The organism is Mycobacterium sp. NGS29, from assembly GCF_059812965.1.
Map to the genome: position 1 here is coordinate 1 of NZ_JCALDR010000007.1, position 112550 is coordinate 112550.

General features: G+C 66.1%; 111 protein-coding genes, 1 other RNA gene and 4 pseudogenes (1 of these 116 running past the window's edge). 47 read left to right on the forward strand and 69 right to left on the reverse strand.

The genetic code is table 11. The features are described 5' to 3' along the window. The 13 genes and pseudogenes from AC5Y5Z_RS11760 to AC5Y5Z_RS11820 all read right to left on the reverse strand — a co-directional run. A pseudogene (locus AC5Y5Z_RS11760) lies at nt 1–353 on the reverse strand (NADH-quinone oxidoreductase subunit M); the annotation flags it as partial. Next, nucleotides 347–2236, reverse strand: a complete 1890-nt coding sequence (nuoL, locus tag AC5Y5Z_RS11765; RefSeq protein WP_463827548.1) for an NADH-quinone oxidoreductase subunit L — start codon at nt 2234–2236, stop codon at nt 347–349. The gene nuoL and the pseudogene AC5Y5Z_RS11760, both read right to left, overlap by 7 nt. Before the next feature lie 10 nt (nt 2237–2246). Further along, the gene (nuoK, locus tag AC5Y5Z_RS11770) at nt 2247–2546 is read right to left on the reverse strand and encodes an NADH-quinone oxidoreductase subunit NuoK (RefSeq protein WP_067408785.1); all 300 of its coding nucleotides are present in this window, start codon (nt 2544–2546) and stop codon (nt 2247–2249) included. Then, nucleotides 2543–3331: an NADH-quinone oxidoreductase subunit J gene (locus AC5Y5Z_RS11775; protein WP_473139193.1), complete on the reverse strand. Its 789-nt coding sequence runs from the start codon at nt 3329–3331 to the stop codon at nt 2543–2545. Before AC5Y5Z_RS11775 ends, nuoK begins: the two co-directional genes overlap by 4 nt. Further along, nucleotides 3328–3882 (reverse strand): annotated as a pseudogene (gene nuoI, locus AC5Y5Z_RS11780) (NADH-quinone oxidoreductase subunit NuoI); the annotation flags it as partial. The pseudogene nuoI and the gene AC5Y5Z_RS11775, both read right to left, overlap by 4 nt. Continuing rightward, nucleotides 3866–5128, reverse strand: a complete 1263-nt coding sequence (gene nuoH, locus AC5Y5Z_RS11785; protein ID WP_463827778.1) for an NADH-quinone oxidoreductase subunit NuoH — start codon at nt 5126–5128, stop codon at nt 3866–3868. The gene nuoH and the pseudogene nuoI, both read right to left, overlap by 17 nt. A gap of 5 nt (nt 5129–5133) precedes the next feature. Continuing rightward, nucleotides 5134–7578 (reverse strand): NADH-quinone oxidoreductase subunit G, encoded by a 2445-nt coding sequence (locus tag AC5Y5Z_RS11790; RefSeq protein ID WP_499925265.1) that lies wholly within the window; start codon nt 7576–7578, stop codon nt 5134–5136. Continuing rightward, nucleotides 7575–8894, reverse strand: a complete 1320-nt coding sequence (gene nuoF / locus AC5Y5Z_RS11795; RefSeq protein ID WP_499925267.1) for an NADH-quinone oxidoreductase subunit NuoF — start codon at nt 8892–8894, stop codon at nt 7575–7577. The genes AC5Y5Z_RS11790 and nuoF overlap by 4 nt, the downstream gene beginning before the upstream one ends. After that, nucleotides 8891–9664 (reverse strand): NADH-quinone oxidoreductase subunit NuoE, encoded by a 774-nt coding sequence (gene nuoE / locus AC5Y5Z_RS11800; RefSeq protein WP_473139191.1) that lies wholly within the window; start codon nt 9662–9664, stop codon nt 8891–8893. The genes nuoF and nuoE overlap by 4 nt, the downstream gene beginning before the upstream one ends. Then, nucleotides 9661–10959: an NADH dehydrogenase (quinone) subunit D gene (gene nuoD / locus AC5Y5Z_RS11805; protein ID WP_463827554.1), complete on the reverse strand. Its 1299-nt coding sequence runs from the start codon at nt 10957–10959 to the stop codon at nt 9661–9663. Before nuoD ends, nuoE begins: the two co-directional genes overlap by 4 nt. Then, a complete protein-coding gene (locus AC5Y5Z_RS11810) occupies nt 10959–11684 on the reverse strand; it encodes an NADH-quinone oxidoreductase subunit C (protein ID WP_499925269.1) in 726 nt (241 codons plus the stop codon). The genes nuoD and AC5Y5Z_RS11810 overlap by 1 nt, the downstream gene beginning before the upstream one ends. Then, complete coding sequence (locus AC5Y5Z_RS11815) at nt 11681–12235, reverse strand: NuoB/complex I 20 kDa subunit family protein (RefSeq protein ID WP_499925271.1); 555 nt, start codon at nt 12233–12235, stop codon at nt 11681–11683. Before AC5Y5Z_RS11815 ends, AC5Y5Z_RS11810 begins: the two co-directional genes overlap by 4 nt. Before the next feature lie 8 nt (nt 12236–12243). Beyond that, on the reverse strand, nt 12244–12621 hold the full coding sequence (locus AC5Y5Z_RS11820) for an NADH-quinone oxidoreductase subunit A (protein ID WP_463827557.1): 378 nt from the start codon (nt 12619–12621) through the stop codon (nt 12244–12246). Between the two features lie 443 nt (nt 12622–13064). On the opposite strand from AC5Y5Z_RS11820, the pseudogene AC5Y5Z_RS11825 reads away from it, so the two are divergent. After that, nucleotides 13065–13521 (forward strand): annotated as a pseudogene (locus AC5Y5Z_RS11825) (PPE family protein); the annotation flags it as partial. A 769-nt stretch (nt 13522–14290) separates the two neighbouring features. On the opposite strand, the gene AC5Y5Z_RS11830 reads toward AC5Y5Z_RS11825, so the two are convergent. From AC5Y5Z_RS11830 to AC5Y5Z_RS11890, 13 genes are all read right to left on the reverse strand, one after another. Then, nucleotides 14291–14692 (reverse strand): Rv3143 family two-component system response regulator, encoded by a 402-nt coding sequence (locus AC5Y5Z_RS11830; protein ID WP_499925272.1) that lies wholly within the window; start codon nt 14690–14692, stop codon nt 14291–14293. A gap of 15 nt (nt 14693–14707) precedes the next feature. Then, the gene (locus tag AC5Y5Z_RS11835) at nt 14708–15250 is read right to left on the reverse strand and encodes a YceI family protein (protein WP_499925273.1); all 543 of its coding nucleotides are present in this window, start codon (nt 15248–15250) and stop codon (nt 14708–14710) included. 2 nt (nt 15251–15252) lie between these two features. Next, on the reverse strand, nt 15253–15666 hold the full coding sequence (locus tag AC5Y5Z_RS11840; protein WP_499925275.1) for a nuclear transport factor 2 family protein: 414 nt from the start codon (nt 15664–15666) through the stop codon (nt 15253–15255). After that, nucleotides 15663–16019 (reverse strand): DUF6285 domain-containing protein, encoded by a 357-nt coding sequence (locus AC5Y5Z_RS11845; RefSeq protein ID WP_499925276.1) that lies wholly within the window; start codon nt 16017–16019, stop codon nt 15663–15665. The genes AC5Y5Z_RS11840 and AC5Y5Z_RS11845 overlap by 4 nt, the downstream gene beginning before the upstream one ends. Continuing rightward, complete coding sequence (locus tag AC5Y5Z_RS11850; protein WP_499925454.1) at nt 16016–16966, reverse strand: phosphotransferase family protein; 951 nt, start codon at nt 16964–16966, stop codon at nt 16016–16018. The genes AC5Y5Z_RS11845 and AC5Y5Z_RS11850 overlap by 4 nt, the downstream gene beginning before the upstream one ends. 14 nt (nt 16967–16980) lie before the next feature. Further along, a complete protein-coding gene (locus tag AC5Y5Z_RS11855; protein ID WP_463827562.1) occupies nt 16981–18219 on the reverse strand; it encodes an acyl-CoA dehydrogenase family protein in 1239 nt (412 codons plus the stop codon). A 22-nt stretch (nt 18220–18241) separates the two neighbouring features. Continuing rightward, a complete protein-coding gene (locus AC5Y5Z_RS11860; RefSeq protein ID WP_463827563.1) occupies nt 18242–18850 on the reverse strand; it encodes a TetR/AcrR family transcriptional regulator in 609 nt (202 codons plus the stop codon). Then, a complete protein-coding gene (locus AC5Y5Z_RS11865) occupies nt 18850–19743 on the reverse strand; it encodes a hydroxymethylglutaryl-CoA lyase (protein WP_473139188.1) in 894 nt (297 codons plus the stop codon). The genes AC5Y5Z_RS11860 and AC5Y5Z_RS11865 overlap by 1 nt, the downstream gene beginning before the upstream one ends. After that, entirely contained in the window at nt 19740–20942 is a 1203-nt protein-coding gene (locus tag AC5Y5Z_RS11870; protein WP_499925278.1) for a CaiB/BaiF CoA transferase family protein, read from the reverse strand. The genes AC5Y5Z_RS11865 and AC5Y5Z_RS11870 overlap by 4 nt, the downstream gene beginning before the upstream one ends. Then, a complete protein-coding gene (locus AC5Y5Z_RS11875) occupies nt 20939–22117 on the reverse strand; it encodes an alpha/beta hydrolase (protein ID WP_499925456.1) in 1179 nt (392 codons plus the stop codon). Before AC5Y5Z_RS11875 ends, AC5Y5Z_RS11870 begins: the two co-directional genes overlap by 4 nt. A gap of 28 nt (nt 22118–22145) precedes the next feature. Further along, complete coding sequence (locus AC5Y5Z_RS11880; protein WP_499925279.1) at nt 22146–23237, reverse strand: homogentisate 1,2-dioxygenase; 1092 nt, start codon at nt 23235–23237, stop codon at nt 22146–22148. Between the two features lie 113 nt (nt 23238–23350). Beyond that, nucleotides 23351–24322: an NADPH:quinone oxidoreductase family protein gene (locus AC5Y5Z_RS11885; RefSeq protein ID WP_499925280.1), complete on the reverse strand. Its 972-nt coding sequence runs from the start codon at nt 24320–24322 to the stop codon at nt 23351–23353. 391 nt (nt 24323–24713) lie between these two features. After that, nucleotides 24714–24881, reverse strand: coding sequence for a hypothetical protein (locus tag AC5Y5Z_RS11890; RefSeq protein ID WP_463827628.1), 168 nt, complete (start codon nt 24879–24881; stop codon nt 24714–24716). A gap of 72 nt (nt 24882–24953) precedes the next feature. Between AC5Y5Z_RS11890 and AC5Y5Z_RS11895 the strand changes: the two genes are divergently transcribed. Both AC5Y5Z_RS11895 and AC5Y5Z_RS11900 read left to right on the forward strand, forming a co-directional pair. After that, the gene (locus AC5Y5Z_RS11895) at nt 24954–25814 is read left to right on the forward strand and encodes an oxidoreductase (RefSeq protein WP_499925282.1); all 861 of its coding nucleotides are present in this window, start codon (nt 24954–24956) and stop codon (nt 25812–25814) included. 8 nt (nt 25815–25822) lie between these two features. Beyond that, complete coding sequence (locus AC5Y5Z_RS11900; protein WP_463827786.1) at nt 25823–26347, forward strand: GNAT family N-acetyltransferase; 525 nt, start codon at nt 25823–25825, stop codon at nt 26345–26347. Nucleotides 26348–26357: 10 nt separating this feature from the next. Here the strand turns inward: AC5Y5Z_RS11900 and AC5Y5Z_RS11905 are convergent, their stop codons facing one another. The 3 genes from AC5Y5Z_RS11905 to hisN all read right to left on the reverse strand — a co-directional run bounded on the left by AC5Y5Z_RS11905 (nt 26358) and on the right by hisN (nt 29828). Next, entirely contained in the window at nt 26358–27560 is a 1203-nt protein-coding gene (locus AC5Y5Z_RS11905) for an acyl-CoA dehydrogenase family protein (RefSeq protein ID WP_499925284.1), read from the reverse strand. A gap of 21 nt (nt 27561–27581) precedes the next feature. Next, complete coding sequence (locus AC5Y5Z_RS11910; protein WP_463827631.1) at nt 27582–28967, reverse strand: acyl-CoA dehydrogenase family protein; 1386 nt, start codon at nt 28965–28967, stop codon at nt 27582–27584. An 81-nt stretch (nt 28968–29048) separates the two neighbouring features. Further along, nucleotides 29049–29828: a histidinol-phosphatase gene (hisN, locus tag AC5Y5Z_RS11915; protein ID WP_499925285.1), complete on the reverse strand. Its 780-nt coding sequence runs from the start codon at nt 29826–29828 to the stop codon at nt 29049–29051. 23 nt (nt 29829–29851) lie between these two features. On the opposite strand from hisN, the gene AC5Y5Z_RS11920 reads away from it, so the two are divergent. Both AC5Y5Z_RS11920 and AC5Y5Z_RS11925 read left to right on the forward strand, forming a co-directional pair. Beyond that, the gene (locus tag AC5Y5Z_RS11920) at nt 29852–30184 is read left to right on the forward strand and encodes a hypothetical protein (RefSeq protein WP_463827633.1); all 333 of its coding nucleotides are present in this window, start codon (nt 29852–29854) and stop codon (nt 30182–30184) included. Between the two features lie 48 nt (nt 30185–30232). After that, a complete protein-coding gene (locus tag AC5Y5Z_RS11925; protein WP_499925287.1) occupies nt 30233–30622 on the forward strand; it encodes a hypothetical protein in 390 nt (129 codons plus the stop codon). Nucleotides 30623–30646: 24 nt separating this feature from the next. Here AC5Y5Z_RS11925 and AC5Y5Z_RS11930 read toward each other — a convergent pair whose 3' ends face one another. From AC5Y5Z_RS11930 to AC5Y5Z_RS11940, 3 genes are read right to left on the reverse strand one after another with little or no spacing between them, the layout of a single operon-like run. Further along, the gene (locus tag AC5Y5Z_RS11930; protein ID WP_463827634.1) at nt 30647–31444 is read right to left on the reverse strand and encodes a slipin family protein; all 798 of its coding nucleotides are present in this window, start codon (nt 31442–31444) and stop codon (nt 30647–30649) included. Next, nucleotides 31441–32064: a hypothetical protein gene (locus tag AC5Y5Z_RS11935; protein ID WP_499925288.1), complete on the reverse strand. Its 624-nt coding sequence runs from the start codon at nt 32062–32064 to the stop codon at nt 31441–31443. The genes AC5Y5Z_RS11930 and AC5Y5Z_RS11935 overlap by 4 nt, the downstream gene beginning before the upstream one ends. 3 nt (nt 32065–32067) lie before the next feature. Beyond that, a complete protein-coding gene (locus tag AC5Y5Z_RS11940) occupies nt 32068–34398 on the reverse strand; it encodes a nitric-oxide reductase large subunit (RefSeq protein WP_463827636.1) in 2331 nt (776 codons plus the stop codon). A gap of 178 nt (nt 34399–34576) precedes the next feature. Here AC5Y5Z_RS11940 and AC5Y5Z_RS11945 point away from each other — a divergent pair, with 178 nt between their 5' ends. From AC5Y5Z_RS11945 to AC5Y5Z_RS11955, 3 genes are read left to right on the forward strand one after another with little or no spacing between them, the layout of a single operon-like run. Further along, nucleotides 34577–35359 (forward strand): universal stress protein, encoded by a 783-nt coding sequence (locus AC5Y5Z_RS11945; protein WP_473139132.1) that lies wholly within the window; start codon nt 34577–34579, stop codon nt 35357–35359. 22 nt (nt 35360–35381) lie between these two features. Next, on the forward strand, nt 35382–36035 hold the full coding sequence (gene dosR, locus AC5Y5Z_RS11950) for a hypoxia response regulator transcription factor DosR/DevR (protein ID WP_463827638.1): 654 nt from the start codon (nt 35382–35384) through the stop codon (nt 36033–36035). Then, on the forward strand, nt 36032–37744 hold the full coding sequence (locus tag AC5Y5Z_RS11955; protein ID WP_463827639.1) for a GAF domain-containing sensor histidine kinase: 1713 nt from the start codon (nt 36032–36034) through the stop codon (nt 37742–37744). The genes dosR and AC5Y5Z_RS11955 overlap by 4 nt, the downstream gene beginning before the upstream one ends. Here AC5Y5Z_RS11955 and AC5Y5Z_RS11960 read toward each other — a convergent pair whose 3' ends face one another. Continuing rightward, nucleotides 37745–38722, reverse strand: coding sequence for an Acg family FMN-binding oxidoreductase (locus AC5Y5Z_RS11960; RefSeq protein WP_463827787.1), 978 nt, complete (start codon nt 38720–38722; stop codon nt 37745–37747). Nucleotides 38723–38866: 144 nt separating this feature from the next. Here AC5Y5Z_RS11960 and AC5Y5Z_RS11965 point away from each other — a divergent pair, with 144 nt between their 5' ends. Beyond that, a complete protein-coding gene (locus AC5Y5Z_RS11965; RefSeq protein WP_499925290.1) occupies nt 38867–40246 on the forward strand; it encodes a WS/DGAT/MGAT family O-acyltransferase in 1380 nt (459 codons plus the stop codon). A 19-nt stretch (nt 40247–40265) separates the two neighbouring features. On the opposite strand, the gene AC5Y5Z_RS11970 is transcribed toward AC5Y5Z_RS11965, so the two are convergent. Then, nucleotides 40266–40694: a pyridoxamine 5'-phosphate oxidase family protein gene (locus tag AC5Y5Z_RS11970; protein ID WP_473139129.1), complete on the reverse strand. Its 429-nt coding sequence runs from the start codon at nt 40692–40694 to the stop codon at nt 40266–40268. Then, on the reverse strand, nt 40691–41686 hold the full coding sequence (locus tag AC5Y5Z_RS11975) for an Acg family FMN-binding oxidoreductase (RefSeq protein WP_463827642.1): 996 nt from the start codon (nt 41684–41686) through the stop codon (nt 40691–40693). The genes AC5Y5Z_RS11970 and AC5Y5Z_RS11975 overlap by 4 nt, the downstream gene beginning before the upstream one ends. 172 nt (nt 41687–41858) lie before the next feature. Between AC5Y5Z_RS11975 and AC5Y5Z_RS11980 the strand changes: the two genes are divergently transcribed. Both AC5Y5Z_RS11980 and AC5Y5Z_RS11985 read left to right on the forward strand, forming a co-directional pair. Then, entirely contained in the window at nt 41859–42062 is a 204-nt protein-coding gene (locus tag AC5Y5Z_RS11980; RefSeq protein ID WP_463827643.1) for a hypothetical protein, read from the forward strand. 10 nt (nt 42063–42072) lie between these two features. Further along, nucleotides 42073–43659, forward strand: a complete 1587-nt coding sequence (locus AC5Y5Z_RS11985) for an FAD-binding oxidoreductase (RefSeq protein WP_463827644.1) — start codon at nt 42073–42075, stop codon at nt 43657–43659. A gap of 3 nt (nt 43660–43662) precedes the next feature. On the opposite strand, the gene AC5Y5Z_RS11990 is transcribed toward AC5Y5Z_RS11985, so the two are convergent. Then, nucleotides 43663–45021, reverse strand: coding sequence for an FAD-dependent oxidoreductase (locus AC5Y5Z_RS11990; protein ID WP_499925292.1), 1359 nt, complete (start codon nt 45019–45021; stop codon nt 43663–43665). Between the two features lie 109 nt (nt 45022–45130). On the opposite strand from AC5Y5Z_RS11990, the gene prfB reads away from it, so the two are divergent. The 10 genes from prfB (at nt 45131) to AC5Y5Z_RS12040 (ending at nt 53568) form a co-directional block, all read left to right on the forward strand. After that, a complete protein-coding gene (gene prfB / locus AC5Y5Z_RS11995) occupies nt 45131–46246 on the forward strand; it encodes a peptide chain release factor 2 (RefSeq protein WP_463827646.1) in 1116 nt (371 codons plus the stop codon). Further along, entirely contained in the window at nt 46236–47234 is a 999-nt protein-coding gene (locus AC5Y5Z_RS12000; RefSeq protein WP_463827647.1) for a mechanosensitive ion channel family protein, read from the forward strand. The genes prfB and AC5Y5Z_RS12000 overlap by 11 nt, the downstream gene beginning before the upstream one ends. Further along, complete coding sequence (locus AC5Y5Z_RS12005) at nt 47231–47692, forward strand: Rv3103c family proline-rich protein (protein ID WP_463827648.1); 462 nt, start codon at nt 47231–47233, stop codon at nt 47690–47692. The genes AC5Y5Z_RS12000 and AC5Y5Z_RS12005 overlap by 4 nt, the downstream gene beginning before the upstream one ends. 44 nt (nt 47693–47736) lie before the next feature. Beyond that, nucleotides 47737–48426 (forward strand): cell division ATP-binding protein FtsE, encoded by a 690-nt coding sequence (gene ftsE / locus AC5Y5Z_RS12010; RefSeq protein ID WP_463827788.1) that lies wholly within the window; start codon nt 47737–47739, stop codon nt 48424–48426. After that, entirely contained in the window at nt 48427–49320 is an 894-nt protein-coding gene (gene ftsX / locus AC5Y5Z_RS12015) for a permease-like cell division protein FtsX (RefSeq protein ID WP_463827649.1), read from the forward strand. A 2-nt stretch (nt 49321–49322) separates the two neighbouring features. Continuing rightward, nucleotides 49323–49820, forward strand: a complete 498-nt coding sequence (gene smpB / locus AC5Y5Z_RS12020) for an SsrA-binding protein SmpB (protein WP_499925293.1) — start codon at nt 49323–49325, stop codon at nt 49818–49820. A 29-nt stretch (nt 49821–49849) separates the two neighbouring features. After that, nucleotides 49850–50695, forward strand: a complete 846-nt coding sequence (locus tag AC5Y5Z_RS12025) for a maleylpyruvate isomerase family mycothiol-dependent enzyme (RefSeq protein WP_499925294.1) — start codon at nt 49850–49852, stop codon at nt 50693–50695. Between the two features lie 148 nt (nt 50696–50843). Next, nucleotides 50844–51806, forward strand: coding sequence for a ferritin-like domain-containing protein (locus AC5Y5Z_RS12030; RefSeq protein ID WP_463827652.1), 963 nt, complete (start codon nt 50844–50846; stop codon nt 51804–51806). Between the two features lie 190 nt (nt 51807–51996). Continuing rightward, nucleotides 51997–52364, forward strand: a transfer-messenger RNA (tmRNA) gene (ssrA, locus tag AC5Y5Z_RS12035). A gap of 43 nt (nt 52365–52407) precedes the next feature. After that, the gene (locus tag AC5Y5Z_RS12040; RefSeq protein ID WP_499925296.1) at nt 52408–53568 is read left to right on the forward strand and encodes a tyrosine-type recombinase/integrase; all 1161 of its coding nucleotides are present in this window, start codon (nt 52408–52410) and stop codon (nt 53566–53568) included. On the opposite strand, the gene AC5Y5Z_RS12045 is transcribed toward AC5Y5Z_RS12040, so the two are convergent. The 9 genes from AC5Y5Z_RS12045 to AC5Y5Z_RS12085 all read right to left on the reverse strand — a co-directional run bounded on the left by AC5Y5Z_RS12045 (nt 53565) and on the right by AC5Y5Z_RS12085 (nt 61118). Next, nucleotides 53565–54140, reverse strand: coding sequence for an MmpS family transport accessory protein (locus AC5Y5Z_RS12045; RefSeq protein ID WP_499925297.1), 576 nt, complete (start codon nt 54138–54140; stop codon nt 53565–53567). The two genes, AC5Y5Z_RS12040 and AC5Y5Z_RS12045, sit on opposite strands and share 4 nt — an antisense overlap. A gap of 51 nt (nt 54141–54191) precedes the next feature. After that, nucleotides 54192–57014 carry a PE family protein gene (locus AC5Y5Z_RS12050; protein ID WP_499925299.1) on the reverse strand — a complete coding sequence of 941 codons (2823 nt, stop codon included), beginning with the start codon at nt 57012–57014 and terminating at the stop codon, nt 54192–54194. 29 nt (nt 57015–57043) lie between these two features. Beyond that, a complete protein-coding gene (locus tag AC5Y5Z_RS12055) occupies nt 57044–57361 on the reverse strand; it encodes a DUF3263 domain-containing protein (protein WP_499925301.1) in 318 nt (105 codons plus the stop codon). After that, a complete protein-coding gene (locus tag AC5Y5Z_RS12060) occupies nt 57349–57513 on the reverse strand; it encodes a hypothetical protein (RefSeq protein ID WP_499925303.1) in 165 nt (54 codons plus the stop codon). The genes AC5Y5Z_RS12055 and AC5Y5Z_RS12060 overlap by 13 nt, the downstream gene beginning before the upstream one ends. 42 nt (nt 57514–57555) lie before the next feature. Further along, nucleotides 57556–57795: a hypothetical protein gene (locus tag AC5Y5Z_RS12065; protein WP_499925305.1), complete on the reverse strand. Its 240-nt coding sequence runs from the start codon at nt 57793–57795 to the stop codon at nt 57556–57558. Between the two features lie 307 nt (nt 57796–58102). Beyond that, nucleotides 58103–58438, reverse strand: a complete 336-nt coding sequence (locus AC5Y5Z_RS12070; RefSeq protein WP_499925306.1) for a DUF732 domain-containing protein — start codon at nt 58436–58438, stop codon at nt 58103–58105. A gap of 104 nt (nt 58439–58542) precedes the next feature. Beyond that, the gene (locus AC5Y5Z_RS12075; RefSeq protein WP_499925308.1) at nt 58543–58935 is read right to left on the reverse strand and encodes a PASTA domain-containing protein; all 393 of its coding nucleotides are present in this window, start codon (nt 58933–58935) and stop codon (nt 58543–58545) included. Nucleotides 58936–59361: 426 nt separating this feature from the next. Next, nucleotides 59362–60231: a bestrophin family protein gene (locus AC5Y5Z_RS12080; RefSeq protein ID WP_499925309.1), complete on the reverse strand. Its 870-nt coding sequence runs from the start codon at nt 60229–60231 to the stop codon at nt 59362–59364. Nucleotides 60232–60743: 512 nt separating this feature from the next. After that, entirely contained in the window at nt 60744–61118 is a 375-nt protein-coding gene (locus AC5Y5Z_RS12085; protein ID WP_499925311.1) for an FKBP-type peptidyl-prolyl cis-trans isomerase, read from the reverse strand. A gap of 374 nt (nt 61119–61492) precedes the next feature. On the opposite strand from AC5Y5Z_RS12085, the gene AC5Y5Z_RS12090 reads away from it, so the two are divergent. Next, complete coding sequence (locus tag AC5Y5Z_RS12090; RefSeq protein WP_499925312.1) at nt 61493–61636, forward strand: hypothetical protein; 144 nt, start codon at nt 61493–61495, stop codon at nt 61634–61636. 25 nt (nt 61637–61661) lie between these two features. On the opposite strand, the gene AC5Y5Z_RS12095 is transcribed toward AC5Y5Z_RS12090, so the two are convergent. Further along, entirely contained in the window at nt 61662–62357 is a 696-nt protein-coding gene (locus AC5Y5Z_RS12095; RefSeq protein ID WP_499925313.1) for a proteasome protein, read from the reverse strand. Nucleotides 62358–62578: 221 nt separating this feature from the next. Between AC5Y5Z_RS12095 and AC5Y5Z_RS12100 the strand changes: the two genes are divergently transcribed. From AC5Y5Z_RS12100 to AC5Y5Z_RS12125, 6 genes and pseudogenes are all read left to right on the forward strand, one after another. Next, nucleotides 62579–64609, forward strand: coding sequence for a M13 family metallopeptidase (locus AC5Y5Z_RS12100; RefSeq protein ID WP_463827658.1), 2031 nt, complete (start codon nt 62579–62581; stop codon nt 64607–64609). Nucleotides 64610–64703: 94 nt separating this feature from the next. Next, nucleotides 64704–65201, forward strand: a complete 498-nt coding sequence (locus AC5Y5Z_RS12105; protein WP_499925315.1) for a CHAP domain-containing protein — start codon at nt 64704–64706, stop codon at nt 65199–65201. A gap of 392 nt (nt 65202–65593) precedes the next feature. Next, nucleotides 65594–66937, forward strand: a complete 1344-nt coding sequence (gene lipY, locus AC5Y5Z_RS12110; RefSeq protein WP_499925458.1) for a triacylglycerol lipase LipY — start codon at nt 65594–65596, stop codon at nt 66935–66937. A gap of 13 nt (nt 66938–66950) precedes the next feature. Continuing rightward, nucleotides 66951–67685 (forward strand): annotated as a pseudogene (locus AC5Y5Z_RS12115) (BadF/BadG/BcrA/BcrD ATPase family protein); the annotation flags it as partial. A gap of 66 nt (nt 67686–67751) precedes the next feature. Further along, nucleotides 67752–68657 carry an N-acetylmuramic acid 6-phosphate etherase gene (murQ, locus tag AC5Y5Z_RS12120; protein ID WP_499925460.1) on the forward strand — a complete coding sequence of 302 codons (906 nt, stop codon included), beginning with the start codon at nt 67752–67754 and terminating at the stop codon, nt 68655–68657. Further along, complete coding sequence (locus tag AC5Y5Z_RS12125; RefSeq protein ID WP_499925462.1) at nt 68657–70165, forward strand: serine hydrolase domain-containing protein; 1509 nt, start codon at nt 68657–68659, stop codon at nt 70163–70165. The genes murQ and AC5Y5Z_RS12125 overlap by 1 nt, the downstream gene beginning before the upstream one ends. A 3-nt stretch (nt 70166–70168) precedes the next feature. Here the strand turns inward: AC5Y5Z_RS12125 and AC5Y5Z_RS12130 are convergent, their stop codons facing one another. From AC5Y5Z_RS12130 to AC5Y5Z_RS12145, 4 genes are all read right to left on the reverse strand, one after another. Then, nucleotides 70169–70873 carry a M15 family metallopeptidase gene (locus tag AC5Y5Z_RS12130; RefSeq protein ID WP_463827662.1) on the reverse strand — a complete coding sequence of 235 codons (705 nt, stop codon included), beginning with the start codon at nt 70871–70873 and terminating at the stop codon, nt 70169–70171. A 13-nt stretch (nt 70874–70886) separates the two neighbouring features. After that, on the reverse strand, nt 70887–72116 hold the full coding sequence (locus tag AC5Y5Z_RS12135; protein ID WP_499925316.1) for an amidohydrolase family protein: 1230 nt from the start codon (nt 72114–72116) through the stop codon (nt 70887–70889). A gap of 210 nt (nt 72117–72326) precedes the next feature. Beyond that, entirely contained in the window at nt 72327–74099 is a 1773-nt protein-coding gene (locus AC5Y5Z_RS12140; RefSeq protein ID WP_499925317.1) for a serine/threonine-protein kinase, read from the reverse strand. Nucleotides 74100–74109: 10 nt separating this feature from the next. Further along, nucleotides 74110–74994: a phytanoyl-CoA dioxygenase family protein gene (locus AC5Y5Z_RS12145; protein ID WP_499925319.1), complete on the reverse strand. Its 885-nt coding sequence runs from the start codon at nt 74992–74994 to the stop codon at nt 74110–74112. A gap of 161 nt (nt 74995–75155) precedes the next feature. On the opposite strand from AC5Y5Z_RS12145, the gene AC5Y5Z_RS12150 reads away from it, so the two are divergent. Beyond that, nucleotides 75156–75362, forward strand: a complete 207-nt coding sequence (locus AC5Y5Z_RS12150) for a hypothetical protein (protein ID WP_473139099.1) — start codon at nt 75156–75158, stop codon at nt 75360–75362. 49 nt (nt 75363–75411) lie between these two features. Here the strand turns inward: AC5Y5Z_RS12150 and AC5Y5Z_RS12155 are convergent, their stop codons facing one another. The 5 genes from AC5Y5Z_RS12155 to AC5Y5Z_RS12175 are packed head-to-tail and all read right to left on the reverse strand — an operon-like array spanning nt 75412 to nt 80502. Next, nucleotides 75412–76341 (reverse strand): DUF7064 domain-containing protein, encoded by a 930-nt coding sequence (locus AC5Y5Z_RS12155; protein ID WP_499925320.1) that lies wholly within the window; start codon nt 76339–76341, stop codon nt 75412–75414. 32 nt (nt 76342–76373) lie between these two features. Then, a complete protein-coding gene (locus AC5Y5Z_RS12160; protein WP_499925322.1) occupies nt 76374–77231 on the reverse strand; it encodes a VOC family protein in 858 nt (285 codons plus the stop codon). A gap of 1 nt (nt 77232) precedes the next feature. Beyond that, nucleotides 77233–78801 carry a class I adenylate-forming enzyme family protein gene (locus tag AC5Y5Z_RS12165; RefSeq protein WP_499925324.1) on the reverse strand — a complete coding sequence of 523 codons (1569 nt, stop codon included), beginning with the start codon at nt 78799–78801 and terminating at the stop codon, nt 77233–77235. Nucleotides 78802–78826: 25 nt separating this feature from the next. Continuing rightward, entirely contained in the window at nt 78827–79672 is an 846-nt protein-coding gene (locus AC5Y5Z_RS12170; protein WP_463827670.1) for a mycofactocin-coupled SDR family oxidoreductase, read from the reverse strand. A 53-nt stretch (nt 79673–79725) separates the two neighbouring features. Further along, nucleotides 79726–80502 (reverse strand): N-acetylmuramoyl-L-alanine amidase, encoded by a 777-nt coding sequence (locus AC5Y5Z_RS12175; protein ID WP_499925326.1) that lies wholly within the window; start codon nt 80500–80502, stop codon nt 79726–79728. 109 nt (nt 80503–80611) lie between these two features. Between AC5Y5Z_RS12175 and AC5Y5Z_RS12180 the strand changes: the two genes are divergently transcribed. Then, nucleotides 80612–82069: a phospholipase D-like domain-containing protein gene (locus tag AC5Y5Z_RS12180; protein WP_463827672.1), complete on the forward strand. Its 1458-nt coding sequence runs from the start codon at nt 80612–80614 to the stop codon at nt 82067–82069. Here AC5Y5Z_RS12180 and AC5Y5Z_RS12185 read toward each other — a convergent pair. Genes AC5Y5Z_RS12185 through AC5Y5Z_RS12205 form a run of 5 tightly spaced genes read right to left on the reverse strand, consistent with a single transcriptional unit; the run spans nt 82059 to nt 87939 of the window. Further along, entirely contained in the window at nt 82059–83042 is a 984-nt protein-coding gene (locus tag AC5Y5Z_RS12185) for an NAD-dependent epimerase/dehydratase family protein (protein ID WP_473139274.1), read from the reverse strand. The genes AC5Y5Z_RS12180 and AC5Y5Z_RS12185 overlap by 11 nt on opposite strands. A gap of 2 nt (nt 83043–83044) precedes the next feature. Beyond that, complete coding sequence (locus tag AC5Y5Z_RS12190; RefSeq protein WP_499925327.1) at nt 83045–84727, reverse strand: nitric oxide reductase activation protein NorD; 1683 nt, start codon at nt 84725–84727, stop codon at nt 83045–83047. Nucleotides 84728–84738: 11 nt separating this feature from the next. After that, a complete protein-coding gene (locus AC5Y5Z_RS12195) occupies nt 84739–85557 on the reverse strand; it encodes a CbbQ/NirQ/NorQ/GpvN family protein (RefSeq protein WP_499925328.1) in 819 nt (272 codons plus the stop codon). Nucleotides 85558–85561: 4 nt separating this feature from the next. Further along, nucleotides 85562–86728, reverse strand: coding sequence for a spirocyclase AveC family protein (locus tag AC5Y5Z_RS12200; protein WP_463827675.1), 1167 nt, complete (start codon nt 86726–86728; stop codon nt 85562–85564). Between the two features lie 44 nt (nt 86729–86772). After that, a complete protein-coding gene (locus AC5Y5Z_RS12205) occupies nt 86773–87939 on the reverse strand; it encodes a spirocyclase AveC family protein (protein WP_499925330.1) in 1167 nt (388 codons plus the stop codon). A 93-nt stretch (nt 87940–88032) separates the two neighbouring features. On the opposite strand from AC5Y5Z_RS12205, the gene AC5Y5Z_RS12210 reads away from it, so the two are divergent. Next, complete coding sequence (locus AC5Y5Z_RS12210) at nt 88033–88635, forward strand: TetR/AcrR family transcriptional regulator (protein ID WP_463827677.1); 603 nt, start codon at nt 88033–88035, stop codon at nt 88633–88635. 109 nt (nt 88636–88744) lie between these two features. Further along, nucleotides 88745–90889: a hypothetical protein gene (locus AC5Y5Z_RS12215; protein ID WP_499925332.1), complete on the forward strand. Its 2145-nt coding sequence runs from the start codon at nt 88745–88747 to the stop codon at nt 90887–90889. Here AC5Y5Z_RS12215 and AC5Y5Z_RS12220 read toward each other — a convergent pair whose 3' ends face one another. Continuing rightward, nucleotides 90890–91555 (reverse strand): TetR/AcrR family transcriptional regulator, encoded by a 666-nt coding sequence (locus AC5Y5Z_RS12220; protein ID WP_473139089.1) that lies wholly within the window; start codon nt 91553–91555, stop codon nt 90890–90892. It abuts the gene before it with no gap. Between the two features lie 190 nt (nt 91556–91745). On the opposite strand from AC5Y5Z_RS12220, the gene AC5Y5Z_RS12225 reads away from it, so the two are divergent. The 5 genes from AC5Y5Z_RS12225 (at nt 91746) to AC5Y5Z_RS12245 (ending at nt 95869) form a co-directional block, all read left to right on the forward strand. Further along, complete coding sequence (locus AC5Y5Z_RS12225) at nt 91746–92543, forward strand: spirocyclase AveC family protein (protein WP_473139088.1); 798 nt, start codon at nt 91746–91748, stop codon at nt 92541–92543. An 8-nt stretch (nt 92544–92551) separates the two neighbouring features. After that, the gene (locus AC5Y5Z_RS12230; RefSeq protein ID WP_499925334.1) at nt 92552–93742 is read left to right on the forward strand and encodes a cytochrome P450; all 1191 of its coding nucleotides are present in this window, start codon (nt 92552–92554) and stop codon (nt 93740–93742) included. Between the two features lie 76 nt (nt 93743–93818). Then, the gene (locus AC5Y5Z_RS12235) at nt 93819–94268 is read left to right on the forward strand and encodes a universal stress protein (protein WP_473139086.1); all 450 of its coding nucleotides are present in this window, start codon (nt 93819–93821) and stop codon (nt 94266–94268) included. Nucleotides 94269–94391: 123 nt separating this feature from the next. Continuing rightward, a complete protein-coding gene (locus AC5Y5Z_RS12240) occupies nt 94392–94886 on the forward strand; it encodes an LppP/LprE family lipoprotein (RefSeq protein ID WP_463827683.1) in 495 nt (164 codons plus the stop codon). Between the two features lie 155 nt (nt 94887–95041). After that, nucleotides 95042–95869 (forward strand): lytic transglycosylase domain-containing protein, encoded by an 828-nt coding sequence (locus tag AC5Y5Z_RS12245; RefSeq protein WP_473139273.1) that lies wholly within the window; start codon nt 95042–95044, stop codon nt 95867–95869. A 17-nt stretch (nt 95870–95886) separates the two neighbouring features. Here AC5Y5Z_RS12245 and AC5Y5Z_RS12250 read toward each other — a convergent pair whose 3' ends face one another. After that, a complete protein-coding gene (locus tag AC5Y5Z_RS12250; protein WP_463827684.1) occupies nt 95887–96111 on the reverse strand; it encodes a hypothetical protein in 225 nt (74 codons plus the stop codon). Between the two features lie 148 nt (nt 96112–96259). Here AC5Y5Z_RS12250 and AC5Y5Z_RS12255 point away from each other — a divergent pair, with 148 nt between their 5' ends. The 5 genes from AC5Y5Z_RS12255 to AC5Y5Z_RS12275 all read left to right on the forward strand — a co-directional run bounded on the left by AC5Y5Z_RS12255 (nt 96260) and on the right by AC5Y5Z_RS12275 (nt 100736). After that, nucleotides 96260–97162 (forward strand): oxygenase MpaB family protein, encoded by a 903-nt coding sequence (locus tag AC5Y5Z_RS12255; RefSeq protein WP_499925337.1) that lies wholly within the window; start codon nt 96260–96262, stop codon nt 97160–97162. 7 nt (nt 97163–97169) lie between these two features. Further along, nucleotides 97170–97463 carry a hypothetical protein gene (locus tag AC5Y5Z_RS12260; protein ID WP_499925338.1) on the forward strand — a complete coding sequence of 98 codons (294 nt, stop codon included), beginning with the start codon at nt 97170–97172 and terminating at the stop codon, nt 97461–97463. 86 nt (nt 97464–97549) lie between these two features. After that, on the forward strand, nt 97550–98563 hold the full coding sequence (locus AC5Y5Z_RS12265; protein ID WP_499925340.1) for a TIGR03617 family F420-dependent LLM class oxidoreductase: 1014 nt from the start codon (nt 97550–97552) through the stop codon (nt 98561–98563). An 80-nt stretch (nt 98564–98643) separates the two neighbouring features. Then, a complete protein-coding gene (locus tag AC5Y5Z_RS12270; protein ID WP_499925341.1) occupies nt 98644–99780 on the forward strand; it encodes an acyl-CoA dehydrogenase family protein in 1137 nt (378 codons plus the stop codon). Continuing rightward, nucleotides 99777–100736, forward strand: a complete 960-nt coding sequence (locus tag AC5Y5Z_RS12275) for an LLM class F420-dependent oxidoreductase (RefSeq protein ID WP_499925342.1) — start codon at nt 99777–99779, stop codon at nt 100734–100736. The genes AC5Y5Z_RS12270 and AC5Y5Z_RS12275 overlap by 4 nt, the downstream gene beginning before the upstream one ends. Here the strand turns inward: AC5Y5Z_RS12275 and AC5Y5Z_RS12280 are convergent. From AC5Y5Z_RS12280 to AC5Y5Z_RS12290, 3 genes are read right to left on the reverse strand one after another with little or no spacing between them, the layout of a single operon-like run. After that, complete coding sequence (locus tag AC5Y5Z_RS12280; RefSeq protein ID WP_499925464.1) at nt 100733–101755, reverse strand: dihydrodipicolinate reductase; 1023 nt, start codon at nt 101753–101755, stop codon at nt 100733–100735. The genes AC5Y5Z_RS12275 and AC5Y5Z_RS12280 overlap by 4 nt on opposite strands. A gap of 57 nt (nt 101756–101812) precedes the next feature. Then, nucleotides 101813–102886 (reverse strand): NAD(P)H-dependent amine dehydrogenase family protein, encoded by a 1074-nt coding sequence (locus AC5Y5Z_RS12285; RefSeq protein ID WP_463827690.1) that lies wholly within the window; start codon nt 102884–102886, stop codon nt 101813–101815. Continuing rightward, entirely contained in the window at nt 102883–103944 is a 1062-nt protein-coding gene (locus AC5Y5Z_RS12290) for a Rieske 2Fe-2S domain-containing protein (protein ID WP_463827691.1), read from the reverse strand. The genes AC5Y5Z_RS12285 and AC5Y5Z_RS12290 overlap by 4 nt, the downstream gene beginning before the upstream one ends. A gap of 93 nt (nt 103945–104037) precedes the next feature. Here AC5Y5Z_RS12290 and AC5Y5Z_RS12295 point away from each other — a divergent pair, with 93 nt between their 5' ends. The 4 genes from AC5Y5Z_RS12295 to AC5Y5Z_RS12310 are packed head-to-tail and all read left to right on the forward strand — an operon-like array spanning nt 104038 to nt 107121. After that, on the forward strand, nt 104038–104667 hold the full coding sequence (locus AC5Y5Z_RS12295) for a TetR/AcrR family transcriptional regulator (RefSeq protein ID WP_499925344.1): 630 nt from the start codon (nt 104038–104040) through the stop codon (nt 104665–104667). A gap of 55 nt (nt 104668–104722) precedes the next feature. Beyond that, nucleotides 104723–105712, forward strand: a complete 990-nt coding sequence (locus AC5Y5Z_RS12300; protein ID WP_499925345.1) for a tocopherol cyclase family protein — start codon at nt 104723–104725, stop codon at nt 105710–105712. Nucleotides 105713–105764: 52 nt separating this feature from the next. Then, a complete protein-coding gene (locus AC5Y5Z_RS12305) occupies nt 105765–106694 on the forward strand; it encodes a DUF808 domain-containing protein (protein WP_499925346.1) in 930 nt (309 codons plus the stop codon). Between the two features lie 10 nt (nt 106695–106704). Continuing rightward, entirely contained in the window at nt 106705–107121 is a 417-nt protein-coding gene (locus tag AC5Y5Z_RS12310; protein ID WP_463827694.1) for a VOC family protein, read from the forward strand. A 4-nt stretch (nt 107122–107125) separates the two neighbouring features. On the opposite strand, the gene AC5Y5Z_RS12315 is transcribed toward AC5Y5Z_RS12310, so the two are convergent. Both AC5Y5Z_RS12315 and AC5Y5Z_RS12320 read right to left on the reverse strand, forming a co-directional pair. Next, the gene (locus AC5Y5Z_RS12315; protein WP_499925348.1) at nt 107126–107569 is read right to left on the reverse strand and encodes a GAF domain-containing protein; all 444 of its coding nucleotides are present in this window, start codon (nt 107567–107569) and stop codon (nt 107126–107128) included. A 50-nt stretch (nt 107570–107619) separates the two neighbouring features. After that, entirely contained in the window at nt 107620–108576 is a 957-nt protein-coding gene (locus AC5Y5Z_RS12320) for an LLM class F420-dependent oxidoreductase (protein WP_473139077.1), read from the reverse strand. Between the two features lie 145 nt (nt 108577–108721). Between AC5Y5Z_RS12320 and AC5Y5Z_RS12325 the strand changes: the two genes are divergently transcribed. Continuing rightward, nucleotides 108722–110536: a glycoside hydrolase family 15 protein gene (locus tag AC5Y5Z_RS12325; protein WP_463827697.1), complete on the forward strand. Its 1815-nt coding sequence runs from the start codon at nt 108722–108724 to the stop codon at nt 110534–110536. Nucleotides 110537–110548: 12 nt separating this feature from the next. Here the strand turns inward: AC5Y5Z_RS12325 and AC5Y5Z_RS12330 are convergent, their stop codons facing one another. Then, a complete protein-coding gene (locus AC5Y5Z_RS12330; protein ID WP_499925349.1) occupies nt 110549–112003 on the reverse strand; it encodes a protein adenylyltransferase SelO in 1455 nt (484 codons plus the stop codon). 70 nt (nt 112004–112073) lie between these two features. Beyond that, nucleotides 112074–112550, reverse strand: the 3' portion of a protein-coding gene (locus AC5Y5Z_RS12335) for a hemerythrin domain-containing protein (protein ID WP_499925350.1). The gene runs 90 nt beyond the window's last position; the window shows 477 of its 567 coding nt (coding positions 91–567); its start codon lies beyond the right edge, outside the window; the stop codon is at nt 112074–112076.

The window sequence follows — 112550 nt, forward strand, 5'->3', positions numbered from 1 at the left end:
TAGGCGTGCACGCCCCGGGGGCTGCTTTCTTTCCCATCGTTCCAGCCCGCCACCAGCAGCAGCGGGACCAGCACCGTGGTCAGCAACACCAGGATCAGCGCGATACCGTCCACGCCCAGCGTGTAACCGGCCCCGAAAGCCGGTATCCAGGTGCGCTTTTCGACGAACTGGTAGGTATCTCCGCCGGCCTTGAATCCGACCGTGACCACCAGGGAAACCGCCAGCGTCAGGATGCTGACCACCAAGCCGGTCCACTTGGCCACCCTGCGCAACCCCGGCGGCAGCAGGATGATGAGCACCGAGCCGGCCAGCGGCAGCAGCCACAGCACGCTCAGCCAGGGGAAGTTCACCACAGGTTCACCGCCAGCAGCGCACCGGCCAGCACGGCGGCACCGAGCAGCATCGACAACGCGTAGTTACGGGCGAAGCCGGTCTGCAGGCTGCGCAACCGATTCGACGTCCGGCCCACCAGCGCGGCGAGCCCGTTGACCGAGCCGTCCACGCCGGCGTCGTCGACCTCGACCAGCGCGTGTGTCAGTTGCGCACCGGGGCGCATGAAGACCTCCTCGTTGAAGGCGTCGCCGTAACCGTCGGCGCGTGCAGCGGTGGTCAGCACCGAGACCCGAGCCGGGGCCACCCGTGGGATCTCGGCCTTGCCGCCGTACATCCGGTAGGCGACCGCGATGCCGACGACGACGACACTCAAGGCCGCGGCACTGACCGCCCACGCCGGGATGCCGTGCGCGGACTCCTCGTGCACTCCGACAACCGGTTCGAGCCAGCGCCGCAGGGAGTCGCCATAGGTGAACAGGAAGCCGGAGAACACCGAGCCGAACGCCAGCAGGATCATCGGCGCCGTCATCAACGCGGGTGACTCGTGCGGATGCGAGCCGGGCGCCCAGCGTTTCTTGCCGAAGAACGTCATCAGCATCACGCGGGTCATGTAGAATGCGGTGATTCCCGCACCCAACAGTGCGGCCCCGCCCAGCACGTAGCCACGGATGCCGCCGGAACCCAGCGCCGCCTCGATGATCGCGTCCTTGGAGAAGAACCCGGCAAAGGGCCAGACCCCGATGATGGCCAGGTAGCCGAGCCCGAACGTGGCGAACGTGATCGGCAGGGCTTTGCGCAGCGCACCGTAGCGGCGCATGTCCTGTTCTTCGTGCATGGCGTGGATGATCGACCCGGAGCCGAGGAACAGGCCGGCTTTGAAGAAGCCGTGGGTGAGCAGGTGCATGATCGCGAACGGGTAGCCGGCCGGGCCGAGGCCGGCGGCCAGCACCATGTAGCCGATCTGGCTCATTGTCGATGCGGCCAGGGCGCGCTTGATGTCGTCTTTGGCGCAGCCGATGAAGGCCCCCAGCATCAGGGTCACGGCGCCGACGATGACGACGGCCAGGCGCGCGTCGGGCGCCAGGTTGAACACCGGGTTGGACCGCACGATCAGGTACACACCGGCGGTCACCATGGTCGCGGCGTGGATCAGCGCCGACACCGGGGTCGGGCCCTCCATGGCGTCGCCCAGCCAGGCTTGCAGCGGAACCTGGGCCGACTTGGCGCATGCCCCCATCAGCAGCAACAGGCCTATCGCGTTCAGCACGCCGGTGCTGGCGGCGGGCGCACCGGCGAAGACGCCGCTGTAGGAGACGGTGCCGAAGGTGGCGAACATCAAGAACATGGCCAGCGCCAGCCCGGCGTCCCCGACCCGGTTCATCACGAACGCCTTCTTGGCCGCCGTCGCTGCCGTGGGTTTGTGGTACCAGAAGCCGATCAGCAGGTAGGACGCCAGGCCCACGCCTTCCCAGCCGACGTAGAGCAGCACGTAGTTGTCAGCGACCACCAGCAGCAGCATGGAGGCCAAAAACAGGTTGAGATACCCGAAAAACCTGCGGCGGTCCTCGTCTTCGGCCATGTAGGCGATCGAGTAGATGTGAATCAACGATCCCACGCCGGAGATCAGCAGCACGAAACACATGGACAGCTGGTCGATCTGCAACCCGAAGTCGACCTGCAGCCCGCCGACCGGGATCCAGCTGAACAGGGTCTGGCGAATGGTGCGGTCGCCCTCGGCGCTGCCGAGCATCTCGGCGAGCAGCGTCGCACCCACGCCGAATGCCGAGAGCGCGGCCAGAGTGCCCAGCCAGTGCCCCCACGCGTCGGTGCGCCTGCCGCCGAACAACAGGATTGCGGCACCCGCCAGAGGCAGTGCCACCAGCAGCCAGGTGTAGTGAATCATGTTGGCGTCGTTAACCCTTGAGTAGATTTGCGTCGTCGACCGACGCCGATTTGCGGGCCCGGAAAATGGTCATGATGATGGCCAGGCCGATCACGACCTCACACGCGGCCACCACCATGGTGAAGAACGCGATCATCTGTCCGTCGAGCCTGCCGTGCATGCGCGCGAAGGTGACGAACGCCAGGTTGACCGCGTTCAGCATCAGCTCGACGCACATGAACATGACGATGGCGTTGCGCCGCAGCAGCACTCCGGCGGCCCCGATGGTGAACAGCAGCGCCGACAGGTACAGGTAATTGGCCGGATTCATGACCGGTCCCCTTTGCGGCCACCCGAAACCGCTTCCGCGGACGGGGTTTCGAGACCGTCGGCCCCGCGCGTGCGCAGGATCCTGGAGACCGACAGCTCCGAATAGGAGCCGTCGGGGAGCAACGCGGCCACGTCGACGGCGTTGTGCCGCGCGTAGACACCGGGGTTGGGCAGGGGGGTGGGGTGCCCACCCGGACGGAAGCGTTCCTCGGCGAGCTCGCGTTGGGTCTTGCGGCGCTCGAAGCGCTCGCGGTGCGCCAGGATCATCGCCCCGACCGCTGCGGTGATCAGCAGCGCACTGGTGAGTTCGAAGGCCCACAGGTAGCGGGAGAAGATGAGCGCCGCAAGGCCTTCGACGTTCCCGTTGCCGTTGGCCGCACTCAGGCCGGAGAAGCCGCCGGTCGCTACGTTGCCGATGGCGGCGATCAGCAGGATGCCGAACCCGATGCCGGTGGCGACAGCGGCGACGCGCTGACCGCGCAGCGTCTCCTTCAGCGATTCCGCCGAGTCGACGCCGATCAGCATCAGCACGAACAGGAACAGCATCATCACCGCGCCGGTGTAGACCACCACCTGGACGACACCCAGGAAGAGCGCGTCCTGGGCCATGTAGAAGACCGCGAGAATGAGCATGGTCATTGCCAGGTACATCGCCGAGTAGACGGCGTTGACGGCCAGCACCACTCCGAGGGCGCCGATCAGCGCCGCGGTGCCGAGCACCCAGAACATCACGGCCTCGCCGGTGGAGGTGCGCACCAGCACGTCCGCCGCCAGATTGGCAATCATCGCCGATCCCCGGCTTCCTGGGACTTGCGCAGGCCGGTGGGGGTGATGTTGCCCAGGTAGTAGTCCTTGTCGGTGGCGCCCTCGGCGCGGGGGTGCGGCGGTGCCAGCATGTCCTGCAGCAGCGGGGCCAGCAACCGGTCCTTTTCGTAGATCAGGTCGGCGCGATTGTCGTCGGCCAACTCGTAGTCGTTGGTCATGGTCAACGCCCGTGTCGGGCAGGCCTCGATGCACAGACCGCAGCCGATGCAGCGCAGATAGTTGATCTGGTACACGCGGCCGTACCGTTCACCCGGCGAATACCGTGCCTCCTCGGTGTTGTCCGCGCCTTCGACGTAGATCGCGTCGGCCGGGCAGGACCAGGCGCACAACTCGCAGCCGATGCACTTCTCCAGCCCGTCGGGATAGCGGTTGAGCTGGTGACGGCCGTGATAGCGGGGCGCCACCGGCCCCGGCTTCTCCGGGTACTCCTCGGTGATGTTCTTTTTGAACATCGACCCGAATGTCACCCCGAAGCCGGCCAGGGCGTCCAAGAATTTAGCCACGCGCCTTCTCCTTTACCGCGCCGACGGGTTGGTCGAGCTTCTTCATAGGCAGCGGCGGGACGGGGAATGCCGGTTCGACACTGCCCGCTTCCTGCTGTTGTTTGCTGCGCTGGCGGGCCCGTGCCCGTGCGCTGGGCGCACTGAACGGTTTTCGCAGGGTGGCGATCAGTACCCCGGCCACGACCAGGCTGCTGATCACGAGCACCGTGGTCCAGTGCTGATAGCCCTGGTTCTTCAGGGTGCGGATGACGGCCGCGATCATGATCCACACCAGCGAGGCCGGGATCAGCAGCTTCCAGCCCAACGACATGAACTGGTCGTAGCGGAACCGGGGCAGCGTGGCGCGCAGCCAGAAGTAGATGAACAGGAACGTCCACACCTTGGCGGTGAACCACAGCAGCGGCCACCAGCCGTGATTGGCGCCTTCCCACAGGTTCAACGGCCACGGCGCGTGCCAGCCGCCCAGGAACATCGTCGCCGCCAGCGCCGAAACGGTGGTCATGTTGACGTATTCGGCAAGCATGAAGATCGCGAACTTCAGTGACGAGTACTCGGTGTGGAAACCGGCGACCAGCTCGCCTTCGGCCTCGGGCAGGTCGAACGGCGCCCGGTTGGTCTCGCCGACCATCGAGATCAGGTAGGTCACGAAGGACGGCAGCAGCAGGAAGATGTACCAGACGCGGTCTTGCGCGGCCACGATCTGCGATGTCGACATCGAGCCGGCGAACAGGAACACCGCCGCGAAGGACAACCCCATCGCGACCTCGTAGGAGATCACCTGGGCGGTCGAGCGCACCCCACCCAGCAGTGGGTAGGTGGACCCCGACGCCCAGCCGCCGAGCACGATGCCGTAGACGCCGATGGCCGACAAACCCAGGATGAACAGCACCGCGACCGGGAGGTCGGTCAGCTGCAGCGGCGTCCAATGACCGAAGATCGACACCTCCGGGCCCATCGGGATGAAGGCGAAGGCGGTGAATGCGGGAATCGCCGAGATGGCCGGTGCCGCGAAGTACACGAACCAGTCGACGCCCTTGGGGGTGATGCTTTCCTTCAATGCCAGCTTGACGCCGTCGGCCAGACTCTGCAGCGTGCCCCACGGCCCGGTGCGGTTCGGGCCCGGCCGCAGCTGCATGTAACCCAGGATCTTGCGTTCGGCCAGGATTCCCACCAGGACCGTCAGCACCAGGTAGCCAAAGATCCCGACGGCCTTGATGAGCACCAGCCACAGCGGGTCGTGTCCGAAGGCGGTCAGACCGTTCATACGCCCAGCTCCTGCACATCGCTGCCCGCCGCAACCTGCACTGATAACTGCACGACGGCGCCTATCGTCACGCCCAGTTGCTGGTGCACCGCCGAACCCGGCGAATTGAGTGGCAGCCAGGCCACCCGGTCGGGCATGTCGGTGATGTTGAGCGGCAACGTGATTGAGCCGCGGTCCGTGCTCACGGTGACGTCGGCACCGTCGACCGCCCCGATTTCGGCAGCGGTGCCGGCCGACAGCCGAACCGCCGGTTTGCGTGCGGTCCCGGCCAGATGCGGTTCGCCGTCCTGCCCGCGACCGGCGTCCAGCAGCAACCGCCAACCGGTCAGCACCGCTTCACCCGAGCCGGGCTGACCGGGCGGCGCGGCCTCGACCTGCGGGCCGGCCGCGCGCTTGCCGTCCCAGGTACCCAGCGCGGACAGTTCCTCGCGAGCCGATTCCACCGTCGAGCAGTTCAGGTGGATGCCCAACTCGTCGGCCAGCGTGTCGAGCACCCGGTGGTCGGACTGGCGGGCCTGCAGCGAGGTGCCGCGGAACGCCGGTTCGAAACCGCGGTAGCGGCCTTCCCAGTTGACGAAGGCGCCCGACTTCTGCGTGGTGGGCGCGACCGGGAACACCACATCGGCTCGTTCGGTGACGGCGCTGTGCCGTAGTTCCAGGCTGACTACGAACGGCGCCGCGTCCAGCGCGGCCAGCACCGCGTCGGGATCGGCGAAGTCGCCGGGTTCGATCCCGCCGACGAGCAGCGCACCCAACGTCCCGTCGGTCGCGGCGGCCAGAATGCCGTCGGCGTCACGTCCTGTCTCGGCAGGCAATTCGTTGACATGCCAGGCAGCGGCCACCTGCGCGCGGGCGGCGTCGTCGGACACCGGACGGCCACCGGGCAACAGCCCGGGCAGCGCCCCGGCTTCCAACGCTCCGCGCTCACCGGCCCGCCGCGGCACCCACGCCACCCGCGCCCCGGTCGAGTCGGCCAGCCGCGCCACGGCGGAGAACCCGCCAGGCACGGTGGCCAGGCGTTCACCGACCAGGATCACTGCGCCGGGGGTGCTGAGCAGGTCGCCCACCTCGCCGGTGGCCAGACCGTCCAGCGCCGACGGCTCATCCCCGGGCGCGGTCTGCACCAGCCGACCCGACATCTTCTTCAGCGCTCGGGTGGCGAACGGGGCGATCGCGTACACCGGGACGCCGTTCTTGCGCGCCGCCTTACGCAACCGCAGGAACACTCCCGGCGCTTCGTCCTCCGGTTCGAAGCCCACCAGCACCACCACCGGTGCGGTCTCCAGATCCGAGTAGCTGACGGTGACCGGCCGGCCCGCCACCCGTGCCACCAGGAAGTCCGCCTCCTCGGCGGAGTACGGTCGGGCGCGGAAGTCGATGTCGTTGGTGTTCAACACGATTCGCGCAAACTTGGCATACGCGTAGGCGTCTTCCCAGGTGCCCCGGCCGCCGACCAGCACTCCGGTCCGGCCGCGGGCAGCAGTCAGTCCCTGGACCGCGGCCACGATCGCGTGCGACCAGGACGCGGGTTGCAGGGTGCCGTCGGCGTCCCGCAGTAGGGGAGTGGTCAGCACGTCGGGCTGGGTCGCGTACGTGAAGGCCCAGCGGCCCTTGTCGCAGACCCACTCCTCGTTGACTTCCGGGTCGTCGCCGGCCAGTCGACGCATCACCTTGCCGCGGCGGTGGTCGGTGCGCGTCGCGCAGCCGCCCGCGCAGTGCTCGCAGACGCTCGGGCTGGACACCAGGTCGAACGGGCGGGCCCGGAACCGGTAGGACATCCCGGTCAGCGCGCCCACCGGGCAGATCTGCACCGTGTTGCCGGAGAAGTAGGAGTCGAACGGTTCGTTGGCGTAGATGCCGACCTGCTGAAGGGCGCCGCGCTCCTGCATGTCGATGAACGGGTCGCCGGCGATCTGTTCGGAGAACCGGGTGCAGCGGGCGCACAGGATGCAGCGCTCGCGGTCCAGCAGCACCTGCGAGGAGATGTTGATCGGTTTGGCGAAAGTGCGCTTGGGGTCGGTGAAGCGGGACTCCGCGCGACCGTTGGACATCGCCTGGTTCTGCAGCGGACACTCGCCGCCTTTGTCGCACATCGGGCAGTCCAGCGGGTGGTTGATCAGCAGCAGTTCCATCACGCCGTGCTGGGCTTTGTCGGCCGCCGGCGAGGTGAGCTGGGTGCGCACCACCATGTCGTCGGTGCACACGGTGGTGCACGACGCCAGCGGTTTGCGCTGACCCTCCACCTCGACCAGGCACTGCCGGCAGGCACCGACCGGGTCGAGCAGCGGGTGGTCACAGAACCGGGGAATCTGGATACCCATCAGCTCGGCCGCGCGGATCACCAAAGTTCCTTTGGGAACGCTGATTTCGGTGCCATCGATGGTGAGGGACACCATCTCCGGCTGAGCGACGCGGTTTTCGGTGTCGGCAGTTTGGGTCACGCGTTTACTCCATCCAACGTGAGCATCGAATCGCGGGGGTCGAACGGGCAGCCGCCCGTCTCGACGTGGGCGAGGTATTCGTCGCGGAAGAGTTTCAGGGACGACATCACCGGACTGGCGGCGCCGTCACCCAACGCGCAGAACGACTTTCCGAGGATCGCGTCCGCGATGTCCTGCAGCTTGTCCAGGTCTTCGCGGGTGCCGCGCCCGGTTTCCAGGCGGGCGTAGATCTTGTCCAGCCAGAAGGTGCCCTCCCGGCACGGCGTGCACTTGCCGCAGGATTCGTGCTTGTAGAACTCCGTCCAGCGCCGCACCGCCCGTACCACGCAGGTGGTTTCGTCGAAGATCTCCAACGCCTTCGTGCCGAGCATGGAACCGGCCGCGCCGACCCCTTCGTAGTCCAACGGCACGTCGAGGTGTTCGTCGGTGAGCAGCGGCGTCGACGACCCACCCGGGGTCCAGAACTTGAGCCGGTGCCCGGCCCGGATCCCGCCGGCGTAGTCGAGCAACTCGCGCAGCGTGATGCCCAGCGGCGCCTCGTACTGACCGGGGTTGGTGACGTGTCCGGACAGCGAATACAGCGTGAAGCCGGGCGATTTCTCGCTACCCATGGAACGGAACCACTCGACTCCGTTCAGGATGATCGACGGGACGCTGGCGATGGTCTCGACATTGTTGATCACGGTCGGGCATCCGTAGAGACCCGCCACAGCCGGGAACGGCGGACGCAGCCGAGGCTGGCCGCGGCGCCCTTCCAGCGAGTCGAGCAGTGCGGTTTCCTCGCCGCAGATGTAGGCGCCCGCACCGGCGTGCACCACCAGCTCCAGGTCATATCCCGAGCCGCCGATGTCCCGGCCCAGATAGCCGGCGGCGTAGGCCTCGGCCACTGCGTTCTGCAGCCGTCGGAGTACCGGCACCACTTCGCCGCGCACGTAGATGAAGGCGTGGGTGGCCCGGATCGCGTACGAGGCGATGATGACGCCTTCGACCAGGACGTGCGGGGTGGCCAGCATCAGCGGAATGTCTTTACACGTACCGGGTTCGGACTCGTCGGCGTTGACCACCAGGTAGTGCGGTTTGGCCGCGGCGCCGGAATCGCCCTGCGGGATGAACGACCATTTGGTCCCGGTGGAGAAACCCGCGCCGCCGCGGCCGCGCAACCCGGAGTCCTTGACCGCGCCGATCACGTCGTCGGGCGCCATGGCCAGGGCCTTCTTCATGGCCCGGTATCCGTCGTGGCGTTCGTAGGTCTCGATGGTCCAGGACTTGGGATCGTCCCAGTAGCGACTGATGACCGGCGTCAGTGGTGTGGTCATGACTGGCCTCCCGCAGGGGTCGGCGCTTCCATGTCGTTCTCCTTGGCCACCCGCAGCCCGGCCAGGGTGGCCGCTCCCGCGCCGCCCTGCCCTTCGTCCGGACGCTGATCCGGCAGGCCCGCCAGGATTCGTGACGTCTCACGGAACTTGCACAACGGTGCGCCCCGGGTGGGCGCGACCGGTTCACCGGTGCGCAGCGAATCGACGAGTTCGCGCGCGGACTGCGGAGTCTGGTTGTCGTAGAACTCCCAGTTGACCATCACCACCGGTGCGAAATCGCAGGCGGCGTTGCATTCGATGTGCTGCAAGGTGACGGTGCCGTCGGGTGTGGTCTCGTCGTTGCCGATGCCGAGATGCTCTTTGAGGTCGTCGAATATCGCGTCGCCGCCCATCACCGCACACAGCGTGTTGGTGCACACACCCACCAGGTAGTCACCGGTCGGACCGCGCCGGTACATGGTGTAGAAGCTGGCCACCGCCGAAACCTCGGCACCGGTCAGATCCAGTTGCCGCGCACAGAATTCCAGACCGGCCGGCGTCAGGTAGGAGTCCTCGCCCTGCACCAGATGCAGCAACGGCAGCAACGCCGAACGCTTATTCGGGTACTTGGCGATGATCTCCTTGGCCTCGACCTCCAGGCGCGAGTGCACTTCCGGCGGGTACGACTGCGGCGCACCCTCAACGACGAACTGGCTCGGCTCCTCCGGCGGCGGTCCGAGCCGGAGGAAAACCCTTTCGCCACCGTTACTTCCGACATTCGGAACTGTCATCGGTCCACTCCGCCCATGACCGGGTCGATGCTGGCGACGGCGGTGATCAGGTCGGCGACCATGCCACCCTCACACATTGCGGCGACGGACTGCAGGTTGGTGAACGACGGGTCCCGGTAGTGCACCCGATAGGGGCGGGTACCGCCGTCGCTGACCATGTGCACGCCGAGTTCGCCGCGCGGTGACTCCACCGCCACGTACACCTGGCCGGCCGGCACCCGGATGCCCTCGGTCACCAGCTTGAAGTGATGGATCAGAGCCTCCATCGAGCTGCCCATGATCTTGGCGATGTGCTCGGGTGAGTTGCCCATCCCGTCAGGGCCCACGTAAAGGTCTGCGGGCCAAGCGATTTTGCGGTCCTCGACCATGGTCGGGCCGGGCTTGAGCTTGTCCAGACACTGCTCGACGATCTTGACCGACTCCCACATCTCGTTGACGCGGATGATGTAGCGCCCGTAGGCGTCACAGGTGTCTTCGGTGATGACGTCGAATTCGTAGTCCTGGTATCCGCAATACGGTTCACTTTTGCGCAAGTCGTGCGGCAGCCCGGTGGCACGCAGAATCGGACCCGTGATGCCCAGTGCCATGCAACCGGTCAGGTCCAGGTAACCGATGTCCTCGGTGCGGGCCTTCCAGATGGCGTTCTCGTTGAGCAGCTCGCCCATTTGGCGAAGCGGGACCCGCAGCTCCTTGAGGGCGGCGGCGATCTCGTCAATCCCGTTGGGCGGCAGGTCTTGTGCCAGTCCGCCCGGCCGGATGTAGGCGCTGTTCATCCGCAGGCCGGTGATCTTCTCGAACAGGGTGAGGACGATCTCACGGGCCCGGAAGCCGACGAACATCGGTGTCATGGCGCCCAGTTCCATCCCACCGGTGGCCAGCGCGACCAGGTGCGAAGAAATCCGGTTCAGTTCCATCATCATCACCCGGATGACGTTGACCCGTTCGGGGATCTCGTCGGTGATGCCGAGCAGCTTCTCCACGCCCAGGCAGAACGCCGTCTCGTTGAAAAACGGTGCCAGATAATCCATCCGGGTCACAAAGGTGACGCCTTGCGTCCAGTACCGGTATTCGAGATTCTTCTCGATTCCGGTGTGCAGGTAGCCGATCCCGCACCGGGCCTCGGTCACCGTCTCGCCTTCGATCTCGAGGATCAGCCGCAGCACGCCGTGGGTGGACGGGTGCTGGGGGCCCATGTTGACGACGATGCGCTCCCCGGGATCGGCGTTGCGCGCGGCGTCGACGACCTTGTCCCAGTCCTGGCCGCCGGCGACGACGAGGGTTTCCGTGGTGCTCATCAGTTGTAACCCCTGCGCTCGTCGGGCGGCGGAATCTGCGCGCCCTTGTACTCGACCGGGATACCACCCAGCGGGTAGTCCTTGCGTTGCGGATGCCCGTGCCAGTCGTCGGGCATCTCGATGCGGGTCAGCGACGGGTGTCCGTCGAAGATGATCCCGAAGAAGTCGTAGGTCTCGCGCTCGTGCCAGTCGTTGGTCGGGTAGATACCGAACATTGACGGGATGTGCGGATCACTGTCTGGCGCAGAGACTTCCAGTCGCAGCCGACGGTTGTGCGTGATCGATTTGAGTGGGTACACCGCGTGCAGTTCCCGGCCCGTCTCGTTGGGGTAGTGCACCCCGCTCACGCCCAGGCACAGCTCGAACCGCAGCTCGGGCTCGTCGCGCAGGCGCTGAGCCACCTGCGGCAGCAGGTCCCGGTGCACGTGCAACGTGAGTTCGTCGCGGTCGACCACCACTTTCTCGATAGCCTCGTCGAACTCGACGCCGTCGCGCGACAGGGCCTCGCCCAGTCGGTCGGCGATGTCGTCGAAGTAGCTGCCGTAGGGGCGTGGGCTGCCACCGGGCAGTGTCACTTTGCGGACCAGCCGACCGTAACCGGAGGTGTCGCCGGTGCCGGACACCCCGAACATGCCGCGGCGGACGTCGATCACTTCGCCGCCCACCGGCACCTGGACGCCCGGGGTGACCGCTGCGCCCTGCGGATCCTTGTCCGGTGAGCTCATCGCAGCATTCCGCGCATCTCGATCGTGGGCCTGGCCGCCATGGCCGCCTCTTCGGCCTCGGCGATGGCACGCTCCCGGTTGACGCCCAACGGCATCTCCTGAATCTTGTCGTGCAGCTTCAGGATTGCGTACAACAGCATCTCGGGCCGCGGCGGACAACCGGGCAGGTAGATGTCCACCGGCACCACATGGTCCACGCCCTGCAACACGGCGTAGTTGTTGAACATCCCACCCGAAGATGCGCACACGCCCATCGCCAGGACCCACTTGGGTTCGGCCATCTGGTCGTAGATCTGGCGCAGCACCGGCGCCATCTTCTGGCTGACCCGGCCCGCGACGATCATCAGGTCGGCTTGGCGCGGCGTCGCTGAAAAGCGCTCCATGCCGAACCGGGCGATGTCGAACCTCGGGCCGGCCGTCGCCATCATCTCGATCGCACAACAGGCCAATCCGAACGTCGCCGGCCACAGCGAGTTCTTGCGGACATAGCCCGCGACCTTCTCGACCGTCGACAGCAGGATCCCGCCGGGCAGCTGTTCTTCGAGTCCCACGTCCTACCTCAATCCCACGTCAGGCCCCCGCGGCGCCACACATATGCGTAGGCCACGAAAACCGTGAGCATGAATATGACCATCTCGACGAGGGCAAAGGTCCCCAGCGAGTCGAAGCTGACCGCCCACGGATAGAGGAACACGATTTCGATGTCGAAGACGATGAACAACATCGCGGTCAGGTAATACTTCACCGGGAAGCGCTGACCGGTGGGTGCGTTCGGTCCGCTGAACCCGGTCTCGGTGGGCTCGATGCCGCATTCGTAGGCTGCCAGCTTCGACCTGTTGTAGCGAGTCGGACCGGTGATGCTCGCCAGGAATACCGAGCCGATGGCAAAGGCTGCGCCGATGCCCGCGAGCACGAAAATGGGTATGTAGGGATTCAACTCGCTCCGCCATCCGTCGTTTGGGCCGCCAGCGCAGCGGCCGCCGGTGACATCCGGGCTGGCCCAGCGCATGACACGTGTGACGGACCGGGCATGTGGACCGTCACAGTGACCTTCAACATAGTCGCGCGGCGCCCGGGGCACATGTCCGGGGTCAAGCTCATAGGCATGTCCTAGGAGGCGATGCCAGGTTGCGGACCCCCGGTGGCCCGACCGCGGTGGTCCAGCGGCCGAAACTCCGTCCGACGGCCGAGAATCAGCGGGTTTCCAGGCAAAATGTGGGCGATTCTCCCGACGGCCAGACGCGCGGAGCGCTTGTTGTTACTGTTGCATCTGCACTTATCGCGGGGCCTTTTCAGGCCCGCGCAGCCGCCAAAAGTCGATCTGGGAGGACGGGAACTGTGAGCTTTCCCACACTACCGCCGGAGATCAACTCCTTGCGCATGTTCCTCGGCGCGGGTAGCGCGCCGATGTTGCAGGCGGCCGCCGCATGGGACGGCCTGGCCGCGGAGCTCGGGTCGGCTGCCGAATCGTTCGGATCGGTGATCTCGAACCTGGCCGGACAGGCGTGGCAGGGCCCGGCGGCGGCGGCGATGGCGGCCGCCGCGGCGCCGTACGCGGGCTGGCTGGCAGCGGCGGCATCTCAGTCCTTGGGGGCGGCCGGGCAGGCGAGAGCGGTCGTGAGCGCGTTTGAGGCGGCGCGCGCGGCGACCGTTCATCCAGCAGCTGTGGAGCAGAACCGCAATGCCTTCGTCCAGCTCGTGATGTCGAACCTGTTCGGTCAGAATGCGCCATTGATCGCGTTGGCCGAGAACATCTACGAGGAGATGTGGGCCGCGGACGTCACCGCGATGGCCGGCTACTACGCCGGTGCCGCGGCGGCCGCCGCGCAGGTGGTGCCGTGGCAGACCGTGCTCGAGAGCTTCCCGGCGCTGACCGGCGGCTTGGCCGGCGGACTCAGCGCGCTGGCCGGATCGGGTGCGGGTAGCGGTAACGGTGCGGCCGCCGGTGGCGGCGGTGGCGCCCAGGGCGGGGCGGGCCCGGTCAGCGCCGGCGCTGCCAGCGCGGCGGGCGGCGGTGGTGCTGCCGGTGGCATGGGCGGCACCGATCCCGGGATGGCGTCGGCCGGTGCCGCAGCCGGTGACCCGTCGGCGTACAGCGACGGCGGTGCGGCGGCCGCGCCTGCCGCGGCGAGCAGCGCAGGCGCCACGACCGCCAACCCCGGCGTCGCCAGTCCCGGCGTGATGAGTCCCGGCCTCGGCGGCTTCGCCATGATGCCGATGGCGGTCGGCGGGTTGGCCATGGCCGGATTGCTCGGCGACAGGCCGTCGGTGCCGGTTCCGACGAAGTCGGCGGAATCAGAGCAGGACAAGCAAGCCGAGAAGGCCGAGAAGGACGAAGCGCCGGTGGCGGAGGAGTCGGTGACCCCGGAGGCCGAGGTTCCGGCGATGAGCGTGCTGCCGACGGCCGCGCCCGGTATCGCGGTCGCCGCTGCCCCGGGCGAAGCGACGCGCGCCGCCGCGGCGAGCGGATCCGGCATCCCGGTGTCGACTTTCCGGGCATCGGAGGCCGCGCCGGAAGCAGATGCGGAATCGGCGGAGGCCCAGTTCCGTCCCCGGGCAACCGAGCCGGAGCGCATTCAGGTCCGCGGCGCCTGATCTGTACCGGATCAGTGCGCAGGCGCGCGCAACAGGTTGAGCACCGTGCGGCCCAGCACGATCGGGTCGAGCGGGTGAGGCACTGCGGCCTCGGCGCGTGACCAGTTGGCCAGCCACGCATCGTCGGGCCGGCCGGTCAGGACCAGGATCGGCGGGCAGCTGGACAGTTCGTCCTTGAGTTGTTTCGCGATGCCCATGCCGCCGGTCGGTGCCGCTTCGCCGTCGAGAATGGCCAGGTCGATGCCGCCTTCGTCCATCGTCCGGATCACCATCGGGCCGGTCGCGACCTCGACATAGCTCAACTCGGGCAGGTCCGGCTGCAGCCGTTTACCCAGCGCCTGCATCACCTGCTCGCGGGTCTGCACGTTGTCGCTGTAGACGAGGATCTTCAGGGGGCTGCTCGAGTCAGGCACGGTCCAGATCGTAATTCACGCGGTCCCGGAGGATCGCACGAAGACGGCTTCTGCTGACACGGTGACGGTGTCGGACATGACACCCATCTTGTTCCAGTCCACGTTGAACCGGGTCCGGTCGAGCTGCGTCTCGCCGCGGATCTGCACCGAACCGTCGTCCTGCTCGGTGATGGTCACCGGCAGCGTCACCGGTTGGCTGACGCCTTTGATGGTGAAATCGGTGCGCAGCTCGGCGCTCTTGCCCGGACCCGGCTGCAGTTCGTTGACCAGGACGGTGATCGTCGGGAAGCGCGGGGCGTCGAAGAAGTCAGCGGACAGCAGGTGCCGGTCGCGACGGCCGATGCCGGTGTGCATGGACGTGACCACGATGGTGAACCGTCCCGCAACGGTGCCGTCAGCGGCGAGCCGGCCGTCGCCGCTGAATTTGGTGAACTTGCCTTTGACGGGCAGCGCGCCCCACATGTTCCTGATCCGGAAACCCACCGACGAGCGGTCCGGCACCAGAGTCCACGATCCGGTGCTCTCCGGGTCGGCGAGCAGACTCTCCAGCGTTGTCATCCTTATTCCCCCTGCCGATCCAGTAAGGGTGCGAGGTCCCCGGGGTCGAAGTATTCCTCGATCCGATCGATGAGGCCTGCTCTGTCCATCTTGATGACTATGCAGACCCGCATCGCGATGGATTGCCCGGCATGGCCGGTGGCATGCAGGAGGTGCTGCTGCACGAACCCGCCGTCGAAGACCTGTCGATCCAGCACTTCATAGCTGCGCTCGGCGGTGATCGAGAGGAACCAGCTGATCACCCGCAGCGCCCGGGACTTGTCGTCGTATGCGGTGGGGCCGCGCCGCCCGCCCGTCCGCCATACCGCGACGTCGTCGCTCCACAGGTTCGCTACGGCGGTGTGGTCGCCGTTGGTGATCGCGGTGAACAACCGCTCGGCCGTCTCGACGATGGTTGCGGACGCGGTGTCGGTCATGAACCGGGCTCCTTTTGGTTCTCGTATCCGGGATGCGCGACGGCCAACCGGTGGCGGACCAGCTCACGCAGGACGGGGACGACGGCGTCGTCCGGCGCGTCCAGGTCGCCGGCCCGGGTGGCGGCGGCCAGGGCGGCTTCGTCGGCAAATCCCAGCCCGGCCAGTGCCGCCCGGATGTCGGCCGCTCCGGTCTCGAGCATTTGGCGTTCGACCATGCGCAGGGCGTTGGCTGCCACCCGTGCGTGGAAATTGACCGACCCGGTGGTCGCCTCCCGGACTTCGGTTTCCAGGAACTCGGCAACCGCGGCGACCAGTTCGGCGGCCGTGGGACGCCCGTACAGGTCGGCGGTCATGACACCTCCTCGAGCAGGTCCAGCAGGTCCCATTCGTTCTCGCACACCCGCCTGCCGATGGTGGCCAGCTCGACCGAGCGGGTCTGCCCGCTCAGATGACGCTCGGCCTGGTACCGGCAGATGACGCCCCAGCGCAGCGTGGCCAGGACCAGCCACCAGTGAAACGCCACCCGGTCGACGCTGGTCGCGCCAGCCTCCTCGTAGGCGCGCAGGAAACTCTCGATGCTGCCCAGACCACCGGCACCGCGCCCGGCCGGTGCGCCGAACCGCCAGGCGCGCACACAGAACCAGGCCAGGTCCTCATACGGCGCGCCGGTGTGCACCAATTCCCAGTCCAGCACCGCTGCCAGGTCCGACCCGTCGACGATGAGGTTGCCCATCCGGAAATCTCCGTGCACCAGCACGGTGGGCCACGGCGCGGACGGTCGGTTGGCCTCGAGCCAGCGAAACGTCCATTCGAAGGTGGCGGTGGTGTCGCCCATCTCGTCGAGCCGTTCGCGCCACTGACCGATCGGGTCCTCGCCGGTCAGGCCGGGGATGTCCGGGTCGGCCCGGTGTACCGCGGCGATGGCCTGCGCACACTGGCGCAGCAGCCGCCGGCGGGATTCCTCGTCGGTGAGCTGACGCTGAATGCGTCGAACAATGGTCTCGCCCTTGATCTCGTCGCAGATCAGGAACGGATTACCCAGGGCCGCAACCGAATCGTCGGCGATCAGCACATGTGGGACGGGCGCGCCGGCCGCCGCCGCGGCGGCCTGGACGCGGGCCTCCAACTCCATGCCGGCGTGCACGTCGTCGGGCGGGCCGGTGCGCAGGATCAGCGCCCGGCGATCGGCGCCGGTGACGGCGTCGAATGCCCAGGTGGTGCGGCTGGCGCCGCCGGTGAGCGGGCGCAAATTGTCGATCCCCACCCGGCTGCCCGTGACATCGGTCAGCAGGGTGCCCAGGTCCTCAGCCAGTGTCACTTTTTGCCGAACTTGAACAGCCGCTGGGCAACTCGGCGGATCTGGATCTCCTCGGCGCCCTCGGTGATCCGGTAGCGCCGGTGGTGTCGGTAGATGTGTTCCAGCTGCTCGTGCCGGCTGTAGCCGATGCCGCCGAGCACCTGCATGGCCCGGTCGGCGGCCTCGCAGACCAGCCGGTTGGCCCGGTAGTTCGCCATCGACACCTTGTCGGAGACCTGCATGTGATGGTTCTGGTCCAATTGTGTTGCGGCGTAATAGACCAGCAGCCGCACCATCTGCGCCTCGGTCTGCAGTTCCACCAGCGGCCACTGTACGGCCTGGTTCACCGCCAGCGGTTTGCCGAACACGATGCGTTCGCCGGCGTAGGTCACCGCCCGGTCGATGCAGTACTGCGCGGCGCCCAGGCTGCTGGCCGCCTGCCGAATTCTGTTCTCGTGCAGAAACGTTTGGCCTACTTCCAGGCCGCGGTCCACGTCACCCAGCACCGCGTCGTCGGGAACCCGGACGTCTTTGAGTTCCACTTCGGCGTGATCGGTGGGCATGTTGAAGGTCCACCAGTAGTACGGGATGGTGAAGCCGGGCGAGTCGCACGGCACCAGGAACGCCGAAATGCCGCGGGCCTGGCCGGGCTCGCCGGACGTGCGGGCGAACACCAGGTCGTGCGTCGCCCGGTGCACGCCCGTGTTGAATCGCTTGGCGCCGTTGATGATCCATCCGTCACCGTCTTTGACCGCGGTGGTCTCCAGCCAGGTGGCATCCGATCCGTGGTCGGGTTCGGTGAGTCCGAACGCCATCGAGCGTTCACCGGTGATCAGCGCCTCGGTCCATTCCTTCTTCTGCGCGTCGGTGCCGAACCGGTCCATCATGATGACCTGTGGGAAATTACCGACGATCGAGGACTCGTCCTGCAGGTCGTTGTGCAGCCCGAGTCCCTTGTGCGCCAAGTGTTCCCGGATAACAGCCATGTCGATATTGGAACCGTCGCGGCCACCGAACTGGGCGGGCAGCCCGTACCGCAACCAGCCTGCTTTGTCCGCTCGCTTACGCATCTCCCCGAGCAGATCTTCCCACTCCCGGCGCGGGATGCCGCCGTTGTCCCAGTCGGTACGGGCATTCTCCCGACGATGATCGAAGTACTGGATGTGCTCGCGTTCCAGCGGCTTGATCTCCGCCTCGATGAAGGCGTCCATCTCGGCCAATACGCCGGGAAGGTGTTCGGGAAGGGTGAAATCCACGTTGATCTCTCCTTGGAATAGGTCACGCGCCGTAGAGTGTCTTTTTCCAGATCAGGGACAGCATGGCAATGGCGTCCTCATCGCTGACAGTAATGCCGAGGTCCGACTTGCCGACGATGACGGTGGTGAAGTTCTCGAAGAGCAGCGCGATGGCCGCCGCGGTGTGTTCGGGGTTGAGTTCGGTGCCGTAACCCTGCTCCTGGGCTCGGCGCACCGAAGCGGCCACGATGTCCATGCCGAAGCGCCGGAACTGGTTCTGCACATCGGCGAAGCGTTGCTGGGTCGCGGCCAGTTGAGCCACCGCGATCATGATGCCGATGTGCTGCTTGAACATGTTCCAGTAACCGGTGACCACCGAGGTGAAGAACGCGTCACCGGGCGCCTCCGGTAGCTGCACGCTCAGCCCGGACGGCTCGACGACGTCGTGCAGGAAGGACTGCGCCAGCGCGGCCAGCAGATCCTCCTTGTCGCTGAAGTACCGGTAGAACACCGCCGGGGACTTGCCCGCCGCCGAGGTGATGTCGGCCAGGGTGGTGCCGTGAAAACCGCGTTCGGCGAACAGTTTCCGGGCGGCCAGCTCGATGGATTCGCGGGTCTGGCGGCCCTTGGCGGTGAGCAGTTCGGCGGGCATCAGCCGCGGATCCGATCCCCCGCACGCAGCAGCGCGCTCGGCAGGTCGTGGCCGACAGCTTCTTGCGCGACCCGCGCCGCGGCGATCGCGGCCGGCAGATCCACGTCGACCTCGAAACCGCTGTCGGTGAGCAGGTACACCAGATCTTCGGTCGCGATATTGCCGGTGGCACCCGGGGCGAACGGGCAGCCACCCAGCCCCCCGGCCGACGCGTCCAGCCGGGTAACCCCGGCGCAGACCGCGGCGTAGGCACTGGCCAACCCGGACCCGCGGGTGTTGTGGAAGTGCGCACCCAACGGCAGCTCGCCGAGCACCGGACGCAGTTGAGCGATCAGCGAACTCACCCGGCCCGGGGTGGCGGTGCCGATGGTGTCGGCGATGCAGAACCGGTCCGCGCCCCTGTCGCGCGCCGCGGCGGCGATGGCCAGGACGCGCTGCGGGGGAGTGGGGCCTTCGAACGGGGAGTCCCATGCGGTGGCGACGATGACTTCGACGGTGACGCCGCTGTCGCGTGCGATGGCGACGATCTCACCGATCTGGGCGGTGGCCTCGGCGCTGGTGCGACCGACGTTCTTCTGGCTGAAGGTGTCGTCGGCGGCCACCACGTACTCGATGGACCGCAGGCCCGCGGCAATCGCGCGGTTGGCGCCGTTGGGGCTGGCCACCAGCGCGGAGAACTCGATGCCGGGGAAGTTGTGCAGTTCGGCGGCCAGTTCGGCGGCATCGGCCATCGACGGCACCTTGGTCGGCGACACGAACGCCGTGGCCTCCACCTCGCGTACCCCGGTCGCGGCCACCGCGCTCAGCAGGTCCAGCTTGGCCGACAACGGGATCGGCGCCTCGATCTGCAGGCCGTCGCGCAACGCCACCTCTCGGATGGCGACGTAGGTCATAAGACCGCCTCCCTGCGCAGGGCTGCCAGCTGTGCTGCGCTCTTGCCCAGCAGCCCGCCGTAGACGTCGTCGTTGTGTTGTCCGGGCCGGGCGGGACCGGCACTGCGCACCCGACCGGGGGACTCGGAGAGCACCGGCACGATGCCCGGGCCGAGCACGTCGCGGCCCACCCGTTCGTCGTGATGCGGCACCAGCATGCCGCGGGCGCGCAGCTGCGGGTCGTTGACCACCTCGGCGACCGTGTTGATGGGCCCGGCGATAACCCCTGCGGCGGACAGGGTTTCGATGATGTCGCCGGGTTGGCGTTGGGCCGCCCAGGCGCCGATGATTTCGTCGAGTTCGTCCTGGTTGCGGCCGCGGGCACCGTGGTCGGCGAAGCGGTCGTCGGTCGCGAGTTCGGGGCGGTCCATCGCTGTGCACAACCGGGCGAAAACGGTGTCCTGGTTGGCGGCGATCACCACCCAGGAGCCGTCGGCGCTGCGATAGATGTTCGACGGCGCGATCCCTTCCAGCCGGGTACCCGAGGGGCCCCGCACCACGCCGCCGACGTCATAGTCGGGGATGGTGGATTCCTGGACGGCCAAACATGATTCGGTGAGCGCGACGTCCACGACCTGACCCTGCCCGGTCACGCTGCGTCGGTAGAGCGCGGCCAGTGCGCCCTGGGCGCCGAACATGCCGGCCAGGGTGTCGCCCAGCGACAGCGCGAGGCGTGGTGGCGGGCCACCGGGGAAACCGTTGAGGTGTCGCAGCCCGCTGGCGGCTTCGGCCACCGACGCGTAGCCGGCTTTGTGGGCGTCGGGTCCGGTTTGTCCGTATCCGGAGACCCGGACCAGGATGATGCCCGGATTGCGTTCGCTGAGCACGTCATAGCCCAGGTTCCACTTCTCCAGGGTGCCGGGCCGAAAGTTCTCCACCACGATGTCGGACTTTTCGACCAGATCCAGGAACAGTTCACGGCCGGCCGGCTTGCGCAGGTCCAGGGTGATCGCGCGCTTGTTGCGCGCGTGCACCGTCCAGAAGACGCGGTGGCCGTCGACCTCAGCCTGTCCCCAGGTGCGCAGTGGGTCCGGCGCACCGGGTGGCTCCACCTTGATGACGTCGGCGCCCATGTCGCCCAGCAGGCGGCCCACGAACGGTCCGGCGATCAGCGTGCCGAGTTCCAGCACCCGGATGCCGTCCAGCGCGCCGTGAGTCACTGCGCGAACCCGTGCCGGGTCAGCCAGTCGGTGACGATTTCGACCGCCTCCCGCAGCTTGTCTCGCTGGTCGGGACCCGCGTAATAGTGTGTGGCGCCGTGGATTTCGTACATCTCCTTATCCGGGTGCCCGATAGCCTCGAAGAGCCGCCGGGTGTGGCTGGGCGTGCAGGCGTCGTCACCCAGATTACCGATGACCAGAGCCGGAATGGCGATGTCCTTGCCGCACTTCACGCCGTCGCCGCGAGCGTCGTCATAGCTCCACTGCGACAACCAGCCGCGCAGGGTGCAGAACCGGGCCAGGCCGACCGGGCTCATGTTCACCACCTGCGGATCGCCCAGGTAGCAGGTGCCGGGCTTGCGTTCGTTGGGGTCGACCGTCGGGTCCAGCCAGCGGGGATCGGCCATGGTGCCGTGCACCACGAAGCCGAATTCGGCAACATCGCTGCCGGGCCGACCGCTCGCACGCAACTCGGCCAGTTTGTTCTTGACCCACGCGGTGATTCGGCGGTTGCGGTCAATCTGCGCCTGCCGGTAGCGGGCCAGGAATTCCTCGGTGTAGGGCGGCTGGTTCGGGTTGTCCGGGTTGTAGAGATCCAACTCGGGATCGCGCTTGGTGGGGTCGGACTCGTCCAGAATGGAGGCGTCCAGCCACTCGGTCAGGGTGCCGTGCCGGCTGATGTGTGCGGCCAGCAACATGATCCCGTCGGCGGCCGGCAGATCCAACGTGGTCAGGTCGGGGCCGTCACCGGTGGGGCTGGCGGTGATGGTCGCGTGCTGGGCCTGCTGTTGGTAGAACACCGACAGCGAGCCGCCGCCGCTCCAGCCCGCCAGCACCACCTTCTGGTAGCCCAGCCTGTTCTTAGCGTCCTTGATGCATTCGCCGAGGTCTTCGACCACCTTCTCCATCTGCAGCGCGGAGTCGGTGCCGCGGAATCGGCTGTTGCAGTAGATGACATGATGGCCGGCGCGGGCCAGCGCATTGATCATCGGCAGGTAGGCGCCGCCGCCGATCGGGTGCATGAACACCAGCACGGTGTCGCTCGGCTTGTCCTTCGGCTTCAGCAGGTAGCTTTCCAGCACGTTGATGTCGGCCAGCCCACCGTAGACATCGCGAACCCCCGAATTGTTCTGAAAGGCAACAAGATAGGGGATGCGCTCGTAGGCGTGTTTCACTGCAGTCTGCGTCATGTCAGTGTTGTCCTCAGTGTTGGGCAAGGTCGTTGGCCAGTATTTCCGGGGAGGGGGTCAGCCGACGTCGGGTGTCGATGGCGATCACCTGCCAGTCCACCCGGGTGTAGTCGTCGAACTTGCGGCGGGCGCGCTCGCGGGCCTTCTCCGGCGCGCCGTGGTGAACCCCTTGCGGGGCATGGGAGATCAGGCCCGGCGGCATCGGAATGCCGTAGAGCGAACCGCCGTGGAAGAACGCGATCTCGTCGTAGTCGACGTTGCGGTGATACCAGGGGGTGCGTTCGGTGCCGGGCGCCCCTTCGGCGGGCTTGGGCAGAAAGTTCATCACGTAGACACCGGTCGCCTGCATGAACAGGTGCACGGTCGGCGGCAGGTGCATGCTGTCGGAGGTGACGACGTTGTAGTCGGCGATGTTGAAGGTGAACGCGAAGTTGTCGCCGCGCCAGCCTTCGACGTCCAGTGGATTGTGTTGGTAATGAAGGGTAGTGGGCCCACCCTCATGAATGAGGCGGACCAGGTACTCGTCGCGGCCGTCGTCGTCGATGGGTGCCGGGTCGGGGATGACCGCCTGGGACGGGTCGAAGGGGAAGTGCCGGCCCAGGGCGCCCGGTGGGGGGACGCGGAATTCGTCGGTGGCCTCGATCATCAGCAGAATCGTTTCGCTGGACGGGATTTGGCGCCAGGTGCAGGCTTTGGGGATGTACACCCAGTCACCCGGCTGGTAGGTCAATGGCCCGAATTCAGTTTCGAGCAGGCCGGTGCCCTGGTGCACGAAGCAGAGCAGGTCGCCGTCGACGTGCCGGGCGTAGAACGGCATTGCCTCGCTGCGCCGACTCAGCAGCACCCGGCAGTCGGCGTTGCTGAACATCAGCAGCGGGCCGCCGTTCGCATCGGTGGCGTCGTCCGGTTTGAGTTGATCGGCCAATACGTCGGTGGGGCGCAGCGGGCCGACCGCGCGGTAGGCGGTGGGGTCGTTGCGGCGGTACATGTTGGCAGTGCGGCCGGTGAACCCGCCACGACCCAGTTCGTCGTCCTTGAGGCCGTCGAGGTCGGCATGAACCCGGCGCGGCGTTTTCCCTTTGCGCAGGTGGACGAAGGATTCCATGGCGAGGCTCCCGGCCGGTCGACGACTAAAACTAAAAGTGACATTACTTTCTGTTTCTGCCGGACACAAGTCTCTCGGGCACACAGGGACTCGGCGTTGGTGCTGCCCCTACGTCAATCGCGCACCCGGAGCACGACTTTGCCTTTGGCGCTGCGATTTTCCAGCGACGCCACCGCGGCCGCGGCCTCCGCCAAGGGGAACACATCCGGCTCCGGGGCGGCCAGTTTGCCCGACGTGAACAGCTCCTCCAGCGCGGCCCACTGCTGTTCGAGCGCACCCGGGTGCTTACCGGCCCAGGCCCCCCAACCCACGCCGACCACGTCAATGTTGTTGAGTAGCAACCGGTTCACCTTCACGGTCGGGATCTCGCCACCGGTGAAGCCGATCACCAGCAGCCGCCCGGCCGGTGCCAGGGAACGCAGCGAATCGGTGAACCGGTCGCCGCCGACCGGGTCCACCACGATGTCGACTCCGCGGCCGTTGGTCAGCTCCTTGACCGTGTCCTTGAACCCGTCGGCCAACACCACGTCGGTGGCGCCGGCCGCTGTGGCGATCTGGCCTTTCTCCTCGGAGCTGACCACCGCGATGACGCGCGAGGCACCCATGGCCGGCGCCAGCCGCAGCGCGGAGGTGCCGATGCCGCCGGCGGCGCCGTGCACCAGTACCGTTTCGCCTTGGGCCAGGCGGCCGCGGACGGCCAGCGAGAAGTACACCGTCAGGTCGTTGAACAGCACCCCGGCGCCGGCCTCGAAACTGAGGTTCTCGGGCAGCTTGAACACCCGGTCTGGTGTCAACACCGCGACCTCGGCCATTCCGCCGGTCAGCATGGTCAGGCCCAGCACCCGGTCGCCGGCCTTGACGTGGGCACCGTCAGGGGCCGAGCGGACCACCCCGGCGATCTCGGCGCCAAGCACGAAGGGCGGATCGGGCCGGTACTGGTAGAGGCCGCGGGTGAGCAGCGCGTCGGGGAATGCCACCCCGGCGGCGTGCACCTCGACCACCACGCCGTCGCCGGTGGGTTCGTCGACGTCTGCCACCTCGATAGCGTCCGGACCGTCCAGCCGAGTCACCCGTGCTGCGCGCATGCCACCTCCGATGTTGAACCTTCTGTCAATCTACGGCCCTGGCTCGTCGCGATTGCCGGCCGAGGGCCCACTGACCGCGTAGGCCAGAGAGCCAAACATAGCCAGCAGGCCGATCCAGGCCGCGGATGTGTACAGGGGCGTGGCGCGGTCGGTGAGACCGAGCAAACTCTTGACGATCAACACCAGACCTGTCGGCTTCGAGGTTCGACCGGCCGTGATCTCGTTTTGGCTGGAGTTCAACGCGCCACCGACCACGAAGACCAGAAGAAGACGAAGGCACCGAAAAGGCCCCAGCGCAAACGTAATTCACCCTTCTTCGCGAGGAATCGGATGCAACCGGATATGACGGCCACGCTCACACCGATGCCGCCGTACATGAAGCAGGTGCCTTTCAGGGTTCGACGCCACCACTGCTGCGCTGCGCCACCAGCACCCACCACGGCGGCCCGGACGGTGCTCGTTGGGTCCCGATCCCTACGGCGATGGCCACCGGCAATGCCAGGCTTGTCCAGAACAGCGGCTGCCGCAGCAAGCTGCCGCCGTTGGTGGCTCGATCCATGCTCATTCCTCGCTGCGGTCGCCGTCCCGGTGCGCCGCAATCAGACTGTCGGCTCAACGCTAATCTCACGTGATGGAGCAATTTCCACTCGGTCGCCACTCGGTGTCCCGGGTCGGCTTCGGAGCCATGCAGCTGCCGGGGCCCGGCGTGCTGGGGCCGCCGCGCGATCGAGCGGCTGCGTTGTCGGTGTTGCGGCGCGCGGTCGAATTGGGGGTGAACCACATCGATACCGCCCAGTACTACGGGCCGAAGGTGGCCAACGAACTCATCCGGGAGGCGCTGCATCCTTACCCGGAGGATCTGGCGCTGGTGAGCAAGGTCGGCGGCCGACGCGACGACACCGGCGCCTGGCTGCCGTTGTCCGATCCGGGCGATCTGCGCCGGGATCTGGAAGCCAATCTGTGCACCTTGGGTGTCGAGCAGTTGGCGGTGGTCAACCTGCGGGTGATGGAGAGCACCGAACCGGACCAACTCTTCGACGACCAGCTGGCCGTCCTCATCGCCGCCCGCGACGAAGGCCTGATCGGCGGTATCGGGCTCAGCGAGATCACCCACGCACAACTGTTGCGCGCGCTGGAGATGACCGAGATCGCCTGTGTGCAGAACAGTTTCAATCTCGTCCATCGCGCCGCGATGCCGCTGGTGGATGAATGCACTTCGCGCGGTATCGCTTTCGTGCCGTTCTTCCCGCTGGGATCGGCCTTCGCCGGGGTGCACAACCCGGTATTGGGCAACGCGGTGGTGGTCCGGGCGGCCGCGCAGTACGGGCACACTCCGGCACAGGTTGCGCTGGCGTGGACACTGAGTGTGGCGCCCAACGTCCTGTTGATCGCTGGCACCTCGTCGGTGCAGCATCTGGAGGAGAATCTTGCGGTCGCCGACATCGAACTCGACGACGACGTCCGTATCCAACTCGACGCGATTGCCGGCTAGTGCCGCAACTGGTCCGCACCGCCACCGCCGCCGATGCCGCGGCCTGTGTCGAGATATACCGCCCCTACGTGCTGGACACCCCCATCACCTTCGAGACCGAAGTGCCGACCGTCGAGGACATGGCAGACCGCATCGAAGCGGCCCAGGTGGGTCACGAATGGCTCGTCCTCGAGGACGACGGGACGGTTGTCGGCTACGCCTACGCCAGCCGGTTTCACCCGCGTTCGGCCTACCGCTGGGCGGTGGAGACAAGCATCTATCTCTCACCGGATCGCAAGGCTTCGGGCGGTGGGCGCATGCTGTATACCGAATTGCTGAAACGTCTTGCCGGGCGGGGGTTCCGGCGGGTGTTCGCCTGCATCGCCCAGCCGAACGAGGCCAGCAACGAAATGCACGCAGCGTTCGGTTTCGAGCCGGTCGGCCACTTTCGCCGGGTCGGGTGGAAACTCGGGGCCTGGCACGACGTGCAGTGGTGGCAGCGCGACGCCATCTCGGCGGCGGACGAGGTGGACCCGCCCACCGAACTGGCCTGAGGGCCGGCGGTTACTTGAGTTCGGCCGAGGACAACCCGAGCAGGCGGCGGGCGACCACCAATTGCTGAATCTGTTGGGTGCCTTCGAAGATGTCCAGGATCTTGGAGTCCCGTCCCCACTTCTCCAGCAGCGTCTGCTCGGAATATCCGGTGGTGCCGGCTAATTCGACAGTCTTCAAGGTGACATCGGTGGCCATTCGGCCGGCTTTGGCCTTGCTCATCGACGCTTCTTTGGAATTGGGGATGCTGTTGTCGGCCTGCCACGCGGCGCGCAGCGACAGCAGGTAGCTGGCTTCCCAGTCAGACTCCATCCGCAAAAATTCGGCGGCGGCGGCACTTTGCACGTGCGAGGGCCGATCGTAGTCGATCTCGACCCCGGCGTTGGTGAGGATCTTGCGGATCTCCTCCAGCGCGGCGCGCCCGATGCCGACAGCCATGGCCGCCACGATCGGCCGCGTGTTGTCGAACGTCTCCATCACTCCGGAAAAGCCTTTGCCCACTTCGATTTCCGGGTTGCCCAGGATGTTGTCCTTGGGGATACGGGCGTTGTCGAAGCGGATCACCGCGGTGTCCGAACCCTTGATGCCGAGCTTGTGCTCGAGCCGCTCCACAGTGACGCCGGGGTGCTCGCGGGGTACGACGAAGGACTTGATCGCCGCCCGGCCGGCCGACTTGTCCACCGTGGCCCACACCACGATGTGGGTGGCGCGCGAACCCGCGGTGACGAAGATCTTCTCACCGTTGATCACGTATTCGTCGCCATCAAGGCGGGCAGTGGTCGACACCGCTGCGGAGTCTGAGCCGAATCCCGGCTCGGTGATCGCCATTGCGGCCCACACCTTGCCGAAGCGTTCCAGTTGCTCCTCGGTCGCGACCGCGGAGATGGCCGCGCTGCCCAGGCCCTGATAGGGGATGGACAGCATCATCGCCAGGTCGCCCCAGCTGGCCTCGAGGGTCTGCACCAGCGCGGCCATGTTCGCGCCGTTGTGATTGTCTTCTTTGCTGTCGGCACCGCGCAGTTCGCCGGCCCCGGCAAAGCTGAACGAGTCCGATGCTCCCTCGAACAGATTGATCAGCGTGTCGAGCTCGACCGGATAGGCGTGTTCCTTCAGGTCGTACTTGCGGGCGATGGGCCGCACCAGCTCGGCGACACCCTGGTGGGTCTTGGTGATCACCGCTTGCAGCTTGCCCGGTAGCTCCAGATTGATTGCCATGATGAGTCTTTCGCCTAGAAGTTAGATGACCACAACGCCCTCGGCGACGCCGATGGCCCGCAGATCGCGGTACCAGCGCTCGACCGGGTGTTCCTTGGTGTAGCCGTGGCCGCCGAGCAACTGCACGCCGTCCAGGCCGATTTGCATGCCCTTATCGGAGGCGAATCGCTTGGCCAGTGCCGCTTCCCGGGCGAACGGTAGGCCCTGTTCGGCACGCGATGCGCCGCGCCAGGTGATCAACCGCAGTCCGTCGAGTTCGATGGCGATGTTCGCGCACATGAACGCGACGGCTTGCCGACGCGCGATCGGTTCGCCGAAGGCCTCGCGCTCCTTCACGTAGGGGACGACGTAGTCGAGCACCGCGTGGGAGGTTCCGACTGCCAGCGCGGCCCAACCCAGCCGGGCAAGGGCGATCGCTTCGGAGTAGTCGGCGTCGGCCGCGTCGTCCTCGCCCAGTCGGGCGTCCAGTGGCACGGTCACTCCGGAAAGGTGGACCTGTCCCAGGGCCGCCGCGCGGATTCCCATGCTCGGGTCGGCCTGGACGGTCAGTCCTTTGGCGGTCGACTCGACGATGAACAATGCGGGCTTGCCGTTGAGCTGGGCGCCGATGATGAACAGTTCGGCGTCAGCGGCGGCCGGCACCAGGGACTTCACGCCGTCCAGGCGGTAGCCGGACGGGGTGCGCACCGCGGTGGTCCGCAGCCTGGTCGGGTCGAACAGCGGCTGCGGTTCGGCAATGGCCACGCATGCCTGCGGCACGTTCTCACCGGCGAACTCGCCGAGGTAGGTCGACTGCTGGTCGGCGCTGCCCCAGTGGGTCAGTGCGGCCGCGACGCCGCCGGGCGCGAGGATCGGCAATGCCTGTCCCATATCGCCGTATGCCAGCGCCTCGGCGACCAGCACGTTGGTGACCGAGGAGCGGTGCTCGGCGATGCCGTCGAAGTCCTCAGGGATGTTGATGGCGGTGATCCCGAGCTCGGCAGCCTTGGCGATCAGACCGGCCGGGTAGCTCGCGGCCTCGTCGGCGTCGTGGGCGGCCGGACGCAGGATCTCGCCGGCGAACTCCTCGACGGTCTCGACGATCATTTTCTGGTCGTCGTCCGGTGTCAGGTCGAAGTAGTTCTTGCCGCTGGCTTTCAGTCGGGTCGGTGTACCCCGCAGGTTCTGCACCCGCTTGAACTGGCGACCCGCGGCGGCAGTGGTGGTGAACAACTGCTTGGTGCCGTACCGCAGCGCCCGATTCAGCGGATCGCGTAACCGATATTTGTCCAGGAATTCCTGGCCGACGATCGGCGTGATGAGCGCGATGGCGACGTCGACGCCGGTGCGTTTGTGCGGTTTCATCCCGATCTGGCGGTCATCGCGCTTCTTGGTGCGCGATCGGCTTTTCGAAACTGTGTCGGTCATGTCAGCAGCCTCTGTCGTTGGGGCGTTGCGAATAACCGTATCTTACTCCAGAGTAAGATAGATAGGCCCGTGTTAGTTAGTTCACAGGCTGCGCAGGCTGTTCAGCACCCGGTCATGCAGCAGGCCGTTGGTCGCGACCGCGCTGCCGCCGTGCGGTCCCGCGGTGCCGTCCAGGCTGGTGAACCGGCCGCCGGCCTCGCGCACCACAATGTCCAGCGCGGCCAGGTCCCACACCGATACCTCTGGTTCGGCCGCGATGTCGACGGCCCCCTCCGCCAGCAGGCAGTACGACAGAAAGTCGCCGTAGGCACGTACCCGCCAGACGGTGTCGGTCAGCGCGATGAAGTGTTCACGCAGGCCGCGATCCGCCCATCCGGACAGGCTGGAGAACGACAGACTCGCCGAATCCAGTTCCGCGACAGCCGAAACCGACAGTCGGCGCGGGGCCGCCCCGTTGATCGATGCAAATGCGCCTGCGCCGCTCGCCGCCCACCACCGGCGCTGCAATGCGGGTGCGCTCACCACACCGATCACCGGGACACCGTCGACCAACAGCGCGATCAGGCTGGCCCACACCGGGACTCCGCGCACGAAATTCTTGGTGCCGTCGATCGGATCGATGATCCACTGTCGTCCGCTGAAAGCGGCCGTCCCGCCGAATTCCTCGCCGAGCACGTCGTCGCCGCGACGACCGACCGCAATTGCCTCACGCAGCTCGGCTTCGACGGTGCGGTCGGCGTCGGTCACCGGGGTCAGGTCGGGTTTGGTGTCGATGCGGAGGTCGAGCGCACCGAACCGGGCGCGCGTCACCGTATCGGCCCGGTCGGCCAGATCCAGCGCGAACTGCAGATCGTCGCTCATTCCTGCAGTCCTACCATGGCGGTATGTGGCAATTCCTGGCGTTGATCATGCTGCTGGCGGTGCTGGCGATGTTCATCGTGCCCCGGTTCATCAAGCCCGGGCCACGCGGCGCACTGGCCAGCGGCACCCTGCTTGTGACCGGGGTCAGCCCACGGTCAGAGGAAGCCGGTGAGCAGTTGGTCACCATCTCCGGCGTCATGAACGGGCCGACCGTCAACGAGCATCCGGTCTACCGGCAAATGGTCGTCGACGCCGATCAGTGGCCGACGATAGGACAGCAGTTTCCGGTCGTGTATTCGCCCAAAAATCCGGATAACTGGAACTTCGCGCCACCAGAGCAGCTGCCGGGCGAGTAGTGCATCGACGCTGGTCCGCCCGTGGCTGCGGCCGTAGCATTGCCCAGTGTGTGGGCGGCTATTGGAGTTCTCCTGCTGGGCGTGCTGGCAGCGGTGGTGGTGTACCGCTGGCAGCCGTCGTGGTTGTCGCCGTGGTGGTCCAGTCGCAGCTACGGACCACGCGGTGAGCTGGCGAACGGCACGCTGCTGGTGACGGGGGTGAGCCCGCGGCCAAACGCAACGGGAGAGCAGTTCGTCACCGTCGCTGGGGCCATTTACGGGCCGACTGTCAACGAGCACGCCACGAGTCGGCAGCTCATGGTCGATGTCGGGCAATGGCCCGTCGCCGGTGCGCAATTCGGGGTGATCTTCGCACTCAAGAATCCGGATGATTGGGTGTTTTCTTCACCTAAGCCCCCGGGGAAGGACCTGGGCCCGCGTATCGGGTGGTACTGGTGAACGCTTTGGCCGTGAATTGACCCGTCAACCGTGGTGATTCACGGCATCCAGCGCGCCGCGCAGCGCGTCCGGGTTGCGCAGGAACGGCGTGATGATGTCGACGGGCAGTGGGAAGACCACGGTGGAGTTCTGATCGGCACCCAGCTCCAAAAGTGTTTGCAGATAGCGTAATTGCAGCGACGCCGGACTCTTTGAGAGCGTCTCGGCGGCCTGGCGCAACTCCTCGGACGCCTGCAGTTCGCCGCGGGCATTGATCACCTTCGCGCGGCGCTCACGCTCTGCCTCGGCCTCGCGGGCCATCGCCCGCTGCATCGACTCGGGAATCTCGACGTCCTTGATCTCCACTACGCGCACCTGCACACCCCAGGGTTCGGTCATCTTCTCGATGATGGTGCGCAGGTCGCTGTTCAGGTCCTCGCGGTGAGCCAACAGCGTGTCCAGGTCGACGCGGCCCAGCAGCGAACGCAAGGTGGTCTGGGCGATCTGGGAGGTGGCCATCGCGTAGTTCTCCACGGCCAGAATCGCTTTCAGCGGTTCGGTGACCGAGAACATGACCACCGCGTTGACGCGGGCCGGCACGTTGTCGCGGGTGATCACCTCCTGCGGCGGGATGGTGAGCGTCACCAGGCGCTGGTCGACGCGAACCATTCTGTCCACCAACGGGATCAGGAACCGCAGTCCCGGCTGGTACAGCGGACGGATGTGACCCATCCGGAACACCACCCCGCGCTCGTACTCCCGTAGCACCGACAGCGAGACCACGGCGAGTCCGACGAGCAACACGATCCCGAGGACGACCACACCGATCACCAAACCGGTCATGTCTTGTTCTCCTTGCCTTCCCATCCTCCCCAGCGGGTGGAGTAGCGGTCGACCGCGGCAGCCACCTGGTCCTCGATCGCGGTCCGGTGTGGTAAGTGGTCCGGCGCGTTGGCCGGGGTGTTCCACAGGTGCCGGGCAAGCGGCAGCCCGAGCAGTGTGATCACCGTGATGGTGCCCGCCAACACCAGGACATCAGCCGGCGTGTGGTTGGTGACCATCATCGCCAGCGGTAGCACAATACCGAAAGCCGCTACGCTGCAAGCGATCCCGCGGTGAAAACGGCCGGCTTCCGAATGCGGCCACGGATCGACCTCACGGCTGATCTCGCGTCCGTGGTTCGACGTGGTGCAGGTGGACTTGACCGGGCAGCTGTTGCACACGATGGGCAGTGCCCGGTAGCGCATCACCCGGTGCTTGGGATCGAACGAGGTCGGCCACAGCCAGTGATCCCGCGGGCACACCCAGGCGTCATGGTCGGGCCGGTAACTGAATCGCCCGCTGCGCCAAGCCGCTGCGCGTGCTGAGGCATGCCGTGCCATCAGGTCGAAACACCACCCGATGGCCAGCAGCAGCAGCGAATAGCCGGCGATCAGCCATACCGACGTCGCGGGCGCGGCCATCTCTCAGTCCTTCGCCGTTGTCGGCTCCACCGCGGTGTTCTCGGTGTACAGCGCATGTTCGGGCAGCTCGTCCACCGTTGTGCCGGACCGGAAGTTGCGCAGCGCCAGCAAGGCCATCCAGACGAACGGCAATATGCCACCGCCAATCAGGATGATGTCACCGGGCATCCGCAGCCATTCGAGTACCGCGTTGCCCGGTTTGGTGATGTAACCCAGGGTGCGCGCCTCGAAGTAGCCGTCGTTGACGGAGTGGTACAGCTGCATCACGCCCAATGGCAGCAGTGTGACGAACACCATCCAGGCGAGTCCGATGTTCATGCACCAGAACGAGATTCGGGCCAACTTCTCCGGCCACTTGTCGGCCGGGATCACATAGCGGAACGCGAACATCGCCAGTCCGACGGCGAGCATCCCGTAGACACCCATCATCGCGGCGTGACCGTGATTGGCCGTCAGCGCCGTGCCGATCTGGTAGTAGGACACCACCGGCAGGTTGATCAGGAACCCGAAGATACCGGCTCCCAAGAAGTTCCAGAATCCCACGGCCACCAGGAACATCACCGCCCAGCGGTGCGGGAACGGGTTGGCGTCACCGGATTGCTGGCGTGCGCCGAGTTGCAGGAACGCCCACGCCTCCACGGTGAGGAATGTCAGCGGGATGACCTCCGCGGCGGAGAAGAACGCCCCAAGTGCCATGTGTTCCACTGGCGTTCCGGAGAAATACAGGTGATGCATGGTGCCGATGACGCCGCCGGCCGAGTACAGGATGACGTCGAGGAAGATCACCCCGAGCGCGATGCGTTCCCGCACCACACCCAGCAGCACGAACATGTACGCCACCATCACGGTGGTGAACAACTCCAGGAAGTCTTCGACCCACAGGTGCACCACCCAGAACCGCCAGAAGTCGGCGACGGTGTAGTGGGTGTCGCTGGTGGCCAGCAGGCCGACGGCGTAGAACGCCGGAATCGCCAAGCCGGAGAAGAAGAACAGCCACGGCATGTTCATCTTCGACTCACCCTTGAGTCGGGCGCGGATGCCGCGCCAGATGATCGCGATCCACACGAACAACCCGACGACGAGCAGGATCTGCCACAACCGCGGCAGGTCGAGATACTCCCACTGCTGGGAGAACAGCCCGCCTTCGGGGATGACACCGTAAATGGACAGGGCTTCGCAGGTCAGTGAGCCGAACACCACCAGCGCGACCGCGCCCAGCAGGATGTAGGCAAGCAGCGCTTGACGTTTCGGCTCGCGACGCGCGATGAACGGCACCAGGAAGATACCGCCCGCCAGGAACGCTGCCGCCGTCCAGAACAGGGCCAACTGCAGATGCCAGGTGCGGGCCAGGTTGTAGGGCAGTATCCGGGCCAGATCAAAGCCGAAGAACGTCGACAGGTCGGCGCGGTAGTGCTCGGCCGCCGCACCCAGCAGCGCTTGGGCCAAGAAGAGCACCGAAACGACCGCGAAGAACCAGATGGTGGCTCGTTGGGCCGGCGTCAGGCCCACCTCACCGGGTTGCCGGAAAGACAGCGTAGAGGTCTCAGCGCCGTGCCAACCGACCTTCTGGCTCCAGCGGCCGTAGACGGCGAACATGATGCCGATACCGCCCAGCAGCGCGATCAGCGACAGCGCCGACCACACGATGACCGCCGCGGTAGGACCGTTGTCGACGCGCTGCTCGGCCGGCCAGTTGTTGGTGTAGGTGTATTTGTGCCCGGGCCGTTCGGCCGCGGCTGCCCAAGCGGTCCAGGCGAAGAACGCCGTCAACTGACGAATCTGCGTCTTGTCGGTGATCAGGTGTGGCAACAACCCGTATTTGGTGGAGTTCTCACCGAAATAGGCTGCGTAATGATTTTGCAGGTGGTCGAAGGCCGCGGCCTGGTGAGCGGTGAAGGACAGCGTCTTGGTGTCGGGGTTGTAGCGGTTGGTGCGGAATTCGGTGACAACTCGTTGGCGCGGATCTGCGACGCCTTCGGCGCGAAATTGGTCGGCGACGTCGTCGGTCGCCATGCGCAGGTATTCGGCGGTGTAGTCGGGTCCCAGATAGGCGCCGTGACCCAGCACCGACCCGTACTGCATCAGCCCGCGGGCCTGAAAGAGCTCTTGGCCCTTGGTGATGTCGTCGCTGGTGAACAGTGTTTGTCCGGTTTCGCTGACCACCTTGTCCGGCATCGGCATGGCCGCCGTGTAGGTCCGGTAGGCCAGGATGCCCATGACCAGGAAACCGAAGATCATCACCAGGGCAACCCCCTGGACCCAGCCCTTACCCACTAGCGGCTGGGCGGACGGCTGAGCGGGATTCGGCGTGGACGATACCTCTTGAACAGCCATTTGCAGGATCTCCTGTCTGGGCGATGGGCTGTATCGCCGGGCGCTGGCAATGGTATTTGCGCGCTCACCTGGTGGCTAGGGACTAATGGCCCGGATCCGGGGACCAACTCCTCTGGGAATCGATCCGGCCCGCTCCTAACGTTCGGATTAGCCGGAAAGACCGAAGGAGGAGACCACGATGAGCGGCCGCGAGCCTGGTCCTGCAATCGTCGTCGGTATCGACGGATCGAAGGCCGCGTTGCACGCGGCGGTGTGGGCCACCGATGAAGCCATTGAGCGTGATGTTCCGCTGCGACTGATCTACGTCATCGATGCGTTGCAGAGCGCCGGGATCGAAAGGTGCCGGGCAGCCGCGCGCGCCGCGCTGTACGACGCATTCCGGGCGATCAGAGCAACCGGCAGCGACGTCACCGTCGAAACCGACATCCGATGGGGTAAACCGCTCAACAAGTTGATGCAGGAGTCCAGGTCGGCCGCGATGATCTGTGTCGGCTCGATCGGCCTCGCCCATGCCCGTAGCGGCCAGGGATCGGTCGCGGGCGCCCTGGCGGGATCGTCGCTGTGCCCCGTGGCAGTGATCCACCGCAGGCCCGACGGCAGCACAACCCCCGAGATCAGCCGGGTAGTCGTGGAGGTGGAGAATGGTTCGGTGCTGCGACACGCGTTCCGGGAGGCCCGGCTGCGGGAAGTCCCGTTGCGTGCCGTTTCGGTGCAGGCGAAGCGCACCACTGATCAGAACGGTTTACAGCAGGCACAATTGGACCGCCGCTTGAGCAGGTGGACGCGGTTGTATCCCGATGTCCGGGTCGAGTCGGCGGTGGTGCCCGGCCATTCCTGCCGCTACCTGGCCGACTACGCCGGACCGGGGCAGCTGTTCGTCACCGACGCGCATACCGCGCAGGTGTGCAGTGTCTACAACGCGGGATCCTCGGTGCTGACCGTGCGGTGCAGCAACTTGTAGGGACCGAATTCGGAGGGGCGCGTTGGTAAGAGTCTTCCTGGTCGACGACCACGAGGTGGTGCGGCGCGGTCTCATCGACTTGCTCGGCGCTGACCCCGAACTCGACGTCGTCGGCGAAGCCGGCTCGGTGGCCGAGGCGATGTCACGGATACCGGCGGCCAACCCCGACGTGGCGGTCCTCGATGTCCGGTTGCCCGACGGCAACGGCATCGAACTGTGCCGAGATCTGTTGTCCCGCATGCCCGAATTGCGATGCCTGATCCTGACCTCCTACACCTCTGACGAGGCGATGCTGGATGCGATCCTGGCCGGCGCCAGCGGGTACGTGGTCAAAGACATCAAAGGCATGGAGCTGGCCCACGCCGTCAAGGAGGTGGGTGCGGGCCGGTCATTGCTCGACAATCGAGCGGCCGCGGCCCTGATGTCCAAACTGCGGGACGCCACCGAGAAGCCTGACCCGTTGTCGGGCCTCACCGACCAGGAACGCACGCTGCTGGGCCTGCTCAGCGAGGGTCTGACCAACAGACAGATCGCGGACCGGATGTTCCTCGCCGAGAAGACGGTGAAGAACTACGTCTCCCGGTTGCTGGCCAAGCTCGGCATGGAACGGCGCACCCAAGCCGCCGTGTTCGCAACGGAATTGAAGCGCTCGCGGTTACCCGGTGACGGACGATGAACCAGGACGAGCCGAGCCTGCACCCGTTCCGGCAGACGTTGTCCCAGCTGCGGCTGCGCGAGCTGCTGGTCGAGGTGCAGGACCGGGTCGAGCAGATCGTCGAGGGCCGCGACCGGCTCGACGGTCTGCTCGAGGCGATGTTGGTGGTCACCTCGGGTCTCGAGCTCAACGAAACGTTGCGCAGGATCGTGCGCTCGGCGACCAATCTCGTCGACGCCCGCTACGGCGCGCTCGAGGTGCACGATCGGGACAACCGGGTCCTGAACTTCGTCCACGAAGGCATCGATCCGGAAACTGTCAAGCGGATCGGCCACCTGCCCGAGGGGCTCGGTGTCATCGGGCTACTCATCGACGAACCCAAAGCGCTACGGCTGGACGACCTTTCGCGACATCCGGCCTCGGTTGGATTCCCCGAGCACCACCCGCCGATGCGGACGTTCCTCGGGGTACCGGTCCGGGTGCGCGACATCTCATTCGGAACGCTGTATCTGACCGACAAGACGAACGGACAACCGTTCAGCGAAGACGACGAGGTCCTGGTTCAGGCGCTGGCCGCCGCCGCCGGTATCGCCATCGCCAACGCACGGCTGTACCAACAGGCCAAGGCGCGCCAGTCGTGGATCGCGGCGACCCGCGACATCGCCACCGAGTTGCTGTCCGGCACCGAACCTGCCACGGTGTTCCGGCTGGTCGGCGAGGAGGCGATCAGCCTGACTGCAGCCGACGCCGCGCTGGTCGCGGTGCCGCTCGACAGCAGCGCAACGGCCGCCGACGTCTCGGAGTTGCTGGTGATCGAGACGGTCGGTAGCACGGTCGAAACCATTGCCGGACAGACCATTCCGGTGGCGGGCACCGCGTTGGGCGAGGTATTCGTCAACGGCACGCCGCGGCAGATCGCCCGGCTGGACCTGGACGGCGCAGCGGGGCCGCTCGCCGCAGGACCAGCGCTGCTGCTGCCGCTGCGCGCCGCCGACACCGTCGCCGGCGTCGTCGTAGTGTTGCGTCAGGGTGCAACGCAATCCTTCACCGACGACCAACTCGAAATGATGGCCGCGTTCGCCGATCAGGCCGCACTGGCCCTGCAATTGGCCACCTCGCAGCGCCGCATGCGCGAACTCGACATCCTGACCGACCGCGACCGCATCGCGCGCGACCTGCATGACCACGTGATCCAGCGGTTGTTCGCGGTCGGGCTGTCCCTACAGGGGACCGTGCCCCGGACCATGGAACCCGAAGTGCGGCAACGGCTCTCCGAGGCGGTCGACGATCTGCAGGCGGTGATCCAGGAGATCCGGACCACCATCTTCGATCTACACGGCGCCTCGCAGGGCATCACTCGGTTGCGGCAGCGAATCGACGCCGCCGTCAGCCAATTCGCCGCAGCCGGATTGCGTACCTCTGTGCAATATGTCGGCCCGCTGTCCGTCGTGGACAGCGCATTGGCCGAGCACGCCGAGGCGGTGGTCCGGGAAGCGGTGAGCAACGCCGCGCGCCACTCGCAGGCCACCACCCTGACAGTGCGGGTGCGCGTCGACGACGACCTGTGCATCGAGGTCAGCGACAACGGCCGCGGCATGCCGGGTGACTACACCGGCAGCGGTCTGATCAATCTGCAGCGTCGGGCCGAGGAGTCGGGTGGTGAGTTTCTCGTCGAGAACCTGCCCACCGGCGGCACGTTGCTGCGCTGGTCGGCACCGTTGCTCCAATAACTATTCGGGCCAGTCGACGACGCGCGCCAACCGGCGCCGAGGCGTCGCCGGCAGCGGATCGGCGTTGATCGGGGCCCAGCCGACGCGCAGCAGCATCTGCGGGTAGCCGCGGGCGCCGAACACGTCGGCGCGGATCGCGTCGCGGGTCGCCGCGATCTCCAGCGGTTCGGTGATCGGGCAGCACGCCAGACCCATCGCGGTGGCGGTGAGCAACACGATGCTGGTGGCTTCCCCGGCGCGCAGTTGCGCCAACCGGTCGTCGTTCTCGGTGCCCAGCGCCAGGATGGTGCTGCTGTCGTCAGCGGGGGAGATGCCCGACGGTTGCGCCAGCCCAGGTCCGGCGAACAGGCGGCCGGGAATCGGGGAGCTGGGGTCCGACGGCGGAGCGCTGCGGGCCGGAACACCGGCCACCGCGCCGTACCGGCCACTCCACGTGGTCAGCTCGCGCATGTAGGCGTCGTTACCGGCATGGTCCGAAACCGCCTTGCCCACAATCTCTTTCATTCGGTCCAGCGCGTCGATCTGGCGCAGCATGACTCCGCTGCGCGCAGCCCGGGCGGCCATCTGCGCGACGTCGCCGCCAGGTACCGGCCAGGAACTGTAGGCACGGCGATCGGTTCGCCGCCGCGGAATGGCCGCCGCCAGTGCGATGTCAGGTTGGTCGGGAGGCTGCGGCACCACCTCGAGGGTGGCCAGGTGACGCGAGTTGTCGGGATCGGGGAACCGACTCACCTTCGCGTGCCAACCCATCGACGCCAACGCGACCACGCAGTGATGCAGCGCGACACCGCAACTGATGATCAGATCGCGCCCGTCCGGGTCGGTGTTCTCCAGCTGCATCTCCGGCTCGGAGAACAACTCCAGACGTGCGGCACGCACCCGCCAGCGCCACGGCTGGGTGTTGTGAATCGACGGTGCGCGGGTGGCCAGAGTGAGGACCGTCCGCAGCGTGTCGGCATCGGGGAACTGGGCGTTCATGGGTGCCGAGCCCTTCCTATCGATGACTGTGGTCATCGTTTTAGGATCGTCCGCCGGCCGCTGCCAGGGCAGGGCACGAAGCCCCGGCGGTGTGGGACCTTTGGCCCTGCTGCACCCGGCCTGCACCGGCGGATAGTAACCATCATGGAGCACCTGAGCAGCTTGGACGCCGGGTTTCTGAAGGCCGAGGACGCTGATTCTCGGGTGAGCCTGGCCATCGGAGGTCTCGCGCTCATCGAAGGCCCGGCCCCCGAGCAGGACGCATTGCTTTCGTCGTTCAGCGAACGCATCCGCGGTTGTCCGCGGTTCGGGCAACGGCTGCGGTTGCACACGCTGGATCTCGGCGCACCTGAGTGGGTGGTGGATCCTGACTTCGACATCGAGCGGCACATACGGCGCGTCGCGCTACCGCATCCCGGTGGCGACCGGGAGCTGTTTCGGTTGATCGCCGATGTGATGGCGCGGCGGCTGGACCGCGATCGGCCGCTGTGGGAGGTCTGGGTCATCGAGGGACTCGCCGACGAGCGCTGGGCGATGCTGACCAAGCTGCACCATTGCATGGCCGACGGCATTGCGGCCACGCACCTGCTGAGCGGGTTGTGTGATGACGGCGTGGGCGGCCACAGTTTCGCCCACAGCGCCGTCCGCGCTAGGGAAAAGCCTTCCGCCCCAAGGACAACACTGATCGGTGGATTGTTGAACACCTCGGCCGCGCTGACCGCGGGGATCGTCCGCGCCGTGCAGGGCGCGAGTGAGATCGCGGCAGGCTTGTTGAGGCCGGCTGCGTCGTCGCTCAACGGACCGCTGTCGGATCTGCGCCGGTACAGCGGGGCGCGGGTGGCCATGGCCGACATCGACCTGATTTGCCGGACGTTCGACGTGACTGTCAATGATGTTGCGCTGGCGGCGATTACCGAAAGCTACCGCAACCTCATGATCGAACGCGGCCTGAAGCCGGTGCGCGATTCGCTGCGCACGCTGGTACCGGTTTCGGTTCGGTCGGCCGACGCGTTCGACAAGACCGACAACCGGGTGTCGTTGATGCTGCCGAATCTGCCGGTGGACGAAGAGAATCCGGTGCAGCGGCTGCGGACCGTGCATGACCGGTTGGGCCGGGCCAAGGCCAGCGGCCAGCGGCAGGCGGGAAACATGTTCGTGTCCTTGGCAAATCGTATTCCCTTTGCACTAAGCGCGTGGACGGTCGGATTACTGATGCGGTTGCCGCAACGAGGCGTGGTGACAGTGGCGACGAACGTGCCGGGACCGTCCCGGCCGCTTCGGGTCATGGGCAGGAACGTCGTCGGGCTCTACCCCGTCCCGCCCCTGGCCATGGACCTGCGGACCGGCGTGGCGATGCTCAGTTACGCCGACCACCTGTTCTTCGGAATCCTTGCCGACTACGACGTGGTGGCCGACGTCGACCAACTGGCCCGCGGCATCGAAGCCGCGGTGGCGCGTCTGGTGGCAATCAGCAAGCGCCGCAGGAATCCTCCCAGCCGCGGGCCGCTGTCACTGGTCGTGTGAAAGGCGCGGACCCGAACCGCTATGACGCCGTCTCGTTGCGGTCGGGCTCCGGGCCGAACTCGAACCGGCGGCCGGTGACGTCGGTCGGGGTCACCCGCACGTAATTGGGCTTGTTCGTTGCCGTCCACGGATACAGCCCGGCGCGGTCGGCTTTTTCGATGTCGGCCTCGGACTTCAACAGTTGGGCGCGACCGCGCACGATCACGCTCCAGCCCTCGACGACGTTGTGGTCGTCGGCCTCGAAGAGCACGGTGCGATTGGCGACCGCAGAGAACAGTTTGGTGCCTTCGGCAGTCCGGAACAGCACGGTGCGGTCCTGCGCCACGTAGTTGACGGGGAAGATTTCCGGCTCGCCGGCAAAGTTGGTCACCAGCCGACCGAGCGAGGCGGTGCCCAGCAGGTCCCAGCTTTCGCTCTCGGACAGGATGGTGAATGGCTCGTCGGTCATCGGCTCAGCCTTTCGGGTGACGAGTGGCGGATTTCCAGGACGGCAGCCAGCGGACGGCGCGGTGTCGGTGCCGGTCGGGGCTCCATCATGGGGGATACCCCGACGCGGATGAGCAGTTGCGGCTCGCCGCGCCCCCCGATCAGTTCACGCACGATGGCGCGACTCTGGGACGATTCGATCAGGTGGGTCAAGGTGCAGGTCGCCATTCCGGTCATGGTGCACTCCAATAGCACCGTCGAGAGTACTTCGCCGCACTGCAGCACATCGGCTCTCGTGTCCTGCGGTGTCGACAGAATCAGAATCGTCGACCAGTCGGCGGCGATCTCCGGACGCCGGTCCCGGTGGTCCCGGACCGGAAATTCCCGCGCGACATCGACCCGTCGGCGCTCGGTCTCGGACGGCAGGGCGGTTGCCGGCATTCCCTGCGCAAGCGTGAACTGTGAAGTCCACCAATCGAGTTCGGCGTGATACGTGGTGTCGTCGCGACGAAGTGCCGCGCTGAGCCGCGACGCCTGCACCAGGCGGTCGCGGTCCTGGTCGGCCAGGACGTCGAGCGCAACGGCGTCGTCGGCGAGAACGCTGCGCAGTACCGGTTCGAAATCGGCCCAGTTTCTGGGGGCGTCGAAGGGCAGCCGATCGGTGCGGCGGTGCAGAATTGCCGCCGCCCGGGTGTGCTGCGCCGGGGTGACGTGATCGAGCGGACTGAAATGCATCGTCGCCACATGCGCAGGGTCGTTCGGGTTCGGAAAGCGGGCGACGCCGGTGCGCCAACCCGCAGCGGTCATCGCGACGCGGAAATGGTCAAGTGCGCTGCCGCAGCTGAGGAGGGCTTGGCGGCCCGAAGGGTCGGCGGCCGGCACCGTCCGGTTGCGATCGGCGAAGAGGTGGACCGCCCCGTCCTCGACGACCCATCGCCAGGGTTGGCTATTGTGCACCGACGGCGCCCGGCAGGCCAGCTGGACTGCGTTTCTGACGACTTCGAGGTCCACCATGACGACGTTACGGCTGACACTTTCGGACCGGTAGGGACCTTGGTCATAATCACCAGCGGTACCAACAGTTTTCAGGCATTCCGACGCGGATCGCCGCGGCGGTCGCCGGTCGGAGCCGACGAACCTGAATGACTCCGCTTGCAATGTCGTGCCCACCTGGCATTCTGAACGGATGGCAGGCAAGGAGATCGATCCGATTCGGGCCAAGAGTGCGCTGGCCGTGATCAGGCAGAACCCGGGGATCGTCCTGTTCGCGGTGTCGCCGCTGATCGGCGTGGTGGCCGTCGTCTGGTACCTGCTCGGTGCCGGCTGGGGTATCGCGTTGGCGCTGGCGCTGCTGGTCGGCGGCGGTGCCTTCGTCATGCTCAAGCGCTGACGAGTCCGGCATGCGTTCGTGGTGGGGGTGGGGCACACTCGAGCAGGCCCTCACCGATCAGGAGACCAAGGACCTGGTGGCCCGGATGGCGGCCATGCTGCCCGGACAGGATCTGACGGACCACCGTCCGCCGGATCCGGCCGCGCTCGGGCTGCCCGGGCCCCGGATCACCCCGCCCGCGACGTTGAGCGCGCTGTGTTCGGCGCATCTCATCGACCGGGTGGGCCACGCGCGCGGCAAGGCGTTTCGGGACGTGGCGCGCAACCTGCAGGGCACCATCGATCATGTCCCCGATCTGATCGTGCGGCCGCGACGCGAGCAGGACGTGATCGACGTACTGGATTGGTGTGGGCGGGAAGGGATTTCGGTCATACCCTACGGCGGAGGCAGCTCGGTGGTGGGAGGCGTCGAGCCGCGCTTCGAGGGGCCCGCCGTCACCCTCGATATCAGCGCGATGAGCGCCGTGGTCGAGGTCGACGCCGTCAGCCGCGCCGCCCGAATCCAGGCCGGCGCGCTCGGCCCGTGGATCGAAGACCAACTCCGCCGCCACGATCTGACGCTGCGGCACTTTCCGCAGTCGTTCGCCTTCTCCAGCCTCGGCGGCTGGCTGGCCACCCGCGCCGGCGGGCATTTCGCCACGCTGTACACCCACATCGACGACCTCACCGAATCGGTGCGGGTGGTCACCCCCACCGGGATCAGCGAATCGCGGCGGCTACCGGGGTCCGGGGCGGGCCCGTCCCCGGACCGGCTGTTCATCGGCTCCGAGGGCACCCTCGGCGTCATCACCGAAGCCTGGATGCGGTTGCAGAACCGGCGCCGCTGGCAGGTCACCGCGTCGGTCGCGTTCGACCACTGGGCCGGCGCGGTCGCTGCGACCCGGTCAGTCGCGCAAGCCGGGCTCTTCCCGGCGAACTGTCGGCTACTGGATCCCGCCGAAGCGTTCCTCAACGCGGGCACGTCGGTCAGCGGCGGGCTTCTGGTGCTGGCTTTCGAATCCGCGGATCACCCGATCGACCCGTGGCTCACCCGGGCGCTGGAGATCGCCGCCGAATACGGCGGCACGGTGATTTCGCGCCGGAGCCGCGACTCCGACGGCGACAAGTCCAGCGAGACGGCCGACGCCTCGGAGTCCTGGCGTTCGGCGTTCTTGCGGATGCCGTATCAACGCGACGCCATGGCACGCCGCGGTGTCATCGCTGAAACCTTCGAAACCGCCTGCACCTGGGATGGATTCGACGCTCTGCATGCCGCGGTCACCGACGCCGCCCGGGCCGCGATCAGCCGGGTCTGCGGCACCGGAGTGGTGACCTGCCGGTTCACCCACGTCTACCCTGACGGACCGGCGCCGTACTACGGCATCTATGCGGGCGGCCGGTGGGGATCGCTTGACGCGCAGTGGGACGAGATGAAAGCCGCTGTGTCCGAGGCGATCAGCGCCACCGGAGGCACCATCACCCACCACCACGCGGTCGGTCGCGATCACCGGCCGTGGTACGACCGGCAACGTCCCGGCCCGTTCGCCGCGGCGCTACGTGCGGTGAAGCACACGCTGGACCCGGCGGGGATCCTCAACCCCGGAGTGCTGGTGGGATAGCGATCAGCCGTGCCCGATGTGCAGCAGTTTGGCGAGGTTGGCCAGTTTCACCCGCGGACGCCCGTGCGGTTCGCCCGCCGACCGCTCGAACTGGTCGATGAGATCCCAGTGGGCTGAGGTGACCACTTTCGGTTGGCGTTCGAGCAACCAGTCGGCGAGCTTGTCGGCATGGTCCTCGGGCCGTTCGGCAGCCCTGGCTTCGGCCAGGTCGGCCAGCACCGTGTCGACGGTGTCCTGGGAGTCGGACTTGTTGGTCCCGATCACCCCGGTGGGGCCGCGCTTGATCCAGCCGACGACGTACTCGTTGCGGCTGCCGTCGATCCGGCCGTCGCTGTGCGGGATGGTGCCCCGCTTCTCGTCGAACGGCAAACCGGGCGTCGGCTTGCCGCGGTAGCCGACCGAGCGCACCACCAGTTGCACCGGCAGTTCCTCGCGCTCGCCGGTGTCCTTGGCCGACACCCAGCCGTTGTCGTCGGTGACCAATTCGTTGCGGCCCAGGACGATTCGCTCGACGCGTTCGTCGCCCTTGATCTCGATCGGAGATGTCAAGAAGCGGAACACAATTCGCCGGTGGCCCGGTCGCGGCTCCCGCTGCGCGTAGTCCCGCAGCACTTTGATGTTCTGCTTGGTCGTCTTGCCTGCGGCCTCGGCGGCCTCGTCGGTGATGTCGGCGAACTGGGCGGGGTCCACGATCACGTCGACCCCGTCGAGCTCACCCAACTCGCGCAACTCCAGCGTGGTGAACGCCGTCTGGAGCGGGCCGCGGCGCCCGATGACGACCACCTCTTCCACACCGCGCGGTCGCAGCGATTCCAGCGCGTGGTCGGCGATGTCGGTCTGTCCCAGCACGTCGGGGTCGGTGACCAGGATGCGGGCGACGTCGATCGCAACGTTGCCGTTGCCGATCACGACGGCCCGGGCGCCGGACAGGTTCGGTGTCTTCTCCTCGAAATGCGGGTGGGCGTTGTACCAGCCGACGAAGTCGACGGCGGAGATGCTGCCGGGCAGATCCTCGCCGGGGATGTTCAACGGTTTGTCCGACTGCGCGCCAATGGCGTAGATCACCGCGTCGTACTGCTCGGCGAGCTCACTGGCGTGCACGTGCTCGCCGACCACCACGTTGCCGAAAAAACGGAAACGCGGATCACCGGCGATCTTCTCGAACTGTTTGCTGATCGATTTGATCTTGGGGTGGTCGGGGGCGACGCCGGACCGCACCAGGCCCCACGGGGTGGGCAGCATCTCGAGCATGTCGACCGCGACAGTGAGGTCGTCGGACGCGTCGGCGGCCTTGAGCAGGGATGCGGCGGCAAAGAAACCCGACGGACCGGAGCCGACGATCGCAACATGATGGGAACGCATGTCGTGCCTTCTGTTCGTGCTCGACTGCACGCGAGGGCCGGCGTCACAGTCGTGCGTTGCACTGATGGTCTCCTGATGCTAGACGGTGCTGCCGGTAACGTGGGCGCCTGTGGAACTTGACCGTCAAGCAGAAATCGCCGCTCTGGACTCCACCCTCACCACGGTGGAACGGGTGCTCGATGTGGACGGTCTGAAGAGCCGGATCGAAAAGCTCGAAAAGGAAGCGTCCGACCCTAATCTGTGGGACGACCAGGCGCGCGCGCAGAAAGTCACCAGTGAGCTGTCGCACACCCAGGGTGAGCTGCGCCGGATCGAAGAGTTGCGGCAACGCCTCGACGACCTGCCGGTGTTGTACGAACTGGCCACCGAAGAAGAGGGAGCCGAGGGCGATTCCGCGCTCGCCGAAGCCGACGCCGAGCTCAAGGCGTTGCGCGCCGACATCGAAGCCACCGAAGTGCGTACTTTGCTGTCCGGCGAGTACGACGAACGTGAGGCCTTGGTCACAATTCGCTCCGGAGCGGGCGGGGTCGACGCCGCCGACTGGGCCGAGATGCTGATGCGGATGTACATCCGGTGGGCTGAACAGCACAAATACGGCGTTGAGGTGTTCGACACGTCCTACGCCGAGGAGGCCGGGATCAAGAGCGCGACCTTCGCCGTGCACGCACCGTTCGCCTACGGCACTCTCTCGGTCGAACAGGGCACCCACCGTCTGGTGCGCATCAGTCCGTTCGACAACCAAAGTCGACGTCAGACGTCTTTCGCGGAGGTGGAGGTGCTCCCGGTGGTGGAGACCACCGACCACATCGAAATCCCCGAAGGCGACCTGCGGGTCGACGTCTACCGGTCCAGCGGGCCGGGCGGGCAATCGGTCAACACCACCGACTCGGCGGTTCGACTCACCCACATCCCAACCGGTATCGTCGTCACTTGCCAGAACGAGAAGTCGCAACTGCAGAACAAAGTTTCGGCGTTACGAGTGCTTCAGGCAAAGTTGTTGGAGCGCAAGCGTTCCGAAGAACGCGCGGAGCTGGACGCCCTGAAAGGTGACGGCGGCAGCTCCTGGGGAAACCAGATGCGGTCCTATGTACTGCACCCATATCAGATGGTCAAGGATCTGCGCACCGAGTTCGAAGTGGGCAATCCTGCGGCTGTCTTGGACGGAGACATCGACGGGTTCCTGGAAGCAGGGATCCGCTGGCGTAACAGAAAAGATGACGACTAATACAACGGCTATTTCTTTGAGGCTCGCCGATGCGGCGCAGCGCTGGCACGACTTCTGGCGCGGTCAGATCGGCGAATGGATCATCACCCGGGGCCTGCGGATCGCCATGCTGGTGATCGCGGCCATACTCGCCGCGCGGTTGGTGCAGTGGGTCGCCCAGCGGGTGACCAGCCAACTCGACGAGGGCTTCGCCGAAAGCGACGCCCTGGTCCGCTCGGAGGCAACCAAACACCGCCAGGCGGTCGCATCGGTGATCTCCTGGGTGTCGATCGTGCTGATCTCGATCGTGGTGATCGTGCAGATCGGCAGCGTGCTGCAGTTCTCGGTGGGCGGATTGATCGCGCCGGCGACAGTGGTGGGCGCCGCGCTGGGCTTCGGGGCCCAGCAGCTGGTCAAGGACCTGCTCTCGGGCTTCTTCATCATTGTCGAGAAGCAGTACGGGTTCGGTGACCTGGTGTCGCTGACGGTCTCGGGGATCGCCGCCGAGGCCCGCGGCACCGTGGAGAACGTGACCTTGCGGGTCACCCGGCTGCGCTCCTCGGACGGGGAGCTGTTCACCATTCCCAACGGTTCGATCGTCAAGACGATCAACCTGTCCAAGGACTGGGCGCGCGCGGTAGTCGACATCCCCGTCTCGACCAGCGCCGACCTCAACCGGGTCAACGAAGTCCTGCATCAGGAGTGCGAGCGGGCACTCGAGAACCCGCAGCTGGGCGACCTGCTGCTGGACGCGCCGACGGTGATGGGTGTCGAGAGCATCGAACTCAGCACCGTCACACTGCGGCTGGTGGCCCGCACCCTGCCGGGCAAGCAGTTCGAGGCCGGCCGCCAGTTGCGGGTGCTGGTCATCCGGGCACTGGCCAAGGCGGGCATCGTGACGGCGGCCGATGCCACCGTGGGCGTCGTCGACGACGGCGGTGTCGCCGATCCCGAGGCCGGTGAGGGAACCGACCTGGACAAGTCCGCGGGTCAGGTGACGCGCCGATGAAACTCGAACTGAACCTGCTGAACAAGCGGCGGGAACCGGGGGAGCGTCGGGCGCCGAGTCACCTGTTCGGTGGTCGCGTCCGCACGTCGACCATCGTCTTGATGGTGGCGTTCCTGGCCATCTGGTGGGCCTACGAGACGTACCGCCCGCAGGAGCAGGCGCCGAGCCCCGCCCCGTCGTCGCAAATGGTACCGCCGGGTTACGTGCCGGACCCCGACTACACCTGGGTGCCGCGCACCAGGGTGGAGCAGCCGCAGCGCACGCTGACGCCGACACCCACCACCACCACGACGACGACGCCGCCGCCACCGCCGCCGACGACGACCACGACGACGACCACGCCGTTGATCCAGTTGCCGTGTATCCCGCCGTTCTGCACGCCGACGTCGACGCCCAGTCCGATTCCGTCAGCGCCACCGCAGCAACCGGGACCCGTCCCGCCGGCGCCGGCTCGCTGATTCTCGCGGCCCGGCGAGACACCCCGCTACACTGGCGTGCCGTGATGATCACCCTGGAACATGTCACCAAGCAGTACAAATCGTCGGCGCGTCCAGCCTTGGACGACGTCAACGTCCAGATCGACAAGGGTGAGTTCGTGTTCCTCATCGGTCCGTCCGGGTCGGGCAAGTCGACGTTCATGCGGCTGCTGCTGGCGGCGGAGACACCCTCGTCCGGGGACATCCGGGTCTCGAAGTTCCACGTCAACAAGCTCAGCGGCCGTAACGTTCCGAAGCTGCGTCAGGTGATGGGCTGCGTGTTCCAGGACTTCCGGTTGCTGCAACAGAAGACCGTGTACGACAACGTCGCCTTTGCGCTGGAGGTCATCGGCAGACGCACTGACACGATCAACAAAGTGGTGCCCGACGTGCTCGAGACGGTCGGACTGTCGGGCAAGGCCAACCGGCTGCCGCACGAGTTGTCCGGCGGCGAGCAGCAGCGGGTGGCGATTGCGCGGGCGTACGTCAACAAGCCGCTGGTGCTGCTGGCCGACGAGCCCACCGGGAACCTCGACCCCGACACCAGTAAGGACATCATGGATCTGTTGGAGCGGATCAACCGCAACGGGACGACGGTGTTGATGGCGACACACGACCACCACATCGTCGACGCGATGCGGCAGCGGGTGGTCGAGTTGTCACTGGGCAGGCTGGTTCGTGACGAACAGCGCGGCGTCTACGGGATGGATCGCTAAGTGCGCTTCGGATTCCTATTCAACGAGGTCCTGACCGGCCTGCGTCGCAACGTCACCATGACGATCGCGATGATCCTGACCACCGCCATCTCGATCGGGCTGTTCGGCGGCGGACTGCTGGTGGTGCGGCTGGCCGACAATTCGCGGGCCATCTATCTCGATCGCGTCGAGACGCAGGTCTTTTTGACCAATGACATCTCGGCCAACGACACGAGCTGCACCGGCGATCTGTGCAAGGCGTTGCGGAACAAGATCGAGACCCGGCAGGACGTCAAGTCGGTGCGCTTCGTCAACCAGCAGACCGCCTACGACGACGCGATGCGCAGGTTCCCGGAGTTCAAGGATGTCGCCGACAAGGACTCCTTCCCGGCCTCGTTCATCGTCAAGCTGTACAGCCCCGAGCAGCACAGAGACTTCGTCGCCGCCATAGAGGGGCAGCCCGGCGTGCGGGACACCCTCAACCAGAAACAGCTGATCGACCGGCTGTTCGCCGTGCTGGACGGTCTGAGCAAGGCGGCGTTCGCCGTCGCACTGGTCCAGGCGGTCGGGGCGATCCTGCTGATCGCCAACATGGTTCAGGTCGCCGCCTTCACCAGGCGCACCGAGATCGGCATCATGCGACTCGTCGGAGCCAGCCGCTGGTACACCCAACTGCCGTTCCTGGTGGAGGCCATGCTGGCCGCGACGATCGGCGTGGTGATCGCCATCCTCGGCCTGATCGGCGTGCGGACCTTCTTCCTGGAAGGGGCGTTGAGCCAGTTCTATGAAGCCCATCTGATCGCCAAGGTCGACTACGCCGACATCCTCTACATCGCGCCGTGGTTGTTCCTGGTCGGCGTGGCGATGGCCGGCTTGACTGCCTATGCCACGCTGCGGCTCTACGTCCGGCGGTAGCCGTGGCCAACAAGCCCCAGTCCAAGCGACGCGCAGACGGCAAACAAATCATCGCCAGCAATCGCAAGGCCCGGCACAACTATTCAATCCTCGAAGTGTTCGAGGCCGGGGTGGCGCTGCAGGGCACCGAAGTCAAGAGTCTGCGCGAGGGGCATGCCTCATTGGTCGATGCATTCGCCACCGTTGACGACGGCGAGATCTGGTTGCGCAACGTACACATTCCCGAATACCGGAACGGCAGCTGGACCAATCACGCACCGCGGCGCAACCGCAAGCTGCTGTTGCACCGTCGGGAAATCGACGGGCTGATCGGCAAGATCAGGGAAGGCAACTACGCCCTGGTGCCGCTGTCGATGTATTTCTACGAAGGCAAAGTCAAGGTCGAACTGGCGCTGGGCCGCGGCAAGCAGGCGCACGACAAGCGTCAGGATCTGGCCCGTCGTGACGCGCAGCGGGAAGTGGTCCGGGAGTTGGGCCGTCGGGCCAAAGGCATGGTCTGAGCGGTTCCGGCACGTCTAGGATCCGAGGAATGGCCGACCGCCCCGTGACCGTGCTCGACAAAACCACAGTGCTGGCGGGCCTTTTCGCCGTGTGGGACGACATCGACGCGCTTGCCGACGGTCTCTCCGAGGCGCAGTGGGAGACCCCGAGCGCGCTGACCGGCTGGGACGTCAAAGCGGTGGTGTCGCACATCGTCGGCACCGAGTGCTTCCTGCAGGGCATCAGCCCGCCGGAGCCCGATATCGACGTCAAGTCACTCGATCATGTGCGCAACGACATCGGCGTGATGAACGAGTGCTGGGTGCGCAGTCTCAGCAAGGAATCCGGCGCCGAGGTGCTCCGCCGATTCCGGGAGGTGACCAACACCCGGCGCAACGTGCTCGCCGACCTGTCCGACGCCGACTGGCAGGCGGTGCTGCCCACGCCGGCGGGCATGGACAGTTACGGACGGTTCATGCGGATCCGGGTCTTCGACTGCTGGATGCACGAGCAGGACATCCGGATCGGGTTGGACCGGCCGTCGTCCGACGCGCAACTGGACGGCCCCGCGGCACGGTTGTCACTCGACGAGATGGCGGCGAGCATGGGGTTCGTCGTCGGCAAACTGGCCAAGGCGCCGGAGGGGTCGCGGGTGTTGTTCGAGCTGACCGGCCCGCTGGCGCGTTCGGTTCGGGTCAGCGTCGACGGCCGCGCGCAGGTGGTCGACGACTTCGGTGGTGCGGAGCCGACGGCGACGCTGCGGCTGGATGCGCTGCAATTCACCCGGCTCGGCGGCGGGCGTCCGTTGTGTCCATCGCGCGATCAGGAGATCGAGTTCAGTGGCGACCGTGAGGTCGCGCAGCGCATCGTTGAGCGAATGAATTTCGTTATCTGACACCGCGATTCGCCTCGCGAATGGCCTGCGCCGGGCGGGCAATGCGACATAGGTCACATCTGTCGAATAGATGTGGTCAACCCAGCCACGCCGGGTAGCCGACTGCAAGGAAGCTTTGGCTATTCAATCGCTGGGAGGCGAATCTCAAATGACTGCACCAGATTTGACCAGACTGCTCGCGCAGCTGCGTACCCTGCTCGACCTGACCAACACCGAAATCCAGATCGCGGAAACCCGAGTGGCACAAGCACGTACGGACGCGGTGCGCCGTGAACTCGCCCAGAACGCCGAGAACGGGCGCAAGCGGGCCGAAGCCCTCGAGTCCGCGGTACGGGATCTCGGCGGCTACCCAGACGTCATCGCGCCCCTGCTGGGCCGCGCCACCGCGCTGGTGAAGGCGCTGACCGAACAGGCTGAGCCGTTCGACGAAGCGCTGCTCGGTGACCTGGCCCTGGAGGACCAGCTACTGGACCGCGCCCGCTACACCAAGGCGCTGGCGATCGCCGCGAAGCGCAAGGACATCGAGGAACTGGCGGAACGGCTGATTACCGCTCACTCGGCGACGGTGGACTGGTTGACGACGGTGCTGGCCGAAGACGCGCTCGGTGGGCCTGCGGCCCTGCGGCGCACCCCGACGCAGATGGCAGCGGGGGCGGCGGTCCGGTGGGTCAACCTGCCGGTCTCCTGGTCGGCTCGCGGTCTGGAGCGGGCCGTCGACGCGCTGCGCAACCGGGGTCTGACGCTGAACGACCTGGTCAAGCGGACCGGGAACGCGGGCGAGATCGCCGCAAAAGCGCTGTCCGCCTCGCAAAGCGCGGCACTGAAGGCCGCCGAGCGGGTGACCCGCTCGGAGGGGGCCGACGAAGCCGCGGACGCCGTGCATTCGGGACGCGCCGCGGCGGGGGTTCTGGACGCGAGTGAGTTGCCCGTCGAGAACTACGACGAGCTCAACGTGGGCGATGCCGTGACGGCGATCAAGGATCTGACCGAGGCCGGTGACGTGCGGGTGGTGCTGGCTTACGAGGAGGCGCACAAGAACCGGCAGGGCGTGGTCTCGGCCGCGCAGACGCGCGTTGCCGCAATCGCGAAAGAGGCCGTCGGCATCAGCTGACCTGCTTTCAACACTCCGAGTACCCCCGAGACCAGCAATGATCGGGGGTACTCGGCTTGTCGGGGCGCATTGGCCCAGGTTGCTTCGTGATCCGATCGAAAACAAAATCGCGTTGCCGCTAGTTCCAACCGGCGTACCATGGGGAGTCCTGCCGGAGACCCGGCAGGGATGTTCGAAGTTAACAAGACAAGGGGCTGAACGGTTTCGACTTCGCGCATCGAATCAAGGGAAGCGTGCCGGTGCAGGCAAGAGACCACCGTAAGCGTCGTTGCAACCAATTAAGCGCCGAGTCACATCAGCGCGACTACGCTCTCGCTGCCTAAGCGACAGCTAGTCTGTCGGACCGGGAACGCCCTCGACCCGGACCCCGGCATCAGCTAGAGGGATCCACCGATGAGTTCGGTCGCGGGACTCATCGGGACACCAACAGCGACTGGGATCGTCATCCTGGCTAGTTCGCGTGACCAGGAGATCCGAGCAGAGGCATAGCGGACTGCGCACGGAGAAGCCTTGAGGGAATGCCGTAGGACCCGGGTTCGATTCCCGGCAGCTCCACTTTATAACCGCTGTTCAAACACCATATAGTGCTAGCGTGGCGGTTGTGTCAAGTGATTTGTCAAGTGATTCGCGGTGGGCATCGGTTCGTCGGCGCCCACGACGCGACGGCAGCACAGCACACACCGTCCTCTACTGGGTCGACGGCAAGCAGACCGGAATCACCTTCGACGACCCCAAGCAGGCCGACGCACTCGTCTCGCTGATCAAGGCCCACGGCGCCGGCCGCGCCCTGGAAATGCACGGCATCGACCCCACCCCCCGCGGCCGCGACACCGCACCGCCCCTGACCGTCGCCGTCTGGATCGACCGCCACCTCAAAGCCCTCTCCGGCGTCGAACGCAAAACCCTCACCGAGTACCGCCGCTACCTCGACCGCGACATCGAACCCGTCCTCGGCGACATCCCGATCACCGCGCTGCGCCGCTCCGACATCAGCACCTGGGTCAACGCACTGCGCGAGGCCGGCGCCAGCGGCAAGACCATCCAGAACAAGATAGGATTCCTATCCGGCTGCCTCAACGCCGCCGTCCGCGAAGACCACCTCGCCGCCAACCCGGCCGCCGGGATCCGCCTGCCCCGCACCTTGCGCCGCGAAGTGTGCTTCCTCACCCGCGCCGAATACCAGATCCTGCGGTCCCATTTCACCGAGCGGAGGCATCCGCTGCTGGACTTCCTCGTCGCCTCGGGCTGTCGATTCTCCGAAGCCACAGCACTCACCCCTGCTGACGTCGACCGCGCCACCAACACCTTCCGCATCACCAAGGCGTGGAAGACCGTGCCCGACGGCACCGACGCCCGCTACGAACTCGGCCAGCCCAAGACCAAACGCAGCAACCGCACCGTCGACGTCCCCACTCAGGTCCTGGACAGTCTCGACTACAGCGGCGACTGGCTGTTCACCAACAGCCACGGCGGACCCATCCGGCTGTACTCGTGGCGCGCCAACGTCTGGGCGCCCTCGGTCGCCAAAGCGAAAGCCGTCGACCCGGACAACCCCGCCAAGCCGGTGCTGACCAAGGCCGTCCGTATCCACGACCTGCGGCACACCGCCGCCAGCTGGCTCCTCGCCGCCGGCGTCCCGCTCATCGTCGTCTCCCAGCACCTCGGCCACGAGGACACCTCCGTCACCAGCAAGGTCTACGGCCACCTCGACCGCACCGCGGGCAAGGCCGCCGCCCTCGCCATGAGCAAGCTGCTCGGCTAGGGGCGCGCGTTGCAGTTGACGACCGCGTAACGGCCGGTCGCCGACTTCTTGTCCTTCACCTGCCCGTTGATGCTGATCTGGCACGACACGTGCAGGCCTTTGGTCTGTGCGCCGACACCGATCAGCGGGTAGGTGGCTTCGCTGGTGAAGGTCCGCGTCCACGGCGCCGGCACATCGGTTTCCTGCTTCTGGTCGCTGAGCCCGTCGAAGTAGGTGACGGACGACAGGTCGCCATCGGACTCCACCAGGTAGGTGATCGACGGGGCAGCCTTCGTCGTGGTGGTCGTCGACGGCGGTGCTGTGGGGGCTGCCGGGGCGCTGAACGAGGGAAACGCTGGTGCTGACGACTGCCCGTTCTTGGTCTTGTTGCCCGAGCCGCCGACGGCCACCACCAGCGCCCCGCAGCCGCCGAAGAACATCACGACGACGCCCACCACGATCCACGGCCAGATCGGGCGCTTCTGCTGCACCGGAGGTGCTTGCGCCGCCGTCCACTGAACGCCGTCCCAGTACCGATTCCCCGGCGCACCAGAGGGATTCGGGTACCAACCCGGCGGCATCGGCTGTGTCATCAACTATCGACCTCCGTGTGCGAACTGAATTCATTGAGTGTCATAGGGTGCTCAGCCATAGCTGCCGTTTCGTCCGGATTGGCCGGGGGGAGTGCCGTTGCCAGGCTGTCCTCCGCTCCCGCCGGCGCCAGAACCGGACGGGTAACCGATCGGGCCGGCGGGCAGGCCCGCACCTCCGGGCCCCGGCGTGCCGATGCGACCGCCGTTGCCACCTCTGGCTCCGTTGCCGCCGGCGCCGCTCACCGAGGATCCGCCGTCGCCGCCGTTACCGCCTTGGCCACCGATCCCTGGCGTTCCACCCCGTCCGCCGGGAGTGTTGCCGGAGATGCTGCTACCGCCCGTGCCGCCGTTACCGCTCTGGCCGCCGGTGCCGCCAAGGCCGCCGTTACCTCCGTGTCCGGACCCCAGTGCCGCCCCGCCCGTGCCGCCGTAGCCTCCTACGCCGCCATTGCCCCCATATCCGCCGCTAGTGACGGTGCTCGATAACGAATCGGAGTTTCCTCCGGTCGCGCCGTTGCCACCTAGTCCGCCGGTGCTGCCCGCACCCCCGTCGCCGCCGTTGCCCGAACCAGTGGCGGTTCCTCCCGTTCCACCGAGTCCGCCGAAGCCGCCTTCGCCACCGAAGCCGCCGTAACTACCGTTGTCGGCAGCCTTGCCGCCGGTTCCCGCGGTTCCTGCCGCGCCGCCGGTGCCGCCATTGGCTGTGCCCTGGCCGGTACCGCCTTCTCCGCCGTTGCCGGCGCTCCCGCCCTTGCCGCCCTTGCCGAGGAAGGTAGAGGTGCTGGCGTCGGCGCCTGTGGCTCCGGTGCCGCCGGTTCCGCCGGTTCCGCCGTCACCGTTTCGCCCGGCGCCGCCCGACCCGAGTGCTGCACCACCATCTCCGCCGGTCCCACCATCTCCGCCGGTGCCTCCCGCGCCTCCATTTCCTGCGGCGCCGCCGTTGCCAGTGACGGGCACACCTCCGGCGCCACCGGTCCCACCGGTGCCACCGACGCCTCCTCGTCCGCCGTCAGCGGAGCCGACTCCCACGCCTCCGGCACCGCCCTGCCCACCGTTGCCGCCGAGGGTTCCTTGGCCGCCGTTGACGCTTCCTATCGCGCCCGCACTTCCTTGCCTACCAGGCCCACCTGTGCCACCGACGCCACCCTGACCTCCGGTGCCGTCCGCCCCGGCCGACCCGCCCGATCCGCCAGCACCCGCGCTTCCTCCGTGTCCACCTACTCCGCCAGTCCCGCCCGTTCCGCCAGTTGCTGCACCCGAACCAGTATCGGCGGCACCCGTTCCGCCCTGGCCGCCGGTTCCGCCCTGGCCGGCTGCGCCGCCGTTACCGTTGGTGCCGCCCAAGCCGGCCCCGCCATCGCCTCCGTCGCCGCCGACACCACCGTCGGTTCCCTGCCCGCCGGCACCAGCGAAACCTCCGGCCGTGGCCCCCTGTAAGCCGGCGCCACCCTTGCCGCCGGTTCCGCCCTGGCCGCCCGTTCCGCCCGTTCCGGCGCCCGTATCGCCACCGTCACCGCCGCTGCCGCCGTGCCCGCCGCGGGCGCCGGCCCCACCGTTGCCGCCGTCACCGCCGCTGCCGCTCGTTCCGTTGCCGCTCGCCGCGCCGCCGTCACCACCGTTACCGCCGCCGCCGCCCGCGCTAACGGCAGTGTCGTAGGAAGATCCGGAACCGCCGCCGCCGCCATTGCCGCCCTTGCCGCCGCTCCCCCCGGTGCCGCCGCCGCTGCCGGCGTTGCCGCCATGGCCACCGTGGCCGCCATCGCCGGCCGTAGTCGGAGCGCCGAATGCGAAGGTGGCGTCCGAACCTGCCCCACCGTTGCCGCCAAGACCGCCGCTGCCACTGGTGCCGCCGGCGACACTGTCACCACCTCGTCCGCCGGCGCCTCCGGCACCACCCGCCAGCCCGTCACCGCCCCACATCTGCTGACCAGCAGCACCCCCCTGGCCACCGGTTCCGCCTGTTCCGCCCGTTCCCGCATGGCCAGCGGCGCCCCCGCCACCGGAACCAGCAGCGCCACCCGCACCCGCGGCGCCGCCGGTGCCGCCCGTACCGCCGGTGCCGCCGGACGACATTTCAGCGGACACGCCAGAGCCTCCGGTTCCGCCGACGCCTCCATCGCCCCCAATCCCGCCACTGCCTGCAGACCCCAGCAACATCCCCTTGGCGCCGCCTGCGCCGCCAGCCCCGCCGGTACCTCCGGCAGCTGCCGCCCCACCGATGCCGTCGACACCCCTGCCCCCCATGCCGCCCTGGCCACCGATGCCTCCGGAGCCTCCATTGCCGAAGATCAGCCCTCCGGTTCCACCTGACCCGCCGACACCGCCTGCGCCACCCGCGACGCCAGTTGCGCCCGCCGTGCCCGCGCCACCGGCCCCGCCCGCGCCGCCGTTACCGAACAGGCCGGCGTCCCCGCCGCGGCCGCCGCTCAGTCCGGCCGCTCCGGACCCACCGTTCCCGCCGTTGCCCCACAGGAGTCCGCCCGCGCCGCCGTTCTGGCCAGTTCCCGCGGCGCCGTCGAAACCGTCACCGATCAGAGGCCGGCCCAGCAGCAACTCGGTGGGGGCGTTGATCAGCGCCATCAACGGGTTGACGTTCGCAGCTTCCGCCGTCCCGTAAGCATCGGACGCTCCGCCGAGCAGTTGCACGAACCGGTCATGGAAGGCTGCAGCATCACGGCTGAGCGTCTGAAATTCCTGCCCGTGCTGGCCGAACAAGATCGCGATCGCCGCCGACACCTCGTCGGCTGCCGCAGCGATGGGCTGCGTTGTCGAAGCCGCCGCGGCCAGCGTCGCTTGGCTGACTGAGGATCCGACCCCGCTCAACTCCGCAGCAGCCGCTGCCAGCGCGTCGGGCGAAGCGAACGTGAAGGACATACAAAACCCCCTAGAGCAGAGCGCAGCGATCAGCTCAGCAAACTTGTTCCCGGCGGCCGATCGTATCGGCGGCCCCCGGCCGTTGCGGCGGTTTCGCACTTTTGCATACCGGCAAGAAATTTCGCTCCGTTCGGCGAAGCCGAACAGATTCGCCTCAGCCGGTTCACCAGCACCGGATCCAGCTCCAATGCAGCCTTTGACGCGACGATCTGGTTCAGCCGCTGGTAGTACCGGACGGACGTCATGGCGAACTGATCGCGGATCGCCTCGTCCTTCGCGCCGGGAGTCCGCCAGAACTGTCGCTCCAACGCCAGCACCGCAATGTCGAGGTCGGTTAGGGGATCCACAGCCACTCTCCGTCCAGAAGGTGCTTGAGCTGCGGGACTTCGACCGGGTCCAGCGTCGCCATGCGGGTTTGCAGGGTGGGCTCGTCGACCCACAGGTGTTCGGCGAGCTCGCGCGGGTGCCGGGTCCAGCGCAGCCCGTCGGCGAGCGCCACCGCGGTGATGAGCCGCCGCGCCGCGATCTCGTCGACGATCCACTATTCGCGCTCGGCGGCGGCCGGGTCGGCCGGCACCGGGCCGTGCTCACGGTGCACCAGCTCGTGGGTCAGCGTGCAACGCCGCTCAGCCTGCACGTTCAGCGACCGGTTCAACCAGATCCGCCGACCCACCTGCAGACCCATGATCCGCTCTGGGAGCCGGTACCGGCAGCACAGCTCGACGTCGGGGTGCTGGGTCCGCAGATGCCGCCACGGATGCCACAACGCCTCGATGCTCATGCCGACGGACGCTAGGGCAGGGGTGTGACAAAACTGGTGCTGACCAGGAATTACAGGCGTGTGAGTTAACAGATGACCAATTGCTTGGCTGGCGTTTGCCGCGGAATCCGTCGAGCACCGCCAAGCACGCCAACGACCTTGTCGCGATACATGTCGTCCTCTGAGAATTGGTTAACGTCGTAACGAGGCAAATCAGCATTGAGGAAGCTCGAGACGCCGAGAACGTTGCGCGCATGTCGACTACCCAATACTCAGCGTCCAGGTTCTCTTCGCTTGTCAGCCTCGCTCTGCTCGGGTTGAGCAGGCATTAGATGCTGCCGAATTCGTCGATATGCCTAGGGCATAGGTTGTACGCCGCATATTGGGAGAACAGGGCCGCGTAAAACCTCGCACCGTCCCGACGATCGCTGAACGTATCCACTACGAACCGCTCGATGGCGTCATGGGACATGCCGCGATCCAGCATCGAGCACACCTGATGGCCAACCTGCACAGTCTTATAGACGTCGCCGCTATATCCTTGCGGCACAACAGAACCGATGAAATTCGACTCGTCCTGACTGAGCGACGGGTCGGCGGTGGTCGGCGCGGCCAACGCGATACAACCAGCGGCGGCCGCCGATAGCAACCAGTAGGCCTTCATTCCTTCTCCCTCCGGTAGGCCTGTGATTTCTCGCCGCCGGCCCCGCCATGCTCGAGTCGCCGATCCTCACGATTCAGCTGGACGCGAGACGGGCGAGAGGGGGGTCAATCTTTGTACACCTTCAACACCACCGGGTCGTCCGATTGCACAACTGTGCCGGCTGGCGGTTCCATGCTCACCACGGTCCAGTTCGAGGCGTTTAGCACGTTCTGATACTTCGGATTAGCCGAGGACAGGGTGACCTCCGTGAGGCCCAGTTTGTCGAGTTTCTTCCGCGCAATATTCGCGTTCTGGTTCGTCACGTCCGGAAGGGTGATCGGTCCAGTTGCTGCTGTCGTCGTACTCTTCGACCCAGCTGACGAGGTGACGGTGACGGTGGAAGCCGGCTTCGACGTTGTACTGGTGCCGCACCCTGTGAGCGCGGAACAACCGATTCCGACAGCCGCTACTGCTGCGAAGATCCCCGATGGTTTCATGGGTCGCCACTGTAGAGGCATCTGAGAGCATCTTGGGGCCGGTTGGTGAAAATTTCCCCAGCCCTGCGGGTTTGCCAGGTTGCGTCAGGTCAATCACCGCGCCGATAGTTCTGTTTGCGCAGTTCAGATGCACTTAACCACCGGTTCGATTCTCGGCAGCTCCACCGATTTAATTTGCAATTCTTGTAGCCGCTTCAAGCTATGGCGATCGGCTCGTCAACGATTCCGGGGGCGTCTGTTCTCGAACGCCCGCATACCGCGACCTTCGCGGTGCCGTCCTCATAGATCGTCGGCAGTCATCGCTGTCCTTCAAGGAACGCGGCCAAGCCGGAGGATTTGGAGCGCTGCTATCGATGGAATTGATGAGCGCGACGAAAACACCCTGGCCGATCATGGCCGATCATGCCAACGAAAGCCGTTAATGCCCCACGGGCAGGGCATCGCGAGTCAGCTCGCAATGCCCGCTAGGGCGTAGATGTCTTTTTGGATCGTCTCGCAGATGTCCTCAAGGGGGAGGTCGTTCGCGTCATATCCGAAGGGGTCTTCGATCTCGACGCCGATTTCCTCGATGCCGAAGAATGTATAAGTAATGATCAGGACGTCGATAATGGTCGTCCAGCCGAAGGTCTCGACCATGGCGAAGGGGAGGGTGAAGCAATAGAGCACAAGCGCGCGGCGTAGGTGAACGGCGTAGGCGAAGGGCATCGGCGTCTTGCGAATTCGTTCGCAGCTGCCGAGGTAGTCGATTAGCAGCTGAATGTTCTGGTCCAGCGTCGTCAGCATGATGTCAGAGATGAGGTCGCGCTCGCCCGCCTCCCGGAGGCAATCAGTCATGTTGCCGGCGACAGCGAGGGCGGGATGTTGGGCGTTGATCGCCTGGTGCGCCTCAGCAGGTGGAAGTTCGGTGATGTGCGGCCCGAGGCCTTCGGTGCCGCGCAGGCGGTGCATGACCGCCCAGGGAAAGGCGGCTGTCCATCGGGTGAGACGGGCGACCAGCGCCGGATCGCCCTTAACGTATGCGGTCGTGCTTCGCACCAGGTTTCGTGATTCGTTGACGATCCCTCCCCATAGTCTGCGTCCCTCCCAAAAACGGTCGTAGCTAGAGCTGGTACGGAACACCAGCAGCAGACCGAGCGCGAGGCCCATCAGGGTGTGCAGCTGGATCGGCATGCCGACCGGAAAGACATAATTATGAAAGGCAACAACCGCCGCCGACCAAGCGACGCATAGGGAGACCCGACCGATGATCTCCCGCACCAGCGAGCCGCGGATATCGAAAAAGTGGCTCAGCCATTTGTGCGGATCGTAGTCAATCATAGATTCGTTCCGCCTAAATGGGATGGACGGTTAGTAGGCGCCGGCGCGGGGTTTTCGTGAGGGCTGCTGTGGCAACGGCTGTAGCACGCGCAAACTGCGGAGCACGCTCCTGCCGCACCGTCGCCGGATAGTGCCAGATTTGGATGCTGGGCGCAACAACCTTGTTTCCACGCCGTCGAAGGCCCCCGCACGAATATCGAAGGGCGAAGTTGGGAGCGGCGGTCGAGCCGCAATGTGGCAGCGAAAACCGAGGAGATCCACCAGCCCGCACCAGGCTCACCGATTGGCATTCCCCTCGACAATCATTCCCCTCAGCAATGTGGTCCCCGGTGTTGTCCGCCTCGCACCGCGGCACGCTGCTCATGCGGCATATGTCGGATGAACTCCGCCGCGGATCAGTTGCTGCTCGCGCTGCAATTGACGACTGAGCAGCGCCCGGTGGCTGTGGAAGAGCGCCGTCAGAGTCCACCTTGTCCCCGGCGCCGTCCAACGCTAACCAGCCTTGGTCGTGGCTACCTGACCTGGAGCAGGTCGACCACGAAGATCAACGACTCGCCGGGCTTGATGACGCCACCGGCGCCGCGCTCGCCGTAGCCGAGGTGGGCGGGAATGACCAGTTGCCGGCGACCGCCCACCTTCATGCCCTGCACGCCCTGGTCCCAACCCTGAATGACCTGGCCGACGCCGAGTTGAAATGTCAACGGGTCGCCGCGGTTATAGGAAGCGTCGAATTCTTCGCCGGTGGAGTGTGCGACGCCGACGTAGTGCACGACCACCGTGTTACCGAAGGTAGCCTCCGCGCCGTCGCCCTCGACGACGTCGGTGATGACCAGGTCGGTGGGCGGCTCTCCGCCGGGGTAATCGATCTCGGGCTTCTTTGCAGTCATGCCCACCACATTGGCAGATGGTCGCCGGTGGTCTTGCCGACGGGTGGCAGGCCTGGGACCGAGTCCTCGGCCTGGTTGCTTGGCTCAGAATGTCAAGGCGACCGGTTCGCTTTCGGCTGCTCCACTGATCTTCGCGCCAGCGGGTCTAGCACCGTCGTCGCTGGCACCGCGCTCACGTCTATCGACGTTGATCCCAGCCAACTGCCGCCGTCAGCAGCGACTGCGAATTTGCGGGCAATTTCGCGGGCATCTGCATCGAGCCGCCCGAGTGCCATCGGGCTGCGCCAATTCGAGCAGTACCAATACCGCACCCAGCCCGAAGGCGTCCGATCTGGGGCCGGTGACCTCGATCTGGTCATCGACAGCCTGCGCAAGTGGGACGGCTCGCAGCGGCCGGCAACCCCACCGTGTTACTCCTGCTGTTCGCGCCGGAAAGCGACTCGTCGCCGGACCACTGCGACTACGACAGGCTGAACCGCTGGCTCGTCGACTCCCACAACCGTTGGTGGCAGCGATGATTGGATCCGCGGCTGGATCCTGCGCTCAGTCGAAGAGTTGATCGAGCGCTTTGCGTTCGAGTTCCACCCAGCGTTCGATCCGAGCACGGACCTTGTTCACCTCGTCCGGGCTCAGATGCTCGGCACCGTCGGGGGTGATGCGGCACATATCCATTGGGCCCCCGACGCTCGACGACGAAGCGTCCAACGCGTCGAGCACTCGTAGCGCGGCAACCAGCCCGTGGTCCACGTCGCGCTCGGTCATGCGGAAGTGTGCCAGCAGGGCGTGCGCCTGCTGCGCCATAGCCGCGCCACTGCCGATGGCTTGGAAGCCGGTCTCTTCGTGGTGTCCGATCAGACCGTTGGGGTCCACGTCGATGATGAACGGGACGTCACCGGCGTACCCCGCGGCGAGGACGTACGTGGCAGGTGTTCCTGCGGGCTGCTGTGCCGGCACATGCTCGATGTAGTTCTCGTAGTGATATTTGAGTACCGGCAGTACCCGGGCCTGCAGCGCATGGCCGATGTCTCTTGCCTCCACCACCGACTCGGCCTCGGATTTGAAGATCTGCTCGAGGTCGTACAGCACCGCGCGGGAGCCGCTGCCACCCCACGCTGCATGTTTGCCCAAGGGATGCAGCTTCTGTGCGGGATAGGTCAGACCGCGACCACCGTCGGTGATCTGCGAATCGGAGGCCATCACAATGCCGTCGGCGCAGCAGAGCGCGATAACGACGGTCACGGCAGAATCCGTGTGGAAAGCATCTGCCGATCGTCTCACGGAAGGTATGCGGGGCGCGCCGAACATTTGTGGGCTGCTCGATTTCGTGTAGATGCAACAGCCTCGCTCCGATCGCGGTAGCGCTGCCACGCACGACCGGATCGGCTCCGGCCCGCGCGCACGGCTAAGCTGCCCTTTGGCCCGGCGACTGGAGGTCTGCAGTGCGAGGATTCGTTCGTGCGGTGGCAGTGTCATTGGCTGTTGGCGTGGTGCTTGTCGGGTGTAGCCATTCGACCGAACAGCAAGCCAAGCCCAAAGTCGGCCCGTGGGGCGTCAACCTGTCCGACATGGACCGTTCCGTGCGGCCCGGCAACGACTTCTTCTCATACGCCGTGGGTACGTGGGCGAAGAACGCCAAGATTCCCGCCGACAAGGTGTGCGCGGGCGTCAATCTCGATGTGCAGAATCAACTCAACGCGGACCTGAGGGCGATTGTCGAGGGCGCCGGCGCCAAACACGCACCCGCCGGCGATATTTCGCAGCAGATCGGCGACCTGTTCGCGTCCTATATGGACGAGGCATTGCTGAACCGCAAAGGCGTCGAACCGGTGCGGCCCTTCCTGGCGTCCATCGAAGCCGTCAACGACCGGCCGGCCCTCGGCGCGGTGCTCGTCTCGTTCAACGGCAAGACGCGGGTCAGTGACCCCTTCCCGGTATCGGTGGAGATCGACCCCAACAACCCCACGCGCTATGTGCCCATCATCTGGCAGGGCGGCCTTTCGCTCGGCGAACGCAGCTACTACGTGGACACCGACGCCGAATCAGTCGACCTGCGCAACAAGTTCGTCGCCCACGCCGCCCGGATGCTCGGCCTGGCCGGGTACACCGACGGCCAACAGCAGGCCGAACAACTTCTCGCCCTCGAGACCAAGCTGGCAGAGGTGCAGGTGCCGCGCGAGGACGAGCGGGATGTGGTCAAGACCAACAACATGATGCCGCGCGCTGAGGTCGAGCAACTCGGGCAGGGCGCGCCGTTGCATGATCTGTTCGACGCGCTGCAGCTGCCGGCGGTGACCGACTTCCAGGTCGGTATGCCGGACGTATTACGAAAGACCGCAGGGCTTTTCGCGACTGAGCCGCTGGACTCGTGGAAGTCCTACCTGCGTTACCAGGTCCTCAACGCTTACGGTGGTGACCTTTCGACGCCATTCGCCGATGAGCTGTTCGACTTCTACGGCCGAACCCTGTCCGGCGCCAAGGACCGCGCACCGCGGGTCGAGCGCGGCGTCTCCCGAGTGAGTAAGGGGCTCGGCGACCCGGTCGGCGAACTCTATGTCAACGCGCATTTCAGCCAGCAGACACGAGACAAGGCGCGGGCGCTGGTGGAAAACCTGCGCACGGCATACGGCAAACGCATCGACGCGGCTACCTGGATGGCGCCGGAAACCAAGCGCGAAGCCCAGGCCAAACTCGCAGCGCTGGTCGCCAAGATCGGCTACCCCGACCAGTGGAAGTCCTACGCGACGGTCAAGATTGCGGCGGACAACCTCGTCGGCAACGGCGACGCACTGTCGGTCTGGTCCTGGAACGACGACCGCAGCAAGTTGGGCAAGCCGATCGATCGCGGCGAATGGAGCATGACGCCGCAGACCAATAACGCCTACTACTCGCCGCGGCTCAACGACATCGTCTTTCCCGCGGCGATCCTGCAGCCGCCGAACTACGACCCGGCAGCCGATCCAGCCGTCAATTACGGTGCCATCGGCGCCACCATCGGTCACGAGATGAGCCACGCCTTCGACGACCAGGGCCGCAAGAGCGACGGCACCGGTATGCAGCGCGACTGGTGGACCCCGGCCGATGCCGACCGTTATACGGCCGAGTCCAACAAACTCGTCGCGCAGTTCAACGGATACGAGCCGCTGCCGGGCAACCACATCAACGGAGCGGTGACACTCGGCGAGAACACCGCCGACCTCGCCGGACTGCGCATCGCCTACGACGCGTACAAACTGTCCCTCGGCGGAAAAGAGGCGCCGGTCATCGACGGCTTCACCGGTGATCAGCGGTTCTTCCTCGCGTTCGCGGCGAGCTGGCGGGAGGTCTGCCGGCCCGAAACCGAACGCCACCGGTTGCTTTCAGATGTCCACAGCCCGGCCAAGTTCCGGGTCGACGGGATCGTCCGCAATATGGACGAATGGTATGCGGCGTTCGATGTCCAACCGGGCGACGCATTGTACCTCAAGCCGGAAGACCGCGTCCGCGTCTGGTGATCGAGTCGTCCTGACGACGTCCGTGAAACGAATCGCGGCCGCCCAGCGATAACAGCAACGTAACGAGTTGTGCCTCGGCTGGGCGGGGAAGCGTATGAAGGCCAAGCGAATCGCGGCGGTCATCGCCGTGAGCAGCGCCCTGATGCTGGGATCCTCGCTGCCTACCGCGGTCAACGCCGACACGGTGACCATCCGGACGAAAGGCGCTACCACCAACCGCAACCCGCTCGGTGGCTACGAGGGCTACTGCACCTGGGGTGCCCAGGAACAGATTCACGCTCACACCGGTTACTACGTCGCAGCACTCACCGGCAACGCGGAGATCTGGGCCAGCCAAGCTGGGGCGGCGGGTTGGACGGTGGTGAGCGAAGCGCAGCCCCGCTCAATCGCCGTTTACAGCAGTGCACTGGTCGGGGGAGTCGGTCACGTCGCCTGGGTCGATGTCGTCGACGCCGGCGAAATATCAATCACTGAAATGAATTTCGGACCCGGTGCCAGCGCCGCGAACGGCTTCCGCACAGCGGGTTTCGGCGCGTTCGATTCGCGCACCGTGCGAGAAATCCCGGGCGTGAGTTACATTCTGATCCCCTGATGCGCAGGGAGTCCGCACCCGCGTAGCCAAAACCGTTGTGGCACAATGCCAATGCAGTACTCAAGAACGTCCCGGCCCCGTAGGTGGCCAACAGAGTGGACAGCGTGCCGAGTAGGGCGACCACGATGAACGGCGACAGGATCAGTGCGCCCAGCGGTATGAGGGTGACCAGGGCGTTGTCCTCAGCCGGGGCGATGCAGCTTACTCGTCGCTTTCCCGGGGAAGCCGCCTTTCCGAAGTCAAGTACGCGCAAATTGCCGCAAGCCGCTAGGCGCTTGCACCATTTGGGCATAAGCTCCGATTACTCGGCGATCGATTGACTGGGCAACCCGCGTTGCCCTGAGGCGGTGGGGAGCGACGCAGTGTCATCTGTTTTTTTATTGCCCGACGTCATGTTCACAGCGGCCGGCGACGCGGCGTCAATTGGCGCAACCGTCTCGACGGTGAACAAGGGCGTGGCCGATGCCACTACGGGGGTATTGGCCGCCGCCGAAGATGAGGTATCGGCGGCGATCGCCGCGCTGTTCTCTGCCCACGGCCAGGGTTATCAGGCGCTGAGCGCGCAAGCGGCGGCGTTCCACGAGGAATTCGTCCGGGCGCTGACCAGTGCCGGTGGCGCCTATGCCGCCGGTGAGGCGGCCAACGCTGCGTTGCTGGACGCCGTCCAGTTGGTGGAGCAGTTTCCCGCTGAGGTCGCCACCGGATTTGCCCGGGTGGGCAACGAAATCTTCACCTTCATCTTCGGCGCGCCGGCCGGGCCGCCCATCCCGGCAACGCAGACCGGCGGCTTCTCGGGCGCGCCGTCCTTGATAACCCGTTTCGAAGAAGCGCTGCTGTATCCGCTCAAACCGCTGCTCAGCGTGTCGGGGCTGGAGACCTACCTGGCAGCGCCGGGTAATCCGCTGTTGGCGTTGGTGGCCAGCGACATTCCACCGTTGTCGTGGTTCATCGGCAACTCTCCGCCGCCGTTCTTGAATTTGCTGCTGGGAGAAACGGTGTCGTACACCTCGACGCCAGAGGGGATGAGCGTCGTGCACATCACGCCGATGAATGCCACCGGTGAGCAGGTGATCGCCATTCACGGCGGTGCCTTCATCTTCCCGCCGTCATTTCTGCACTGGATTCACTACTCGGTAATGGCATATACGACCGGTGCGACTATTCAGGTGCCCATCTACCCGTTGCTGCAGGAGGGGGGTACCGCCGGCGTCGTGGTGCCTATGATGGCTGACTTCATCGCCTCGCAAACCGGGCTACACGGAACGCCCAATGTCAGCGTGATCGGTGACTCCGCAGGTGGCAATCTCGCTCTGGCTGCAGTTCAACAGATGGTCATTGACAATGCCACCCTGCCGTCGTCGATGGTGTTGCTGTCACCGTGGTTGGACCTGTCGATGACGAACCCGAATATTGCTTTCGTTCAGGATCCGCTGTTACCTGTCGGGCTTGCGCAGCAATTCGGCAAACAGTGGGCAGGTAGTCTTCAGCTGGATGATCCCTGGGTTAGTCCGTTGTATGGCGACCCCGTCGGTCTCCCGCCAACGACGGTGTATACGGGCAATTTGGATATCCTCTCGCCGGATGCGATTCTGCTCAAGCAGTTAGCGGCCGACGCCGGGATCGCGAATATGAAGTTTGTATTAGCTAACGGCCAAATCCACGACTGGCTGATCCTCACTCTGGACGGTCCGCAATACTGGTCGCAGATCAACCGAGAACTCGGTATCGCAGCTTGAGTGCAGGATCCGCGTGATCCTGTCCGTCGACCTCGGCAAAACGTCGTGTCGGGCCGCCGCAGCCGGCCGCAGAGCACAGGTACCGGGCGCGCCCGGCCTCGCGTCGCCCGGGGGAGTGCGGGCTGCGCAGGCGGCCATCCTGGCGGTGGCGCGGCAGTTCGAGCCCATCGACGACATGATCGTCGGGGCTGCCGGGGCGCTGACGGCACCGGACCAAGCCCGCCAACTCGCTGCGGTGCTGCTGCATTCGATAGGCGCGGCGCGGGTGACGGTGACCAGCGACAGCGTGATCGCGCACGCGGGCGCGCTGGACGGCAAGCCCGGCGTGGTGCTGATCGCGGGCACCGGCGTCGTTGCACTCGCGATCGACGCCGACGGCGCACTGCGGGTCGCCGACGGCTGGGGACCTTGGCTGGGCGACGAGGGCGGTGGCGCGTGGATCGGCGCCGCCGGGTTGCGTGCCGCCTTGCGAGGTCTGGACGGACGCGGTCCGTCCACCGCCTTGCTCGATGCTGCGCACCAGCGCTTTGGTCCCCCGCGCACCTGGCCCGGGCAAATCAACGATGCTACCGCGATGGCCGAGTTTGCGCCCGATGTTATTGCCGCGCAGCAGGATTCCGTGGCAGCAGCGATAGTCGACGCGGCCGCCGCAGCCCTTGCCGCGGCGGCGCGGGCCGTCGGCGCCGGCCCGGTCGCGATGGTCGGCGGACTGGCCGGTGTGACGGCGCTGTCCAAGCACCTCGATCTCGTCCAGCCGGCCGGCGACGCACTCGACGGGACATTGCGACTCAACGCGATCCACGAGCCGCACGTGATCCGGCTGCGGGCGAGCGCCGTCGCCGCCAACAAGCTCGACACGCTCGCCACCGAGGACGTCCGGCCCGACTCGCACGACCTTGATACCCGGCCCGTCAGCGAGGTCGTCGCGCTGCTCGTCGCCGCCGAGCACGAGGCGCAGCAGGCAATTGCGGACGCACTTCCGCAGATCAGCGCTGCGGCCGAGGCGATCGCGGCGCGACTCGAGAGCGGCGGCCGGTTGATCTACGCCGGCGCCGGTACGCCGGGTCGGCTCGGTGTGCTCGATGCGGCCGAATGTGGACCCACCTTCAACACCGACCTGGTGCGCGGTGTCATCGCGGGCGGACCGGCAGCGCTGACCCAGGCGGTCGACGGCGCCGAAGATGTCTTCGACCCAGCGGATCTGGCCGACCTGACCGGGGCCGACGTGCTGGTCGGGATTACCGCGTCCGGTCGCACCCCGTACGTGCTCGGCGCGCTCGCACACGCGCGGGCGGTGGGTGCGCTGACCGTTGCCATCGTCAACAACCGCGGCAGCGAAGCGGCTGCCGACCTCATGATCGAGTTGCTGACCGGACCTGAGGTGCTGGCCGGATCCACGCGGTTGACCGCCGGTACCTCGCAGAAGGTGGTGCTCAACGCGTTGTCGACGAGCGTGATGACCGCGCTCGGCAAGGTCTACGGTCCAAGGATGGTCGACGTGCGTGCCACGAACGCGAAGCTGCGGCGCCGCACGGTTCGTATTGTCCGGGATGCGGCCGGCGTCGACGAACAGACCGCCGCCGCCGCGCTCGCGGCCGCAGGCGGTCACGCCAAGACCGCGATCGTCGCGCTGCTCGCCGGCGTCGACGCGGTCGCCGCTGCCGGACTGTTGCAGCGCGCGCGGGGACACGTGCGGTCCGCGCTGAGCGGGCGGCCGTGATGCGCAGAGCCGGGGCACTCGCAGCGGTGGCGCTGATCGTCCTCGCCGGCTGCTCGCATCGTGAATCAGCACCGACGTCTAGTTCCAGCGCGCCACCGTCGTCATCGACCATCACCCAAACCTCGCCTCGCGCAACGGTTCCGAAGATCGCCGAGGCGCCCACGCCGCCTGCGTTCGCGCCGGTCTCCACACTGATCAACGATGCGATCGCGGCCGAAAAGCTGCCCGGTGCGGTCATCGTCGTCGGTCACGGCGGAGACATCGCCTTCCGCCATGCGTATGGCTCGCGCAAGCTGGCCAGCGAACCCGGGCTGGACGGACTGCCCGCCCCCGCTGAACCGATGACCGAGGACACGATCTTTGACCTGGCGTCGCTGACCAAGCCGCTGGCAACGGCGACCATCGTGATGCAGCTCTACGAGCAGGGCAAAGTGCGGTTCGACGATCCCGTGCAGCAGTATCTGCCCGACTTCAACACGACCAACGATCCGCGACGGGCGCAAGTCACCGTCCGCATGCTGCTCACCCACACCTCGGGCGAGACCGGCGACGTCGAACTCAAGGACCCGTGGGGACTGGAACGCACCGACAAAGCTGAAGGCATCCATCGCGCACTGACGACGCCGCTGGAGTCCGGACCGGGGCAGGGTTTCCGGTACTCCGATATCAACTTCATCCTGCTCGGCGCGCTGATCGAGAAAGTCACCGGGGAAACTGAAGACGTCTATGCCGCCGAGCACGTGTTCGCGCCGCTCGGTATGACAGACACCCGGTATCTGCCGGTCGCCAAAGCCTGTGGGCCACACGTGATCAGAGGTGCCGCCATCGGCTGGGCACCGGGTGGGGCGCCGGCCGGCTGTGCTGCCGGGACCTGGAGCACCGATCTCTTGCCGCGCATCGCCCCGACGGCGCGCGACGAAGAGAGCAGAGGTGATCCGGGTAAGAATCCCGACATCGATCATTTGTTGTGGGGCACAGTGCATGACACGACGTCGCGGCGGATGGGCGGAGTGGCCGGGCATGCCGGCGTGTTCTCGACGGCGCACGACGTCGGCATCTTCGCCCAGGCTCTCTTGGACCGCCTCGCTGGCCGCCCGAGCCAATTCCCGCTCAGCCAAACCACTTTGGAGTTGATGACGACTCCGCAGCAGCCGGGACATACGGCGCGGCAACTCGACGCCGCCAACGCCGCAACCCGGGAAGCCATCGCACAGCGACCGAACACCCGGAATCCGTTGCTGGCTCCGCGCTATCCAGCGATCGCGGGCCAGAACCTGCGCGGCTTCGGCTGGGACATCGACACCCCGCTGTCGGGGCCACGCGGGATGGTATTCCCCATCGGGAGTTTCGGCCACACCGGCTTCACCGGAACATCCATTTGGATCGACCCGGTATCGAACAGTTACGTTGTGTTGCTGGCCAATTCGATCCATGTCCGCGGCAGTCCACCCATGTCGGATCTGCGCGCTGAGGTGGGCACGGTAGCGGCCCGGGCACTGGGTCTGTAACGCTCAGATCCGCTCGAAGTGCTGATAGTCCGGGGTGCGCCAGTAGCCGCCCCACTGCCAGCCGCGTTCGGTGAAGACCTGCTCGGCGGGGTCGCCCCCGTGGATGAGTCCAGGGTCGGTACGGCTGCGGTCGAGGTATTCCGAGGCGTTCCGTGGTTCGAAATACCCGGTGACGTACAGGCAGGGGTTGATCAGCGGATTGATGTCGATCGCCCGGCCGTACGCGTGCGGCGACCACTCACCGGAGCCGGGTATGCGTCGGCAGTTGAACGCCGACGTGTTGTTGTCCTCCATGGACAATTCGTCGTCGGCCTCGGCGTAGTGGTCCACTGTCTGCATCTTGTCGACCGGATAGCGCAGCAATTGCAGCCGCCCGAAGATCGCGATGACATCCGGCACCAGATCTTGGTGCACGACGAGCACGCCGCGGTGGGTCTGGCCGTCGAACCCGACATAGTCGATGTCGACCCGGCGCAGCTGCTCGGGTCCGACGGGACAACCCGGCTGCCAGGTGTTGCCCAGCTCCGCGGCGGTCACCGGCTGCGCGGTCGGGGCGGGCGGTGTCGGCGGTGAGCTGGTCGAAGCCGGCGCAGCCGCCACCGACGAGGACGGTGTCGCGGTGGGCGACGGCGGGGGCGCGGCAGGGGCGCACTGCACCAGCAGCACAACGGCCGCGACCACCTGGGCCAGCAGCGCACCCCGCCGCATCGGACCGGCTCGGTCAGGTCAGCACGAGTGCTGGCACATCCGGGCGGTGGACGATCTCGTTGGGCACCTTGAACAGGTCGATCATGTTGCCGCCCATAACTTTTCGGACACCCTCAGCATCGAGCCCCTGTTCTTCCAGGTCGGCGACGAGGTTGATCGGGTCGGACAAGCCTTCCGGATGCGGCCAATCGGAGCCGAAGATGACGCGATCGATGCCGCACAGATCGGCCATCTGCTTGAAGTTGTCCTCCCAGAACGGCGCGACGTACACGCAGCGCTTGAACGCCTCGATCGGGTCCTCAGGGAACTCCTGCGGCATCTTCGAATAGACGTTCTTGAATTGGTAGAACAGGTAGGGCACCCACGACCCGCCGTTCTCCACCGACAGCACGCGAAGGTCGGGATTGCGGGTCAGCGCGCCGTGGCAGACCAGCGCGGCCATGGTGTCCTCGATGGGCCGCTTGCCCATCGCGACCATCCGGAACGCGGTCGGCTTGAACGGCTTGTACTCGTCGCCGGGCTCCCAGTCGTTGAGGTATTCGGCGTAGCCGCTGTCGGAGGCGTGCATCGACACCGGGATCCCGGCTTTGACGCACGCATCCCAGAACGGGTCGAACTCGGACAGGCCGAGGGAGCGGGTGCCGCGGTATCCCGGTACCGGCGCGGGCCGGACCAGCACGGTCTTGGCGCCCCGCTGCAGACACCAGTCGAGTTCCTCCAGTGCGCGATCGACATTGGCGAGGTTGATGACCGGCGTGGAGAAGATACGGTCCTCGTAGTTGAACTGCCAGGTCTCATACATCCACTGGTTGAGTCCATGGATGATGTCCAGGATCAGGTCCGGGTCGTCCTTCAGGCGTTCCTCGACCAGGGAGGCCAGCGTCGGGAACATCAGGGTGTAGTCCAGGCCGAGGCCGTCGAGGACCTCGAGGCGCGCCGCGGGATTGCGGAAGGCCGGGATGGCCTTCATCGGCTTGCCCATGACCTCGCGGAAGCTCTTGCCGCCGCTGCCGTGCCGGAAATACTCCTCCTGGGCACCCGGCCGGGCAACGATCTCGAACGTCGGGTTGGGGATGTAATCGCTGACCACGTTGCGCACCATGATCTTGGTGCGGCCGCGCACATCGATGTAGTCGATCACGCCTTTGCGATGATCCGGCAGGAACTGGGTCAGCGCTTCTTTGGGTTCGTAGAAGTGGTTGTCCGCGTCGAACACCGGGTAGGAAAGATCGCGTGACGGCATGTCGTCTCCTGGAAGTCTTGTGCATCAACCGGTATCGGCTGGTGGTGCCGAGCTACGGTAATGACATTACCACTTTCCCTCAGCCAGCAATACCCGCCGCCGGCTGCGACCCGCGGTGCCGTGAGAATGGCGTTACCTGCCGACCGGCGCCAGGCTAGTCCGCCGGGTCGAGCAGGACGCAACGCGACACCGAAGTGAGGTAGGCCGACCCTAGCCGGCTGCCTGCAGGGTGATGTCGGACAGTTGTGTCCGGCTCTCGCCGTTGGTGGTGCCCAGCGTGGAGATCCACACCAGCACGTTGGAGGTCTTGGTCTGTTTGGTCACCGCGATGCGGTTACGCCCCGGCTGTAACGACGTCGTCGGGGACAGCTCGACGGTGTCTTCGAGTTTGGCCGGCTTGTCGGTGGGCGACGAGCGGATCTGAATCTGGGTGCCGGTACTGGGCACGTCCAGCGACACAGCGCTGAGTGTGGTCGGCTCAGCCAGATGCAGTAACAAACCCATCCCCTTGAGGAACTTCGGGAAAGGGACAGCGTCCCGATAGGTGACCGTGGACCAGCCAGTGTCCGGGTTGCCGTCGATCGCCAACCCGGCATCCTGCGGATTGTCCGGGGTGCCGTCGGGGGAGAACACGGTGGCGCTCACCGGTTTGACGATCGGTCCCGGTCGAGTCGAGGTGCCCTGGGTGAAGTACAGCACCGCAGCGGCGGTTAAGGCGATGACGCCAACGACGGCCGCGACGGCGATGGTCCAGACCATCGCGCTTTTGCGCGTCTTGCCGCCGGACGATGTGGCGCGGGCCGCGGGCGCGTTCCGCTTGGTGCCCACACCGGTGGAGAGATTGACGACCTTATCGGCGTCCAGAGTCTCGCCGTCCCAGGCGCCGCTGACCTCCACGGCGTTGCCGTCCATGAGTTGACCGGCTACCAGATCGGTCTGTATCTCGACCGGAACGGGACCCTGGTGGTTGCCGGGCGGCTCGGTGGTGAGCAGTTGGAAGGTCAGGATCCCGACCTGGTCGTGGGCGCCGACCGGGGTCTGCTGCACCTGGCGGGCCGTTCCGTGCAGAGTGACACGCTCGAGACGTTGGGTGGACGGGCGTCCGGCCTCGCTCGGAGCCGGCGGCGGCGCCGGAGGCGCGGCACCGCGGCTGGGACCCAGTTGGGCCAGCGCGCGGGCGAACTCGGCACAGTTCGGGTACCGCTCACCGGGCTCTTTGGCCAGCGCCCGGGTCAGCACGGCATCGAGATGCGCGAGGTCGGGCCGGCGCTGCGAGATCAGGGGCGGCGGCGTGCTCAGATGGTGGCTGATCACCACGGCGCGATTGGAGTCGACGAAGGGCGGCGCGCCGGTCAGCAAGTGAAACGTGGTGGCGGCGAGCGCGTACTGATCGACTCGGCCGTCAAGTGGCTTGCCCAGGAGTTGCTCGGGTGCCACGTAACTGATGGTCCCCATGGTGACGTTCGCGTCGGTGAGGTTGCTGACGTCGTCGATTCTGCGGGCGATGCCGAAGTCGGTGAGCAGTACCCGACGGCGCAGGCCGTCGGTCACCAGGATGTTCTCCGGCTTGACGTCGCGGTGCAGCAGCCGACGGTCGTGACCGAAGTCCAGCGCATCGGCCACCGCTGCGACGATGTCGGCCACGTCTCGTTCGGGCATGCCGTCGGGGAAGCGTTCCCGGACCAACCGCCCCGCGTCGGTGCCGTCCACGTATTCCATCGAGATCCAGAGCCGACCGTCGTACTCACCGCGATCGAGGACGCTGACGATGTGCTGGTGCCACAGGGTGGCGGCCAACTCGGCTTCGCGAATGAACCTCGCGCGGAACTCGACGTCGGCCGTCGCAGGCATGGACAGGACCTTCAGCGCGTCTTGGCGTGGCAGGCGAGGATGCTGGGCAAGGTAGACCTCGCCCATGCCGCCAGAGCCCAGCAGCCGCTGGATCACGTAGCCGGCGAAGACGTCGCCGTGATTGAGCGGCATGCCCGACAGCCTACAAACCGGCGGGTGTCCCATGGTCAGGTCGCTCGGTGTCCAGCAGTCGTAGCGGATGCAGGCCGTCGACCGCGCCGACGAACGGCGGGTGGATGCTGTAGCCGAGCATGCGGCGGATGTCGTCGGAAACCTGTCGAGCGATGTCGCGGGATATCGACAAGGTGTAGGCCTCCATGGGTCGCAGCCACGGCTCGCAATACTGGGCGGTGATGGCCAGCCGCTCGCTGGTCGTCGTGTTCGCGCCGCCGCCGTGCCACAGGGTGCCGACGAAGAACACGCACGAGCCGGCGGGCATGACGACCGGTAACGCCGGGTCGTCCGGGCCCGGCCGGCGTTTGCCCCAGCGGTGACTACCGGGGTAGACGACGGTGGCGCCGTTGTCGGCGGTGAAGTCGTCGACGGCCCAGATGGTCGCCGCGGCCAACGGTTCCCGCGGTCGTGGAATGGGGTAGAACCCGTCGTCATGGTGGGCCAACTGGGCGGTCTCACCAGGCTGGATGTTGATGGCCTGCAACGCCGAAAGCAGGTAGTTAGGCATTAGCAGACGGTCGAGGACCGCCAGCACCCGCGGATGGTCGGCAACCTGATCGCAGGCGCGGGTCCTGCTCAGCACGCTGTAGATGCGTTGCGTGCGGCGCCCCTCGAAGGAATTGCGTCCGGTGTGTCCCAGCCAGGGCTGCACCACCTCACGAATGTGCCGGCACTGCTCGGCGCTGAGCAGGTTCTCCCAGACGACGTAGCCGTCCCGCGCCAGCGCGGCCAGGTCGGCTTCGACGATCGCGTTGTCGACCGAACTTCCGGCGGACGGGGTCCACCGATGCCGCTGCGCCAGATCCCCCCTGAGGTCCTCCAGCGTGGTGTCGGGCTGGTCGTCGGTGCGCATCGGGCGGTCCTACTGACGGGCGGGTGTGGTGTCCTTGACCAGACTAAACGCGCATCAACGCCTGGTGTGACGGATCGCAGCCCGGGCGACGGTAGATCAAGATCACTACGAATAGTGTCAGCGGCGGGTTTCAGGCGACCGAGCCCGGCTATGCGATCAGAATGCGAAATTCAGCGCGCGACCGCGCAGATGCCGGCGACCGCGCCGCCCAGCTCAACGAGCAGATCGCCGAAGGCCACGACTGGGCAGACCGGGCCCGGCCCAACAGCTCGGGAGACCTGCACGGCGACGCCGCCAGCGAACATCGGCAGGCCGCCGGTGAAGGCCGTTCCAAGGCTGAGGCCGCGCGCGAGGAAGACGACAAGTGAAGCCCCGGTCACCGGGTTGTCGGGCCACCGCAGTCTAGTAGGGGGTCGTCTAGGCGCCGGGCCGCCTGTCGACCGCGGCGCGGCGTACCTGCTCCCGGGCGTGGAACTCCTGATTCTCGCCCCAGCCCCGCATGCCGTTCCAGCGCCAATCGGTGAGTGTCCAATAGGTCAATCGGCCCGGCCAGCCGAGCCACCGCAGGGCCGTCCGCACCTGACCCTCGGCGTGCAGTGTTCGGCCGTGCTCGTCGACCGCCTCCACGACCACGTGGGCTGGCGCGCCGTCGCGCCGCGCGGCGACGCGTCGCTCGCCCTGCACAAGTTCACCCGGGCGGCCGTCGGCGACCAGGTATCCGCCGACGACCTTATCGACACCCGGTTTGCGGCTGGCCATCGTCAGCGCGTGCCAGTGATCCTCGGGCGAGGCGACCGCCCACAGGTAGTCGCCTGACCGGGCCGCGCCGGACCGGTGCGGGCCCCAGGTCCGGTCGCGTATCGAGTAGCAGTCGATGTCGAAGTGTTCGCCGTCCAGCGTCAGCGTGCCGGTCATCCGACCGGGATGGTCGAAATGACCGGCCGTGTCATCGACCGGCCCGAGTGGGTGCGGCGGCATCAGCGCCGTCCACTCCAGCTCGAATTCGAGGCCGAGCAGCCCGTATTCGAGCCGATACCGCCGACTGCGTTCGACGGCTTGGTGACGCAGGCTGTTCGGCAGCGTGAAATCCTCGAAATCGATTGACCCGGTTGGTGGTTGACGCCATCGCCAGTCATAGAAGAGGCAGTCGTGCGGTAGCTCGCCGGTCGGGTCCCACAGCGCCGGACCACCCCCCGAGCTGCCGCAGCGCACGTCGTGGAAGAAGTAAACGAATCCGTTGATGTCACGTTCGGGCACCGACACGGTGAAGCAACTGCTCTCGGCCCAGTCCGGCTCGGCGCTGGGCGGATGGAAATCGCCGTCGTGCGCGTCGGCATCACAAACCACGAAGACGAGTCAACAACCGCGATCGCGTTAATTCAAGCAGGCTCGATCAACAGCGTCGGCACCCCGCAGGTGCCGTCTTTGACGCTGATCACGCGGGTGCCGGGCTTGCGTCCGGGCCGGACCTCGGACACGTCCAGCCCGACCGCCGCGAGCCGCGCACGGGCGGCATCGGCATTCTGGACGCGCCAGGACAACCCCCAGACCTGATCGGTGCGGGCGGCCGGCCGCACGTCACGCAGCGGTTGTGCGATCTCGACGGTGACCCCGCCGACACGGAGGAACACCAGTCGCATGCCCCAGTCGGGAAAGCTGCGGTCCAGCGCGAGCCGCAGGCCGAGACCGTCGCGGTAGAGCGCGATCGCGGCGTCCGCGTCGCAGGTCTGCACCACCGCATGATCGATTCCGGTGACGATCGCATCCTGCGGGCCGATCGGTGACGCTTCGGGCAGCAGGTCGGGCGACTCGTGCTCGATCGCGATCACCAGCACGCCGCGGGTACGTGCTTCGGGCAGCAGTGCGCTACGCCAGCGCCGGACCGACCCGCTGTCGGTGTCGCGACCCACGCCGAATGAAACCGGGTACGGCTCAAGGCCGTTCGTGGCGAGTTGCGCGTGCGCGGTGTCGATGTCGGAGGTGGCGAACGCCAGCCCGATCGGTCCGTCACCGCGTTGCGCCAGGTGCGCCTCCACCGTGTGTCCGAGCGGGCCGTCGCCAACCGGAGTGATCAACTCCAGGTAGATGTTGTCGAGGCGGAACAGGACATTGGCCGTGCCCCAGCCCGGGTGATCGCCGCGCCACGACGGGTTGCGGGAGAACAGTGCGGCGTACCGTTGAGCGGCGGCGTCCAGATCGCGCACGGCGACGATCACGTGGTCGACAGCGTCGAACACCTCAGCGGCTCTCGGTCGAAATGGGGCGACAGTCCAGCGCTCCGGTGATCAGCATGGTGCGCAAGGCTTTCCGGTTGAGCTTGCCGCTGGGCAGCGTGGGGATGTCGTCACTTCCCGCAATCACCCAGCGGGTCGGGACCTTATAGCCGGACAACTGATCGCGTGCCCGAGCCGCCACCGATGACACGTCGATCGGCTCCCGCGCCGCAACGATCACTGCGCATACCGCCTCACCTCGCTCGGGATCGTCGATGCCGACGACAATGCACTGCGCGACATCGTCGAATTCCTCGATGACGGCTTCTACCTCGAGCGGGGAGACGTTGGCACCCGCTGTCTTGATGAGCTCGCTGGTCCGGCCGACGTAGAACAGGCGCGGGTCGTTGTCCCGGCGATAGACGCGGTCTCCGGTGTGATACCAACCGTCCGCGTCGAACGTCTCCCACCGTTCCCTCTTGTTGTAACCGGCCATCACCCCGATACCACGGACGAGGAGCTCGCCGGTGGTCCCGACCGGAACGGGCGCCCCCTGCTCGTCGACGATGGTCATATCGGTGAAGGCGAAGCCGCCCGCGGTCTCGGACATGGTGCGGTGCACCGGGAATCCGTCGGGCACATTGATCATCGCCAGATCCAACGGCCCGTTCCGCAGCATCGGCGCGCTGCTCAGGTCGCGTGTCGCGAAGGTCGGATGTTCGCGCACGCGTTGGGTGAAGGCAGGCCACCCGACGATGCCGGTGGCACGTTCCCGTTCGATCAGATCCAGTGCCGTGCCGGCATCGAGGCGCGGCAGCACCAGCAGCGTGACGGGTTCGTGCAGTGCCCCGGTCGCGGCGAGCAGGCCACCGATCCAGAAGAACGGCATGGCGCACAGGATCTTCGGCGGCGATGCCGGCCCGGTGAGTGCCTGAATGGCACTCGGCCATGTCGAGGTCTGCCGCACCACCGTGCCGTGGGTGTGCAGCACGCCTTTGGGATCTGCGGTGGATCCCGACGTGTGCACCATGATCGCCAGATCCGCAGCGGACACTTCGCGTTCCGCCGCGGCCAGCAGTTCGTCAGGGACGTCGCAATCCCCGTCCCAGGATGTCGCCCAGGCGCGGTCCGTCTCCTCGGTGAGCACAATGCGCCGCAGATAGGGCACGGCAGGCAGCGCCAGCCGGTCGGCTCGCTGATCGGCTAGCTGCGGCAGAGTCGCTTCGAACAACTCGGCGACGTTCGTCTTGATCACCGTGCCGGGCGCGACCAACAGCCCAATGTCGGCCAGCCGCAGCACCTTTGCAAGTTCTGCAGGCGTATACATGGTGCTCAGCGGTACGGCCAGAGCGCCGATCCGTGACACCGCCAGCCACCAGAGAATCCACTGCACGCCGTTGGGGAAGAACAGGCCCACCCGACTGCCCTTCCCGACACCGGCGGCGAGCAGTCGCTTTGCGATGCGCGCCGAGCGCTGTTCGGCGTCCCGATAGGTGATCCGCTCGGTCGGGGTGACCACATAGGTCTGCTGACCGAACAACCCGACACTGTGCGCGAGGAGGGCTGGGATGGAGAGCGGTCGCGGTTGGGTCACCCCCGGCTCCTCTCTGGGTCAGCCGTCAGAATTTCGCGACCGCGCCGGCGTCGACAGGCAGTGCTGCGCCGGTGATGTATTGCGCCTCGTCGGAAGCCAGGAACAGCACCGCGTTGCTGACCGCGCGTGCCTCGATCAGTGGCTTGGGCAACAGGTGAAACTGGCCGATGACCTCGCCGGCATCGTGCACGGTCGGGGCGGGCAGATCCGGACGCAGCGTCCGGCAGAACTGCTCGTTGTCGAGCATCGGGGTCAAGATGTTCCCGGGATGAATTGAGTTGACTCGAATCCATTGCGGGGCAAGCTCATTGGCCAGCGAGTTCATCAAACCGACCACGGCGTGCTTGGCCGAGGCGTAGTGGGCCATGTAGCCGCCGCCGCGAATGCCCAGCATCGAACTGACCAGGATGATGGAACCGCCACCGTTGGTCATGTGCGGCAGCGCCACTTTGACGGTGTGCCACACCCCGGTCAGGTTGATGTCCATCATCGTCTGCCATGCCGAGGGCTCGATCAGCGCGGCGGGTGCCGGGGAGCCGCTGATACCGGCGTTCGCCACCACGATGTCGAGCGCGCCCAAGGTGGCCACGCCCTGCTCGAGCGCGGCGCGAAGGCCGTCCAGGTCCCGCACGTCGGCCTTGGCGGTGACGATGCGCCGACCCGACTTCTGCACCAGGTCGGCGGTCTCGGCAAGGTCGGCGTCGGTCGCACCGGGATAGGCGACGCCGTCGATGTCCGCGCAGGCATCGACCGCGATGATGTCGGCGCCCTCCTCGGCCAGCCGGATCGCGTGTTCGCGGCCCTGGCCGCGCGCGGCGCCGGTGATGAACGCGACCTTGCCGGCGACTCTGCCCGGAGTGTTGGCTGTCATTGCGACCTTTCGCCCGATATCTGCATGAGGCTACGCGTCGAATTCGAGACAGGTCAGTTGCCCGCCTCGATGGCAGCGACCTTCGCGATCGCATCAGCCCCGCAGAAGGGCTGCAGGTCGACACCGCCGGTACCCAAGAGGAAATCGATGCGGCGTCTGAGGTCACCCGAGGAGACATGGGCGTACAGATTCGCGCCGGGACAGGAGGTTTGAGCGAAGTCGCGGTGTCCGGCCAGCGTGGTGGTCGCGATGCCGTATCGCTGGGCAGCCCACGCGAAGGCAAGTGCGGTGCCGTGCAATTGGGCCTCGGGCACTGGCTCGTGGTCGAAGTCGCCTTCGCAGATGATCAGGAAATGTCCGGTGGTGTCGTAATCCGTTGCGGTGTCACCGACGATGCCGGGGTTGCGCAGTTCGTAGATGTTGCCCTTGCCGTCGATCCCGAGGTGGTAGGCGATGTCGATCCAGCCCAGGCTGTCCTGGTGATACCGCTGGTCCTGGCGGAAACGGCCCGGCGCGTGGCTGTTGTCAACCAGCGCTACCGCCGCGTGGTGCAGGGTCAGCCGGTTCGGCGTGTGCGCGCGCCCACCCGGTCGCGCGGGCCGCGCGCCCCAGGCGTCTCGGCACAGCAACAACGCCGCAGTGGCCTTCGGGGCGGGTGCGGCCGGCGCTGCTGTCACCGGCGCCGTGGCGACGGGTGCGGCGGGACTGGGCTCGCTGGGGGTGGGGCTCGCGGAGGTCGTGGTCGAACAACCGCCCACGGTCGCTGCCAATCCGGCGCTGCCGGCGAGCAGCAGCAGTTGACGGCGATTGACGGGGTCTTCCGCGTTCATGGTCCTCAATGTATTCGTTGCCCCGCCCGGCGACTCCCGGCCTGGTCGCTGAATATGCTGGATACTGCGTTATGCCGCTGACCCGTCAATTGCGTTGAGGAATTGTGCAGTGCCCGACGATCGACTGCTGGTGCCCGGCCAGACGTGCTGGCAGGTGGAGCGCGCCGATCAGTTTGCCTGCATCGTCGACGCCGCGGACTACTTCCAGCATGTCAAGGCGGCGATGTTGCGCGCCCGGCACCGCATCATGGTGATCGCCTGGGATCTGGACGCGAGGATGACGTTCGAACGTGGCGCGAAAACCTTGCCGGGACCCAACCAGCTGGGCGCGTTCATGTATTGGTTGCTGTGGAAGCGGCCGGAGCTCGAGGTGTATCTGCTGCGGTCCAATCTGCGGTTGCTTCCGGCCTTTGACGGCATGTGGTACGGGGTGACCCCGACGTCGCTGCTGAATCGCATCAGCAGTAAGCGATTGAACTTCGCGGTCGACGGGGCCCACCCGGCCGGCTCGGTGCACCACCAGAAGATCGTTGTCGTCGACGACGTGGTGGCGTTCTGCGGTGGCATCGATCTGACCATCAACCGCTGGGACACCCGTGCGCATCGGCACAACAGCCGTAGCCGGCGGTCCGTGGGGCGTAGTTACGGCGCGCGGCACGAAGTTGCCGCCGCCGTGGACGGCGCCGCCGCGCGCGCCCTGGCGCAGCTGGCCCGCGAACGGTGGGAGACCGCCACCAATCAATCGTTGCGGCCGATTGAGGCCAAACACACCGGCTGGCCGAGCAAGCTGGAGCTGACCCTGCGCAATGTCGACGTCGGAATCGTGCGCACCTTGCCGGAATTGGAGCGGCGCGACGAGGTTCGGGAAGCTGAAGCGCTCAATCTCGAAGCTATTGCGGCAGCGCGGCACACCATCTACCTGGAGAACCAGTACCTGGCGGCGCGGCGGCTGGTCGATGCTCTGGCCGACCGGCTGAAAGAAGAAGAAGGTCCGGAGATCGTGATCGTGCTGCCGCGGCGGGGCAACAATGCTCTCGAGCGCGGCACCATGGACGGTGCGCGGCACCGCCTCATCCAATCGTTGTGGGCCGCCGACGAACACGGCCGCCTGGGGGTGTACTGGCCGGTGACCGACGGCGGCGCGCCCATCTATGTGCACTCGAAGGTCATGGTGGTCGACGACCGGTTACTGCGCATCGGTTCGTCGAATCTGAACAACCGGTCGATGGGGTTCGACAGCGAAAGCGATCTGGCCATCGAAGCCGATGCCGACAATCCGGACCACGACCACCTCCGCGACCAGATCACCGCTGTGCGCAACGATTTGGTGGCCGAACACCTGGGCGTGTCCGTCGCGGAGTTCGAGGACGCGCTCACCGGGTCGCAGTCCCTACTCAAAGCGGTCGAAGAATTACGTGGGCAGGACAAGACGTTGCGCCCCTTCACCGAACAGACGGTGTCCGATGAAGCGAGCCCGTTGGCGGAGAACGATCTGATGGATCCCGACCACGTCCCGCATTCGCTGACCCGCAGTGTGCAGCGATTCATCGCAGGACTCAGGGAATGACGGCCGCGCCGGCCCGCCGCCGATTCGCTGACAGGTAGGCCGATCGACGGGCGATGAACCACGTCGCGAGCGGGCGCACCAGTCGCAGTACGGGCACCAGCAGCCCGAAATCCTTTCTCATGTCTCGTATTTGGTCATCGAGACCTCGTGTCTGGTACTGCAGCAACCGTTGACTCTCCTCGGTGTCCACCCAATCGCCGAAGAAACGAGCAGGTCTGCGTTGCACGAACGCGTCGCGCGGCAGCGGCCCGATGCCGATCGCGTTCATCAGTGTGTTGGTGAACTCGTAGTAAGTCATCCGGCAGGTCGCACCTCCGGCGATGTAAAGAGTCTTGCCGACTGTCCTTTCGTCGGCGACGGCGCGGGCGAATGCCATTCCGGCGTCGGCGGGATGGAGAAATTCGAACCGCGCGTCGGGGCTGAACTCGAACATGATGCTGGGGTCCTGCGCCTGCAAGTGGATCGGCGTCACTGCGGCAAGCCGCAGGATGCTCCACTGCAGGTCCGACTCCCGGATCGCCGTCTCGCAGGCCACCTTATGGCGTCCGTACTCGTCGGTCGGAGCGACCGGTGTGTCCACCCGCAGCGGTGGTTCGCGATCCTGGATGTCGCCGAAAATGCCGGTGGAGGAGGCGAAGACGAGCCGTTTGGCAGTGGGGGAGGCGGTCATTCGGTCGATCAGGGTGCGGGTGGCGTCGAGGTTGACTCTGCGCGCGAGTTCGGGGTTGCGTTCCGAGTACGGGGGAAGGATGGCCGCCAGGTGGATCACCGCATCCACCCCCTGCAACGCACTGTCGAGCGACGTCGCGTCGGTGATGTCTCCCCAGACGAAACGTGCTTGTCCGGTGAAACCGGCTGCGAGCTTGCGGGCGCGGCGGGAGTCGATGTCGAAGGCGACGACGTCGTGACCCTCGTCGAGCAGTACCTGCAATGTGCAGAAGCCGATGTTGCCCATCGCCCCTGTCAACAGCACCTTCAATGTCGTGTCCTCGCAGTGGGGTTGGGCGCGGCCAGTTCGCGCAGGGAAGTCAGGAACAGTTCGTCCATCCGGCCGCTCAGATCGGCCAGCGTCGGCGCTCCGGCGAAGCCCGCGGAGCCGAAGACACGTTCGAGCTCGATGGTCGCGGCGCCCGAACCGATCGAAAGGCAAAGGCAGGCAACGCCGTCGGCGCGGAGTTCCTCGAGCGCTTTATCGGCGTCGGCTTCGGCGTAGCGGCCCTCGTAGCCGTGGTCGTAGGGATAGCCGTCGGACAACACCAGCAGCAATTTGTTCGGTGTGCCGGCCTGGGCTTTGAGGATTTCGCCCGCGCCGCGGATCCCCGCCCCGAGCCGGGTGTAACCCTGGGGTCGCAGTTGGTCCAGGCGGGCCTTGCCGATGGCGCCGAAACGCTGCCCGAACCCTTTGATCATCGGCAGGTGCACGGAGTGCCGGCCTTGCGAGCGGAAGCCGTAGACCGCGACGCGGTCGCCGAGTTCTTCGAGAGTGACCGCCAAGGTGGCGGCCGCCCGACGCTGATGGTCGTGGACGGCCAGCCCCTGCGGATCGGTGTCGGTGCCCGACCCGGACGCGTCGACCAGGATGAGCACGCCCAGGTTGCGCGCCAGCTTGCGGCGCTCGCAGTACACGTTTTCCGGTGGTGAGTGACCGGACCGCAGATCGACGAAAAGGTCGATGAGCGCCTCGATATCCACCTCGTCCCCGTCGGGGCGACCGCGAAATACCCTGGGCCCGAGGCCGACCCGAGCCAACCGTCGGCGCAACACCTCGTCGCGGGTGATGCCGGCTTCGACGGTGTTCCCGCCCGTGGCGCTCAGCGGGAAGTCGATGACCCGGCACCACTGCGGCCGGTAGCGCTTGCGGTGGACATCCCACTCCGGGTGCAGCGCCCCGCCGACGCCCACCGCAGCGCCGGGATTGCCGTCGTCGGTGAACTGGATGCGGGTGGGCAGCGGCCGGGCATCCGCTCCGACCGCTGCCCGCCGGATCGCGCGGACCTGCATTTCAGCACCGGCGTCGGCGTCGTCTCCGCCGCGCGAGGAGCCAAGCAGCTTGCGCAGGTAGTCCGAGACCGTCCGCGACGCAACGAGGGGATTGTCGAACAGTTTGAGGATCTTGCTTTCGCGGTGCGGCCCGTCGTCCTGGTCATCGTCGGTCGCCGGGGACTCGTCGACTTCGGCGGCCAGCTGCAGTTGGATGTCGGTGGCCCGCCCACCGGTTCGGGGGGACGCGCTGAGTAACCGCGCGGGTTTGATGACGCCGAACCACGACGGCGGATCAGTGACTCTGCTACGGCCCTTTGCTATTTCGAGCGACTCATCGGCACTTGCGGTGCTGCGCGGGTCGATGCCCCGGCAGAGTTCGGCCGCCAGCGGAACGCGGTCCGCGAGTTCGGTGAGTGCGCGGGTGCCTTCCAGGGCCAGGTAGCGGCGTGCTGTCGAGGGCCGGGCGCGCAGACCCTTCACCAGCCGCGGGTGCAGACTCCCTGCGCCCAGTAGCGCACTCTGCAACAGCATTTCGCGCCGTTGTTCGGCAGCGGGGTATCCGGGCGACACGAACACCACCCGCCCGTCGGTGTGGGGTCCGGTGCCGGCCGGTGCCTCCGCAATGTCGACGGACCTGCCCGCCACGAACGTGGCCAGCAGCGCGAACCGGCTCACGTCTGACGCCGTCACGGCGCGGGCAGCACCGCGTCGACGAGCTCACCCAGGGCGCGGACCACTTCCCGGTCGTCGGACAGCACGCGAACCACCGCCGACTCGACGGCACAGCGCAGGCTCAGCCCCTCGGCGATCAGGCCGCCGGCCAGGATCAGCATTCGGGTGGAGGAAACTTCGCCCAGCGGGGAGCCGTCCAGGTTCCTGATCGCGTTGCCGAGCCGGACCAAGGTGCGCGCGGTCGCGAGGTCGATTCCGGATTCGTAGGCGACAACCTCTATTTCGATGTCGGGCGGCGGAAAGTCCAACTCGATGGCGACGAAACGTTGCCGGGTCGACTCCTTGATGTTCTTCAGGACGCTCTGGTAACCGGGATTGTAGGAGATCACCAACTGAAAATCCGGAGCGGCCGGCAACGTGGTGCCGAGCCGGTCGAGCGGTAATTCGCGACGGTGGTCGGCCAGGGGATGGATCACAACCGTGGTGTCCTGGCGTGCTTCCACCACCTCGTCCAGGTAGCAGATGGCACCTTCGCGCACCGCCCGCGTCAATGGCCCATCCACCCAGACGGTTTCACCGCCCTTGAGTAAAAATCGGCCTACCAGGTCCGCGGATGTCATGTCTTCATGGCCGGCGACGGTGATCAGGTTGCGGCCTAGCTCATGCGCCATGGCTTCGACGAACCGGGTCTTGCCGCACCCGGTGGGCCCTTTCAGCAACACCGGCAGACCGCGTCGGGCGGCGGCCCGGAAGACCTGTACTTCCTCACCTACCGCTCGGTAAAACGGTGTGGTGCAACCGGATTGAACTTCCACAGGCACCCCGTTAGTCATCGAGTCACTTTCCCCGTTCCACCGGCACCGTGTTCGGCAGCCCTACGCCGGGCGGCAACACAAGCTTGCCGTCGGTGTTGATGTAGCCGGATCCCTTGCGCGGCATCGGCAATGCCGGATCCGGGCACGGCCGATCCGTGCCGTCTCCGCACACTCCCATCAGGAAGTAGGACCGTTTCAGGACGTCGTCGGGCCACGGTTCGGCGTGCATGGCGAACCATTGCGCGGGCAGGTTGTAGAACACGAAGAAGAATGCGCTGCACGCGGCGAAGATCGCCAGGAAGCGGGTGAATTGCTGTCGGAAGACTCCGCCTTGGATGCGATCGAGCCCCCGTTCGACGAAGGTGCGACCGCGGTCGTCGGTGAAGTAGCGCAGGCAGCACAACCCGGCCTGCACACCTCCCCACATCAGTCCTTCGTACACCGGCCACTGGTAGTAGGTGTCGGGGTTGATCGACAGGGACCGGATCGCACCGGGGTAGGTGAAGAGCCCCATTGGCATCAGAAAGAGTCCTTCGATGACGAAATCGAAGAAGAACGCCCACACCGCAACGACGCCCAGTAGACCCACGTTGCTGATGTTGGGCCACCGCGACTTGACCTTGCGCATCACCCAGCAACCGAGAATCGTGCACAGCAGGACGAACGAGTAACCCGGCGCGTTCATCAACAGCGGCTCGGCCATCATCCGGCCCGGTTCACCGAACGACTGCCAGCCGGGAACGTTTTGCACCCACGAGCCGCGGTTCCACATCCAGGTGTTGTAGGTGCTCCAGGTGTTGAAGTAGTTCAACAGCGGATCCTGAAAGAAGATCAGGCCGCAGGCGACCAGCAGCATGCCGTCCAGCGTGACCCGCCGTTCTCGCCGCCAGGGCCGCACGATGAAGTGCCAAATGGCAACCGGCCAACCCACGACGATCACGGCCGTCCAGGTCGTGAGGATGACTTTCATGAACGTCGGCGGATCACTGGGCCCGGCGGGCACCCGCTCGAAGTTGGGTCCGCTGATCCAGCTGATCCAGACAAACAGCTGGAACGCCAGGATCGCGCCACCGGCGGCTGCCCAGATCCGGACCGGTCTGGTTGGTCGCGGTCCCGGCACGCTGAGTCCGGCGGCGCTGCCGAGCCGTTCGGTGGTCACCGGCGCGTTCTGGTTCATCAGATCACTCATCGCGGGAGCCTCCTGCCATCGTCACATCAGCTCTGTCCGGCAACTCATTTCCCTCGTTCGAAGGGGACGGTCTGTGGTACTCGAACGCCGGGTGGGAGAACCAGCTTGCCGTCGGTGTCGATGTATCCCGATCCTTTGCGCGGCATCGGTAGCGCGGGGTCGGGACAGGGCTGGGTCGTCCCGTCGCCGCAGATTCCGCTGACGAAGTACGAACGCTTGAGCATGTCCTGTGGCCAGGGGTCGGCGTGCATACCCATCCACTGCGCGGGAACGTTGTAGAGGAAGAAGAAACACGCGCTCACCGCGGCGAAGATCGCCAGAAAGCGGGTGCACTGTTGTTTGACGAATCCGCCTCGTACCTGGTCGATTCCACGTTCCACGACGGAGCGGCCACGGTCGTCGGTGAAGTAGCGCAGACAGCACAGGCCCGCCTGCACGCCGCCCCACATCAGTCCTTCGTAGACCGGCCACTGGTAGTAATGGCCGGCATTGATCGAAACAGCCCGAATAGCACCGGGATACGTGAACAGCCCGGTGGGCAGCAGCAGGCAACCCTCCATGACGAAGTCCAAAACGAACGTGAACAGGTATGTCACGCCGATCAATCCGAGGTTGCTGAGATTCGGCCATCGCGCTTTGATTCTGCGCATCACCCAGCAGCCGAAGATGGTGATCAGCAGAACCCCGTAGGCGTAGCCCGGCGCGTTCGTCAACAGCGGTTCGGCGACCTGACGGCCCGGCTCGTCAGGTGACACCCACCCCGGTATGTGTGAGGACCACGAACCCCGGTTGAACAGCCAGCTGTTGTAGGTGCACCAGGTGTTGAAGTAGTTGAGCAGCGGGTCCTGGAAGAACATCAGCCCGGTGGACACCAGCAGCATGCCGTCCAGGGTGATGCGGCGTTCCCGTCGCCACGGCCGCACGATGAACCACCACAGCGCGAACGGCAGCGCCAGCCAGAGGATCACCGCGTTCGCTATCAGCGGCACTTTCATGAACAGCGGCACGTCCGTCGGACCCGCTGGGACCCGCTCAAAGTAGGGCCCTGTGATCCAGCGGATCCACACGTAGACCTGCAGAACGAGCAACGCTCCGCCGGCGACCGCCCACAGTTGCACCCGTTGCACCTGAGCCTGGGCGCCGAAATCGGCCACGTTGCCGGCCGACTCGGCGACGGCAGGCACATCCTGCTGCCTCAGCGATTCACTCACGTTGGGTCCCCTCGGTTACTGATCCATCGGCAATATACCTATCGGTATCTGAATGAACAATGAGCATCTCAGATCCTGTGGCACAATCACGGCATGGCGGAGCGGTGGACGCGAGAGCGACGACTCGAGCACACCCGTGCTCTGCTGGTGGATGCTGCGCAGGAAGTGTTCGCCGAAAAGGGTTTCACCGCAGCGACTCTCGATGACATCGCTTATGCTGCCGGTTACACCAAGGGCGCGATCTACAAGCATTTCGCCACCAAGGAAGACCTGTTCCTCGCCGTGAGTGACCGGTACTGGCGCCGCTATTTCGACAACTTCGCCGACGTCATGTCGACGTCCACCCAGATCGGTGCACACGAACTCGACGACATCGCGGAGCGATGGCGCCAACTGAGTCGTGACCGCGGCGCCGAACATGCCGCGCTGGGCCACGAGTTCACCCTGTATCTCCTGCGCAATGCTGAAGCGCGCGAGCGGGTGGCCGCCAAACGCTCAGAGGTCGTCGAGGCGCTGAGCAAGTTCATCGTCGAGGGCATCGACCGGCTCGGCGGAGCGCTGCTGATCCCGCCGTTGACGTTCGCCCACGTGTTGGTGGCCACCACGGATTCGGTGATGTTAGGCAGTCAGCTCGACGACGTCGACCTGTTCCGGCCGGTGCTGGAAATGTACGTGTCGGTGATCAAGTTGCCGTGATGCCGGTCCGCATCCCGGCGGCGCCTGACTCAAGACGGTTCTTTGTGGGTACAGAAAGCGCGAGCACTCCGTTCAGAATGACGCGCAGCAACCGCACCGGGAGGTTGACATGCATCGCCCCGACACGATCATCGAGATCCATCGTGAACGCGTCCAGGACCAGACGGCTGACATGGTCGGCGGCGACAAGTACACCGAGTCCGTCGACGGTACCGGCTATTCGGCGACCGCGACGCTGGACCTGACCCTGGATCGGGTCTGGTTCATCCACGACGCCCAGCAACGCCCGTGGCAGGAAGAGGTCGACGGAGATCTCCGTGATCCATTGCGGCACTTCGCAATCGACCTGGCGATCTTCGACTCGAAGATCGTCATCGACTCGGTAAGCTGCATCCCGCTGGTGCCGCTGCCGCCGGTGACGATCACCATCCCGGACGGTCCCCGCAAAGGGGAGTCGCGGGAAATCCCGTACAACGAGATCCCGCTGTTCGGCCGGCTGACGATCCACGACCAGCTCGAGCCCTATGAGATCGAGCCCGGCAAACAGACCATCGCGTTGAATCTGACCGTGCAGGACGCACCCGTGCTGGTGGCTTCCCCGCCGGCGGACGAGTACAGCGGGCGGCTGTACGGATCGGACCTGGAACGCCGCTCCGACGGTCATACGGTGTTCGCCGGGCAGGACCCCCGGGTCAGCTGGGAACTCGACTACGCCGAGGCGCACTGGATCACCCACAGCATCGCAGGACAACTCATGGTGAACATGGAGCGGCTGCAGCACCCCATGACATCCGACGAGGAACTACGAACCCGGGTGCTCGACTCGCTGGCTGCCCAGATCGCCGATGCGGTCCGTCCCAAACTCGCCGAGGAGGGCGAAGACGGCATCGTCAAGATCATGCCGACGCCGGTCGAGGTGGACCCCGAGTCCGACGACGACACCACATTCAAGGACCTCGACGTAATGGTGCAGCGTTTCGAGGTCGGCTCCGGTTCGGACGCAATCACCCACGAGTCCTTGGTGATCCAGCTCCAGACGCTGCGCGAGCTGCCGTCCGGGGAGGAGCTGCCCGCCTCGATCCTGGCCGAAAACCCGCGTGAGAAAGCTGGATTGGCGGTCACCGGGTGGAGCATCCTGCGACAGGTCCGGGACACCGTGATGAAGAACTTCGGCCTCGAGGAAAGTGACTTCGTCGCCGAGGTGCCGTGTCTGCTGGAGGGACCGAAGACGGTCAACATCGGTGGCGAAGATCGCAACCTGGACGGGCTCACCGCAGACATCTTGCCGCGAACCGGGGAGGGCCGGCTGGTCATCGACGGCACCGTCAGCGCGGACACGAAGCTCTACGACTTCAAGGCCAATTTCAAAGTCACCTACGAGATGGGTCTCGACGACATCCCGCGCGACCCCGATGAGACCGAGACCTGGTACGCGGACCGCGAATCCGTCGAAAGCCTGGAGCGCTCGCTGAGCGCGGCCGGCGAGAAGAAGCGCGCCGGAGAACTCGACGAGAAGGACTACGAAGCGATCGTCAAGCACGTCAACGAGCAATTCGATCGGCTACCCCGGACCGTCGGGGTGCGTCCGACGCAAAACCCGCCGGAGCCGGAAGTGGACGCCGACTTCAGCCTGACGCTGGCCGGTAAGACCGCGACGGCCGCCGGCGCTGCCGCTGTGGTCGGCCTGCTTGCGCTGCCGGTCACTTGGGCGGTGGGGGCCGGCGTGGGCGCCAGCGCCGGCAGTGTGCTGACCCTGGCGATCGTGAACTACGTCAGCACGTTGCTGACGATCGACTGGTTCGGTGCCGGATTGGGGTCGCGCGAGGTCAGGAAATCGCTCAACGACCGTCCCGAGGGGACGTTGCTGCCGCCGATCGGGATCCCGATCGACGCCAATTTGAACCGGCAGCGTCTTGCGGTCTACTTCCGTCCGGTGCCGTCGAAGCTATGGGTCGACTGCGTCACCACGACCTCGAGCGACGAGGACAGCGACCGCGAGGAAATCCGGCTCATCGGCGGCCGGTGGCCGACCGACGGCCAGCCGTGGAAACTGTCCAGCGACGACGCGATCCTGTACGCAAATTCGGGCGAACTGCAGCTTTTCGTCACACCGGACAACGCCGCCGGCGACGAACTGCAGATCAGCGTCGCCACCGCCGCGGACGACCAACGGATTCTGCAGACGGACGGGGCGGGACCCGCAGCCCTGCACGAGTTGCCCCGGTGCAGCGAGGCGGCAGAGCCCGCGCAGTAGTCAGGTGCGGTGCAGGAAACCGTGCAGGGTCGCCTGGACGAGTTCGTCGACAATGACCTCGCGCGAGGGTTGTTCGTCGCCGAAGTAGGTGGAGCGCAGCGCGACCATGCCGACGATCATCGCCACCGTCGAGTGCGCCGGCAGGTTGGGCTGGCTGGACTTGAACCCGCGTAGCCGGGTTCCCTCCGCACTGATCTGGCCCAGTACCGCGAGTGCCGCCCGGATATCGGCCATCCCGGTGCCGGCGAATTCGTCCTCGCTGAAGCCTTCGGAAGCCAACAGGGTCAGCAGCAGGCCGCGGTGTTCCACCAGCACGTCATAGAGTTGTCCGACGAAAAGCCTTGCCAGATCCTCTTCTTTGGTCTCCTCGGGGACGACCGCTTGCCACGTCCGGCCGAATTCGTGCACGAAGGTCGTGAAGGGTACGACGAGGGCTTCCCGGAACAGGCCGGCTTTGGAGCCGAAGTGGCGGAAGAGCAAATATTCGCTGACTCCGGCGGCTTCGGCGATCTCCCGGGTGGTGGTGCTCCGATAGTCCTGCCGGGCGAACAACTCCCGTGCGGCATCGAGCAGTAACCGGCGCGGTTCGCCGCGGGGTCGGCGCAGCGGCGCAACGGTGGCTTGCGTCGCAGCCCGCTTCTTCTCGGGCGCAGGTCGCGGGGACACGGTTATTCACGATAGTCCCTTGACCGATCGCTTAGAATAGTGTCCACTATTAAAAGTCTACGGGAAGGGGCGTGGCGGTGGGCGCAGTCATCATGCTCGGCACCCTGTTCGGCTTGATCGTGTTGATCTTCGGCGCGGTCTATTACTTCGACCCCGAAGCGCGTGGCGGCGACCGTGACGAGCCTGTCCAATGAACGACGGCCTGACGCCGCTGCTCACCGGCGCGGTCATCTTCGGGTGGGGTAGTGGCATCGCGTTCACCGCCGCGGGTGTGTATCTGAGCGTCCGGCAGCGTCGGCTGCACCCGCTGCTGCTGCTGTGCATCTCGGCGATCTCGTTCTCCTGGATCGAGGCACCCTACGACTGGGCGATGTATGCGCAGTTCCCGCCTGCCCTGCCGCGGATGCCGTCGTGGTGGCCGCTGAACATGACGTGGGGTGGGCTCCCTTCGTCGGTACCGGTGGGCTACATAGGCTACTTCGTGCTGCCCGCCGTGCTCGGCGCCGCGCTCGGGAAAAGGCTTGTGGCCCGGTTTGATTGGGCCAACAGGCTAGGGAGACCGTTCACCCTCCTGATCTCCGGCTTCGTCGTCGGATTCTGTTGGGCGTTCGTCTTCAACGCTTTCCTCGGCGCCCGGCTCGGTGTCTTCTATTACGCGTACGTGATTCCCGGGTTGGCTGTTTTCGAAGGCACCAAGCACCAGTATCCGATCTATGACTCCATCGCCCTGGGCGTGCAGATGATGGTCTTCGCCTACCTGCTCGGGCGCACCGATTCCTTCGGCCGCAACGTCATCGAAATGTGGGCCGAGTCGAGGACGAAGAACCGCGTCAAGTCCGCCGCCCTGTCCATCGGCGCGGTGATCCTGATCGGAAACCTGCTCTACGGCGCGGTATTCGCGCCCCATCTGATCACGATGCTGGGCGGCTACGTGACCTCGGGGCCCAATGAGCAGCTGTTCCCCGGTGTCCCGAACCAGCCTCGATAGGAACATCGATGGTCCAGACCGCGCAGCTCTACTACGACCCGTTCGATCACGACATCGACGACGATCCGTACTCGGTGTGGAAACGGATGCGTGCCGAAGCGCCACTGTATTTCAACGACAAGTACAACTTCTACGCGCTGAGTCGTTACGCCGATGTGGCGCCCGCACTGCACGATTGGCAGACCTACCGGTCGGGCCGCGGCACCACTGCCGACATCCTGTTCAGCGGCCTCGAAGTACCGCCGGGGATCCTGCTGTTCGAGGATCCGCCGCTGCACGACCTGCACCGCAAGCTACTGTCGCGGGTATTCACCCCGCGCCGGATGCTGGCCGTCGAAGATCTGGTGCGTGAATTCTGTTCGCGCGCACTGGATCCGCTGCGGGATGCCGACGGCTTCGACTTCGTGGTCGATCTGGGCGCGATCATGCCGATGCGCACCATCGGGTACCTGTTGGGCATCCCCGAAGGCGAGCAACAGGTCATCCGCGATCGCAACGACCACAGCATCACCGTCGGTGCGCAGCAGGGCGATATCAGCGCCACCATCTTCCAGGACTCCATCGCGCTGTTCGCCGACTACATCGAGTGGCGCGCCAAGCATCCGTCCGACGACTTGATGACAGAGCTGCTCAACGCCGAAGTGGAAGAGCAGGACGGGACCCGTCGCCGGCTGGACCGCACCGAAGTCCTGGCCTACACCGCGATGATCGCAGGCGCGGGCAACGAAACCACCGCGCGACTCATCGGATTCATGGGCCAACTGCTCGGCGAACATCCGGATCAGCGTCGCGAGTTGGTCGCCGATCCTTCGCTGCTCGGATCCGCGGTGGAGGAGACCCTGCGCTACGAGCCGCCGTCGCCGGTGCAGGCGCGGTACGTAGCTGCCGATGTCGAGCTGTACGGGCAGACCGTCACCGCGGGCTCCTACATGCTGCTGCTCAACGGGTCGGCGAATCGTGACGAGGCAAAATTCGCCAACCCTGACCGCTACGACATCCACCGCAAGGGTGGCCACCTCAGTTTCGGCCAGGGGCTGCATTTCTGCCTCGGCTCGGCGTTGGCGCGTCTGGAGGGACGCGTCGCCTTCGAGGAGGTCTTCAAGCGGTGGACTGACTGGGAGGTCGACTACGGCAACGCCCGCCGGGCCCGGACATCCAGCGTGCGAGGGTGGGCGCAGCTGCCCGTCAGGACCGCCTAGCCGACCGGATCGAGCAAACTTGTTTGGTTCGTCCCGTCAGGGGCTAGTAAATGGTCACACCTTCGGGAGGATTCCAATGAGCAACTACAACGTCGTGGTAGTCGGTACCGACGGGTCTGATACGTCGCTGCGCGCGGTGGATCGGGCTGCGAAAATCGCCGCCGAGTCGGAGGCGACCCTGATCGTTGCTTCGGCGTATCTGGACGACGGCGACGACGGCGGGACGGCACCTGACCAGGCGCGCGACGAGAAATACCGCACCGAAGGTAACGCGCCGGTCTACGAGCTGCTGCACAAGGCTGCCGACCGCGCGCGCGAGGCCGGTGCCACCAAGGTCGAGGAACGCGCCGTGGAGGGTGCACCGGTCGATGCGCTGCTGCAGCTCGTCGAAGACGCGAATGCTGACCTGCTGGTGGTCGGCAACGTCGGTACCAACTCGCTGGTGGGTCGGGTCGTGGGCTCGGTGCCGCGAGCCGTTTCCAAGCGCGCGAAAGCTGAAGTGCTGGTCGTGGAGACCGAAGACTGAGACTGATCGGCAGGACCCGCAGGGTCACTTCTTCGACACAATGTCGCCACGGTCCTACCACCTGAGATGCTGCCGCGCGACCATGGGTGCAGCCAACGGGGAGGCCGCCAACAGGGAGGCAATGTGTCGATACGCATGATTGTGCCGGCGGCGCTGATCGCCGCGTTCAGCGTGCTGAATCCACTGTCGGTGCGCGCGCACGCCGACCCGGCGTGCGGGGTCAACCTGGCAGCGCCGGAGATTCAAGCCGCGGTCAAGTCGCTGCCGGCCCTGCCGGACAATTCCGGGTGGGATACCAACACGCACAGCTTCGATCCGAGCAGCAACTACAACCCGTGCACCACGCTGTCGACGGTGATCGTCACCGTCCTGGGTGCTACCGGCAGTTCGCCTGACCTGGCTCTGCTATTCCACAAAGGCGCTTTCGCCGGTGTCGCCACCTCGAAGGCGTATCCCTTCACATCTTTGAACGCCGCCAAGACCACCGACGACACCGTCACCCTGGACTACAAAGACGGCCGCAACGTATGCACCGCATGCCCCGGACCGATCACCACCGTGCGTTATCAGTGGCAGGGCAACCGCGTGGTGGCGCTGGACCCCGAACCGGCCTGGTAGACCCAGCGACCGTAGCAAGCTTGGCCATTTGCGTCGCAGCGGACAAGATGGAGGGCGGAAATACTCCCGCATCAGCGCTGAAGGTCGAGAACATGGTGATAGCCCACAGTCCGTATCGGCTCCATTTGTTGCGCTGCGGCGCAGCACTTTTCGTGATGATGGCCGCGCTCGGGCTGGTGCAGTACGCGGCACCGGCGCTGGTGCTCGGGCAACCGGCGCTGGCCGCTGACCCGGCGCAACTGGCTCGGGATCTGGTCGCCGACGAGCAAGCGCTGCGCGACCCGTCGTCGTCGGAGGCGGTGCTGCAGGCCGCGGCGTTGCGTGAGCAGGCCGCCTACCGTGCCATCGGGCGCCACCCCGAGTGGGAGCCGGTCGTGCGACCGCTCATTCCGGCGCAGCTCAGCGGAATCTACAACCTCAATGTCGACGCGCGGCACCACCTGCAGGCGTTGAACGCAGGCGAGGCGAAGCCGACGTTGCCCGCCTGGCGGATCGACCCGCCGGCGCCCGCCGCCGAGTTGCTCAGCTACTACCGTGCGGCCGAGGCGGCCAGCGGCGTCGGCTGGAACTATCTGGCAGCGATCAACATGGTCGAGACCGACTTCGGCCGCATCTCCGGGGTGAGCACCGCGGGTGCGCAGGGGCCCATGCAATTCCTGCCGTCCACGTTCGCCAGCTACGGCCAGGGTGGCGACATCCGCTCACCGCGGGACAGCATTATGGCGGCCGGCCGGATGCTTGCGGCCAACGGTTTCGCCGGCAATCCCGACGGCGCCATCTACAGCTACAACCATTCGAGCAACTACGTCGGAGCCGTCAAGGACTACGCCGCTGCGATCGGCGGCGACCCCGCCGCCTTCGCCGCCTACCACCGGTGGGACGTCTACTACCTGACCACGATGGGTGACGTGCTGTTGCCCGTCGGGTACGCCGCATCCGAACGGATCTCCGCGGCCGAGTACCTGGCCGGCCATCCGCAGTAGAGCGCAGGCGTCGGACGTCAGGTCATGCAGACGTTGGAGAACAGCAGCACCGGCCACGACACGATGGAACCCAGAAACGACACCACCGCGTCGGCGCCGTGCAGCTGGTGCAGGTGCGAGGTATGCGTAACCGACCAGACGAGGCCCACCAACAGGTAGGGGACGCCAACGATGACCGCGAGGCCGATCAGCTCGGCGACGGTCATCTTGTAGTCGAGTAGGTTACGAAGTGCTGTGAGCATCGGGTGGCTCCCGGCTGCGACGGCGTGTGTAGTCACCGAACATGTTAACCATAGTTCGAGCGGACGTTGCTCACTTCTCGCGGTTGTGAGAACCTGACAATGGCTGCTGAGCTCAGGTTTCAATTGGATCGGGCGGGAGGTTCGGTTAATGACAGTTTCGCCCGAACCGTCGTTGGAACCTCCGGTGTTGGCCCTCGAGGACACTCGCATCCGGGTCACCCGGCAGACGGCCCGCTGGACCGATCGGCAAGTCCATGTCCGCGAAGCGATGGACTTCTGGTCGTTCGCGGCAGGCGCGGCGAATGTGATCATGCAGTTGTCGCGGCCGGGAGTGGGCTACGGCGTGGTGGAGTCCAAGGTGGATTCCGGCAACCTGCTCAAGCACCCGTGGAAACGCGCGCGCACCACCTTCCAGTATCTGGCCGTCGCGGTCTTCGGGTCCGACCGGGACCGCGCCGCGGTCCGCGAGGCCGTCGACGGCGCGCACCGGCAGGTCCGGTCCACGCCGGAAAGTCCGGTCCGCTACAACGCTTTTGATCGCAACCTGCAGCTGTGGGTAGCCGCCTGCCTGTTCGTCGGGTTGGAGGACACCTATCAGTTGCTGCGCGGCCCGATGAATGCCGAACAGGCAGAACAGTTCTACCGCTCCGCGTGGACATTGGGCACCACGTTGCAGGTGCGCGAGGATCAGTGGCCGCCGACTCGGGCAGCCTTCGACGATTACTGGGTCCAGGCCTGCGCGCACGTCGAAATCAGCGACACAGTTGGCCGATATCTGCACGAGCTGATTGATCTGCGGATGATCAATCCACTGCTGCGGTGGCCGTTTCACCGCCTGCTGAAGTTCCTGACCACCGGCTTTCTCGCCCCGGTTTTCCGGGAGGCTCTCGGTGTCTCGTGGAGTGACGCCAGGCAACGGCGTTTCGAAAGGTTGTTCCTGCTGGTGGCTTTCGTCAACCGGTTCCTGCCGCCGTTCATCCGGCAAGGCGGCAGTCACGTGCTGCTCCTCGATGTGCGCCATCGGGTTCGGCGCGGCCGCCCGCTGATTTGAGCGCACGATGACGCAATCACATGGCAGCGTAGGCAGAGTCGAGGTGGGCCTGGACCGGTTGCGCCGGCTGTTGGATCACCGGGTCAGCATCGCGGCGCTGATCGAAGCGGCTGTGTGGTTGGCGATTCCTTATCTGTCGGTGGGCCTGGTGTGGGCCTTCCTGCACGCAGAACAGGTTCAGCAGATTGAGACGCGACTGGCCAAGGTGATGCCGGCCGGTGCTGACGTCGGGGCCTTCGGGGTGGTGACGGCGCTGTGGCCGGTCTCGATACAAATCGCGAATTCGTGTCCTGCGCCCTGAATTCGCCTGGTGCATAGCCGAGTACGCGCGTCGCTGGCACCGTCATGTCGTAGGGTTGGCCCGATCAGAAGGGAATCGTGGCTGGCGTGAAGGTACATCTGCAGGTAGAGGGCGCACCGGACAAGGTGCGTGACAGCGTGTGCGAGATCGGTGAACTGGGAGCCGACGGCCTTTTCACATTCGAGGGACCCCACGACGTGTTCTTCCCGCTGGTCGTGGCGGCGGGGGAGGCCGACCTGGAGTTGATGACCAATGTGGCGATCGCCGGGCCGCGCAGTGCGGTGCATCTGGCGCACTCAGCCTGGGATCTGCAGTGCTACAGCGGCGGGCGATTCCGGCTCGGTCTCGGGTCGCAGATCAAAGCGCACATCGAGAAGCGGTATGGAGCGCAGTGGGGCAAGCCGGCGAGCCGGATGGCTGAGCAGGTCGCCGCGATCAAGGCGATCTTCGCAGCGTGGGAAGGTGAGGCGCCGTTGAAGTTTCGGGGTGAGTTCTACACCCACACGTTGATGCCGCCCAACTTCAACCCGGGCCCGAATCCTTATGGCCCACCGCCGGTGTTGATGGGTGCGCTCGGACCGCTGATGACCCGCAAGGCGGCGGAAGTGGCTGACGGACTGCTGGTGATGCCGTTCAACAGTGCGCGACACCTCGCGCAGCGGACCGCGCCGGCGCTGGCCCAGGGGTTGCAGGAATCCGGGCGGTCGGTTGCCGATTTTCAGGTGATCGCGCAGGCGATGGTCGCTGTCGGTGGTACCGAGGCGCAGCTGGCGGCAGCTGTCGACGGCGTCGCTACCCTGATCGCGTTCTACGGTTCCACACCCAATTACCGCCCGGTGCTGGAGGTCGAGGGCTGGGCCGAGTTGCAACCGCTTCTCAACGCCATGTCCAAGACGGGTGACTATGCCGGTATGCGGGCGTTGATCACCGAGGAGATGGTGCGCACCATCGGTATCGTCGGCAGTCCCGACGAATGCGCAGCTGAGATCGAAAATCGTTTCGGCGCAATGGCTTCCGATGTCTGCTGTTACTTCCCGTTCTACTCGCCGAGTAGGGAAGACCTGGCCGACCTGGTCGGCAGCTTACATGCGTCCCGATAGTAGGCGACCGCACTCGAACGGCGGGCGATGAATCGTCGGGTGTTACTTTTGTTGCACCCTCACAGTCACCGGAGCCTCCAATGACACCGGGCAGCGATGCCGACAGCATCGAACTCCTTGCCGAGAAGGTCGCCCAGTACGCGCGGGAGCTGTCGGCCGACATCGACAACGAGCGCAGGCTTCCCCCCGAGCTCGTCGCCCGGCTCAATGACCTCGGGTTGCTGCGCGCCACCATGCCGCGCGAAGTCGGCGCGCTGGAACTCGATCCCGGGACCGCGCTGCGGTGCGCCGAGACGATCGCGCGCGGTGATGCGGCAACCGGATGGTGCGTATCGATCGCGATCACCAGCGCGCTACTGGTCGCCTACCTGCCGGCGGGCGCCCGCGAGGAGATGTTCGGGGACGGCCGCGGTATCGCCGCCGGGGTGTGGGCGCCGCGCGGCACCGCGAAGTCGGTCGACGGCGGAATCGTGGTGACCGGACGTTGGCCGTTCTGCAGCGGAATCACCCACGCCGACATGCTGTTTGCCGGCTGCTTCGTCGACGAACGGCGCGTGCCGTCCGTTGTCGCACTACCCAAGAGTGATCTGACGGTCCTTGATACCTGGCATACCCTGGGCCTCCGCGGCACCGGCAGCCACGACACCGTCGCCGACGAAGTCTTCGTACCTGTGGACCGGGTGTTCTCGGTGTTCGACGGCCCGACCGTCGACCGGCCGCTGTACCGCTTTCCGGTGTTCGGTTTCTTCGCGTTGTCCATCGGCGCTGCGGCACTGGGTAATGCGCGTGCCGCCATCGACGACCTCGCCGAGATAGCTGGTGGCAAAAGAGGACTCGGCTCCACCCGGACCCTGGCCGAGCGGCCGGCGACTCAGTCGGCGGTGGCGACCGCCGAGTCCGCACTCAGCGCGGCACGCGCGCTGTACTACGTCACGGTCGAGGAGGCGTGGCAGGCCAGCCAGGACCACGACCCGGTGTCGGTGACGCTGCGCAACCGGCTACGGCTGGCGGCCACGCACGCCGCCCGGACCGCCGCGGACGTGGTCCGTGCCATGTACGACCTGGCCGGCGGCAGCGCTATCTATGACAGCTCGCCACTGCAGCGGCGGTTCCGCGATGCGTTCACCGCCACCGCGCACTTCCAGGTCAACGAGGCATCGCGCGAACTGCCCGGCCGCCTGCTGCTCGATCAGCCCGCCGACGTGTCAATGCTGTGACCGACATCGAAGTCGTCCTGCCGTACTGGCTCGACCGTCCCGATACCGAGGCGCTGGACATCGCGCAGGTTGCGTCGGAGAGCGGATTCGATGCGCTGTGGATCGGTGAGATGGCCACCTACGACGCATTCGCGCTCGCCACTGCAATCGGTTTGCGTGCAACGGATTCAACGCTCAAGATCGGTCCGCTGGCCGTCGGCGTGCGCGGTCCGGTGACCTTGGCGTTGGGGGCGAGCACGGTCGCCGCACTGACCGGCAACCGGATCGATCTCGCGCTGGGGGCCTCCAGTCCGGCGATCGTGGCCGGCTGGCACAACCGCGACTGGTCCCACCATGTGGCCGTCATGCGCGAAACCATCGAATGCCTGCGGCCGATACTGGGCGGCGCCCGCGCCGACTACAGCGGACGACACGTCAGCAGTCACGGCTTCCGGCTGCGCAATCCTGTACCCGAGGCGCGAATTGCGTTGGGGGTGTTCGGTTCGGGCATGGTCGCGCTCGCGGCCCGGCACGCCGACGAGGTGGTGCTCAACCTCGCCTCGCCCGCCCGCGTCGCGCAGGTTCGGGCTGCGCTCGAGCGCGCAGCGGGTGACCGTTCCGTGCCCCGCCTCACGGTATGGGTGCCGGTCGCCCTCGATCCCGGTGCCGGCGCGCATGCTCAACTCGCCGGCCAACTGGCGGTGTATCTCGCCCCACCGGGCTACGGCGAAATGTTCAGTGCCCTCGGGTTCAACGACCTCGTCGTAACGGCGCGAGCAGGCGCGACCAGGCGCGAACTGGCGGCTGCCATTCCAGTGCAGTTGCTGGCCGAAGTGGGTGCGTTGGGCTCGGCCGAGCAGATCAGGACGCGGGTGCGCGCGTACCGGAAAGCCGGCGCCGACTGCGTCGCGATTGTGCCGTCGACTGCCGAAGACCCGGGTGGCCGGGCCACCCTGAGTGCACTGTCGCCAGGCTAGCGAGTGCGCCCAAACCCGTTGTGGCTGCGGATCAATGGCAGTGACGCGCTGGTTGCGAAGCCGGCGGGTGCCTGGCATATCGCCGGCACCGCGTTGAGGACCTGCATAGCGGTAGCGACACTGGCCGACCTGACGTGTTCGGCCATAGTGGCAGCGCGGGTGAAACTTTCCAGCGCGAAAAAATGGGCGCGCATGGAAGGATCGCCCTCAATCGTCAACGTCCAACCGTGCTCGGGTTTGGGCCAGTGTTCCGGGTATTCACCGCCCACCGTCCACAGCGCCTCGATCTCGATGAGTGTCTCCCCGGCTCTGCGCCCCGACCACGTCCAGCGTTGGCCCGCAGTGGATCCGGCGAGCAGCGCATGCTCGAAAATCTGGTGGTCGGCCTTCGCGGGGACCGCTTCCACCGCCGCCACCACCTCGTCGATGTCAGCTCCCATTTCGTCGGCGAGAAACCAGACCTGGTTTTCGAACAGGCCGCTGTTGAAGGCCAGAAGGTCGGTCGCAGTGGGGCTGATCTTTTCGATCGGCTGACCGAAAGCCATGTTGTCGAACGTGATCGAGGTGCTCTCGTACACCGACCAATCGGCCCGCTCCTGCAGGGTGATCTTGTCGATGGTGCGGCTCATGCCCGACAACGCCAGAGGTAACACCCCGGACAGGTTGCCCGGATTCAATCCACTGCCATGCACCGAGGCGTTGCCGGCCTGGCAGGCGGCGGCCACGCGGTCCCGCTCGGCTGACGGGATACGCCGGGGATGGAACAAGAACGCTGTGGTGGCAACGTTTTTACCGCTCGACAGGATGGCACACACCTCGTCCAGGCTGGCGTTGCGTGGCGTGTAGAGCACGCAGTCGGCGTCGAGGGCAAGAATGTCGTCGACGGACGTGGTCGCGTGTACTCCGATGGCGTCACGCCCCAGCAGCGTGCCGATGTCGAGGCCGTCCTTGTCCCCGGAATACACCCGGGCGCCCACCACCACCATGTCGTCGCGGTGATCGAGGACGGTAGTGAGTATTTCTCGGCCCACAGTGCCGGTGCCCCACCCGACGACGCGATAGCGCAACGTGTTTCGCTAGATCTTGAAGCGGCCGGCGAATGCCCGAAGCGGCAGGTCGGCGCTGGTGACAAGACCCGGGGGAGCGGCGACCACCGACTTGATGGAATTCAGTGCCGGCAGTCCGGTGACCGTCATGCCGATGGAGGCGAAGTTGTCGGGGTTGGACAGGTCGATGCCGGGCTTGGGGAAAATCATGTGCTTGTTATAGATGCACGGGTCGCCCTTGATCTGAGTGATGTAGCAGCCCTTGATGTCCCAGCTGGGATCGGTGTGCGGGGTCATCTGCCACTCCAGGTGCGTCTCCACCCTCGGGATGCCATCCACCATGCCCTGATATTTGATGTAGTTGCCGCCCAGCGAACCCTTCGGCAACGTGTACCAGCCGAGGTCGACGTCCTTGGTGCAGGCGCCGAGCTCGTAGCTGAACTTCACCTCGTCGAGTTCGATGTCGAAGCAGTCGGCCATCATCAGCACGCTGTCGGCGAACACTCGGGTGTACTTTTCCAACTTCGACGGAATCGACGGATCATCCACCGGCAGGCCATAACCGACCTCAATCCAGGTGTCCTTGGAGTGGTGGCAGGACACGTCGACGGATTCGATGGTGGTCACGTTCTCGATTTCCGCGACGTCGGCCGAACACACCACGCCCAGGATCTGGTTGACCCCTGGGTTCATCCCGGTGCCGTAGAACGTCGTGCCGCCTTTGTCACAGGCTTCGGCGAGCAACTGGGTGACGGGCTTTCCGGACGGGTGCGGGTGGTTGCGGTCGCGGTGCCAGCCGGTGATCCAGTCGGCGGTGGTGACGATATTGATCCCAGCTTCAAGGACTTTGACGTAGAGGTCCTCGTCGGGGAACACACCGTGGAAGGTCAGCACGTCGGGCTTGGCGGCGATGATCTCGTCGACGCTGCCGGTCGCGGTGACGCCGTTGGCCGGCAGTCCGACGAGTTCGCCGACGTCCTTACCGATCTTGTCGGAGGAATAGCAGTGCACGCCAACCAGTTCCAGGTCGGGCTGAGTGGCGATGCGCTTGATCATCTCGCTTCCGACATTGCCGGTTGCCACTTGAAAGACTTTGATGCTCACAGCCGCACCTCTCGAGAATCGGGTTTCGCCCGCGCGGTCGACCGGGCCAGCTCGCTGGCACTGCCGCCCCGGCCATCGGGATAGAACTGGGTGGCCCACTTGCGAATTGCGGTGAACCCCTCGTACTCCGCCGTTGCGAGCGCCGGCGGATCGGAATAGCGTTGGTGCGCCCAGATGTGCACGTCCTGGGTGAATTGCCGGATGACTTCCTCGCCGAACCCGAGCGCTTTGCGCTCCGCACGTTCGGCCGCCAGACCTTCACGACCGGGAACCCGTCCGATATAGACCATGAACCGGACGTCGGAGGTGCGCTCGTCGACCGGCGTGACGGCCGAGATGGTGCGGTTGTCGATCATTCCCCAACTCTTGGTGACCGCGATGCCCAGTCCGCCGTTGATGGCTTCCACGCCGCTCTTGACGTCGTCGATGCTCTGCTGGTCGTCACCTTCGAAGGTGATGGTGAAGTCGACGTAGGACACCGGGTCGTCGAAGTCGTGCCGGGTGAAGATCGGCACGATGGGTGTGTTGTGCACAAACTTGAAGTGCGCGAAGTCGACGCCGTTCTCGAGCACGTATTGCGGATGCAGTTCTAGGTCTTGGCGGAACAGCCGTTGCTGCGGGTAGTAGTCGTCGGGATCGCTGCCGTCGGCGAAGCTGGCGAAGACGTCGGGCGCATCGAAATACGGTGCGCGGCCTTCGATGTCGTGCCAGATGTAGACGGACTCATTCCGTTCGACTACGGGATATGTCTGGATCCGACGGCCCCGGTTGGGGCGGTCCTGATACGGGATGCAGACGTTGCGGCCTTCGTGGCTCCACTGCCAACCGTGAAAAGGGCACTGCAGCACTTCGCCCACGACTTTCCCGCCGTAACCCAGATGAGCGCCGAGGTGTTCGCAGTAGGCGTTCATCACGGTGAGCCCGCCCGAGTCGGCGCGCCAGGCGATCAGCTCCTGACCGAAATACTTCATCGTGTGGACATCGCCGACGCCGATCTCGTCTGACCACGCAACCTGAAACCATCCGGTTGGTTTCATCGACAATGGCGGCTTGGCCATGCTCGCGGTCCTCTCGATCCGATGGTCGAATACTCTATGGAAGATTCATAAAGCAGTCAACGAAACCAAGAGGCCCGGGTTAGGATGCGCCTCATGGCGGTGGCGGACAGTGCGGGTCGCCGATCCAACAAGCGTGGCCTGGCCACCCGCGAGGCCATGTTGCACGCCGCGGTCACCGCTCTGGCGTCCGGCGATCCGGGAGCGGTTTCGGCCAATCGCATCGCCAAACAAATCGGCGTGACCTGGGGCACCGTGCAGTATCAATTCGGCGACGCGGACGGGTTCTGGGCCGCCGTGCTGCACCACACCGCGCAACGCCGCGCCAACCTGTTCGCCAACCCCGACACCGGAGCGTCGTTGCAGGCGCGGGTAACGGAGATCATCGACACGCTGTACGACGGACTGACCGCACCCGACTCCCGGGCAATCGAGAACCTGCGTGCGGCGCTGCCGCGGGAACCCGCCGAGCTTGATCGGCTCTATCCGCGCACCGCAGCCGAACTGCGCTCGTGGGGTCAGAGCTGGCACGCCGTCTGCCAAAACGCCTTCGCCGATCTGCAGGTCGACGCGCAGCGGGTGCGGGAGATTGCAACCATGATCCCCGGCGCGATGCGGGGCCTTGCGTCGGAACGACAGCTCGGCAGCTACGCCGATCTCGACGAAGCGCGCCGCGGACTCACCAACGCCATCGTCGCGTATCTGGGCCAGTCCGCGCGAGTGTGAGCAATCCGGCTAGGGGGGCCGGTTCATCCCGGTAGACGGTGGGTACGAAACATGGATGGACGTCGTCGAATCTGTCTTGAACACCGGCCGTCAGTTCGTATCGCTCTATCGACGCACCGGCGCCGACGTGCCTTTCGGGGATCCGCTGCCCTCGCACGGCACTGAGATGGAGGGCTGGTTCTGGCGGATCTCCGAGCCGGACACCGGCCGGGTGGTGGTCGCGCTGTGCAGCGAGAATCGGCATCCCGAAGGCGAATGGTCGACGGCGGCGATCGCGCTGCACCCAGGTGGGGTGGTGCGCTCGGCCGCGATCGACGGGGTGCGCGCCGACCGGACCGAGTTCTCGGTCAAGGCCGAGAGCGGTGAGGATGTGATCGACGCGAGCCGCGAACGGCTCCGGATGGTCATCGGCGACAGCGAAGTCGACTTGAAATTCGACGACGAATTCCGCTGGCCCAAGCCGTTCGGCGGCGGTGGGGTGTTCTCGTCCGTCCCGTTCCTGAACCAGTATTGGCATCCCTACCGGCTGGGCGGCAAAGCGTCGGGAACTGTGACAAGCGGCGACGAGCAGTGGACCTTTACCAACGCCACGCTGTACTGCGAACGCAACTGGGGAGCGGGATTCCCGTTGCGCTGGTGGTGGGGTCAGGCCCACGACTTCGGCGACGCCGACGTGTGCGTGGCATTCTCCGGTGGCCTGCTGGAGTTGGGCCCGTTCAGGCGAGATGTCACCGGAGTCGTTGTGCGACTTGGCAATCGGGTGCTGCGTATCACCCCACCGGCGCTGGTGTCCTACACCGGCAATGACCTGCGTTGGCAGATCGAGGCGCGGACTCCGCGGTTCCACATCGAGCTGGACGGCCGTGGCGTCGGCGACGGCCCGCACGTGCTGCCGGTGCCGCTGCCCGGCGAACGCCGCAATATCGACACCGACTACGAGTACCTGGCCGGCACCCTGCGCCTCACCGTCCGGGAGTGGGGCCGGACCATTTTCGACGGGACCTCGGAACTGGCTGGTCTGGAGATCGGCAGCCGACCTGCCTGATGAGCCACGCGAGGTTCACGCGAGTACTCTTGCGCGCCATGGAGCAGACGCGATGAGTGCAGGTCTGTTCGCCCTTCTGGATGACGTGGCCATGTTCGCCAAGCTCACCGCGGCATCGCTCGACGACATCAGCGGAGCCGCCGGACGCGCGACGGCAAAAGCTGCCGGCGTCGTCATCGACGACACGGCGGTGACGCCCCAGTACGTCGAGGGAATCTCGGCCGAGCGGGAACTGCCGATCATCAAGCGCATCGCGCTGGGGTCGCTGCGCAACAAACTGTTGTTCATCCTGCCCGGTGCGCTGCTGCTCAGTCAGTTCGCGCCGTGGTTGCTCAGCCCGATCCTGATGCTCGGTGCGACGTACCTGTGTTTCGAAGGCGCCGAAAAGGTTTGGAGCAGTCTGCACGGTCACCACGGCGAAGCCGAGCTGCCGGAGAGCGAGGCTCACATGGTGGCCGGTGCGATCCGGACCGACTTCATCCTGTCGGCGGAGATCATGGTGATCGCACTCAACGAAGTGGCTGAACTCGCATTCCTGCCGCGGTTCATCATCCTGGTCATCGTCGCCTTCGTCATTACGGTCGCCGTCTACGGGGTCGTCGCGGGCATCGTGAAGATGGACGACGTCGGCCTACGGCTCGCTGCGACGTCGTCCCGAGCGGGCAGGGCGTTGGGTCGCGGCCTGGTCGCCGGGATGCCCAGACTGCTCTCGGCACTCTCCGTCGTCGGGACTGCGGCGATGCTCTGGGTGGGCGGCCACATCCTGTTGGTGCACAGCAGTCACCTCGGCTGGCAGACCCCGTACAGTCTGGTGCACCGCGCGGAGGAAGGCATACATCACGCGGTCGACTCGGTGGGCGGTGTGCTGGCTTGGTTGTTCAATACCGCAGCCTCGGCGGTGATCGGTGCGGTGGTGGGCGGGCTGGTGGTTGCCGTGGTGCACCTGCTGCGCCGGGTTCGGCGCTCGGAATCGAAAGCGTAAGGGGTGGCCGGTGTTACTCGACGGGATCAATCACATCGCGCTGATCTCCGGCGACATCGACCGGTTGCGCGATTTCTACACCGGCGTGTTCGAAGCGGAGGTCGGGCCCACCGAGCCGCACGGTGAAAAGGGCGATGAGACCATGACGATGATCCGCATCGGCCCGCACACCGAACTCAATGTGGTCACCATCGAGGGCAATCGGGAGCCAGACCGGCAGACGCCGATGTGGGGTCGCGGACGGCTCGACCACTTCGGCTTGCAGGCGGCCACGCCGGAAAGTTTCGAGGTGATCCGGCAGCGGCTTGTCGAGCGCGGCGCCAGTGATGGTGCAGTCAACGACTTCGGTGCCGTGCGCAGTCTTTTCTTTCGTGACCCCGACGGGCTCGAAGGCGAAGTCTTGGTCGCAAAGAATGCTGACCGATAACGTCTCAATTGGTTTCGCGGTCCCAAATGCGCTGTGTCGCAATCCCTACCGATGGATCGTGGGTCTGCTGAAAATTCCGCCCGCCACGGCGGAAGGTCTCCGCCACCGCGGTAGGCACATCGTGCTCCAACACGGGTTCGGCTGACCAGTCGCACGGCCGCACATGCACCAGATCGACCTCGGTGGCCCCGTCGTCGGCGTCGAAGAAATATGCCCCGCGGATTCTTCCCAGCCAATACAGGCCGTCGGTGTCGCGGGTCCACACGAACGAACCGTCCGGCACCTCGGCAAACCGCGCGACGCGGCGGTCCAGACGTTCGCCCTCGCCGGAGTCGTGCACCTGTTGACCGAAGCCACACACGCCCAAGCGGCGAGCCCGCTCGAGAGTCGCTTGCGGGTCGATCTCGTCGCTGCGGGAGCGCATCGGCGCTCGGTATACGGCGGTCATGTCGACCATCTTGCTCGTTGGCAATGGCGGGTCCGGTAGCCCGGCGGCGTTTACTTCCGGAGTTGGGGCAAGACGTCGCGCTCCCACGCCGAGAAGAAGCCCGCCATGTCCGGCCCGATCTGTTGCACGTAGACCTCGTCGATCCCGGCCTCGAAGTACTCGCGGACCTGCTGGGCGTGTTTGTCGGGGTCGGGCCCGCAGGCGACGCTCTCCGCGACCTGGTCGGGCGGTACGAGTGACATGAGATCGGCGAAATCCCTGGGCCTCGGCAGGATTTGGGCAGCCTGACCCGGTAACGCCTCGTTGGCCCATAGTCGGTGGGCCGTCTTCAGGGCGTTGTCGGCATCTTTGTCCCAGCTGACCTTGGTCCCGGCTTGCACCGGCTTGTCTCCACCCCCGGCCTTGCGGAACGTGTCAACCAGTTCCGCCGAAGGCATCGCCAGGACGTACCCGTCGCCTACCCGGCCGGCGAACTTGGCCGCCTGCGGACCGAACCCGGAGACGTAGATGGGCACCGGCTTGTCCGGGAGAGTGTAAATGCGAGCTTCCTGCACCTCGTAGTGCTTGCCGTGGTGGCTGATCTCGTCGCCCTTGTGCAGCAACCGGATGACGTCGATGGCCTCCTCGAGCATCTCCAGGCGCTGCCCGACCGACGGCCAGCGATCGCCCAGCACATGCTCGTTGAGGGCCTCCCCGCTGCCGACACCCAGGACGAAGCGGCCGTCCAGTTGCACCGCGGCCGTCGCGGCGGCCTGGGCGACGATGGCCGGGTGGATGCGGATCGTAGGACAGGTCACCGCGGTGCTGACCGGCAGCGACGTCACCTGCGACAAGGCTCCGATGACGCCCCAGACGAACGGGCTCTGTCCCTGCTCGTCATTCCAGGGGTGGAAATGATCTGAAATCCACAGTGCGTCGAACCCGGCAGCTTCCGCCCGCTTGGCCTGGTCGATCAGCTCTGCCGGTCCGAATTGTTCGCAGGACAAGAAATATCCGATGGTAGGCATGAGGGGCGGTTACCCGCTGAAGCGCCACCTAGTCACTCTGCGGTGGGGGTGGGGCGTACTCGCACATCTACGCCCCAGGCGCAGAGTCAGCGGCTGGGCCCAGCCCACAGGTGTTTATCGGCGGTGGATCGGGGAACGCGATGGCGTGCCGCCACCGGAGCTCGATCCCCGTACTTCGACGCCGACCGAATCCCCATACCGCGACAAGGGTTTCGTGCCGCTGCGCAGTTATGCGCCGCTGGGCGACGGGCGGACCGTGGCGTTGGTCGCCGAAGACGGTGCCATCGACTGGTTTCCGATACCGAACCTGGATTCGGTGCCCGTCTTCGCGGCGGTGCTCGATGCTGCCAACGGTGGGCGCCTGGAGTTGGCACCGGCAATACCGTTCACCGCGCAGCGCCGATATGTCCCGCACACCAATGTGCTGGAAACCACTTTCGTCACCGACTCCGGACGGGTTCGCGTCACCGACGCACTCAACGTCGGACTCGACGGACGGTTGCCGTGGACCGAGTTGGTGCGTCGAATCGAGGGACTGGACGGCGAGGTGCCGATGCGCTGGCGCGTCGCACCCGGCACTTGTTTCAACACCGCGTCACCGTGGGCGAGACAGACTCCGCATGGAATTGTGTTGCGCCTCAAGGACTTGAACTTCGGGGTGTCCATCTCCGAGGGCATGAACGTGGAGCTGACCGATCAGGCGGTATCCGGCACATTCAGTGCGGACCCGTCGTCCCGGCGGGTCATCGGCCTGGTAGCGACCGATGGCGAGCCGCTGATGTTGTCGCCGGTGGACGATATCGATCGGGGATTGGACCGCACCGTCGAGCAGTGGCGCAAATGGTCGGGTGAGTTCGAATGCGCCGGCGCGTGGAGCGAAGCCGTGCACCGCAGTCTGCTGTTCCTGAAACTGCTGATCTTCAGTCCAACCGGAGCCGTGGCAGCCGCGGCGACTACCTCACTGCCGGAACGGCTTTCAGGCGGTAAGAACTGGGACTACCGCTACGCGTGGGTCCGCGATGCCGCCTACACGCTGAGCGCCTTGCGCCGGCTCGGCATCCGGGAGGAAACGCACGCCGCGATCAGCTGGCTGTTGCGCACGGTTCGTCAGCACGGTGCCGGCACCGGGGTGTGCTACCGGCTGGACGGTTCGGAGGTCGAACCGGTGATCAGCCACGAGGTACCCGGGTGGCGGGGGATCGGACCGGTGTTGACCGGCAACCGCGCGCACGGGCAGCTGCAGTTGAGCATCTACGCCGACTTATTCGACACGGTGCGCCTGTACGTCGACTCCGGTCACGCGCTGGACACCGCGACCGGCCACCTACTGGCGGACTTTGCCGACCAGGCCTGCGACGCCTGGCGCACCCGCGACGCCGGGATGTGGGAGCTGGAACAGCTCGAGCATTACACCACCTCCAAACTGGGTTGTTGGCACGCGTTGCGGTGCGCGGTCGGGCTTGCCGAGTTGGGACAGATTCCCGGCGATCCCGATCGCTGGGCCGGTGAGGCCGAACGGATTCGGGCCTGGGTAGAACGCGAATGCTGGTCCGACGAGTTGAACAGCTACGAATGGTATCCGGGCAGTGGCAAACTGGACGCTTCGATCTTGTTGCACGCCGGCAGCGGTTATGACCGAGGCCCGCGGATGACGGCGACCATTGACGCACTGCGACGCGATCTGGGTTGCGGTCCGCTGCTGTACCGCTACAGCGGGGCACGCCGGGACGAGCAGGAAGGTGCATTCGTCGCGTGTTCGTTCTGGGCAGTGTCGGCACTGCACTACGTCGGTCGCGACACCGAAGCGCGCGAATTGATGGACCAATTGGTCGAATTGACCAACGATGTCGGCGTGCTGGCCGAGATGATCGACTCAGACGACAACTCTTTCCTGGGAAACCTTCCCCAAGGTCTCAGCCACTTGGCGTTGATCGGTGCGGCACTGGATCTCCAGTCCTGAAGGTGCGGAGAGTCAGGTGCCGCAGAAGGTGCGGTAGACGCCGAAGTCCGTGGGGGCCGGGGCTGCATAGCGCTCCAGACCCGGTCGTTCGGTATAGGGGGAGCTGATGGCATCGAGTAGTCGGTTCAACGGTTCGAGGTCGCCCGCCGTCGCCGCGGTGAGTGCTTCTTCGACCAGGTGATTGCGCGGGATATAGATCGGGTTGACGCGCTGCATCATGTCGACGTCCGGCCCCTGCTGGCGCCAACGTGACGCCCAGGCATCGAACTGGGCCGGGTCCACGAACATGCCACGCGCCGGTTCGGCGTCGCCGGCCGCCGCAGCGCCGAGGTTGCGGAAGAAAGAGGTGAAGTCCGCGTGACTCTCCTGCAACATGGGCAGCAGTTCATCGATGAGCGGCTCGGTCGGTTCGGCACCGGCAGGCAGACCCAGCTTGGCGCGTAACCCCGCGAGCCAGGCGCTGTGGTATTGGTGAAACCCGTCAAAAGCTTCCTCTATCAACGGGATTGCGTCGTTGACGTCGTCGGCGATCAATGGCAGCAGGGTCTCGGCGAAGCGGGCGAGGTTCCACGCCGCGATGGTCGGCTGGTTGCCGTAGGCATAGCGTCCCCAGGCGTCGATCGAACTGAACACAGTGTCCGGATCGTAGGCCTCCATGAAGGCACATGGCCCGTAGTCGATGGTCTCGCCCGAGATCGTCATGTTGTCGGTGTTCATCACGCCGTGGATGAAGCCGACCAGCATCCACCGGGCCACCAGCGACGCCTGGGCCGCCACCACACCCTCGAACAACGCGAGGTAGGGCTGTTCCGCGAGGGCGGCTTCAGGATGGTGACGGGCAATGGCGTGATCGGCCAGACGGCGAAGCAGACCGATATCTCCTGTCGCAGAAGCGTATTGGAAGCTGCCCACGCGCAGGTGGCTACTTGCCACCCGGACCAGCAAGGCGCCGGGCAGCAGCGTCTCGCGCGTCACGGCGGTCCCGGTCGCCAGCACCGCCAGCGATCGGGTGGTGGATATCCCCAGCGCGTGCATCGCCTCGCTGATCACGTATTCACGCAACATCGGCCCTACCGCCGCCAAGCCGTCACCGCCCCGGGCGAACGGAGTGCGGCCGGATCCCTTCAGGTGGATGTCGCGCAACCGCCCGTCGGCGTCGGCTATCTCGCCCAACAACAACGCGCGGCCGTCACCCAGCCGCGGCACATAGCCGCCGAATTGATGTCCCGCATATGCCTGGGCGACCGGGGTGGCGCCGTCTGGAACCAGGTTGCCCACCAGGAAACGCAGACCGTCGGAGCTACGGAGCCACTGAGCGTCCAGACCGAGTTCGACCGCCAGCGGTTCGTTGAAGACGAGCAATCGAGGCTCGGCCGCAACCTGAGCCCGCCAGGGGACCGCCATCTCGGGCAGGTCGCGGAGAAAGCGGTTACCAAGTGTGATGGTCGTGCCCGGTGCAACGCTCACTTGATCCAGCCTACGGACCGGGGTCAACCGTCTCGGCCATGGCGTGCTGTAGCCAAACCCATGTACGCCCCTAACTTGTCGCCTGGTGCATCAGATCCCGTGCCCGGTCCAACATCGACGCGAACGGTCCGACGACGAAATTCAACTTCGCTGATTCCACGCCGGCGTGTGGCCGGGTCGGTGCGATAGCCTCGGCGACCTTGACGGCGGTACCCATCCGTTTCAGCTCGTCGGTGTCGAGGTCGCGCTGCAACTTCGCGAACTCCTCGATCTCTTCATGTTCAGCGTGTGCCAGCACGGCGTCGCGCAGCTTCGTGAGCTCAGCGATGAACGCATCGGAGGTGATGTCCAGGCTTTCGATCTTGGAAAGCTGTTCCTTCGCATCGTGCTCTTCCTGCAGGAGCCCGTCCACCATTGCGTCGCCGGCTTCCAGATCGCGGCGGGCCCGCGGATGCACCAGCATCTCCTCGGCCGTTTCGTGCACGGCGAGCAGCTGGCGAAGCTGGATGAACGGCTTCTCCCGCGCCTCAGGATCTGATGCGAGCAG

Excerpts from the sequence above, each read along its gene's own strand:
- nuoL (WP_463827548.1), bottom strand. The coding sequence starts at position 2,236 with ATGATTCACTACACCTGGCTGCTGGTGGCACTGCCTCTGGCGGGTGCC.
- nuoK (WP_067408785.1), bottom strand. The coding sequence starts at position 2,546 with ATGAATCCGGCCAATTACCTGTACCTGTCGGCGCTGCTGTTCACCATC.
- AC5Y5Z_RS11775 (WP_473139193.1), bottom strand. The coding sequence starts at position 3,331 with ATGATTGCCAATCTGGCGGCGGACGTGCTGGTGCGCACCTCCACCGGC.
- nuoF (WP_499925267.1), bottom strand. The coding sequence starts at position 8,894 with ATGACCACACCACTGACGCCGGTCATCAGTCGCTACTGGGACGATCCC.
- nuoE (WP_473139191.1), bottom strand. The coding sequence starts at position 9,664 with ATGACAGTTCCGAATGTCGGAAGTAACGGTGGCGAAAGGGTTTTCCTC.
- nuoD (WP_463827554.1), bottom strand. The coding sequence starts at position 10,959 with ATGAGCACCACGGAAACCCTCGTCGTCGCCGGCGGCCAGGACTGGGAC.
- AC5Y5Z_RS11810 (WP_499925269.1), bottom strand. The coding sequence starts at position 11,684 with ATGAGCTCACCGGACAAGGATCCGCAGGGCGCAGCGGTCACCCCGGGC.
- AC5Y5Z_RS11835 (WP_499925273.1), bottom strand. The coding sequence starts at position 15,250 with ATGACAACGCTGGAGAGTCTGCTCGCCGACCCGGAGAGCACCGGATCG.
- AC5Y5Z_RS11840 (WP_499925275.1), bottom strand. The coding sequence starts at position 15,666 with ATGACCGACACCGCGTCCGCAACCATCGTCGAGACGGCCGAGCGGTTG.
- AC5Y5Z_RS11845 (WP_499925276.1), bottom strand. The coding sequence starts at position 16,019 with ATGACCGCCGACCTGTACGGGCGTCCCACGGCCGCCGAACTGGTCGCC.
- AC5Y5Z_RS11860 (WP_463827563.1), bottom strand. The coding sequence starts at position 18,850 with ATGCCCGCCGAACTGCTCACCGCCAAGGGCCGCCAGACCCGCGAATCC.
- AC5Y5Z_RS11865 (WP_473139188.1), bottom strand. The coding sequence starts at position 19,743 with ATGACCTACGTCGCCATCCGAGAGGTGGCGTTGCGCGACGGCCTGCAG.
- AC5Y5Z_RS11880 (WP_499925279.1), bottom strand. The coding sequence starts at position 23,237 with ATGGAATCCTTCGTCCACCTGCGCAAAGGGAAAACGCCGCGCCGGGTT.
- AC5Y5Z_RS11885 (WP_499925280.1), bottom strand. The coding sequence starts at position 24,322 with ATGCGCGCAGCACGGGTGACTCGGCTGGACGGTCCGGACGCTATCGAG.
- AC5Y5Z_RS11890 (WP_463827628.1), bottom strand. The coding sequence starts at position 24,881 with ATGGATCGAGCCACCAACGGCGGCAGCTTGCTGCGGCAGCCGCTGTTC.
- AC5Y5Z_RS11895 (WP_499925282.1), top strand. The coding sequence starts at position 24,954 with ATGGAGCAATTTCCACTCGGTCGCCACTCGGTGTCCCGGGTCGGCTTC.
- AC5Y5Z_RS11905 (WP_499925284.1), bottom strand. The coding sequence starts at position 27,560 with ATGGCAATCAATCTGGAGCTACCGGGCAAGCTGCAAGCGGTGATCACC.
- AC5Y5Z_RS11910 (WP_463827631.1), bottom strand. The coding sequence starts at position 28,967 with ATGACCGACACAGTTTCGAAAAGCCGATCGCGCACCAAGAAGCGCGAT.
- hisN (WP_499925285.1), bottom strand. The coding sequence starts at position 29,828 with ATGAGCGACGATCTGCAGTTCGCGCTGGATCTGGCCGACCGGGCCGAT.
- AC5Y5Z_RS11920 (WP_463827633.1), top strand. The coding sequence starts at position 29,852 with ATGTGGCAATTCCTGGCGTTGATCATGCTGCTGGCGGTGCTGGCGATG.
- AC5Y5Z_RS11930 (WP_463827634.1), bottom strand. The coding sequence starts at position 31,444 with ATGACCGGTTTGGTGATCGGTGTGGTCGTCCTCGGGATCGTGTTGCTC.
- AC5Y5Z_RS11935 (WP_499925288.1), bottom strand. The coding sequence starts at position 32,064 with ATGGCCGCGCCCGCGACGTCGGTATGGCTGATCGCCGGCTATTCGCTG.
- AC5Y5Z_RS11940 (WP_463827636.1), bottom strand. The coding sequence starts at position 34,398 with ATGGCTGTTCAAGAGGTATCGTCCACGCCGAATCCCGCTCAGCCGTCC.
- AC5Y5Z_RS11945 (WP_473139132.1), top strand. The coding sequence starts at position 34,577 with ATGAGCGGCCGCGAGCCTGGTCCTGCAATCGTCGTCGGTATCGACGGA.
- AC5Y5Z_RS11955 (WP_463827639.1), top strand. The coding sequence starts at position 36,032 with ATGAACCAGGACGAGCCGAGCCTGCACCCGTTCCGGCAGACGTTGTCC.
- AC5Y5Z_RS11960 (WP_463827787.1), bottom strand. The coding sequence starts at position 38,722 with ATGAACGCCCAGTTCCCCGATGCCGACACGCTGCGGACGGTCCTCACT.
- AC5Y5Z_RS11965 (WP_499925290.1), top strand. The coding sequence starts at position 38,867 with ATGGAGCACCTGAGCAGCTTGGACGCCGGGTTTCTGAAGGCCGAGGAC.
- AC5Y5Z_RS11970 (WP_473139129.1), bottom strand. The coding sequence starts at position 40,694 with ATGACCGACGAGCCATTCACCATCCTGTCCGAGAGCGAAAGCTGGGAC.
- AC5Y5Z_RS11975 (WP_463827642.1), bottom strand. The coding sequence starts at position 41,686 with ATGGTGGACCTCGAAGTCGTCAGAAACGCAGTCCAGCTGGCCTGCCGG.
- AC5Y5Z_RS11980 (WP_463827643.1), top strand. The coding sequence starts at position 41,859 with ATGGCAGGCAAGGAGATCGATCCGATTCGGGCCAAGAGTGCGCTGGCC.
- AC5Y5Z_RS11985 (WP_463827644.1), top strand. The coding sequence starts at position 42,073 with ATGCGTTCGTGGTGGGGGTGGGGCACACTCGAGCAGGCCCTCACCGAT.
- AC5Y5Z_RS11990 (WP_499925292.1), bottom strand. The coding sequence starts at position 45,021 with ATGCGTTCCCATCATGTTGCGATCGTCGGCTCCGGTCCGTCGGGTTTC.
- AC5Y5Z_RS12000 (WP_463827647.1), top strand. The coding sequence starts at position 46,236 with ATGACGACTAATACAACGGCTATTTCTTTGAGGCTCGCCGATGCGGCG.
- AC5Y5Z_RS12005 (WP_463827648.1), top strand. The coding sequence starts at position 47,231 with ATGAAACTCGAACTGAACCTGCTGAACAAGCGGCGGGAACCGGGGGAG.
- ftsE (WP_463827788.1), top strand. The coding sequence starts at position 47,737 with ATGATCACCCTGGAACATGTCACCAAGCAGTACAAATCGTCGGCGCGT.
- AC5Y5Z_RS12025 (WP_499925294.1), top strand. The coding sequence starts at position 49,850 with ATGGCCGACCGCCCCGTGACCGTGCTCGACAAAACCACAGTGCTGGCG.
- AC5Y5Z_RS12030 (WP_463827652.1), top strand. The coding sequence starts at position 50,844 with ATGACTGCACCAGATTTGACCAGACTGCTCGCGCAGCTGCGTACCCTG.
- AC5Y5Z_RS12045 (WP_499925297.1), bottom strand. The coding sequence starts at position 54,140 with ATGACACAGCCGATGCCGCCGGGTTGGTACCCGAATCCCTCTGGTGCG.
- AC5Y5Z_RS12050 (WP_499925299.1), bottom strand. The coding sequence starts at position 57,014 with ATGTCCTTCACGTTCGCTTCGCCCGACGCGCTGGCAGCGGCTGCTGCG.
- AC5Y5Z_RS12065 (WP_499925305.1), bottom strand. The coding sequence starts at position 57,795 with ATGAGCATCGAGGCGTTGTGGCATCCGTGGCGGCATCTGCGGACCCAG.
- AC5Y5Z_RS12070 (WP_499925306.1), bottom strand. The coding sequence starts at position 58,438 with ATGAAGGCCTACTGGTTGCTATCGGCGGCCGCCGCTGGTTGTATCGCG.
- AC5Y5Z_RS12075 (WP_499925308.1), bottom strand. The coding sequence starts at position 58,935 with ATGCCTCTACAGTGGCGACCCATGAAACCATCGGGGATCTTCGCAGCA.
- AC5Y5Z_RS12080 (WP_499925309.1), bottom strand. The coding sequence starts at position 60,231 with ATGATTGACTACGATCCGCACAAATGGCTGAGCCACTTTTTCGATATC.
- AC5Y5Z_RS12085 (WP_499925311.1), bottom strand. The coding sequence starts at position 61,118 with ATGACTGCAAAGAAGCCCGAGATCGATTACCCCGGCGGAGAGCCGCCC.
- AC5Y5Z_RS12105 (WP_499925315.1), top strand. The coding sequence starts at position 64,704 with ATGAAGGCCAAGCGAATCGCGGCGGTCATCGCCGTGAGCAGCGCCCTG.
- lipY (WP_499925458.1), top strand. The coding sequence starts at position 65,594 with ATGTTCACAGCGGCCGGCGACGCGGCGTCAATTGGCGCAACCGTCTCG.
- AC5Y5Z_RS12125 (WP_499925462.1), top strand. The coding sequence starts at position 68,657 with ATGCGCAGAGCCGGGGCACTCGCAGCGGTGGCGCTGATCGTCCTCGCC.
- AC5Y5Z_RS12130 (WP_463827662.1), bottom strand. The coding sequence starts at position 70,873 with ATGCGGCGGGGTGCGCTGCTGGCCCAGGTGGTCGCGGCCGTTGTGCTG.
- AC5Y5Z_RS12135 (WP_499925316.1), bottom strand. The coding sequence starts at position 72,116 with ATGCCGTCACGCGATCTTTCCTACCCGGTGTTCGACGCGGACAACCAC.
- AC5Y5Z_RS12140 (WP_499925317.1), bottom strand. The coding sequence starts at position 74,099 with ATGCCGCTCAATCACGGCGACGTCTTCGCCGGCTACGTGATCCAGCGG.
- AC5Y5Z_RS12145 (WP_499925319.1), bottom strand. The coding sequence starts at position 74,994 with ATGCGCACCGACGACCAGCCCGACACCACGCTGGAGGACCTCAGGGGG.
- AC5Y5Z_RS12150 (WP_473139099.1), top strand. The coding sequence starts at position 75,156 with ATGCGAAATTCAGCGCGCGACCGCGCAGATGCCGGCGACCGCGCCGCC.
- AC5Y5Z_RS12170 (WP_463827670.1), bottom strand. The coding sequence starts at position 79,672 with ATGACAGCCAACACTCCGGGCAGAGTCGCCGGCAAGGTCGCGTTCATC.
- AC5Y5Z_RS12175 (WP_499925326.1), bottom strand. The coding sequence starts at position 80,502 with ATGAACGCGGAAGACCCCGTCAATCGCCGTCAACTGCTGCTGCTCGCC.
- AC5Y5Z_RS12195 (WP_499925328.1), bottom strand. The coding sequence starts at position 85,557 with ATGACTAACGGGGTGCCTGTGGAAGTTCAATCCGGTTGCACCACACCG.
- AC5Y5Z_RS12200 (WP_463827675.1), bottom strand. The coding sequence starts at position 86,728 with ATGAGTGATCTGATGAACCAGAACGCGCCGGTGACCACCGAACGGCTC.
- AC5Y5Z_RS12210 (WP_463827677.1), top strand. The coding sequence starts at position 88,033 with ATGGCGGAGCGGTGGACGCGAGAGCGACGACTCGAGCACACCCGTGCT.
- AC5Y5Z_RS12215 (WP_499925332.1), top strand. The coding sequence starts at position 88,745 with ATGCATCGCCCCGACACGATCATCGAGATCCATCGTGAACGCGTCCAG.
- AC5Y5Z_RS12225 (WP_473139088.1), top strand. The coding sequence starts at position 91,746 with ATGAACGACGGCCTGACGCCGCTGCTCACCGGCGCGGTCATCTTCGGG.
- AC5Y5Z_RS12230 (WP_499925334.1), top strand. The coding sequence starts at position 92,552 with ATGGTCCAGACCGCGCAGCTCTACTACGACCCGTTCGATCACGACATC.
- AC5Y5Z_RS12235 (WP_473139086.1), top strand. The coding sequence starts at position 93,819 with ATGAGCAACTACAACGTCGTGGTAGTCGGTACCGACGGGTCTGATACG.
- AC5Y5Z_RS12245 (WP_473139273.1), top strand. The coding sequence starts at position 95,042 with ATGATGGCCGCGCTCGGGCTGGTGCAGTACGCGGCACCGGCGCTGGTG.
- AC5Y5Z_RS12250 (WP_463827684.1), bottom strand. The coding sequence starts at position 96,111 with ATGCTCACAGCACTTCGTAACCTACTCGACTACAAGATGACCGTCGCC.
- AC5Y5Z_RS12255 (WP_499925337.1), top strand. The coding sequence starts at position 96,260 with ATGACAGTTTCGCCCGAACCGTCGTTGGAACCTCCGGTGTTGGCCCTC.
- AC5Y5Z_RS12260 (WP_499925338.1), top strand. The coding sequence starts at position 97,170 with ATGACGCAATCACATGGCAGCGTAGGCAGAGTCGAGGTGGGCCTGGAC.
- AC5Y5Z_RS12270 (WP_499925341.1), top strand. The coding sequence starts at position 98,644 with ATGACACCGGGCAGCGATGCCGACAGCATCGAACTCCTTGCCGAGAAG.
- AC5Y5Z_RS12290 (WP_463827691.1), bottom strand. The coding sequence starts at position 103,944 with ATGGCCAAGCCGCCATTGTCGATGAAACCAACCGGATGGTTTCAGGTT.
- AC5Y5Z_RS12295 (WP_499925344.1), top strand. The coding sequence starts at position 104,038 with ATGGCGGTGGCGGACAGTGCGGGTCGCCGATCCAACAAGCGTGGCCTG.
- AC5Y5Z_RS12300 (WP_499925345.1), top strand. The coding sequence starts at position 104,723 with ATGGACGTCGTCGAATCTGTCTTGAACACCGGCCGTCAGTTCGTATCG.
- AC5Y5Z_RS12305 (WP_499925346.1), top strand. The coding sequence starts at position 105,765 with ATGAGTGCAGGTCTGTTCGCCCTTCTGGATGACGTGGCCATGTTCGCC.
- AC5Y5Z_RS12315 (WP_499925348.1), bottom strand. The coding sequence starts at position 107,569 with ATGACCGCCGTATACCGAGCGCCGATGCGCTCCCGCAGCGACGAGATC.
- AC5Y5Z_RS12320 (WP_473139077.1), bottom strand. The coding sequence starts at position 108,576 with ATGCCTACCATCGGATATTTCTTGTCCTGCGAACAATTCGGACCGGCA.